This window comes from Denitratimonas organivorans (assembly GCF_037478135.1).
Taxonomy (GTDB): domain Bacteria; phylum Pseudomonadota; class Gammaproteobacteria; order Xanthomonadales; family Xanthomonadaceae; genus Denitratimonas.
Genome location: NZ_JBBHDV010000002.1, coordinates 229,602 through 341,505, shown reverse-complemented (window position 1 = coordinate 341,505; position 111,904 = coordinate 229,602). Strand labels below are relative to the sequence as shown.

Below are 111,904 nucleotides of genomic sequence, written 5' to 3'. Positions count from 1 at the left end.
TGACCTGATCCATGACCTGATCCATGACCTGATCCATGACCTGATCCATGACCTGATCCATGACCTGATCCATGACCTGATCCATGACCAGATCGATACCCGCAAGCACCGCAAGCAGCCCAGCAACCTCTATCCTATGCGTCGGCCCTCCGCCCGGATGGCGAAACTGGTATACGCAAGGGACTTAAAATCCCTCGGCCGCAAGGCCATGCGGGTTCGATTCCCGCTCCGGGCACCACGGGCCACCACCTTTCCGTCACGCTCCGGAATTCCATGCCCGCCTTCCTCCGCATCGCCTTCGCCACTACCCTGATCGGGCTCAACACCCTGCTCCACACTACGCCGCTGCTGCTGCTTTCGCTGGTGAAACTGGCGTTGCCGTTTGCCGGAGCGCGCATGCGGATCTCGCAGTGGTTGACGCGTCTGGCCGAATCCTGGATCGGGCTGAACTCGGCGATGATCCGCGCCTTCACCCCGACCAAAATCACCCTGCACGGCGAAGCCGAACTGGATCCGGAAGGCTGCTATCTGGTGCTGTGCAACCACCGCAGCTGGTGCGATATCCCGGTGCTGCAGGCGGTGTTCAACCGGCGCATTCCGCTGCTGCGCTTCTTCCTCAAGCAGCAGCTGATCTGGGTACCGGTGCTGGGGCTGGCCTGGTGGGCGCTGGATTTCCCGTTCATGCGTCGCCATTCGCAGGCCGAGCTGGCGCGCCGTCCGGAACTGCGCGGGCGCGATCTGGACGCCACGCGCGCCGCCTGCGCCAAGTTCGCAACAGTGCCTGTTTCAATCATGAATTTCGTCGAAGGCACTCGCTTCACGGCGGAAAAGCACGCGCGCCAGAAACCGCCCTACCAGCACCTGCTGCGACCGCGCGCCGGCGGTGCGGCGGCGGTGCTGGACGCGATGGCCGGCAAGCTCAGGGTGGTGCTGGATCTGACCCTGGTCTATCTGGATCCGCAACCGTCACTGGCCGACCTGATGGCCGGACGCCTGCGCCATATCGAGATCCACATGACCGCGCGCGAAGTGCCGGAAGATCTGGCCGACGGCGGCAATTACGAAGTCGACAGCCACTATCGCGCGCGCTGCCAGCGCTGGCTCAACAGCCTGTGGTCGGAAAAGGACGCGCTGATCGCCGCACGCCTGCAACAGCATGGCAGCAGCCCTTCCGTAGACTGAAACCCCACCTGTGTCGGCCTCTGACCCGGAACCTGGCGCTGCCGTGACACCCCGTCACACTGGCTCAACGGCGGCAATCACCAGCCGAAATACGGCCACGCCATCAGCACCACAATGCCGATGATCACCACCAGCGCCAGCCCGAAACCCAGCGGGTTGGCGCGCAAACTGTCGATCACGCCCGGCGCTTCACCGCTTTCCCGTTGCCGGGCAAGTTCGGCGCGCACCCGCACCTGACGCTCACGCTGGTAGGCGTCGAATTGGCGTCGCGCGGCCTCGTAGTCCTGTTCTTCCACCCAGATCCCGGCCAGTGAAATACGCCAGCGCCCGGCTTGTGTCTCGTAGAAATCGATGCCGTGTTCGCGCAACAGCGCACGCACCTCCTCGACCTCATCCTCGGGCGCATGCCGCAGGTTCATCAGCAGACGGCTCATCTCAAGAAGTCCTGATCAGAGCGCTGCAGTGATGATGATTTCCACCTTCCAGTCAGGATCGGCCAAGGCCGCCTGGAAGGTCGCTCGCGCCGGTGTCTGGCCGGCCAAGACCCACGCGTCCCAAACCGCATTCATTTCGGAGAAGTCGTTGATATCCGACAGCAGGATTTCGGCCCGCAGTACGCGCTCGCGGCTGCTTCCGACAGCGTGCAGCAATGCGTCCACCTGCTCCAACGCCTGCCGGGTCTGGCCGGCGACATCCAGGCCCGGACTCTCGGCCACCTGACCGGAGAGATACACCACACCGTTGTGCACCACCGCTTCGGACATGCGCGGGCCGATGTCATGGCGATGAATGGGCGATGGACTCATCAGGGTGATCTCGTGACGTGGGGCCGCCGATCATAGGGCATCGCTCGCAACACGGATAATGCACAGCTGCGGCTCGGCGGCCCACCACACCACGTACGGCTGCTTCATCGTTTCAACACCGGTGAATGCCGAAGCATTTTTGCCCCCAACCAGAAGATTTCGCAGACCAGCTGGCCTGCCTCCCACTACAGCGCAGACAACAAAAAACCCCGCCAGTAGCGGGGTTTGATGATGTTCCGGGATGTCCCGGTATCTCGATTTGGAGGCCTGAGTCGGAATCGAACCGGCGTACACGGCTTTGCAGGCCGCTGCATAACCACTCTGCCATCAGGCCCCTGAGGCGTTGCGAAGCGTGGTGGCTTCGTCGGATGCCTGCCCGCCATGGGCGTAACCGGTATCCGGAAATGCGAAACCCCGGCGGAACCGGGGTTTCGACTTGTCTGGAGCGGGAAACGAGACTCGAACTCGCGACCCCGACCTTGGCAAGGTCGTGCTCTACCAACTGAGCTATTCCCGCGTGGTCGAAGCATTCTAGCGAACTTCGGCGCGAAGTCAATACTTGAAGTGGTCACATTGTTGAAATTCTTCCGTCGCCTCAGCGCACGTCGTCGCGCATCGCCGGCCACGCCGCGCGCAGGTACTGGAAGCCGGACCACAGCGTCAGCAACGCGGCGGCCGCGAGCAGCCAGTCGCCGATGTGGAAGATCACATCCCCCATCCACGGCGTGCTGCGCTGCGGCTTTTCCGGTGTCACGGAATACAGCAGGCACAACAGCGCGATCATCTGCACCATGGTCTTGACCTTGCCGATCCAGGCGACCTTGACCCGCGCGCGCTGGCCGATCTCGGCCATCCATTCGCGCAATGCCGAAACCGCGATCTCGCGCCCGACGATCACCGCCGCCCAGAACGCCATCCACGGCGTCGGGTGGCCCTGCACGATCAGGAACAGCGCCACCGCCACCATCAGCTTGTCCGCGACCGGATCAAGGAAGGCGCCGAACGCCGAGTACTGGTGGAAGCGGCGCGCAACCCAGCCATCGAGCCAGTCGGTGAACGCACCCAGCGCGAAGATGAACGCGGCAGCGAAGTTGGTCCAGCCGTAGGGCAGATAGAACACCACCACCAGCACCGGAATCAGCGCGATGCGGAACAGCGTCAGCAGCGTGGGAACCGTGAGCTTCACGCCGGATCCTGCTTGCCGCTGCCGGCGTCTTCTTCAGCCACGCCGTGCAGCGCGCTCCAGATTCGTTTGGCCAATGCCATGTTGATGCCTTCCACCCGCGCGATCTCCTCGGCGCCAGCACGCCGCAGTTCGGCCAAGCCGCCGAAATGACGCAGAAGCATAGCGCGCCTGCGTGGTCCGATGCCCGGGATGTCTTCCAGCCGGCTGTGCTCGCGCGTCTTGGCGCGGCGCCCGCGATGCCCGGTGATGGCGAAGCGGTGCGCTTCATCACGCACCTGCGCGATCAGGTGCAGCGCCGGCGAATCGGCGCCCGGATGCAGCTGGCTGCCATCGGGCAGCACCAGGGTCTCGTCACCGGCGCGGCGCTCGGCGCCCTTGGCCACACCCAGCAGGCTGACCCCGGTGATCTCCAGTTCCTCCAGCACCTGGATCGCACGCGTCAGTTGGCCCTTGCCACCGTCGATCAGCAACAGGTCCGGCAGCACGCCATCCTCGCGCGCACGCTTGAAGCGGCGTGTCAGCGCCTGCTGCATTGCGGCGAAATCATCGCCCGGTGTGATGCCGTTGATGTTGAAGCGGCGGTACTGGCCACGCACCGGCCCTTCGGCATCGAACACCACGCACGAGGCCACCGTGGCCTCGCCCATGGTGTGGCTGATGTCGAAGCATTCGATCCGCTGCGGCGGCTGTTCCAGTCCGAGCAGTTCCTGCAGCGACGCCATCCGCGCACGCTGGGTGGCGCTGCTGCCGATCTGCGCGGCCAGCGCGATGCGCGCATTCTGCTGCGCCAGTTCCAGATAGCGGGCGCGCTCGCTGCGCACCGATGTCTTCAGCTGCACCTGGATACCGGCCTGTTCGGACAGCAGACGCGCGAGCAGAGGCGCATCAGCGATGGCGTGGCTGAGCACGATTTCGCGCGGCGGGCGCTTGTCGACGTAGTACTGCGAGACGAACGCCTCCAGCACTTCGCCCGCATCCTCAGCGCCGTTGGTGCGCGGGAAGAAGCTGCGCGTGCCCAGGTTCATGCCGTTGCGGAAACACAGCAGCACCACGCAGGCCATGCCCTGCTCCATCGCGCAGGCCAGCACGTCCAGTTCGGCGCGGTCGCCATCCACGTACTGGCGCGCCTGCATCTTGCGCAGATTGGCGATCTGGTCGCGCAACTGCGCCGCCTTTTCGAATTCCAGCGCAGCGCTGGCCGCTTCCATCGCGTCGCCCAGCTCCTGCACCAGCACATCGTTGCGTCCGTCCAGGAACAGTTCGGTGCGATGCACGCTGGCGCGGTATTCGGCCGGTTCGACATAACCCACGCACGGCGCGCTGCAACGCTGGATCTGGTATTGCAGGCAGGGCCGGCTGCGGTTGCGGAACACGCTGTCCTCGCAGGAACGCAGCTTGAACAGCTTGTGGATGGTGTTGAGCGTCTCGCGCACCGACAGCGCGCTCGGATACGGCCCGAAAAACCGCCCCGGCAACGCGCGCGTACCGCGATAGAAGGTGATGCGCGGGGTCGCATCTTCGCTGGACAGATAGATGTAGGGATAGCTCTTGTCGTCACGCAGCAGCACGTTGTAGCGTGGCTTCAGCGATTTGATCAGCTGGTTTTCCAGCAGCAGCGCCTCGCCTTCGGTGCGGGTAACGGTGACTTCCATGCGCGCCACCTGCGACAGCATCGCGCGGGTGCGCGGGCTGCGCGGTGCATTGGTGAAATAACTGGCGACGCGCTTTTTCAGCGACGCCGCCTTGCCTACATACAGCACCGCATCGTCGGTGCCGTACATCCGGTAGACGCCCGGCGCGGTGGTCAGTTCGCGCGCGAACTGGCGGCCATCAAAGCCCGGCACTTCTGGATCATCGCGCTGCATCACACCGCCCCGTCACCGCGCGCGGCAGCGTTCGGCCGCGCCTGGCATCACGGTGCCATCGGAAGGCATTGCACCTGTCCGCTGGAAAGATCCACCCGCAGCACTTCGTGCGCATCGGTATTGGAGATCCACAGGTGCTCGCCGTTGCTGGCCAGCGCGGTCGGGCGCCGCAGGCCGTGCTCCAGCGGGAACTGCACCAGCTCGCCCTGTTCAAGGCGCAGCATCCGGATCGCGTTGTTGTAGCAATCGGCCACCCACAGCAGCGGCGCCGATGGGTCCAGCGCGATGCCCTGCGGATACTGCAAGCGCGCATCCTCGCGTCCACCATCGGCCAGGCCGTATTCGAACAGGCCCTTGCCCGCCAGCGTCTGCACCTCGCCGGTGCCCAGATGCAGGCTGCGCAAGGCCGAAGCCTGACCATCGCTGACATAGAGCGTGTGCTGCTGCAAGGCCAGCCCGCCCGGCTGCGCGAATCCAGCCAGCGCGCCGGTTCCATCGGCCAACGCGAGCCGGCCCGAGCCTGCCAGCGGCCGAAAGGAATGACGCCCCAGGTCCAGCTCCCAGATCTGGTTGCTGGCCGACATTGCGATATAGAGCCGGTCCAGCCCGGCCACCACGCCGTGGGGATGATCCAGCAGGATCTCAGCCTCACGGAAATCGGTGGCCGCACGCGGTGGGCCGGCACGACCAGCACCGATCAGCGTATCGACCTCGCCGGTAGCCAGCCGGATGCGGCGGATCGCATGGTTACCGGTGTCGGCGACGTAGAGATTGTCCTTGAGCAGGGCCAGACCAACCGGCGCCAGAAAGCGGGCCTGGATACCCAACCCATCGACGAAACCGGCGGTGCCAGAACCGAATGTGCGCAATACCTGGCCATCGTGGGTGCATTCCAGAATGCGGTGATGGCCGCTGTCGGCCAGGTACAGGCGGTCCGCCGTCAACGCCAGACCACGCGGAAACGCCACTTCGGTCAACGGCTCCGGGCGCGAGACCGACTGCGCGTTTTCGTAGACGCGCCAACCGGCTTCACCGGCCTGATCCAGCAACTGCACGATGATCCGCTCCAGCGCATCGCGCTGCTGATCGCCGGACACGATTTCCACCAACCGGCCCTGCGCATCGATCACCGCCACCGAAGGCCAGCCCCGGATGCCGTAATGCTGCCAGGCCACCACATCGGCATCGCTGGCGACCGGAAAGCGCACGCCCAGCCGGTTGACCGCGCGCCCGACCAGATCGGCATCGCGCTGCGCATCGAACTTCGGAGTGTGGATGCCGATCACGCTCAGGCCATCGGCATAGCGCAGTTGCAGATACGCAAGATCCGCCAGCAGATTGGCCGAAGGCGCCGACGCCGCATGCCAGAACGCCAGCATCACGACCCGGCCACGCAGCGCGGCGATGCGCTGTTCCGGGCAGTTGACCCAGCTCAACGAGGGCGAAAGGTCTGGCGCCAGCGGGAAATTGGTCATCGGCAGGTCCGGCAGGAAATTCCCGTACGAAGCGCCATTATGCCCGCCCCTGCACGCGCTGCACCAAGCGCGGCATCGCATCGCGCAGCAAGCCGGTCACGTGGCGGAAATCATCAATTTCACCGTAGTACGGATCCGGCAGTTCGGTGCCCGGCGCAGCGCCGCACCAGGGCAGCAGCAGCGCCAGCTCGGCGCAGGCATCACGCGGACGCCGCTGTTGCAGCAAGGCCAGATTGGCGGCATCGGCCGCAAGGATCAGATCGAAGCGGTGGAAGTCCTCGTCATCCACCTGGCGTGCACGCAGACCATCGATGTCACAGCCGGCTTCGCGTGCGATCGCACGGGCGCGCGGGTCCGGCGCACGGCCGATGTGGTAATCGTGGGTGCCGGCCGAATCCAGCCGCAGATCAAGCCCGGCAGCCTCCAGCGCCGCCCGCGCCATGCCCTCGGCCAAGGGCGAGCGGCAGATATTGCCCATGCACACGAACAAGATGGATGAGTAGGCCACGTTTGAAGGCTCCTGTTGCACATGACCGGCCAGCTTAGCCGCAGCGTGCGCAGGCATCCATCAACCGGTCAGCAGCACCAGCACCGCGCCGCTGCCGCCATCGCGCGCGGGCGCCGAAGCGAAGGCCAGAACGTCGGCACGCAGCCGCAGCACGCGGTCCACCAGTGACTTGAGCACCGGACCCGGATCGCCCGAGCGCAGGCCCTTGCCGTGGATGATGCGCACGCAGCGCTTCTGTTCGTAGCGGGCTTCGGCCAGGAACTCGCGCAGCACTGCTTCAGCCTGGGTCTGGGTCAGGCGATGCAGGTCGATTTCATCCTGCACCGCGTACTGGCCGCGCTTGAGCTGGCGCAGCAGGCGCGGCGAGTGGCCGTCGCGCAGGTATTCGAGCACATCGCCCGGACCCAGCGGCGAAGCGCTGAAGGGCTCGAAACGTGATTCATGCAGGGCCCGGGCTTCGTCCTGCTCACGCGAGCGGGGACGCGGCGCGGGCGGCGCTGGCCGTGGTGCGGGTGCCTGTTCTTCCAGACGCCGCACCGGGCCGATCGCCTCATGGAACAGCGCCACCTCGTCGGGCGCCGGCGGGGGCGCGGGTTTGGGTCGCTTGGCCACGGGGTTCTCGTACAGGCGGCATCGGGCGAATCACTATAGCGCCGCCGTGCCCGATGACACGGTCCACGCAAGCTTGCAGCCAGCTCGGCTGCACGCCGGAAGGTGTTGCTTCAGGCCTCGACGTAATGCACCCGGGGCGTCAGCCGGCAGGTCAGCTCGTAGCTGATGGTACCGGCGCAGGCCGCGACCTCTTCCACCGACAGCCCATCACCCCACAGCACCACCTCGTCACCGACCTGCGCCTGCGCTGCGGCGGACAGATCAAGGGTGATCAGGTCCATCGACACCCGGCCGATCAGTTCACAGCGCTGGCCGTGAACCAGTACCGGCGTGCCGGGCGCGGCATGACGCGGATAGCCATCGCCATAACCGACCGCCGCGACACCCACGCGCATGGGCGTCGGGCAGGTGAAGCTGCCGCCGTAACCGATGCAGGCGCCGGCGGGTTTTTCCCGGATCGCGATCAGGCGCGTAGACAGGCGCATGGCCGGTTGCAAACCCTCGTGCACGCCCCAGCGTCCCGGCTTGGTGGTCAGACCATAGAGTGCGCCACCCGGACGCACCCAGTCGCCATGCGTGTCCGGGTGGTCGAGCACGGCGGCCGAGTTGGCCAGCGACAGCGGCAATCCGCTGCCGGCGGTGGCTTCGCGGAACACCGCAAGCTGTGCCGCGACCGTGGCCGGATCCGGCTCGTCGGAGGCGGCGAAATGCGTCATCAGCACGATGTCCGGCGCCACATTCGGCATCGCCCGCAGCCGCGTCAGCGCGTCGCCGAATTCTTCCGGCGGAAAACCGAGCCGGTTCATGCCGCTGTCCAGTTTCAGCCAGACATGCAGCGGCCCGGCATCGGGCTGGGCTTCGAGCATCGCAAGCTGGGCCGGATGGTGGATCGACGGGCGGATGTCCTGCTGCCCCAGCCGGGCGATGTCCTGCGGCGCATCGAACCCGCCGAACAGCACGATCGGCTGGGTGAATCCGGCTGCGCGCAGGGTCTCCGCCTCGGCCTGCGTGGCCACACCGAACGCCTCGGCATGGCGCAGCGCCCGCGCGGCAGTTTCGATGCCATGACCGTAGGCATCGGATTTGAGCACGGCCAGCACGCGGCTGGCGCTGGCACGGCGCTGCAACAGCGCGTAGTTGGCGGCGATGGCGGCGCCATCGATCCGGGCCACAACCTGCCGGCTCACTCCATCGCCCCCGAGTACGGCTGCGCGGTGTAGTTGTCAAAGCGCGTGAAGCGGCCGTTGAACACCAGCTTCACCGTGTCGGTGGGGCCGTTTCTGTGTTTGCCGATGATCACTTCGGCCAGACCCTTGTCCGGCGATTCCTTGTTGTAATACTCGTCGCGGTAGATGAACACGATCATGTCCGCGTCCTGCTCGATGGCGCCGGATTCGCGCAGGTCGGCCATCACCGGGCGCTTGTCGGTACGGCTTTCCAGCGAGCGGTTGAGCTGGGAAAGCGCGATCACCGGCACATTCAGTTCCTTCGCCAAGGCCTTGAGCGAACGCGAGATTTCCGAGATTTCGGTGGCCCGGTTTTCCTTGTTGCCGGGCACCTGCATCAGCTGCAGATAGTCGATGACGATCAGCCCCAGATCATGCTCGCGCGCCATGCGGCGGGCACGCGAGCGCAGTTCCACCGGTGACAGCGCCGGGGTGTCGTCAATGTAGATCTTGGATTCGGTCAGCATGGTGATCGCGCTGGTGACCCGGCTCCAGTCCTGGTCTTCGAGCTTGCCGGTCTTCAGGTTCTGCTGATCGACCCGGCCCAGCGAGGAAATCAGGCGGAACGCAAGCTGGCTGGCCGACATTTCCATCGAAAACACCGCCACCGCCTTGCCGGTCTTGAGCGACGAGTATTCGGCGATATTCAGTGCCAGCGAGGTCTTTCCCATCGCCGGGCGCGCCGCCAGGATGATCAGGTCCGAGGGTTGCAATCCGGCAGTCAGCGCATCGAAGTCGATGAAACCGGTTGGCAGACCAGTCAGCGCGCCCTGGTTGGCATAGCGCTGCTGCAACAGATGGAAGGCATCCTTGACCGCGCCTTTCATCGGTTGCAGGCCAGTGCGCCCACGCGCGCCGGCCTCGGCGATCTTGAACACCGCCTGTTCGGCGCCTTCCAGAACCTCGCGGCTGCTGCGTCCGGCCGGCTGGAAAGCATCGTTGACGATGTCCGTGCCGACATCGATCAGCCGCCGCAGGATCGCCTTTTCCCGCACGATGTCGGCATAGGCCATGATGTTGGCCGCGCTCGGCGTGGTGCTGGCCAGCTCGATGATGTAGGCGCTGCCGCCCACCTGTTCGTCCAGGTTCTGGGCTTCAAACCACTCGCCCAGAGTGATCGCATCACAGGGCTTGCCGTCATTGGCCAGCTGCCCGATCGCGCGGAAGATCAGCTGGTGGTCGCGGCGGTAGAAATCCTCTTCGACCAGTCGATCGGCGACCTTGTCCCAGGCCTCGCTGGACAGCATCAGGCCGCCGAGCACGGCCTGCTCGGCCTCGATCGAACTGGGCGGAACACGCAACGCATCCACGCGCGGATCAGGCCGCTCGGAACGCTCGGGACGGGGAAAGACGGCAGCCATGCAACGCGCACCTTCGGAACCAGCAGGACACCCCATGATACGGCCAGCGCCGCCGCAGCGCAGGTGACAAGCCTGTGGAAAAGTGGAGGAGAACCGGGAAAACTTTGCGCCCCGCACAGGTATCGGGCCTCTTCACCCACCCCGCATGAATCCGTGCATCAAGTGCAAACCCGCAAAACGACAACGGGCGCCGAAGCGCCCGTTGTCTGTCACACGAAGAACCGATACCTGATCAGGCTTCAGGTTCAACCACGACCTTGACCGTGGTTTCGATATCGGCATGCAGTTGCAGCAGCACCTCGAACTCGCCGGTGCGGCGCAGCGGACCTTCGCCCAGGATGACTTCCGACTTTTCCAGCGGCAAGCCGGCGGCGGTGAAGGCTTCGGCGATGTCGCGCGGGCCGACCGAGCCGTACAGCTTGCCTTCGGTGGAGGCATTGGCGCCGATCTTGACGCTGGCGTCGGCAAAGCGCGCGAGGCGAGCTTCGGCGTCGCCCAGCAACGCGGTGGCCTTGGCTTCGAATTCGGCGCGGCGCGTCTCGAACATGGCGATGTTGTCGGGCGTGGCTGGCACGGCCTTGCCCTGCGGCACCAGATAGTTGCGGCCGTAGCCGCGCTTCACCGTGACGGTGTCGCCCAGGCTGCCCAGGTTGATGACTTTCTGAAGAAGAATGAGTTGCACGTTGATGACTCCAGGTTCGTTAGCAGCCGTGCCGGGGCTCCGGCACGACCGCAACGTGAGGCTGTCCGAACACAAGGCCGGCACCCGCAGGTGCCGGCGGCAGGATCAGAGGTGGTTGTCGGTGTAAGGCAGCAGCGCCAGGTAACGGGCGCGCTTGACCGCGGTGGAGAGCTGCCGCTGGTACTTGGCCTTGGTGCCGGTGATGCGGCTGGGCACGATCTTGCCGGTCTCGGTGATGTACTGGCGCAGGGTGTTGAGATCCTTGTAATCGATCTCGGTCACGCCCTCGGCGGTGAACTTGCAGAACTTGCGGCGACGGAAGAACTTGGACATGGTGATCTATTCCTTGTGGGCGGGCAGTCAGGCAGCGCTTTCTTCGCTGCTTTCCTCATCACTATCACTGGCTTCGGACTCGGTCGAACCCGACCGGCCGCCCTCGGAATCGTCATCGCGACGGCGACGCTCGGGCTTCTCGTCCTTGGTCTTCATGATGAAGGACTGCTCGGTATCGGCCGCATCGCGGCGGATCACCAGGTGGCGCAGCACTGCATCGTTGAAGCGGAACACCGAGACCAGTTCTTCCAGCACCGCGTCGGTGCACTCGATGTTGAGCAGCACGTAGTGGGCCTTGACCAGATTCTGGATCGGATAGGCCAGCTGGCGACGGCCCCAGTCTTCCAGACGGTGGATCTTGCCGTTGTCGCCTTCGATCAGCGCCTTGTAGCGCTCGATCATGGCAGGCACCTGCTCGCTCTGGTCCGGATGGACCAGGAACACGACTTCATAATGACGCATGGGTTGTTTCCTTGTGGATGACGCCGGCATCGTTGCCGGCGAACAGCCTCCCGCCGGGGCGCAGAGCCGCGCGGCAGTGAGGCAAGGGCCTTGTCCGGTGTGGACAAGGGGCGCGAATTTTAGTGCAATCCGGGGCTTGGCGCAAGGATTGGGCGCTGTTGGCATCGGCCAAGGGGCGTGGTGTTCACCGCCCATTGCCGGGCTGGATATGCCAGCCTTCACGGCCCGGTGACGGCATGTCGCCGGTCTTCCAGGAGGACGACCTCCCCCGCGCCGCGGGCATCCAGACGGGACGGCCCGGTTTTCCGCCGGAGATGTCTGATGGCCTGGATTCTGTTGTTTTTCGCGGGTTTGCTGGAAATCGTGTGGGCGTATTCGATGAAGCTATCGCACGGCTTCAGTCGCCTGACCCCGTCGATTGTCACCGTGATCGCCATGCTGGCCAGCTTCACGCTGCTGGCGCGCGCGATGCGCGATCTGCCCCTGGGCACGGCCTATACCGTGTGGACCGGCATCGGCGCCGCCGGGGCCTTCATGGTCGGGGTGCTGGTGCTGGGCGAACAAGCCTCGCCGCTGCGCCTGCTGGCGGCCGGCCTGATCATCGCCGGCCTGGTGTTGATGAAGGTGGCCGAGGGCTGAGCCTTTCGGTGCTGCGACATGTCATGCCGCAGCGCTCAGGAATCCTGCGTGGTGAAGCTTTCGCCGCAGCCGCAGGCGGCGGTGGCGTTCGGGTTCTGGAACACGAATTCCTGATTCAGCCCGCGCTTGACGAAATCGATCGTAGTGCCGTCCACCAGTGCCAGGCTGTCGGCATCGACCAGCACGGTGACGCCATCCTGTTCAAACACCTGATCGCGCTCGTTGCGCTGGTGCGCCACGTCGACCAGATAGCCCCAGCCCGAGCAGCCGGTGCGCTTGACGCCGAAACGCAGGCCGACACTGGCCGGATCGCCCTGGAGGAAACGGCGCGCGCGTTCCAGCGCGGCCGGGGTAAGTTGGATGCTCATCGCGAAAGTCCTGCAAACTGTGGGATGCCTGGCGCGACGGTAGCGCCGTGGCGTGCTTGCGTCCATGCCATGCGGCACGCCGCTTGCCTTATCATTGCCGACCCATACAGATGCGCCCGATGGCGTGGAGATTCAAGGCGATGTCAGTGGTCAGCGTGAAACAGGCTCTGTCGGGCGCGATTGCCGCCGGCAGCCAGGTTACCGTGCGCGGCTGGGTCCGCACCCGGCGCGATTCCAAGGCCGGGTTGAGTTTCGTCAACCTCAGCGACGGCTCGTGCTTTGCGCCGATCCAGATCGTGGCGCCGGCGACGCTGGCCAATTACGAATCAGAAGTGAAGCATCTGAGCGCCGGTTGCGCAGTGATCGCGAGCGGCACGCTGACGCCTTCTCAGGGCGCCGGCCAGGCCTTCGAGATCCAGGCTGAAACGATCGAGGTGACCGGGTTTGTCGAAGACCCGGAAACCTACCCGATCCAGCCCAAGGCGCACTCGCTGGAGTTCCTGCGCGAAGTCGCACACCTGCGCCCGCGCACCAACCTGTTCGGCGCGGTGACCCGTATCCGCCACTGTCTGGCGCAGGCGGTGCACCGCTTCTTCCACGAGCAGGGCTTCTACTGGGTCAACACGCCGATCATCACCACCTCCGATGCCGAAGGCGCAGGTCAGATGTTCCGCGTGTCCACGCTGGATCTGGCCAACCTGCCGCGCAGCGACAAGGGCGAAGTCGATTTTTCCCGCGATTTCTTCGGCAAGGAAACCTTCTTGACCGTGTCCGGCCAGCTCAACGTCGAGGCCTTCGCACTGGCGTTGAGCAAGGTCTACACCTTCGGTCCGACCTTCCGCGCCGAGCACAGCCACACCACGCGCCATCTGGCCGAGTTCTGGATGATCGAGCCGGAAATCGCCTTCGCCGATCTCAACGACAACGCCAACTTGGCCGAAGCCTTCCTCAAATACCTGTTCCGCGCAGTGCTGGACGAGCGCGCCGACGACATGGCCTTCATCGCCGAGCGCGTGCAGAAGGATGCGGTGACGCGGCTGGAAACCTTCATCAACGCACCGTTCGAGCGCATCGAATACACCGATGCGGTGGCGCTGCTGCAAAAGTCCGGGCAGAAGTTCGAATTCCCGGCCGAGTGGGGCCTGGACCTGCAAACCGAACACGAGCGCTGGCTGACCGAACAGCACGTCGGCCGGCCGGTGGTGGTGGTCAACTACCCCGAGCACTTCAAGGCCTTCTACATGCGCCTGAATGATGACGGCAAGACCGTCGCAGCGATGGACGTACTGGCGCCGGGCATCGGCGAAATCATCGGCGGCAGTCAGCGCGAAGAGCGCCTGGACGTGCTCGACCAGCGCATGGACCAGTTCGGCCTGGACCGCGAACACTACGGCTGGTACCGCGATTTCCGTCGCTACGGCACGGTGCCGCATGCCGGCTTCGGCCTGGGCTTCGAGCGCCTGGTGGTCTATGTCTGCGGCCTGTCCAACATCCGCGATGCGATCCCCTACCCGCGCGTGCCTGGCAGCGCCGAGTACTGAGCGGTGGGCATCTTTCTTGCGCTGACCACGCTGGCGGTCGCCATTTCCGGTGCGATGGCCTTCGTGCTGTTCTGGCCGATGTCGCTGGTGCATCTGCGCGACCGTCACCCCGAACTGCTGCGCAGCTTCGGGGCGTTTCCCTTCGCCTCGCCGAAGGGCCTGAAATGGCTGCTGCTTCACCGCCACAAGACACTGGGCGATACCTCGCTCAACGGCCTGGCCACGCCGGCCAGTCTGGCATTGTGGTGCATGCTGATCGCGCTGCTGGTCAGTGGCGCGCTGTGGCTGTTCTACCGTTGAGGAAACCAACCATGGACGAGGCTTCCAACCCGAATGGACAATGGTGGCTGGTGGTGCTGGGCAACACCCTGATCTGGAGCCGGCTGCGGATCCGGGAGTCGGGCACCGCCGAAGTGCTCGACAGCGACGGCAACACGCTGAACTACGACAGCCCCGACAGCGCCCGCGCGGCGCTGATGGATGCCGACTTCCGGGCCTTGGACGGCATGGACGAAAGCGACGCACTCGAACTGGGCGTATCGCTGCACGCCTTGGTGCCACCGCAAGGCGAGGACCCGGCGCAGCTGCGCGGGCGCATGGTGCAAACCTTACCCACCCGGCACTGAATCTGCCGGCCCGGCCTCACCCCTCGAAACCGTCGCGGAATATCCCTTGCCCCGGCACGATCGGCGTGCGCACGCAATCGTAGGTTTCGGCGATGCGCGGCCCGGTATCGATCACGGAAAAATCCGTCACCTTGACCGGACTGTGGTTGCCGTCACTGTCGCTCCAGAAAACATGCGACGTGATGCCCAGTGCCGCCCATGTGGTGCCGGTGTGGCGGTCCGATTCAAAGGTCAACGCGATATTGCCGCCATCGGCCAGCACGATGCCGTAGCGCTGCATCGTGCGCAGGATCACGCGCGCCGCATCGTTGTAGCCGCTCATGTCGAAGTCGGCGCGCAAACGCAACCGCGCACCATACGGCACCGAGCCGACCGGCCCTGAAGGGCTGCCGGCATGGCTGGCCGGGCGCACGTACAAGCGACCACCAACACCTCCCAATGGAGCATCCGAGGCCATGCGGTTGTTGGGCAGGATGAAGCGGATCGCATGGCCCAGATCGCCATCGGGTTGCGCCACCGCGGCCGCCACGCCATCGGCATTGGGCAGCAACGGCGCGATCGGGAACCCGGCCGCATCGGCGCTGGTGCAGTGTTCGCCGCGTCCCTGCGGCGGGTAGACCGTGGCCAGATCCCAGACCGCCAGACACATCGCATCCAGCACGCCGTCTTGCAGGTTGCCGGCATACAGTTCATACAAGGTCTGGCCCTCGACCACGATCAGATGGCAATCGGCAGCGGTGTTGTCACAGGCAAGGCCAGCGTTGCCCTCGAACGCGGCGTCAGCCGGCACCGGCATGGTGCTGCCCAGCGGCTCGCAATCGGGCAAGTAGTAATCGCCGTATATGCGATGCGCAATGACCGGATGACGCGGCGCGCTTTCGCCCGGCGCGAGCTGCCGCACATGCAGCGAAAAATCTATTTGCATCCGATTGCTGTTGCCCCAGCCACCGACCTTGGCGAGCGTGGCGATCATGTCGGTCGAATCAGGATGCGTGGCGGCTGTGGAAATGTCCTGGTGCCAGACCGCAGCGGACGGGAAGCGCGGTGCCGGCGCGGCGCCGGACGTCAACGCCACCAGCAACAGGACCGGCAAGGCATACGACGCGTGGCGCATGGCGGGTCCTGCCTAGGCGGGTGTTTCAGACTACCAGACCAGATCGTCGGGCACCTGATATTTCGGATCGGCGTATTCGTCGTTTTCCGGCGGCGCGTTCGGGTCCACGCGCAGCGCCAGCGAACCCGGCATGATCGCCTCGGCGGCCTGCGCATCGGCCAGGCTGACCAGATGGTAGCGCCCGCCCAGTTGCACCACGGCCAGTTCACCGGCATTGAGCGCCTTGAGCTGGGCGTCATCCACGTGCACGCGACGGATCTTGCCGCCATATTCGAAATGGCGCGCAATCTCGGCATTGTCCAGATTCAGCCGCACGCGGTTCAGCAGTTCGGTCAATTTCGCGCGCGCTTCGCGGCGCTGGCGGGCTTCTTCCTGGCGCTGCTTTTCGGCGGCGATGCGCTCGTCCTTTTCCTTCTGCGCGCGGATCGCATAGGCCTTGGCCAGATCGATGTCCTCACGCTTACTGCCGGCATTGCGCTGCGGCTTGCGATGGTTGTCGCCAGCACCCGGTTTTGCCGCAGGCCGGCCCGGCCGCCTGCCTTGGCTCCGTTTTTCCCCACCACGGCGTGGTTCGTCCGCTGGGCGGCGCTCCTCGCGCGGCGGCGCCTTGAAGCCCAGCTTCATCAACTGGTCCTTGAGGGAATCGCTCATCGCAATATTGCTCAGTAATGTGGGGGTGGTTCGTTCGCCGCTGGCGGGCTCAGTCCGTCACGCAGCGCGCCCAGTTCCGCGCTGGCCTGCGCAAAGGCATGCCGCAGCGCCTCCAGTTCCAGACGCTGGCGGTTGACCAGATCGCTGAGCTCGCCCAGGGCAAGCTCCTGGAAGGCCAGGCGGGTTTCGATTTCAACAAGGCGGGCATCGTGGTCCATCAGCAGATTCTATCGTGGATGGCGGGTGCGGCGATGACTTTGAGCCACTCCCGGGCCTCGCCACGGCCTGCGCCATCTGCGGTACAGCCGCGATCGGCGATGATTCGACCACTTTCCCGCTGGATTTCGAATGGATATTTCGCTGGCGTTCTACATCCTCGGCGGCCTGCTGTTGCTGGTGGGCATCGTCGGGATCGTGCTGCCGGCGCTGCCGGGCGTGCCGTTGATGTTCGCCGGCATGCTGATGGTGGCCTGGGCCGGAAATTTCAGCCTGCTCGGGCCCGGCATGCTGGTGGTGCTGGGCGTGCTGACGCTGTTGTCGGTGTTCCTGGACCTGCTGGCCGGATTGATCGGTGCGCAGCGCGTGGGTGCGAGCCGGCTGGCATTGATCGGTGCCGCGATCGGTACCGTGGTCGGGCTGTTTTTCGGGTTGATCGGCGTGGTGCTGGGGCCGTTCATCGGAGCGTTTCTGGGCGAGCTTGCCTACAGCCGCAAAAGCACGCTGGCCACGCGCGTGGGCATCGGCACCTGGATCGGGTTGCTGCTGGGCACGATCGCGAAGATCGGCATCGCGTTCCTGATGCTGGGCGTGTTCGTGCTGGCCTTGCTGCTGTAAGCACGCGCACCGCTGGCGGATACGGAAACGCCGATGCGTGGGCATCGGCGTTTCGTGATCAGGCCTTGGCGATGAGCGGCATCAGCCGGCTGCGTTCTTCGCCTTTGCCAGCTTCAACCAGGTGTCGACCACGGTGTCAGGATTGAGCGACACCGATTCGATGCCCTCTTCCATCAGCCACTGCGCCAGATCCGGATGGTCGCTCGGGCCCTGACCGCAGATGCCGACGTACTTGCCGCGCGCACGGGCGGTCTTGATCGCCATCGACAGCAGCTTCTTGACCGCCGGATCGCGCTCGTCGAACAGGTGCGCGACGATGGACGAATCGCGGTCCAGCCCAAGCGTGAGTTGGGTCAGATCGTTGGAGCCGATCGAGAAACCATCGAAGATGTCGAGGAACTCGTCGGCCAAAAGCGCGTTCGAGGGCACCTCGCACATCATGATGATCTTCAGGCCGTTCTCGCCCTGGCGAAGGCCATTCTTCGCCAGCACCTCGATGACCTTGCGGCCCTCGTCCAGCGTGCGCACGAACGGGATCATCACCCACAGATTGTCCAGCCCCATGTCCTCGCGAACACGCAACACCGCGCGGCACTCCAGCTCGAAGGCCTGCGCGAACGAGGGATCGACATAGCGGCTGGCGCCACGGAAGCCGATCATCGGGTTCTCCTCGTCCGGCTCGTAGCGCTGGCCGCCGATGAGGTTGGCGTATTCGTTCGACTTGAAATCGCTCAGCCGCACGATCACCGGGTTGGGCGCGACCGAGGCGGTCAGCGTGGCGATGCCTTCGGCCAGGCGGTCGACATAGAAACCGACCGGATCGGAATAACCGGCGATGCGCTCGTCGATGCGCTGGCGGGTGTCGGCATCCTGGCGGTCGTATTCGAGCAGCGCCTTGGGATGCACGCCGATATGCGCGGCGATGATCATTTCCAGCCGCGCCAGACCGATGCCGGCGTTGGGCAACTGGCCGAAGTCGAACGCGCGCTCGGGGTTGGCGACGTTCATCATGATCTTCAGCGGCGCCGGCGGCATATTGTCCAGATCGGTGGTGGTGCGCTCGAACGGCAGCGCGCCTTCGTAGATGAAGCCGGTATCGCCCTCGGCGCAGCTCACCGTGACGTGCTCGCCATCGGTGATCCGGCTCAACGCATCGCCGGTGCCGACCACGGCCGGCACGCCCAGTTCGCGCGCGATGATCGCAGCATGGCAGGTGCGGCCACCGCGATTGGTGACGATGGCGGCCGAGCGCTTCATCACCGGCTCCCAGTCCGGATCAGTCATGTCGGCCACCAGCACGTCACCGGGCTGCACCCGCGCCATGTCCTCAAGCGAGCGCACCACGCGCGCCACGCCGCTGCCGATCTTCTGCCCGATGGCGCGGCCTTCGGCCAGCACCGGGCCGCGCTGTTGCAGCGTGAAACGCTCGATCTGGGTGGCGCGTGCGCGCGATTTCACCGTTTCCGGACGCGCCTGCAGAATGTAGAGCTTGCCGGTTGCGCCGTCCTTGCCCCATTCGATGTCCATCGGGCGGCCGTAGTGCTGCTCGATGATCAGGGCCTGCTTCGACAGTTCCTGCACGTCCTCGTCGGACAGCGAAAAGCGGCTGCGCAGTTCGACCGGCGTGTCCTCGGTGCGCACGCGCTCGCCGGGCACATCCGAATACACCATGCGCAGCTGCTTGGCGCCGAGCGAGCGGCGCAGGATCGCGTGCTTGCCAGCCTTGAGCGTGGGCTTGTAGACGTAGAACTCGTCCGGGTTGACCGCGCCCTGCACCACCATTTCACCCAGACCGTAGCTGGCGGTGACGAAGACCACGTCGCGGAAGCCGGATTCGGTGTCGAGCGTGAACAGCACGCCGGACGCGCCGATATCCGAGCGCACCATCAGCTGCACGCCGGCCGACAGGAACACATCCTCGTGCTTGAAGCCGTGGTGCACGCGATAGGCGATGGCGCGGTCGTTGTAGAGACTGGCGAAGACTTCCTTGACCTTCACCACCACATCGTCGGCGCCGGTGACGTTCAGATAGGTTTCCTGCTGCCCGGCGAAGCTGGCATCGGGCAGGTCTTCGGCGGTGGCTGAAGAACGCACCGCGACGGCTACCTCACCGCCACCGTTGTCGGCGCAGAGTCTGGCGTAGGCCTCGCGGATCGCGGTATCCAGCGCCGGCTGCAGCGGGGCTTCGATCACCCAGTTGCGGATGTCGCGGCCGGCCTTGACCAGCGCGTCGACATCTTCCACATCCAACCCGGCCAAGCGATCGAAAATGCGCTGTTCCAGATTGTTGTGGGCGATGAATTCGCGGAAGGCGTCGGCCGTGGTGGCATAGCCGCCGGGCACCGATACACCCAGCTTGGCGAGGTTGCCGATCATCTCGCCGAGCGAGGAGTTCTTGCCGCCAACCTGGGCAAGGTCGGTCAGACGCAGCTCATGCAGCCACAAAACGTGCGGGATCACTCGGCGGCTCCGATTGGGAAAGGACGTTTGATGCGGTGCGGTATTCTGGCCGCGCCGCGCCCTCCTTACAAGCGCGTGACAGCCCGGCTGTGAGCCGCAGCACCGATCTGATCGCATTGCCACAGGGCGCTGGCTACACTGCGGCAAACCTCAGAAGGAGCCGCAATGGCCGCGCTACGCCCCGTCTTCTACATCTCCGATGGCACCGGCATCACCGCGGAAACCATCGGCAGCAGCCTGCTCACGCAGTTCCCGGATGTGGAATTCGCGACCCAGCGGATTCCGTTCGTGGACAGCGAATCCAAGGCCCGCAGCGCATCCCAGCGCATCCGCGAAGCCGGTGAGCGCAGCGGCGTTCGCCCGATCGTCGTCAACACCGTGGTCGATGGCACGCTGACCGCGGTGCTGGCGGAAAGCGGCGCGCTGATGATGGATGTGTTCGCCCCGTTCATCGTGCCGCTGGAAGCCGAACTGGGCACCACCCGCCAGGCCAAGGTCGGCCACGCCCATGGCATCGTCAATTTCGCCAAGTACGAAACCCGGATCAACGCCACCAACTATGCGCTGACCCACGATGACGGCATCGATGTGCACTACGACGACGCCGACGTGATCCTGGTGGGCGTATCGCGCTCGGGCAAAACCCCGACCTGCCTGTATCTGGCCTTGCATTTCGGCGTCAGCGCCGCCAATTACCCGCTCACCGAAGAAGATCTGGAAGGCGGCGGCATGCCGCCACGCCTGCGCGCGCACCGCAAGAAGCTGTTCGGCCTGACCATCGATCCAATGCGGCTGCAACAGATCCGCCAGCAGCGCCGTCCCGACAGCCACTACGCGAAGCTGGAAACCTGCAAGCGCGAAGTGCAAGCCGCCGAAGCGCTGTTCCGCCAAGAGGGCCTGCCCTCGCTGAGCACCACCAATACCTCGATCGAGGAGATCGCCAGCAAGGTGATGTCCCAGCTCAATATCGACAAGCACCTGTACTGAACCCGGAACCGGAGCCGAAACCACGCCCATGCACCTCGCCGAAGCCACCACCCCGACCCTGCCGCGCGCCTCGCGCTTCGGCTACCTGATGGCGTTGTATGGCGAAAATTTCGACCGCTTCGAACGCATGTTCATGCCGCACCGCTGTGGCTTGGGACACTGGCGCTCCAGCCTTGGCGATGGCCTGGATCTGCACCTGCACGTGATGCAGCAGCACCGCTACACCACCGAATACCGTCTGACCTACGACATCAGGGATCCGATGACCGGCGAGCCGGATCCATCCGCCTTCCTGCGGCGCTACCACGACGCGCGCGTGCTTGAAGCCACGCACTGCTATGTCGGACGCCGCTGGCAGGACGTGCTGGGCCTGCACCCCTCGCCCCAGACCCTGCTCGGGCACCGCCTGCAGATGAATGTGTTCCTCGGCAAATGGCTGGAATTCCTCGCCGAACAGGGTCACTCGCCGCACAGTCTGCAACGCGATCCCCGGCCCGCTCAGCGATGCCACGAAACGCCACCGGAATCGCGCTCGATCATCGACGCATGAGTCTGCAACAAACAGCCCGCAAACAACGCTTGACGAATCGCAAAATGCAGCCTAACATGGTCGTCTTTCCAGCACGTGGGGCTATAGCTCAGCTGGGAGAGCGCTACAATGGCATTGTAGAGGTCATCGGTTCGATCCCGATTAGCTCCACCAACAACTTAGGTCCCCATCGTCTAGAGGCCTAGGACACAACCCTTTCACGGTTGCGACCGGGGTTCGAATCCCCGTGGGGACGCCATCTCAACCAACTTGGTTGGATCAAAAAAGACCCGCTTCGGCGGGTCTTTTTTGTTGGTCCTTTTCATACCGTTGGTAGCGGGCGCTGCTGAAGACATCTGCCTGATACCGGAAAGCGGACTTCAGCCCTCAAGTTGCGCTCACCGACACAGGAACATGCAAAGCCACAGCATCTGCAGCGCAACACGCGACGTGCTCCGCCTCTTGCCTATTCCTCACCGTGCCGCAGCCAGATCGTGGCGGCTGATTCCTCGCTGAAGACGGCGGCGAGGATGCCATGCTCGCGCGCCAGGATCGCGATGTGCTCGTGTAGCGAGAGCTGCTCATTGCCGTTGTCGACAAAGGCGACCTTGCAGCCGTCAAAGCCCATCGTGGTCAGCCTTTCGAACAGCGCCAGCAGCTGATCGGGGCGGCCGTCCTCAATGAGGTTCTCGATCACCAGCACCCGCCGTACGTCGCAGCGGCGGCGTTCCTCTGCGATCTTTGCCCAGTACGCGACCGATATTTCGAACGAATCGTGCAGGCCCTCCACCTGTGCCCGCAACACCCCTCCGGTCAGACTGAAGTGGACTTCGAACCCTTCCCCGTGCTCGACCCGCCTCAACATGGATATGGCATCTCCCCTGGAAAGCGGCCGCCCCGATCGGCCGTACTCGTCAAACACGCGATTGCCACACCAGCATGCCGCAACCGGCCCCGCCTGTGAATCCGATCACACCACAACGACAGGAATCCTGCCGATCCGAGCCTGCCACTGGCGCGGGCCGGTTTCGTGCACCGACACGCCCTGCGAGTCCACCGCGACGGTCACCGGCATGTCCTTGACCTCGAACTCGTAGATCGCTTCCATGCCCAGATCCTCGAAACCAACCACCTTCGCGGCGCGGATCGCCTTGGACACCAGATAGGCCGAGCCACCGACCGCCATCAGATACACCGACTGGTGCTTGCGGATCGCCTCCAGCGCCGCCGGGCCGCGTTCGGCCTTGCCGATCATGCCGAGCAGGCCGGTCTGTTCCAGCACCTGATCGGTGAACTTGTCCATGCGCGTGGCCGTGGTCGGGCCGGCCGGGCCGACAACCTCATCGCGCACCGGATCGACCGGGCCGACGTAGTAAATGAAGCGTCCGCGCAGATCGACCGGCAACGGCTCGCCCTTATTGAGCATGTCGACGATGCGCTTGTGCGCGGCGTCGCGACCGGTGAGCATCTTGCCGTTGAGCAGCAGCACTTCGCCGGGCTTGAAGCTGGCGACGTCCTCGCGGGTGATCGTATCCAGATCGACGCGGCGCGCGTTCTGCGGGTTGTAGGTCAGCTTCGGCCAATCCTCCAGCGAGGGCGGATCCAGCGCGACCGGCCCGCTGCCATCCAGCGTGAAGTGCGCATGACGGGTGGCGGCACAGTTGGGAATCATCGCCACCGGCAGGTTGGCGGCGTGGGTCGGGTAGTCCTTGATCTTGACGTCGAGCACCGTGGTCAGGCCGCCCAGACCCTGAGCACCGATGCCCAGCGCGTTGACCTTTTCGTACAGCTCCAGGCGCATCTCCTCGATCCGGTTGGACGGGCCGCGTGCGATCAGCTCCTGGATGTCGATGGCCTCCATCAGGGATTCCTTGGCCAGCAGCATCGCCTTCTCGGCGGTGCCGCCAATGCCGATGCCGAGCATGCCCGGCGGGCACCAGCCGGCACCCATCGTCGGCACCGTTTTCATCACCCAATCGATCACCGAATCGGACGGGTTGAGCATGGCGAACTTGGATTTGGCCTCCGAGCCGCCGCCCTTGGCTGCGACGATCACATCGACCTTGTCGCCGGCGACGATCTTCATATTGACCACGGCCGGGGTGTTGTCGCGGGTGTTGCGCCGCGTGCCGGCGGGATCGGCCAGCACCGAGGCGCGCAGCTTGTTGTCCGGATGCGCATAGGCACGGCGCACGCCTTCGTTGACGGCGTCTTCCAGCGAGCCGGTGAAGCCCTCCCAGCGCACGTCCATGCCCACTTCCAGAAATACCGTGACGATGCCGGTGTCCTGGCAGATCGGGCGGTGGCCCTCGGCGCACATGCGCGAGTTGATCAGGATCTGCGCCATCGCGTCCTTGGCTGCCGGCGATTCCTCGCGCTCATAGGCGACGGCGAGGCTGCGGATGTAGTCGACCGGGTGGTAGTAGCTGATGTATTGGAGGGCGTCGGCAATGGACTGGATCAGGTCGTTCTGGGAAATGGTGCGCACGGCTGCCTTTGAAGGGGTGGCTTTCGGGAAACGACAGTTTACGATGGGGGCGCCGGCCGGGGCAGTGCGCCCCGTCGAGCCTTTTGTGGCCGGGCGCCTGCGCCCTTCCCCATCCTTTGCGGAGAACACGAGATGGCATCGGAAAACCCCAGCGCCGGCCTGTCCGGCATCCTGCGCGACCTGCGCAGCGCAGTTGGCGACCTGTTCACCGGCGGCAAGCTTGCCGAGGACCGCAAGGTGCCGGTGGAAGTGCTGTTCGGGCTGATCGGTTATGTCGCCAAGGCCGACGGCATCGTCACCAGCCACGAGGCCGAGGTGGTGAATGCCTTGATGCAACAGATGAACCTGCCCAGCGGCGGCCTGGCGCTGGCCAGCGATGCGTTCGAGCGCGGCAAGATGCGCCAGATCGAAGTAGCCGGCGAAGTGGCGCGCATCCGTGCACTGCACCCGGTCGGCTCACCGGAGCTGGCGCAATTGTTCGACACCCTGGTGCGCGTGGCGCATGCCGATGGTCGCCTGTTCGCGCGTGAGCGGGCCGCGCTTGAGGAAATCGGCCTGGCGTTGGGCCTTGACCAGGCCGACATCGCGCGGCGCATCGAGGCCGGCGCTCCTTGAAGCGCGGGCCATTGCCGGCGCAGTCGCAATCACTGCGCCAGCGCGTCACCGCATTGCGCAACCTGGCGCCGTTCCTGGCCCAGGTCTGGCAGACCAGCCGGCTGCTGACCACGGCCACCGTCTGTCTGCGCCTGATCCGCGCACTGCTGCCGGTCACCACGCTGTACATCGCCAAGCTGATCATCGATGAGGTGATCGCGCTGACCGGCGGGCCGGCACTGGATACGGGTCTGGCCGAGGCCTGGCGCAGTGGCGTGCTGGACCACCTCGCGCTGCTGCTGGCCGCCGAATTCGGCCTGGCGCTGTTGTCCGACGTGCTCGGGCGCGCGGTCGGATTCGTCGATACCGCGCTGTCCGAGCTGTACGTCAATGCCGCCAGCGTGCGGCTGATGGAACACGCGGCGACGCTGGATCTTGAGGATTTCGAAGACAGCGAGCTGCAGGACCAGCTGGAACGCGCGCGCCGCCAGACCATGGGCCGCAGCCCGCTGATGGGCCAGCTGTTCGGCCAGGCCCAGGACATCCTCACCGTGATCGCCTTCGCCGCCGGGCTGGTGGCCTACGCGCCGTGGCTGATCGGGCTGATGCTGATCGCGCTGCTGCCGGCGTTCCTGGGTGAAATGCACTTCAACGCGCAGGGGTATGCGCTGAACTACAACTGGACCCCGGAGCGGCGCGAGCTGGACTACATGCGCCAGACCGGCGCCAGCGTGGAAACGGCCAAGGAAGTGAAGATCTTCGGCCTGCAGAACTTCCTCGTGGCGCGCTACCGCGTGCTGGCCGAGAAGTTCTATCGTGCCAACCGCGCGCTGGCGCTGCGCCGCGCGGCCTGGGGCAGCCTGCTGTCGCTGCTCGGCACGGCCGGCTATTACGGCGCCTATGCGTATCTGGCCTGGCGCACCGTGCATGGCGATTTCACCGTCGGCGATCTGACCTTCCTGGCCGGCTCCTTCCTGCGCCTGCGCGGATTGCTGGAAGGGTTGCTGAGCGGCTTCTCGCAGGTCGCCAGCCAGGCCTTGTATCTGGACGACCTGTATTCGTTCTTCAGCATCACGCCGGAAATCCTCTCGCGCCCGGACGCGCGACCGGTTCCAAAACCGATCCGCGAAGGCTTCGTGTTCGAGAACGTCGGTTTCCGCTACCCGGGCGTGGAACGTTGGGCGGTGCGCGGGCTTTCCTTCGAACTGCGTGCCGGCGAATCGGTGGCGCTGGTGGGCGAAAACGGCGCCGGCAAGACCACGCTGGTGAAGCTGCTGGCGCGGCTCTACGACCCGGACGAAGGCCGCATCCTGCTCGACGGCGTGGACCTGCGCGATTACGACCTGGACGATCTGCGCGCCAATGTCGGGGTGATCTTCCAGGATTTCGTGCGCTACCACTTCAACGCCGCCGACAACATCGCGGTGGGCCGGATCGATCAGCGCGAAGACCAGCTGCGCATCGAACAGGCGGCACAGCGCAGCCTCGCCGATGCGGTGATCGCCAAGCTGCCGCGCGGCTACGACCAGATGCTCGGCAAGCGCTTCGGCAGCGGTGTGGACCTGTCCGGCGGCGAGTGGCAGAAGCTGGCGATCGCACGCGCCTATATGCGCAATGCGCAGGTGATGATCCTGGACGAACCGACCGCCGCGCTGGATGCACGCTCGGAATTCGAGGTGTTCCAGCGTTTCAAGGAACTGTCGGCCGGCAAGACCACGGTGCTGATTTCACACCGCTTCTCGACCGTGCGCATGGCCGACCGGATTCTCGTCTTGCGCGATGGCGGCATCGTCGAATCCGGCAACCACGAGCAACTGCTGGCCGCCGACGGCCTCTACGCCGAACTGTTCAACCTGCAGGCCGAGGGTTATCGCTGAGGCAACACACGAAACGCCGTCACGCCGCCTCCCTGCCGTGTCGCCCGGATAAGGCACAGCCGCATCCGGGGATGGCTTTCCCATGATTTCAACCCCGGCTGCGTTCCGGATCTGATCCGAGGCGCAACCGAACTGGCCATTGTTCAACCCGCAAGGCCGGGGACTGCCGCCAAGACGCAACACGCCGCACCATCCCGCGAACACGGCGACCCTCACCCAAGCAGCGCAACGATGTCCTTTTCCAGCTTGGCCGGCGCATCGTTCGGGGCGAAGCGTCGTACCACATTGCCATCACGGTCGATCAGGAACTTGGTGAAGTTCCACTTGATCGCCTCGGTGCCGAGGAAGCCGGCCTTCTCGCTCTTGAGCCAGCGGTACAGCGGTTCGGCCTCCGGCCCGTTGACCCGGATCTTGGCGAACAGCGGGAAGCTGACGTCATAGGTGAGCGAGCAGAAATTCCTGATTTCCTGCGCATCGCCCGGCTCCTGCTGGCCAAACTGATCGCAGGGAAACGCCAGCACCGCAAACCCGGCCGGGCCGTGCTTGCGGTACAGCGCCTCCAGGCCTTCGTACTGCGGCGTGAAACCGCATTTGGACGCGACATTGACGATCAGCAGCACCTTGCCGCGCCATTCCTCCAGCGCTCGCGGCTGATCGTCGATGTCCTGCACGGTGAAATCGTAAAGCGAAGCCATGGTCGGTTCCTGGCGGCGGTCGGGATGCGCAGATTACCCGAGCCGTCCGCCCTCCGGGCGTGCATCGCTTATCAGCTGATGCCCTGGCGCTTGATCAGAAAACCCGGGCCTTAGTCGTCGGACGCATCGTCTTCAACTTCCGGCTTCGCGGTGAAATCAGGCACCGGCAGCCAGTTGCGTGCCAGCACGAATACCGCCCAGCAAGCAAAGCTGAAGATCGCGGCGTTGACCAGCCCGGCACGCGCGATCAGCGGCCACGGCCAGATCATCGCGATGATCATGTTCTTCAGCGATTCAACGCTGAATCCGATCAGCAGCTGCACCACCTGGCCTTCGACGAAGGACCAGCCCGACAGCAGGCCCTCACGCGGATCGAGCAACGCCTCAAGTTCCATGCCGACAAAGATCGACAGCGCGACCATGCCGTAGAAGCCGCCACCACTGTGATCGCGCACCCAGCGGTCCAGCACGTCATCCAGACGGCGGGAAATCCATTCGTCCGGCAGGCTGCCGGCCGCGACCACTGCGGCATAAGTGAGCAGGAACAGGCCGAAGGCACCGGGCAGCCAGTTGCGTTCGAGAACGATGTAACCGGTCAGCCACAGCAGTAATCCGGCTGTGGCCACCAGCGCCAGCAGCCACCAGTGGTGTGGTTGCAAGGTGCTGCCCGAGGGTGCAACTCGGTGGAAGGTTTCGGTACCCAGACGACGCAGATCCATGGGCGATTTCCAGCAGGAGTGCAGGCAAAGTGTGCGCCGATCAGGACGCCATCGCCATGCCGGTGTGACGCCGGGCCAGGCGCGATCAGCCGGCCAGGCGCTGGCGCACCGCCTCGAACAGTGCGACACCGGCCGCGACCGAGACATTCAGGCTTTCGATATCACCCGGCATCGGGATGCGCGCCAGAAAATCGCAATGCTCGCGTGTCAGCCGCCGCATGCCCTCAGCTTCGCCGCCCATCACGATGCCAACCGTGCCCTTTAAATCGATTGCGTACAGGTCCTGCGTCGCTTCGCCGGCCAGGCCGACCAGCCAGACGCCAGCCTGTTTCAGGCTTTCCAGCGTGCGCGCCAGATTGGTGACGCGCACCACCGGAATGCGATCAGCCGCGCCGGCCGAGGTCTTGCGCACCGTGGCATTGACCTGCGCGGATTTGTCGCGCGGGATCACCACCGCCGTGGCCCCGGCGGCGGCGGCGCTGCGCAGGCAGGCGCCGAGATTGTGCGGGTCCTGCACGCCATCCAGGATCAGCAGCAGCGGCGCCGGAGCCGATTCCAGCAGCACGGCAAGATCGTTTTCATCCAGGCTGCGCGCCGCGCTGTACTGCGCGACAACACCCTGATGCCGGACACCGGCGGCGAGCCTGTCCAGCACCTCGCTGGCGACGGTGCGCGTGGCGATGCCGTGGGTGCGCGCCAGTTCCGTCAGCTCGGTCAGGCGCGGGTTGCGGGCACGCGCTTCAAGCATGATCTCGCGCACATTGTCCGGATCATTTTCCAGCGCTGCCGCCACCGCATTGATGCCGGCGATCCAGTGGGCATTGTCCTTTCCGGCCATCGTGCCGCGCTCCCTGCCGCGCTCAGTCCTTGCCACGGGTTTTCTTCTTCGGTTTGGTCGCACTGCCCTTGTCCGCCTTGGCGGCGGTGCGCTCCGGCACCAGACGCAGATCGATGCGGCGGTCTTCGACACTGGCGCGCAGCACCAGCACCCGCACCGGATCGCCCGGACGCCACGCCGCGCCGGTGCGTTCGCCGCTGAGCATCTTGCGCACCGGGTCGAAGTGGTACCAGTCGTTCGGCAGTTGGGTGACGTGCACCAGTCCGCTGACCTTGGAGTCGGTCATTTCCACGAACAGGCCGAACGAGGTCACGCCCGAGACGATGCCATCGAACTCGCTGCCGACATGCTGTTCCATCCAGGCCGCGCGATAGCGCTCGTCGACCTCGCGCTCGGCCTCCTCGGCCCGACGTCCGCGCTCGGAGCATTGCAGGCACAGCTGTGCCATATCGTGCGGCGCATAACGGAAATCGTCGGCGCGCCCGTCATCGAGCACGTGCTTGATCGCACGGTGGGTCAGCAGATCCGGATAACGCCGGATCGGCGAGGTGAAGTGGGCGTAGGCCTCCAGCGCCAGCCCGAAATGGCCGATGTTCTGCGGCGAATACACCGCCAGGCTTTGCGAACGCAGCAGCACCGATTCGATCAGCGCGCTGTCGGCACGCTCGCGCACCTTCTTCAACAGCGTGGTGAAATCACCGGGCTGGACCTTGTTCCACGGCGGCATCGAAAGCCGGAATTCGGCGAGGAATTCCAGCAGATCGGCGTATTTCTGTTCCGGCGGACGGTCGTGCACGCGATGCGGGGCCGGGATGTCGTGCGCCAGCAGGAAACGCGAGGCCTCCACGTTGGCCGCGATCATGCACTCCTCGATCAGCTTGTGCGCATCGTTGCGTTCGGTCATGCCGCCCTGCACCACTTCGCCGGCCGGGCCGAGCACGAAGCGCACTTCGCCGGTTTCGAACTCGATCGCGCCACGCGCGCTGCGTGCCTTGGCCAGGATGCGGTAAAGCTGGTGCAGATGCTGGATCTGCGGCAGACGCTCACCGAGCTGTGCGATGGCATCCGGATCCTCGTGCCCGATCGCGTTCCAGACCTGAGTATAGGACAGCCGTGCATGCGAACGCATCACCGCTTCGTAGAATTCCGAGCTGCGCACCTTGCCGTCGCGGTCGACCTGCATATCGCAGACGAAACACAGTCGATCCTCGTCCGGACGCAGCGAGCAGATGCCGTTGGACAGGGTCTCGGGCAGCATCGGAATCACGAAGCCGGGGAAATACACCGAGGTGGCGCGCAGCTGGGCTTCCTCGTCCAGCGCAGAACCGGGCTGCACGTAATGCGAAACATCCGCGATCGCGACCACGAGGCGGAAACCGTTGCGGTTCGGCTCGCAGTACACCGCGTCGTCGAAATCCTTGGCGTCTTCTCCGTCGATCGTCACCAGCGGCAGCTCGCGCAGATCCACGCGCTGGGACGCAACCGTAGCCGGCACTTCCAGCGGCACCGCGCTGGCCTGTTCCAGCACCTGCGGCGGGAACACATGCGGCAGGCCGTGGCCGTGGATCGCGACCTCCACCACCAGCGAAGGCGTCAGCGCCTCGCCCAGCACGGTCAGGATGCGGCCGATCGGCGGACGCCCGCGTTGCGGTGCCTCGACAATCTCGCAGACCACCAGCTGGCCGGGGCGCGCATCGTGGCGCGCATCCGGCGGGATCATCACGTCCTGCAGCACGCGCTTGTCATCAGGCGTGACGTGGCCGATGCCGGCGCGCTCGTCATAACGCCCGACCAGCCGCATCAGGCGCCGCTCCAGCACTTCGACGATGACGCCTTCGCGCCGGCCGCGACGGTCGACATTGACCACGCTGGCCAGCACGCGGTCACCGTGCAGCACCTTGCGCATTTCGCGCGGCGGCAGGAACAGGTCCTCGCCGCCGGCATCCAGATGCACGAAACCGAAGCCTTCCGGATTGGCGATCACCTGCCCGGCCAACAGATCGGTCTTCTGCGCCGGCACGTATTGGCCGCGCCGGTTGGCCAGCAGCTGGCCATCGCGCAGCATCGCGGCCAGGCGCCGGCTCAGCGCTTCGAAACGATCAGGTGCGGTCAGTTGCAGCTTGACTGCCAGTTCTTCGGCCGACTGCGGGCCGTCCGACTGCGCGACCAGCGCCAGGATCGCCTCGCGGCTGGCGATGGGGTTGTCGTATCGACGTGCCTCGCGCTCGGCGAACTGGTCCTGGAAACGTGCCGCGCCGGACGCTGGAGTCGCAGCAACGGCGTCCCTGCCACGCGCGGCTTTCGCGCTGCGGCCTGGAACGGGCGCCGGTGCAGGTACCGGCGAGGTAGCCCGGGCGCCACGTTTGGTGGCGGCGCCGGATTTTTTGGCCGCCAGCTTTCCAGTCGCGCGGGCGGTTCCGGCCGATCTGGCCGCCTTGGTTGCGCCGGCGGTCTTTCTGGCGGCGGTCTTCGTTGCGGCTGCCGTGGCCTTGCGCGCGGTGGTCTTGCCTGCGGCGGACTTCTTCGCGGCCTTGCCCGTCGCCTTTCCGCTGCCGGCACCGGCGCCGGTTCGCTGGCGTTCCTCGGCCTCGGCCTGGATCAAGGTGTCCGGCATCCAACCCGGACGCGCCGGGGCCTTCTTGCCGGCGGTCTTGCGCCGGTCGCTCGTGGTTTTTTTCATCGCCGCATCGTACTACGCGCTTCCGGTACGGCGATGACCGGCAGCAAACGGCACACGTTGAAATGACAACGGCCACGCAAACCTGCGTGGCCGTCGAGCGACAACAGATGATGCGGGCCGATCAGTCCGAAACCACGGCGCCTGCCGCTGCGGAGGTTTCCGTCGCTGCCGGGGCTGCGGCTTCGCCGGTCGGGCGGGCCTGCACGACGCGCACGCCACGACTCTTCATCCAGGCATCGAATTCGGCGGCGGTGAACTTCTTGCCCTTGTCCATATTGAAACGGTAGGGCGTGTTGTCGTGCTCGGTCTTGGGCACGTAGTTGGCGAATTCGTCCTGCGCCGCAGCGGCGGCACATGATTCCAGCCGCAGGCGCATCAGCACCACGTCCAGCGCCAGGGATTCGTCGCGGCTTTCGGCCAGCAGCGTGCGCGGCGCGGCCAGTGCGGCCGGGTGACCGGTCATGCCGGAGAACAGCGGCGGCACCGGCGTAGTGCGCACCGGCAGCGGCTGCGGCGCATCACCGGAACAACTGATCGCGGCGGCCGGAGCGCTGAGCCCCATCATCGCCAGCGTACCCGCCACAAGCATCGTCATCCTCAACATCGCATGGTTCCTGCAAGACCGGATCGAACGCGGCAAGTCTAGGCCCGACAAGCGCTTGCGACAAGTTCCTCAGGCCGCTTCCGTGGCCTGACACACGCTTTGCCGAAGGCGCACTCAGCCCTGTCGTGGCCGGCGCCGGAACGGCCAGCGCCCGCGCCAGTACTGGATCATCAGGAAACCGAAAGCCATGCCGCCCAGATGCGCGAAATGCGCCACGCCCGATTGCGTGCGGGTGACGCCCATGACCAGTTCCAGCACGCCGTAGACGATGACGAAAGTACGCGCGCGCATCGGAATCGGCGGAAAGATCAGCATCAGGCGGTGGTTCGGAAACAGCATGCCGAACGCCAGCAGCACACCGAAAATCCCGCCGGAGGCACCCACCGTCGGATACGGATCGCTGCCGCTGTTGACCGCCATCGTGGCCACGACCAGCTGCACCAGCCCGGCCCCGATCACGCAGACCAGGTAGTACTGCATGAACCGCTTCGAGCCCCAGGTGCCTTCCAGCGCCGGCCCGAACATCCACAGCGCGAACATGTTGAAGAACAGATGCGTCAGCCCACCGTGCAGGAAGCCATAGGTCAGCACCTGCCACGGCAGGAAGCCGACCTGCACCACGCTCACCGCCGACACCCGTGCGCTGTATTCGCCCAGCGGCCACAGCATCATGTCGAGAAAGCGGATGTCACCCAGCAACAACTGCAGCACGAAGATCACGCCGTTGCCCAGCAACAGCGCGCGTGTGATCGGGGGAATCTGGCCCAGCATCGGCACGTCCGGAAATGGCGAAAGCACCATTCTACGCTGCCGGCATCACCCTGCCCCGTCGTCGCCCCTATCGGCATCGCCCAACGGCGAACTGCCCCACAGCGCCTGGTCGAGCAGCGACTGGGCCGGATCCAGCCGCACCCTTCCGGCCACCACGTCCACGCCTTCGGCCCGCAGGCGTTGGCATTGCTCGTGGAATTCGGGCGAACCCGGTGGAAATGCGATGCGCCCGTCGGAGCGCACGATGCGGTGCCAGGGCAAGGGCGGGCCTTCGTGCGTAGCCAGGATGCGCGCCACCAGACGGGCGGCACGCGGCCAGCCGGCACGGCGCGCGATCGCACCATAGCTGGCGACGCTGCCGATCGGCACCGCGCGGATCTGCGCGATGATCTGGCTGCGCCGCCGCTGGCCGCGTTCTTCCCGGCCTTCCCCATTCATATGCATTCCGTGACAGTGCCCGTGTGCAGGCGGGCTAGAATACCCGCCGTTTCCCAATGCCCTGTCCCGACCATGCAGAATTTCGAGCAGATCCGCGCACACGCGGCCGCCAGCTACACGATCAAGACCAACGACCCCTATCTGATCGGGGTCGAACTCACGCTGGATCAGGGCGCACGCCGGCAGAACATCTACCTGGCCGAAATGCAGGGCGAAGACGAACGTCCTTACCTGCGCGTCAGCACCTCGGTGGCGCCGATCACCGGCCTGGATGCGCGCCGCGCGCTGTATTTCAACTGGGAACAGCGCGTGGGTTATCTCGCCGTCTCCGAGCTGGACGGCGTGCCCTATCTGCAATTGTGCGAGAACCGCCCCTACACCTCGCTGACGGCGGCCGAGATCGACCGCATCGTGCTGGAAATCGGTGGTTTGGGCGACCGCATGGAACGCACCTTCTCGGCTGGTGGCGACCTGTTCTGATTCGCCGGGCAGCAGCGTTGCCAAGGTATCGCCAGCAAGGTATCGCCAGAAGCTCAGCCGCCCGCCGCGTCCTGTTCCAGGAATTGCCGCAGGAACGGCACCGTGACGCGTCGCTGTTCGGCCAGGCTGGCACGGTCCAGCCGGTCCAGCAGCGCGGTCAATGAGGCCATGTCGCGCCCGACCCGGCGCAGCAGGAACCCCAGCGCGGCCTCATCCAGCTCCCAGCCACGCGCCTGCGCCTTGCGCTGCAGGATGGCCTGGCGTAGATCGTCATCGATGCGCGGCAATATCAGCTGGGTGCATTGACCGAAACGCGAACGCAGGTCCGGCAGGCCCGGCGGCAGCGCGGCCGGGGTTTCCTGTGCGATGTACAGCACCGCCGCCCCGCTGGCACGGGCGCGGTTGTGGAAATGGAACAGCGCGATCTCGTCCTCGCGTTCGCCCAGCAGCGCATCCAGATCATCCAGCACCACCAGACCGAGCCGTTCCAGCCCGGCCAGCGCGCTCGCGGCGCGGCCACGGGCATGGCGCAACGGCACATATTGCACCGCCAATCCCTGCGCCGCCGCCTCCTGCACCGTGGCCAGCGCCAGATGCGTCTTGCCGCTGCCGGCCGGCCCGGACAGGAATACCGCCGGCACGCCGCCTGCCGCCATCTGGCGCAGCAAGGCCAACGCGTCCGGGCTGCCCACGAAGGTATCGAATCGCTGTTCGGGGCCGCCGCGCAACAGCAGCGGCAATTGCGGTGTCACGCTCACGCCGGACGCTCTTCCGGGTTCGCGCCATCCGTCACCGGAACCGTGGCGGCAGGTTCGTCCCCGGCGGCGTCCTGGCCGGCCAGCGAGCTGGCCAGTTCAGCGGTATCCGCCGGCGGCACCGGCGTCTTCAATCCCGGTTCGCCACCATACAACCGGCTGGCGGTATAGCGCTGGTACAGATAGCGCAGCAGCACCATCGCCACCGCCGCCACTGGCAGCGCCACCAGCACGCCGATGAAACCGAACAGCTGGCCGCCGGCCATCACCGCGAAGATCACCGCCACCGGATGCATGCCGATGCGGTCCCCGACCAGCAACGGCGTCAAGGCCACGCTTTCCAGCACCTGGCCCACACCGAACACCACGCCCACCAGAATCACGTGGGTCCAGTCGCCGTACTGCACCAGCGCCGCGATCAGACCGATGCCGACACCGACGATGGCACCCAGATACGGGATGAAACTGACCAGCCCGGCGATCATGCCGATCAACAGCGCCAGATCGATGCCGACCATCCACAGCCCGACCGCATAGATCGTGCCCAGCGCCAGCATCACGCTGAGCTGGCCGCGCAGGAAGCCGCCCAGCACGCTGTCCGATTCGGCCGCCAGGCGCGATACCGTCGGCTCGATCGGGCGTGGCAGCAGATCGCGCACCTTGCCCACCATCACGTCCCAGTCGCGCAGCAGGTAGAACGTCACCACCGGGATCAGCGCCAGATTCACCACCCAGGTGATGATCAGCATGCCGGATTTGGACAACCCGCCCAGCACCGTGGCCGCTACCCCGCCGGCCTGCTGCCAGTGCTGGCGCAGCATCTCGAACAGGCTGCCCACGTCCAGCCCTTCCAGATCGAATCCGGTGCGCTCGCTGACCCACGGCAACGCGATCTCGGTGAACCACTCGCGGTAGCGCGGGAACTGTTCGACCAGGGTGCTGATCTGGCGTTCCAGCATCGGGATCAGCAGCAACACCACGCCGACCAGCGCCAGCGTCATCAGGGTGAACACGATCACCACCGAAGCGGTACGCGACAGCCGCAGGCGTTCGAGCCGGTCCACCATCGGATCGCCCAGGTAGGCCAGCAGCCCGGCGACTACGAACGGTGTCAACACCGGTCCCAGCAGCCAGAGCACGGCGCCCAGAAGCACCGTCAATGCCAGCAGTTGCCATTTGTGGGTATCGGTCATGTCTGATTCCAGTGCGTTTTCCTGAAGCCCGGCGGCAATGACGCCGCCGTGCGCTCCGGGTGACCTCAGGGCCGGCGCGTGAACACGCTGGGCGTCTGTGCATCACCCAGGGTTTCGGTCCGTAGGCCGCTGCTGTCCAGCAGCCGTGCCAGACTTTCCACCCCGGCCGAAAGCTCCAGCTCCAACTGCAAACGGTCATCGACCAGCGCCAGCGGCACGATCCCGCGCACGATCGGCTGGCGCCCGAGCATCTGCATCAGGCCAGCATAGTCACGCGCGGATGACAGCCCTTCGATCACCACCGGATAGCGCCCGGCCGGGCCAGACAGCACCATCTGCGAATAGCGCTGCGCCCAGGCATCGGCGGCACCGTCGGCACCTGTGGCCAGCACCGTGGCGGCCTGCGGATCCCGGGTTTGCCAGCGGCCGATATCACTCTCGCCCTCGCGCAGGCGCCAGTCCGCGATCCAGCCGCCTTCGCCACGCCGCAACCAGCCGATCAGCACCGGCCCGCCGTAACGGCGCGAAGCATTGTCCACGGCGTAGGTTTCACCACCGGGAATATCGTGCGGCTGCACGATGCTGCGGTCCAGCTCGTCATAGCTGGGCAAACGTACGCGCAGGCCGCGCTGATTGGCGCGTGACGTCAGCGGCGCCACCGCAGCGGCCGCGTCCTGCGACACGATGCGGGCGCCGCTGCCATCATCGATCGCCAACCACAGGATCGGCTGCGGACGTTGCGCCGGCAGCGCGCTGCGCCCACCGGAGGCCAGCAAGGCCTGCACCCCGGCCTGGTTGAAACGCGCGATCAGGTAATGGCGCAACTGCGGCACGCCATCGACCCGCACCATGTCCTGGCGGTAGCGGTACTGCTGCAACAACGACGCAGCATCGGCATCAGCGGCCGCAGCCGCCGACGCGGCGTCGCCACCGACCTTGACCAGCACCTGCGCCAGCGCTTGCGGCAGCGCCGCGTTGCGGTCGGATTCGGACTGGCTGGGCACCGCCACTTCGCCTTCGTACAGGGCAAGTTCCTGCGCCAGCAGCGGAAAACCGGCCAGCAGCAGCCACACACCGGCCAGCCATCGTGGAAAAACTCGCATCGCCGCATCCTTGAAAAGCACCGGCGCATGTTGCCGTATCGGTGCCCGCAGCGTCCATGCGGGCACGCAGGCATGCGCCCGGGGGGCGGTCCGCAGCCGCCCGAACGGCTACAATTTGCGCCTCTTTCCCCGCAGGATGCCCTTCGTGACCGCCGCCAAGCCGCCGCTCACCTATCGCGACGCCGGAGTCGACATCGACGCCGGCAACGCCCTTGTCGATCGCATCAAGCCGCTGGTCAAGCGCAGCTTCCGGCCCGAGGTCATGGGCGGGCTGGGCGGATTCGGCGCGCTGTTCGATCTGTCCGGCAAATACCGCGAACCGGTGCTGGTATCCGGCACCGATGGCGTCGGCACCAAGCTCAAGCTCGCGCAGCAGTGGCAGCGCCACGACAGCATCGGCATCGATCTGGTCGGCATGTGCGTCAACGATGTGCTGGTGCAGGGCGCCGAACCGTTGTTCTTCCTCGACTATTTCGCCACCGGCAAGCTCGATGTCGACACCACCGCGCAGGTCGTCGGCGGCATTGCCGAAGGCTGTGTGCGCGCCGGCTGTGCGCTGATTGGTGGTGAAACCGCCGAGATGCCGGATATGTACGGCGTTGGCGAATACGATCTGGCCGGTTTCTGCGTCGCAGCGGTGGAAAAGTCGAAGCTGCTGGACGGCAGCGCGGTGCGCGCCGGCGACGTGTTGCTGGGCATCGATTCCAGCGGCCCGCATTCCAACGGCTACTCGCTGGTCCGACGCGTGCTGGAACGCAGCGGCGCGGCGCCGGACCTGATGCTGGACAGCACCCGCCTGGACGATGCGCTGATGGCGCCGACCACGATCTACGTCAAACCGGTCCTGGCACTGCTCGCCGCACACGCGCCGCATGCGATGGCGCACATCACCGGCGGCGGGCTGGAGGAAAACATCATCCGCGTGGTGCCCGAGGGGCTTGGCATCGAAGTCGATGCCGGCAGTTGGACGCTGCCGCCGGTGTTCGACTGGCTGCAACGCGAAGGCGGCATCAGCGATCGTGAAATGTGGCGCACCTTCAACTGCGGCATCGGTTTCGTGGTCATCACCACGGCCGAAGACAGCAGCGCGATCCAGCAGACGCTGGCAGCGCAGGGCCTGCGCAGCCGCCCGATCGGCCAGGTGGTCACGGCCAGCGCCGACAACCGCGTGCGCATTGGCTGATGCTGCGCGTCGCGGTGCTGGCATCCGGGCGCGGCAGCAATCTGGCCGCGCTGCAAGCATGTGATGATGACGCCGGTTTCGGCATTGTCGGCGTGTTCTCCGACAAGCCCGATTCCGGCGCGCTGCAACACGCGCGCGACGCCGGCATCCATGCGCAGGCACTGGTGCCGGGTGGCTATCCGAACCGCGAGAGCTTCGATCTGGCCTTCTTTGCCGACGTGATGCAGATCCAGCCAGACCTGATCGTCTGTGCCGGCTATATGCGCATCATTTCCGCCGTCGCGCTGGCGCGGCTGCCGGTGCCGATGATCAACATCCACCCTTCCCTGCTGCCGCTCTATCCCGGCCTGCACACCCACGCCCGCGCGCTGGAAGCCGGCGATGCCGAGCACGGTGCCAGCGTGCATCTGGTCACTGCCGAACTCGATGGCGGGCCGGTGATCGCACAGGCCCGTGTGCCAGTGCATGCGGACGACGACCCAACCACACTGGCCGCACGCGTGCTCGAACGCGAACACCATCTGCTGCCGGCCAGCGTCGCGCTGTTCGCCAGAGGCCGGCTGAAGCTGCACCAGGGCCAGCCATGGCTGGACGGTGAACCGCTTGCCGCGCCGCTGCAACTGCGCGGCAAGGTTCTGGTCCAAGATGGTCCGGACAAATAAGGAACCTGCCCGATGAAGCATCCGCTCCGCCATCTGATTCCCGCACTGGCACTGGCCACCCTGCTGGCATTGCCTGCCAGCGGCGTGGCCGCAGCACCGCCGCTGCAACCGTATGTGGCGCACTACGAAGTGCTGCGCGATGGCGCCCCGGCCGGGCGCGCCACCGTGTCGCTCAACGCCGAGGGCGAAGGCCAATGGCGTCTGCACAGCCGCACCGAAGGCACCCAGGGCCTGGCCGCGCTGGCCGGCCTGCTGGTCGAGGAAACTTCGGTGTTTTCCGAAACCGCCAAAGGCTTGCAGTGCATCAGCTACCGCTATCGCCAGAGCGGCCTGCGGGTGCGCGAACGCAGCGTGGACTGCGGCAGCGGCGAAACCGACATCGTCAGCCGCGACCATCGCGGTGAATACCGTTTTCCGGCGCAGCCCGGTGTGTTGGACCGGCAGACGGTGAGCCTGGCACTGGCGCACGCGCTGGCACCGGGGAAGCAGACGCGATTCGAATTTCCGGTCGTGGACCGCGAACGCCTCGAAGAGCAGGTGTTCCGCATGGGCGGTGAGGAAACCATCAGCCTGCCCGGCGGTGAACTGCGTGCCTGGCGGGTGGAACGCATCCGCGACGACGACCAGCGCCACACCACCACCTGGTTCGACCCGGAGCAACGCGTGCCACTACGCGTATTGCAGCGCGAAGGTGGCCGGGTCAGCTTTGAGATGCGCCTGCTGGACCTGGAGCGCGGCAGGCGCTGAAGCGCTTCCGCCCTTGCACCTGCCGCACCACCACCGTTCCGCTTCGCCTGAACGCCGCACCGCACCCCACGCAGCGCAGCCATTCCAGCCGCAGTATGCTCATCCGGCCGGCATGGGCCGCTGATCCGTCTGCCGCCCGCGCCCGGCATCCTGTGTATGGCCAACCAACCACACCGCGAGGTATTCCCATGTCCATTGCGAAAGTCATCGAAATCACCGCCTCCTCCCCGAACAGCATCGAGGATGCAGTCAAGTCGGGCCTGAAGAAAGCCGCCGAAACGGTCAAGAACATCAAGGGTGCCTGGATCAACGAAACCAAGGCCGTGACTTCTGCCGACGGCACCGTCACCGAGTGGCGCGTCAACATGCGGGTCAGCTTCGTCGTGGAGTGATGCCTGCGGCCCCGTGCCGATACGCCACATGAAAAAGCCCGGCGATGCCGGGCTTTTTCGTTGGATCAGCGGCCGCTTCAGCCCGGAAGCCGGCGGATGCGCGCACCCAGGCCGCCGAGCTTTTCCTCGATGTTCTCGTAGCCGCGATCGATGTGGTAGATGCGGTCGACCGTGGTATCGCCCTGTGCCACCAGCCCGGCCAGCACCAGCGAGGCCGAAGCGCGCAGGTCGGTCGCCATGATCGGCGCGCCGGTCAGGCGCGGCACGCCACGGATCACCGCGGTATGCCCATCCACACGGATGTCCGCACCCAGCCGTTGCAGTTCCTGCACATGCATGAACCGGTTCTCGAACACCGTTTCGTTGATCGTGCCGACGCCTTCAGCCACCGCGTTGAGCGCGGTGAACTGGGCCTGCATATCGGTCGGGAAGGCCGGATACGGCGCGGTGGAAATATCGACGGCGCGCGGGCGGTTGCCACGCATGTCCAGCTCGATCGTGTCCGGGCCGGTGGAAATATGGGCTCCGGCCTCTTCCAGCTTCACCAGCACCGCATCCAGGGTGTCGGCGCGGGTGCGACGGGTCAGTACCCGGCCACCGGTCATCGCACCGGCCACCAGGAAGGTGCCGGTTTCGATCCGGTCCGGCAGCACGTCGTAGCGGCAGCCTTCCAGCCGCTCGACGCCTTCGACCACCAGACGCGAGGTGCCAGCGCCTTCGATGTGCGCACCCATCGCGATCAGGCAGTTGGCCAGATCCACGATTTCAGGTTCCTGCGCGGCGTTGTCGATGATCGTGGTGCCGCGCGCCAGCGTGGCGGCCATCAGGATGTTCTCGGTACCGGTGACGGTGACCAGGTCCATCATGATGTGGGCACCTTTCAGCCGGTCGGCGCGGGCACGGATGTAGCCGTTTTCGACCGTCACCTGCGCACCGAGTGCCTGCAGGCCCTTGATATGCAGATCGACCGGGCGCGAGCCAATCGCGCAGCCACCCGGCAACGAGACTTCGGCCTGCCCGAAACGCGCCACCATCGGCCCCAGCACGAGGATCGAGGCACGCATCGTCTTGACCAGTTCGTAAGGCGCCACGAAGCGGTCGGCCTTGCGCGGATCCAGATGGATGCGCATGCGGTCGTCGATCGCCAGATCCACGCCCATGCGGCCGAGCAGTTCCATCGTGGTGGTGACATCGTGCAGATGCGGGACGTTGCCGATGTCCATCGCGCCGTCGGCCAGCAGGCCGGCGGTCAGGATCGGGAGCACTGCGTTCTTGGCGCCGGAAATCTGCACCTCGCCGTGGAGCGGAACGCCCCCGGAAATCAGGATTTTTGCCATGGGGTGTGTACGGTCCTGCTCAGCCGGCTTCGTCCGGCGTAAGGGTCTTCAGTGCCAGCGCGTGGATTTCGCCACCCATGCGGTCGCCCAGCGTGTCATAGACCATGCGGTGACGCGCCAGCGGCAGCTTGCCGGCAAACCCCGGATAGACCACGGTGGCCTCGAAATGCACGCCATCGTCACCTTCGACATCGGCCTGGGCGCCGGGCAGGCCGGCTTCGATCAATTGGCGGATCAGCTGTGCATTCATCTGGGAGCTAGGACACGGAAAACATGATTGGGAGTGCCCGCTGCCTGCGGCGGCCTCGGCAAGCGCCGGAACCGGGGCACGGGTAGAATGACCCGGCATGATAAATCAAAACGACCGTGAGCCCGAACCCTGCGGCTGCGGCATATCGAGTGACCCATCACAATGAACGCCAATATCCATCCGCTGCCGCAGGCCACCGGGCGTATCGACCCGAACCCGGGCCTGATCGTCGCCAGCGCCCGCGCCGTGATCGACAACGAAGCCAAGGCGCTGCTGGCACTGCATCCGCGGATCGATGCCACCTTCGTTGCCGCCTGCCGCACGATGCTGGCCTGCCCGGGGCGCGTGGTCACCACCGGCATGGGCAAATCCGGCCATATCGCGCGCAAGATCGCGGCCACGCTGGCCTCCACCGGCACCCCGTCGTTCTATGTGCATTCGGGCGAAGCCAGCCACGGCGATCTGGGCATGATCACCGAGCACGACGTGGTACTGGCGCTGTCCAATTCCGGCGAAACCGATGAAGTACTGACCATCGTCCCGGTCATCAAGCGCCAGGGCAATGCCTTGATTGCAATGACCGGCCGCCCCGAATCCACCCTCGCCCGCCTCGCGGATATCCACCTGGATGTCGCGGTGGAGGAAGAAGCCTGCCCGCTCGGACTGGCCCCGACCACCAGCACCACCGCCGCGCTGGTCATGGGCGATGCGCTGGCGGTGGCGATGCTGGAAGCACGCGGCTTCACCAGCCAGGATTTCGCGCGCTCGCATCCGGCCGGCAGCCTCGGCCGCCGCCTGCTGCTGCACATTTCCGACATCATGCATGCCGGCGAGGAAATCCCACGCGTCGGCCAGCACGCCACGCTGAGCCAGGCAGTGATGGAAATGAGCCACAAGCGCCTGGGCATGACCGCCGTGGTCGACGACGACAACCGCCTGCTCGGCGTGTTCACCGATGGCGACCTGCGCCGCACGATGGACGATCCCAGCGCCGACCTGCGCTCCACCCCGGTCATGGACGTGATGAACCGGCAGCCCAAATCGATCGGCCCCGAGCGCCTCGCGGTCGAAGCGGCGCGGATGATGGAGGAACACAAGATCTCCGCGGTGATCGTGGTCGATGACGAACAACACGTGGTCGGCGCCCTGAACATCCACGACCTGCTGCGCGCCCGAGTGGTCTGACGATGCCTGCGACCTATCTTTCCACCGTCCCGGCCGCCGTGCGCGAACGCGCCACTCGCATCCGCCTGCTGGCACTGGACGTCGATGGCACCCTGACCGACGGCCGCCTGCGGCTGGCCTCCGACGGCACCGAGATCAAAGCCTTCAACGCACTCGATGGCCAGGGCTTGAAGCTGCTGCATGAATCCGGCATCGAAGTGGCGCTGATCACCGCGCGCAACAGCGCAATCGTGGCCCAGCGCGCCGCCGAACTGGGCATCAAACACGTTTACCAGGGCTGCCACGAAAAGCTCGCCAGCCTGCGCGCGCTGTGCCAGATCCTGTCACTGGAGGCCGAACAGGTCGCCTATATGGGCGACGACCTGCCCGATCTTTCAGCATTGGGCTGGGTCGGGCTGGCGGTGGCACCATCCAACGCGCACCCATGGATCGCGCAACGCGTGCACTGGATCACCAGCAAGGCCGGCGGCGCCGGTGCCGCGCGCGAACTGTGCGATCTGATCGTGGATGCCCAGGGCAAGAGCGCCCAGCTGCTGCGCAAATACGCCGACGCATGAGGAGGCTGCCGGACTGGATTCCCGGCGCCGTGCTGTTGCTGGCCGCGGTCGGCAGCGGGCTGGCGCTGTGGCAGATCTACCGCCCCGAATCCAGCGAGCCGCTGGTCGGGCCACCACGCTCGGATTATTTCCTCGTGGATTTCGAACTGGTCGCGCTGGATGAGGCCGGCCAGGAATCCTTCCGCGTCACCGGCCCGCTGCTGAGCCGGCATCCGCATCTGGGCACGATCTCGATCGACCAGCCGCGCTTCCGCTTTCCCGATCACGAGGAACAGGCCTGGCTGGCACGCGCTGACCGCGCCTGGGCCGCCGCCGATGGCGAGGAGCTGCGTCTGGATGGCGATGTCGCACTCGACGGCCCGGCCAGCGCCGAGGACGGCCCACTGGCCTTCCGCACCACGCAATTGACGATCTTCCCCAAGGCCCGCCGCGCCAGCAGCGAACAGCTGGTCACGTTCTCCTCACCCCACTCTATACTTGCAGGCCGTGGTTTCCGTGCCGATATGGAAACCCGCCGCTTCCAGCTTCTGAACGAGGTCACCGGCCACTATGACACCCCCGTTTCCGCCTCGCGTCGTTGAGCCTGCGCTGCGGGCGATCCTGCTGGGTTGCATCGTATTGCTGGCCAGCGGAGCCGTACTGGCACGTTCCAGTGACCGCGACCAGCCACTGGACGTGCACGCCGGCGGCCTGGATGGCCTGATTTCCCAACACGGCGACACCCTGCTGACCGATGTCATCATCACCCAGGGCACGCTGCGGATCGAAGCAGCGCACGCCACCGTCAGCCGCGAGAACGGCAATGTCACGCGCGTGGTGCTGCTGGGCGAACCTGCCCTGCTGCAGCAGGAAAACGACGACGGCGTGTTGATGAAGGCGCAGGCCAACCGCATCCAGTACGACACCTCCAGCGAAACCGTGCTGCTGACCGGCGCGGTGCGGATCGATCAGGGCCGCGACGTCTTCCGTGGTGCGCGCGTCACCTACGACACCCGCAACGGCCACATTTCCGGCGATGGCGGCAGCGGTGGGCGCATCCACCTGACGATCCAGCCTTCGAACAAGCCGCCGGCGGACTGATGCTGGTCGCCCGCCACCTGCGCAAGCGCTACCGCACGCGCGATGTCGTCAAGGATTTCGGCCTGCACCTGGCGGCCGGCGAAGTGGTCGGCCTGCTTGGCCCGAACGGCGCCGGCAAGACCACCTGCTTCTACATGATCGTGGGCCTGGTCGCGGCCGATGGCGGTGAAATCGTGCTCGATGGCGACGACATCACCGCCCTGCCGATGCACAAGCGCGCCCGTCGCGGCGTCGGCTACCTGCCGCAGGAGCCTTCGATCTTCCGCCGCCTGAGCGTCAGCCAGAACGTCATGGCCGCACTGGAACTGCGCGACGATCTCGACGCCCAGGGGCGCGAAAACGAACTGCTCGCGCTGCTGGAAGAACTCCAGGTCGCCCACGTCGCCAACCAACGCGGCGCCAGTCTGTCCGGTGGCGAACGCCGGCGCGTGGAAATCGCCCGCGCACTGGCGGCCAAGCCGCGCTTCATGCTGCTGGACGAACCCTTCGCCGGGGTCGATCCGATCTCGGTCGGCGACATCCAGAAGATCATCCGCCACCTCAAGACCCGCGGCATCGGCGTGCTGATCACCGACCACAACGTGCGCGAGACCCTGGGCATCTGTGACCGGGCCTACATCCTGAGCGACGGCGGCGTGCTGGCGCAGGGCAAACCGGATGAACTGCTCGACAACCCGGACGTGCGCCGCGTATACCTTGGTGACAGCTTCCGCATGTGATCTGGCACGGATATACGGTGAAACCCGCCCTGCAACTCAAACTCGGACAGAGCCTGACCCTGACGCCGCAACTGCGTCAGGCGATCCGGCTGTTGCAGCTGTCCAGCATGGAACTGGAAGCCGAGATCACCGAGGCGATCGAATCCAACCCGCTGCTGGAGCGCCCGGAAGAAGCCGAACCCGATGCCGCCGCCAACCACGACAGCCACGACAGCCCGGCTGAAGAGCGCAGCGACGCCGCCACCGGGGACGAGGCCGAAGACTACCCGCTGGATACCCCGGACTGGGATCTGGAAGACTACGGCAGCCGCGCCAACGCGCCCGGCAGCGAAGGCGACGAAGAGCGCGAAAACACCCTGGCCGACACCGGACAGGACCTGCACGACCACCTGCTGTGGCAATTGAACCTGACCCCGATGTCGCCACGCGACCACGCCATCGCGGCGGCGCTGATCGATGCCATCGGCGAAGACGGCTATCTGGGTGAAACCCTGGACGCCCTGCGCGACGGCCTGCATCCCGACCTCATCGTGGAGCTGGACGAAATCGAAGCCGTACTGCACCGCATCCAGCGCTTCGACCCGCTCGGCGTGGGCGCGCGCTCGCTGTCCGAATGCCTGCTCGTGCAACTCTCACCCAGCGACACCACCGATGTCGTCGTGCTCGCACGTCGCCTGGCGCAGGAGCACCTGGAACCCCTCGCCAAGCTCGGCCCGGAACGGCTCGCCGCACAGCTGGGCGTGGATACGGACACCATGAACGAAGCGGTGCAACTGCTGCGCTCGCTCGATCCGCGCCCGGGTTCCGCCTATGGCTCGGCGCCACCGGACTACATCACACCCGATGCCTATGTCACCCGCCACCAGGACACCTGGCAGGTCCGACTCGGGCCCGGCTGCCGCCCGCGCCTTGGTATCAATCGACATTACGAATCCCTCATCGGCGTGGCCGGAAAGAGCGATACCGCCTATCTGCGCGGCCAGCTGCAGGAAGCGCGCTGGCTGATCAAGAGCCTGGAAACCCGCGCCGACACCGTGCTGCGCGTGGCGCAATGCATCGTCCGCCACCAGTCCGGATTCCTCGACTACGGCCCGGAAGCGATGCGCCCGCTGGTGCTGCGCGAGGTCGCCGAGGAACTGGAACTGCACGAATCCACGATTTCCCGCGTCACCACGCGCAAGTACCTGCACACCCCGCGCGGCACCTTCGAGTTCAAGCACTTCTTCTCATCCAGCCTGGCCACGGCCGATGGTGGCAGCGCCTCCAGCACCGCGATCCAGGCCATGATCCGCCGTCTGATCGAACAGGAGAACCCGCGCAAACCGCTGTCCGACGCCAGTCTGGTCAAGGAACTGGAGCGCGAGGGCGTCACGGTGGCGCGTCGCACCGTGGCAAAATACCGTGAAGCAATGGGCCTTGCGTCAAGCAACGAAAGGCAGCGGCTTGAATGAGCGAACGCGCGCCCACATGCAGAGAAAAGAGACAGGTTTTACGTTGAGTTAACGCCCTCTGGGTTAAGAGACCCGGGACACGCAACAAGATCGACGTGATGGCTGTACCGCATCACGTTTCCCGCCCGGCAGCACTGCCGGAGCATCAGCCGCAAGGCAGCAACAGGAGGTTTGTCATGCGTATCGAGATTGTCGGACACCAGATCGAAGTCACTGCCGCGTTGCGCGACACGATCGAGTCCAAACTGGAAAAGCTGCGCCGCCACTCCGATGACCTGATGGATGGCCGCATCACCCTGTCGGTGGAGCGTCTGCAGCAGAAAGTCGACGCCACCCTCAATCTCGCCGGCCACACCATCCATGCCGAAGCCTCGGCCGAGGACATGTATACCGCCATCGACCAGTTGCTCGACAAGCTCGACCGCCAGGTGATCAAACACAAGGAAAAGCTCACCAAGCATCGCTCAGACCAGAGCATCCGCACCGCTGAAGTGGGCTGAGTGGGAAAGCAGGCCGTAGGCCTGGCAGGGGCAACACAACATGCATCTGATCGACCTGCTGGTACCCGCGCGCGTGCGTGCGGGTACCAGTGCCACCAGCAAGAAACGCCTGCTCGAACTGGCTGCCGCCACCCTGGCGCTGCCCGAAGCCGACCCCGAACTGGAACGCCAGATTTTCGACAGTCTCTGTGCCCGCGAACGGCTCGGCTCCACCGGCCTGGGCCACGGTGTGGCGATTCCGCATGGTCGTTTGGCCGGGATCAGTACACCGGTCGGCGCGTTCCTGCAGCTGGCTGCGCCATTGCCGTTCGATGCCAGCGACGGTGTCCCGGTGGACCTGCTGTTCGCGCTGGTGGTACCCGAGCACTTCAACCAGCAGCACCTGCTGCTGCTGTCGCAACTGGCAGAGATGTTCAGCGACAGCGCGTTCTGCACCCGCCTGCGCAATACCCCCGGCGACTGCGAACTGCACACCGTGCTGTCGGACTGGCAACTCGCCCACCTGGCCGCCTGAGGCCATTGCGCAAGGCGGACAGCAACCGCGCTGCAACCCGGCAACTGCGATACTGATCCTTGCCCGATGCCCGGCCCGAACGCCGGGCCGTCAGGACTTTGCCGCGCCCCGGCGCCATACTTGGATCCGTCATCCTGCCCTCCGCACCCGCATGTCGATCCCGACCCATATCACCGCCCGCGAACTCTTCGACCAACTGGAGCATCGCCTCGCGCTGCGCTGGGTCGCTGGCCAGCATGGAGAACAGCGGGTGCTGGAATCCGGCGAGCACCTCGCACGTCGCCCCGCGCTGGCCGGTTATCTGAACACGATCCACGCCAACAAGGTGCAGATCGTCGGCAGCGAGGAACTGAATTATCTGGATGACCTGGATCCACGCCAGCGCTGGGAGACCCTGGCACGCATCGTCAATGACACGCCGCTGGCACTGGTGGTGGCGCGCAACCGCGACATCCCCGACGATCTGCGCGACGCCGCCAATGAGTCCGGCACGCCCTTGTGGATTTCAGATCGGCGCGGGCACGAACTGCTGACCTACTTCCAGTACCACATGGCACGCGCGCTGGCGCGACGCATCACGCTGCACGGGGTATTCATGGAAGTGCATTCGATCGGCGTGCTGCTGACCGGCGAATCCGGTCTGGGCAAGAGCGAACTGGCACTGGAGCTGATCTCGCGCGGTCATCGCCTGGTCGCCGACGACGCTCCCGAGTTCACCCAGATCGCGCCGGACATGCTCGACGGTACCTGCCCAGAGATGCTTCAGGATCTGCTCGAAGTGCGCGGTATCGGCATCCTCAACATCCGCGAGATGTATGGCGATACCGCGGTCAAACGCAACAAGTACCTGCGCCTGATCGTGCACCTGCAACGCCAGGAGACACTGAGTGTCGAAGGACGTGAAATGGAACGCCTCTACGGCGATGTCGGCACCCGGCGGGTGCTGGATCTGGACATCCCGCAGATCACCCTGCCGGTGGCCGCAGGCCGCAACCTGGCAGTACTGGCCGAAGCCGCGGTGCGCGCCCATGTGCTCAAGAGCCGCGGCTTCGACGCCGCCCAGACTTTCATCGACCGCCAAGCCCACCAGATGCGACGCGAGCCCAGGACATGAATACGCCACCCGATTCCGCCCAGCCCCTGCTGATCGTCAGCGGACTTTCCGGCTCCGGCAAGAGCGTGGTGCTGCGCACGCTGGAAGACCTGGACTACTACTGCGTCGACAACCTGCCGGCCGAACTGCTGCCGGCGTTCGTCGCCAACATCACCGCCAGCGCCGAAACCCCGCCCCGCCTGGCGGTCGGCATCGACGTGCGCAACCGGCCCGAAGGCCTGATCCAGCTGCCGCATTCGCTGGCCCAGGTGGGCGGCATGGGCTGGCAGCACCGGCTGATCTTTCTGGATACCGAAGACGAGGTGCTGATCCGGCGCTACAGCGAAACCCGCCGACGCCATCCACTGAGCCTGGACGGGCTACCGCTGGCCGATGCCATCGCGCAGGAACGCCAGCGCCTGAAACCGCTGATCGCCATCGCCGACCGGGTGCTGGACAGCAGCCAGATGAACGTGCACCAGCTGCGCCGCTGGGTCGTGACCGAACTGGCCAGCAACACCCGCCCTGGCCTGTCGCTGCTGGTGCAGTCCTTCGCCTACCGCCACGGCGTGCCGGGCGATGCCGACTTCGTGTTCGACGTGCGCTGCCTGCCGAACCCGCACTGGGATCCACGCCTGCGCCCGCTTTCCGGACGCGACGCGCCGGTGCGCGAGTTCTTCGAGCAGCAGGAGCCGGTCAACGACTACCTCGGCCACGTTGCCGCGTTCCTCGACCACTGGCTGCCGCGTTTTGAAAGCGACACCCGCAGCTACGTGACCCTGGCATTCGGCTGCACCGGCGGCCGCCACCGCTCGGTCTACTGCGCCGAATGGCTGGCCGCACACTGGCGCGACCAGGGCCGCACCCGTGCCGTGACCTTCCATCGCGAACTGGAATAGCGTCGACCCGCGGACGAACCGGGTATGGCCACTCCGCCGTTCGTAACCACTCCACTTCCGCACCGCTACGGCGCTCAGCCTTGCTGACATCAGTGATGCAGGTCCAAGGCCGCGCTCACGACCTGTATCAGTCAAGCATGCAGGATGGCGCCCGACAAAAGACGAGGCCCGGCTTTCGCCGGGCCTCGCCAAGTTGCAACTGACTCAAGCAGTCAGATCAGAACTTCTGGTTGTAGCGCACGAAAAGCGAACGTCCCAGATAGTCGTACTGCGTGGCCTGAACCGGCACGTTGCCATAGCGACCCTCGCCCAGACCATTGGAAATCGAGTCCGGTTTGGCGTTGAACAGGTTGTGCACGCCCAGCAGCAGCGACCAGGTCGGCTGCTCGTAACGCACCGAAGCGCTGTGGTACAGGCGCGAATCGGCCTTGTAATCGTAGACCGCACCGCCCCGACCCAGATAGGTGTTGGGAATATCGCCGATCACCTTCGTGGGATGGACGTAGTCCATGCCCCAGTGATAGGTGAAATCGCCGCGTTTGATCGAGGCATTGAGATTACCCACCAGCTTCGGACGACCGATATCACCCACCCAGTCCGTGAACCGCGTACCACCGGCCAGCGGGCTTTCAAAGGTCTGCGAGATATCCTGGGTGATGTAGGTAACCTGCGAATCAATGGTCAACGTGCCATAGGCATAGTCGTTCTGGAAGCGGGTCAGCAGGTCGAAACCCTTCACCTTCTGCTTGTGCAGGTTGATGTAGGTCGCGTAGATATTGTCGATCTTGAACGGCTCGGTTCCATCCGGCCCAGCACGGGTGAACAGGTCACAGAAGTTGTTCGGGTAGATGTCCGCACCGTAGCAGCTCGCCACAATGGTACCCGCACCCAGGCTGGCGATCTGGTCCCTGACTTCGATTTCGAAATAATCAACCGCAATACTGATCGGCGAGAACTCCGGTGTCCAGACAATGCCGTAGGTCAGCGCATTGGAATGCTCCGGATTCAGGAAGCCGGCACCACCGCCGGTGAAGACCTGGGCCGAGGAGGGTGCACCGTTGTAGTCCTCAGGAATACCGGCGGCCGCACAGTTCGCGCGGATGTTGATGTTGTTGCTGGCGCCCCAGTCGATGCAGGGGTCGATCGCCAACTGGCCCTGGAAGCCGGACTGGTTGCCCAAGTACAGCTCATACAGGCCCGGGGCACGGAACGAGGTGCCCTTGGTGGCGCGGGCACGCAGCGAAGGCACGATCTGCCAGCTCAGACCCAGCTTCCAGACCGAATCACTGCCATCCACCGAATCGTAATCAAACCAGCGCCCGGAAGCGTTGAGTGTCAGATTCTCGATGCCCGGCAGGTTGCCCAGCAGCGGAATCTCGATTTCGGCAAAGGCTTCCTTCACCGCATCGTCACCCTTGGTCACCTGGGCCGAGCTTTGCCCCCAAAGCATTCCACCACGTGAGAGCTCACCCGGCTGGTCATCGATGCTGAATTCACGATATTCAACGCCGATCGCGCCACCGGCGACACCGGCAGGCAGTTCAAACAGCTCGCCGGTCATGAGACCCGTGAACACCTTCTGGTCATAAATCGTCTTGCCCTTGTCCCAGGCACCGATCAGACCCACCAGCTCATCCATTCGTTCACCGCTGAGGAAGCCGGGATCAAAGTAGTTGATCGTCGGTGCGTCTTCTCCGTACTGCCAGTCGCCTGTTCTGCTGGCGTCGATCGACAGGTTGTTGTAACGACCATCCGAGCGGGTGTAGTTGGCGTTGACGTCCCAGATCCACGAACCGGCCAGCCCGCCGGAAAGGTTGGTGTTAAGGTAGATGTAGTCCACCCGCTGATTGCTTTCCGAGCGGAACGGCATCACCGGCTGCGCGACACCCGATTCAACCCAGGTATTCACGAAATCCGGATCGTTGCCGTACATGTAGACCGACCCCGGACGACCTGCAATTACCGGGAAGAATTGGCGGAAGCCCTTGTATTCGCTCTCGCGACGGTTGACCAGCAGCTGCGTATTCCAGCTCACATTGCTGAAGTCGAAGTCTGCGGCGATGTAGCCGCTGAGGCGCTCCAGATCCTGGATGATGTAGGTATCGCCGTAATGTTCGAAGTTGAGCCAGTCGTTGTAGAAAGCCGGATTCTCACCGACCCAGTTGGTGTTCGTACGCGGGCGGTAACCGGGGATTGCGCCGATGGTGGTGCCATCCCAGCTCGGCACATAGCGCGTGCCAAGAAATGCGTCCATCACGGTATTGATGTAGAGGTTGGTGGCCGAGCAACCGGCCAGCGGCGTGCCTGCCAGGCTCGAACGGTCGATACGATCCAGGCTGTTGCCGTTCTGGTCGGTCACAAGATCCTGGGCGCAGCGGAAGAAGTCGCGGTCACCGACCTGCAGCGGCTCCTGCTTGTAGTACTCACCGGCCACCACGATGTTGCCGTTGCTGAAGCCCCAACCGTTGGCTGCCGAGAAGGTGAACACCTCACCGCCGCGATTGAACGGAGCGCGGAACGCTGCGGTGATCTCGGGCGCGTCGAACGACTTGCGGGTGATGACGTTGGCCACACCGGCCACGGCGTCGGAGCCGTAGATCGACGAGGAACCGTCCTTCAGCAGTTCCACACGCTGGATGATCGAAGACGGCAGTACGTTCAGATCGAACGCCGCCACCTGGCCACGGGTACCCGCCGGACCGGGGCGATGCCCATCAAGCAGAACCAGGGTGCGGTTGGCACCCAGACCGCGTAGCGACAAGGTCTGCGCACCTACACCGCCGGCAGTCACATAGGCACCGAACTGATGGCTGATCTGGGTGGAACCGGCAGCGATGCTGGACTTCTGCAGGAACTCGGAAACCTCCATCTGGCCGAGTGCGACGTTGGTATCGGCCGAAATGATCTGGATCGGCGACACCGCGTCGTACTCGGCGCGGCGCAGCAGCGAACCGGTAACCGTCACCCGTTCAAGCTGGGAAGCTTCCTCACGAGGCGCCTCAGTCGTCTCCTCTTCACTCTCTTGGGCGAAGGCGGCGGCGCCGTAAAGGCACCCGAATACCGCCAAGGCAAGTGGCAGACGTTTGATATCGAAAGATTTTTTCCGGTTTCGCATCATCAAGCTCCCCAATGGTGAAGTTGGTCGTTATGACATCGTTAAGCAATACTACCGTTGGCTTAACGTTATCGCAACAATGATCTGTCAAGGCCCGCTGAATACTCCAGCATCAGATCGGAAACACCCTGATGCGGCTTACAGCCCTCGGGGACCGCAGTCCTTCGCCAGGTAGTTCTCGATCAGCTCCAGCGTGGTCTTCTGATGCCGGTAGTACCACGGCATGCTGTGCGGCATGTCCGGGATCAGCTCGAACCTGGCCGGCACCTTGTCACGCACCTTGCGATAGAAGTCACGCGCATGGAACGACGGCGTGCGCACATCACGGTCACCGACGAACAACAGCACCGGGATATTGGCCGTCTCGGCATTGCGCATCGGGTCCATGCCCTTGAGGGTGCGTCCCTGCAGGATGCGCTGCAGCCGGTTCTCGCTCCAACTGCGGCCCAGCTTGGTCAAATCGGTGACCGGCGCACCGGAGATCGCACACTGGTACGGACTGTCTGGGCGCACCACCGCCGCAGCCGCAGCGAAGCCCCCATAGGAATAACCGAAGATAGCGATCCGATCCTTGTCGGCGATCCCCTGCTGCACCAGCCATGCCGCGCCATCGTCCTTGTCGTCCTGCATCTTCTGCCCCCACTCGGCATCACCGGCCAGCCACAGCTCGCGCCCCAGACCGGCCGATCCGCGGTATTGGGGACGCAGCACGGCGTAGCCGCGCGACGTCAGCATCGGTACCCATCCGCTGCCATCCCAACCGCCCATGTCGCGCGCCCAGGGGCCACCATGCGGGTGGATGATGGTGGGCAGGGGGCCGTCTTCCTTTTTCCAGCCGGCCGGCAGATCCAGCAGCGCCGGAATCTTCATGCCGTCACGCGCGCTGTAGGTGACCCAGCGCTGTTCACCAATGCTTTCCGGCTTGATCTCCGGACGCTGACTGCCGAGGCTGACAACACGACTGCGGTCCAGCAGCAGGTGATAAGCCGGCGGATGGCGCGGGCTGGTAGTGGTGAACAGCACGCGCGAATGGTCATTGTTGTAATTGTTGAGATAGACGCTCTGGCCCGGATAGGCCTTCTGCAGCAGGTCGTGGACCGCCTTCAGCGCCGGATCGACATAGGTGAACTCACGCTGCGCGGCATCCACATGGAAGCCGACCACCTGGTTGAAGTTGCTCGGCTGGCTGCCCAGGATCAGGCCGCCGATGTCGAAATGCGGATGCGCCAGCAGCGCTTCGGCCTCGAACTTGCGCGTGGCCGGGTCGTAGAACCGGGCCTGCACATGGTCGGAAAACATGTCGGTCAGCACGTAGTACTTGCCGCTGGCTTCATCAATGCCGGCGATGTTCACGGTGTAGCGCTCGCTGATCTTCCGAGTCAGCTCTGGATGCTCCTCGAACTCGCCGCTTTCCGGGTTGCGGATCAGCACGCGCTGCTCGTATTCCCCCGGGCCGGCCGGCTCCAGCTCGTAGCGGGTCAACACCCTGCCGTCACGCGGATTGAACAGGCCCGGCGTGGTGCGGCCACCGGATTTGAACAGCAACTCGGTTTCACCATTGCGCAGGTTGTAAAGGTAGTAGTTGCCAGACAGCGTCATGCTGTTCATCTGCTGGATGATGACCCGGTCCGGATCCAGTGGCAGGGTACTGACCAGCGAAGCGGTTCCAGCGATTTCCAGGCAGCGCTGGATATCTTCACCGACCCCGATCCGACGCGTGTTGTCGGCGAAGGCCTCACCGAACTTCTTGTGTCCGGTATCGGTGAGGTAGGCCTTGGTCACGAAGGTGCGGGTGGAACCGGTGGTGCGACCTTCACCGCAACCACCCAGCTGCCCGCTCCACTCCTGGCGCGCGATGACCAGGATGCGATCAGCCTTCATTGCATTGGCGGCGATGAACTTCATCCTGTCGCCGGATGGCGTGACTACCGGACCTGCATCCAGATTGTCCATGTCCCAGGTGGCCAGAGCGGTTTCCTGATGCTTGGAGCCGGGCGCGACTACCAAAGCCACCAGATTCTTGCCATCGGTGCTCATCGATACCGACTGGATCTCCGGCACACGGGCCAACAGCTCGATAGGTACCGGTTCACGAGCCAACACAGGGCCGGCAAGCATGGCTGCGGCACAGATCAGCAACGGGAGAATCTGTGCGAGGCGAAAGAAAACGGTGCGTGACATGGGCAGGTCCGGCAGCGACAGATTGTCAGGGACAATCAGTATATCGGCACGGCAAACGTGCGCCGCCGACACCCCCCGCAACCCTGCCCGCATCACGTCTACACAGCACGGCATCCGGGCGCATGCCGCTTGTGAAGTATCCCGCCCCGCACACACTCAGGTGTTCTGCACCACGATGTTGGGAAAGGCGATGGCCTTGTTGCGGGCGCGCAGCGAGAGTCGGCCGCTGGCCTTGCGCGCGATGTCGCGGTAAGCGGCGGCCAGAGCCGAATCCGGCTGCGCCGCGACGGTGGGCATGCCGCCATCGGCCTGTTCGCGGATGCGGATGTCCAGCGGCAGCGAACCCAGCAGCGGCACGTCGTACTGCTCGGACATGCGCGCCCCGCCACCACTGCCGAAGATGTGCTCGGCATGGCCGCAGTTGGAACACACATGGACCGCCATGTTCTCCACGATGCCCAGCACCGGCACTTCGACCTTTTCGAACATTTTCAGCCCCTTGCGCGCATCCAGCAGGGCGATGTCCTGGGGTGTGGTGACGATCAACGCGGCCGACAGAGGCACCCGCTGGCACAGCGTGAGCTGGATGTCGCCGGTGCCCGGCGGCAGGTCGATGATCAGATAGTCCAGATCGTCCCACATGGTGTCGGACAGCATCTGCTGCAGCGCCTGCGTGGTCATCGGTCCGCGCCAGATCATCGGCGTATCTTCCTCGATCAGGAAACCGATCGACATCGTCTGAACGCCATGCGCCCGCATCGGGATGATGCGCTTGCCGTCCGGGCTTTCCGGGCGACCGGACAGGCCCAGCATGCGCGGAATGCTGGGACCGTAGATGTCGGCATCCAGGATGCCCACGCGGGCGCCTTCAGCCACCAGCGCCAGCGCCAGATTGGTCGAAGTGGTGGATTTGCCGACGCCGCCCTTGCCCGAGGCCACGGCGATGATGTTCTTCACGCCCGGCAGCGGGCTCAGCTGCTGTTGCACCCGATGCGCCTGCACCCGCGAGGTCACCGAAACGCTTGCGCCCAGGATCGCCGGATCGATGCGTAGCGCGGCTTCGGCCATTTCCGCCAGCGCCGCATGCCAACTTTTCGCCGGGTAGCCCAGCACCAGCTCCACCGCCACCTTGCCGCCATCGATGCCGATGCCGCGCACCTGGCCGCTGGCGACCAGATCCTGGCCGGTGTTGGGATCATTGACCCGAGCAAGCAACTGGCGGACGTGTTCTTCGCTGATGGACATGGCACTGCAACCGGTGAAGGCGCGAAGTGCGCCCGAGGCCAGCAATTGTAGCGGCTGGGCCCTGCCCCTCACCCGGCTGCCTGATCGTGGCACGATTCTGGGATAATCACCGGCTGCCCGAAAAAATCGCTGCCGCCATGACCACCCACACCCCACTCCTCGTCACCTGCGCCCTGCCCTATGCCAACGGCCCGCTGCACCTCGGCCATCTGGTGGGCTACATCCAGGGCGACATCTGGGTGCGGGCGCAGCGCATGATGGGGCGCGAGGCGTTTTTCGTCTGTGCCGACGATGCGCATGGCACGCCGATCATGCTCGCAGCCGAAAAGGCCGGGGTTGCGCCGGAGGATTTCATCCGCGACATCCAGGCCGGGCACGAACGCGACTTTGCGCAGTTCCTGGTGGATTTCGACCACTACCACTCCACCCATTCGGACGAGAACCGCGAGCTGGCGGCGATGATCTACACCCGCCTGCGCGATGCCACGCACTGGCCGGAATCGGTCATCGCACGGCGCTCGATTGAGCAACTCTACGATCCGGTCAAGGGCATGTTCCTGCCGGACCGCTACGTCAAGGGCGAGTGCCCGAACTGCAACGCGGCCGATCAATACGGCGACAACTGCGAGGTCTGCGGCAAGGCCTACGCCGCAACCGATCTGAAGAACCCGGTGTCGGCGATGTCCGGCACCACCCCGGAGCTGCGCGAATCGGAGCATTACTTCTTCGAGCTGGGCAAGTTCGAAGCCTTCCTGCGCGACTGGCTGGCCGGCGATGTGGCCCATCCGGCGGTCAAGGCCAAGCTGGCCGAATGGGTCGATGGCGGCCTGCGCGACTGGGACATCTCACGCGATGCGCCCTACTTCGGTTTCCCGATCCCCGATGCGCCGGGCAAGTTCTTCTATGTCTGGCTGGATGCGCCGATCGGCTATTTCGCCAGCTTCAAGGCGCTGTGCGGCAGCGACAAGGGCCGCGCGCTCGGGCTGGATGTGCCACGTTTCGATGCGCTGCTCACACCGCAAGGCGGTGCCACGATGCACCACTTCATCGGCAAGGACATCATCAATTTCCATGGCCTGTTCTGGCCGGCGATGCTGAAGGGTTCGGGCTTTGTCGTGCCTTCACGGCTGCACGTGAACGGCTATCTGACGGTGAACGGCGCCAAGATGAGCAAGTCGCGCGGCACCTTCATCATGGCGCGCACCTATCTGGATGCCGGCCTGAATCCCGAATACCTGCGCTACTACTTCGCCGCCAAGACCGCCGGCAGCGTCGACGATCTGGATCTGAACCTGGCCGATTTCGTGCAGCGGGTGAATTCGGATCTGGTCGGCAAGTTCGTCAATATCGCCAGCCGTTGCGCCGGCTTCATCGCCAAACGCTTCGACGGAAAGCTCGCCGCCACGCTCGCGCCGGAGCTGCGCGAACGCTATGACGCGGCCTGGCAGCGCCTGGCCACCGCCTGCCTCGGCGACAACGGCGGCTATGCGCGCGACAACCTGATCCAGGTACTGACCCGCACCATGGCCGAGGCCGATGCGGCCAACGAATGGATCGCGGAAATGGCGCCATGGAACATCGCCAAGGACCCGGCACGCGATGCCGAACTGCACGCGGTGGCGACGCTGGCGATCAACCTGTTCCGCCTGATTGCCGGCATTCTGGCGCCGGTGCTACCGGACACCGCGCGCCGCGCCGAGGCCTTCCTGAATTCGCCTCTGCGCGGTTTCGACGACCTGGCCCAGCCGCTGCTCGGCCATGCCATCGAGCCTTATCAGGCGCTGCTGACGCGAGTGGATCCGAAACAGGTTGAGGCCATGGTCGAAGCGAGCAAGGAATCCTTGCAGCCCACTGCGGCTGCAACGAAAAGCGCAGCGCCCACCTCTCCTATTCCCGATTCCCCACTCCCCAGTCCCGTCATCGGCATCGATGATTTCGCCAAACTCGACCTGCGCATCGGCAAGGTGATCGCCTGCGAGTTCGTGGAAGGCTCCGACAAGCTGCTGCGCTTCGAACTGGATGCCGGCGAACTGGGCACGCGCCAGATCTTCTCCGGCATCCGCGCCGCCTATGGCGAACCGGAAAAGCTCGTCGGCCGGCATGTGGTGTTCGTCGCCAATCTGGCACCGCGCAAGATGCGCTTCGGCATCAGTGAAGGGATGATCCTGTCGGCCGGCAGCGGTGGCGCCGAGCTGTTCCTGCTGGACGTGGATGCCGGCGTACAGGCCGGCATGCCGGTGAAATGATCCGATGACACCGCTGCCCGGCATCGCGGCGATCATGATCGTGCTGGCGCTGCTGGCGGCTGCGGGCGGCCGGAAAAAAGACGGCGCGGCACAGAACAACACACCCGATACGGCCGCCATTGCACGGTTCGGCATCGCCTTGCTGCTGGTGCAGGCGGTGCTGGCAGCTGGCGTGTCGTGGCTGTTTCCTGACTGGCATCCGCTGCCCACCGCACTTGCCGCGATCCTGTCCACGGCGCTGGTGCCGGCCATGCTCCAGATGCGGCATGGCGGTCACTCGCACAGTCTTCGCGCATTGCTGCAGCCGCTGGTCGGCGCCAGCCTGATGACGCTGGCGGCAGCCCTGCTTTACGGCCTGTTGCCGGTTTCCGCTCCACTGCATTGGCTGCTGTCCGGCTGCGTGCTGGCATGGGTGTTTTCAATCGGGCTGCCGGCGCAGGCCGCGCTTTCCAGACAACTGGAAAGCGGCCACGTGCCGGCGAACATGCGCGGCTTTCCGCTGCGCCTGCTGGGCGGCGCCGTGCTGGCGCTGACCTTGGCCGGAATGCTGCCGCCATGGTGAGCATCGTGCTGGCCTGCGCCATGCTGGCCGCTGCGGCCTGGCTGCTACGCGCCGGATTTCCGGCGCCGGCATCATCGGCTCCGCAAGCACCGCTGGTGGAGCGCATCGATGAGCTGCTGCCACAGACCCAGTGCGGGCAATGCGGCTTCGGCGGTTGCCGCCCCTATGCGCAGGCGCTGGCTGAAGGGCAGGCACGGATCAACCGCTGCCCGCCTGGCGGCACACGCGGCATTGAGCGTCTGGCAACGTTGCTGGAGCAACCGGTGATCGCTCTGGATCCGGAGTGTGGTGTGGAAAAACCGCTGCATCTGGCCTTCATCCGCGAAGACGAATGCATCGGCTGTACCAAGTGCATCCAGGCCTGCCCGGTGGATGCCATCGTCGGCGCCGCCAAGCTGATGCATACCGTGGTCGAGGATCTGTGCACCGGCTGCGAACTATGCATCCCGCCCTGCCCGGTGGACTGCATCGAACTGCATCCGGCGCCGGCGCTTCCATCACGCCATCTGCTGGCGCCGCCCGTCGTGGCGAATGCAGGCGGTGTGAACGGCGCGGCTAGCGCCCGCCCAGCACACCCATGAAATCGCGGTAGTAGCGCAGTTCGGCCACCGATTCGCGTGCGTCGGCCAGCGCGGTATGCGCGCCGTTCTTGCTCACCCCGGCATGCACCTGCGGCGCCCAGCGCCGGGCCAGTTCCTTGAGCGTGGAAACATCCAGGTTGCGGTAGTGGAAATAGCGTTCCAGTTCCGGCATCAGCCGGTACAGGAAGCGCCTGTCCTGGCAGATCGAGTTGCCGCACATCGGTGATTTTCCCGCCGGCACCCAGGCTGCGAGGAAGTCCAGCGTGCGGCGTTGTGCTTCGCGCATGTCCACATCCGAAGCCAGCACCCGATCCCACAGGCCGCTGCCGCGATGGGTGCGGCGATTCCAGTCATCCATCGCTTCCAGGCGTTGCAGCGGATGGTGGATCGCAAGTTCCGGGCCTTCGGCCAGCACATTGAGTTGTGCGTCGGTGACCAGCGTGGCGATCTCGATGATGCTGTCGTTGTCCGGGTCCAGCCCGGTCATTTCCAGGTCGATCCAGATCAGATGGTCGTCGCGAACAAGACTCATGGCGGTACCGCGTGGGAAAACCGGAAATGATACCGGAGCGCTGCCCGCACATGTCCGGGCAGCATTGCACCGCTTCCAGAACCGGCCTTTTCCTTACCGCGCGCGCTGGCGCTTCTCTCGGAAATACGCCGACAGCCTCGCGCCGGCCTCTTCGGCCAGCACGCCGCCATCGACGATGACACGGTGGTTGTGGCGTGGATCGCGCAGCAGATCGAACACGCTGCCACAGGCCCCGGCCTTGGGGTTGGCTGCGCCATAGACCAGCCGCGAGATGCGTGCGTGCACCAGCGCCATCGCACACATCGCGCACGGTTCCAGCGTCACGTAAAGGGTGCAGCCTTCCAGCCGGTAATTGCCCAATACCCTGCCAGCCGCACGCAGCGCGACGATCTCGGCATGCGCACTGGGATCATGCTCAGCGATGGTGCGATTGCTGCCGGTAGCCAGCAGATTTCCCTGCGCATCGACCAGCACCGCACCGACCGGAATCTCGTCGTCCTCGCGCCGCGCACGCTCGGCCACCGCCAGCGCCTCGCGCATCCAGGCGCTGTCGCCTTTGGCTGCCATCATTCGCTCTTCCGCACCACTCATTGCATACCTTGAGCCTGTTCCATGCGCTCGCGGGACAGGTCCATCAGCAACGGAGACATGTCCTGCGGAAGTTCACCGCGTTCGATGCGGTCACGGTGCACCGCCTCGGCGATCACTGCGGTACGTTGCGGCAGGATCCCGCCGATGCGGCTGGCATCACCAGCCAGATCGATCCAGCCTGTGCCCTCCTGGTAATAGACGTCAATCCGCCCGCGCCGGTCGCCACGCGCGTGGATCACATGGCCGGCAGGCTGCGGATCAGACCGCAAGAAGGTGCCCTGCGCCGTGGTACGGCAGACTTCTCCTTCGGCCACGAGTTGCGCCAGCGACGGTCGCAGATCGGTCTGCTGGAACGCTCCTGCCACCGGACCGTCTGGCAGGCCGCTGGCACCGGCAACAACCATCGGCACCCGGGCCAATGCGCTGTCGCCATGACGCAGCCATTCGTCCGGTTGCACCGCTGTCATGCTGCGATGATCGCCAGTGACCAGCAGGATGCCGTGGTCGAAGAAGTTGCGTTCGGCAAGTTGTCGATGCAAATCACCAAGCGCGGCATCGGCACGTCGAAAAACGGTCTCCTCGTCGAGCTTCCCGGTTTCACGATCCAGGAAGGGTGGATGGGTATCGACCGTCAGCAGCGCCGCAAAAAAGGGTCTGGCCGGATCACGCTCCTGATCCAGCCACAGCAGGAATCTTCCGAAAAGTGCCTCATCGGCGGCAGCATCGAAGCCACCACGCGGCATGCCGTTGTAGTAAGGGCTCTCCGAGCCTTCGAAATGGTCCAGCTGCATGCGACGCAACCAGCTGGTCTTGTCGAGGAAACTGAGATTGCCGGTGGTAAAAAAACCGGTCCAGTATCCTGCTGGACGCAATACTCCGGCCACGGAGCGCTCCGGATCCCCGAAACCGGCAAACGCGTGCAGGCTCAAGTAGCGCCCGACCGCTGGTATCGGTGCCCGCCCGTCCAGCAGTGCGATCAGACCGTGATCGGTGGTGAAACCATTGGCATGGAAGGCTGTAAACCAGGTGTTGTCGCGCGCGATGGCATCCAGCTCGGGAAGGAAATCATGTCCACCCAGCAATGCGCTGTGATGGGCCGAGAGTGATTCGGCAATTACCAGCAACACATCCGGATGCCGCCTCTGCCCGGCTTCGCAAAGTCCGGCGGCCGGCATTGGCTTGGCCAGCAACCGACGGGCAAACTCCGCCGAATAAGGTGTGTTGGCACCACGCATACGCTGCAACTGGAACAGGTTCACCACACCTTCGCTGTGAATATAGCCTTCGGCCAGATGCCCCAATTTCGGCCCAACGGCCAACATGCAGGCGGCCAGTAGTGCCAAGGTCATTGCCACGCGAGGTTTCCTGTCTGCGCCAAACCCCAGCAGCAGAACAACCACCAGCACAATCAGCAGTGCCAGCCACAGCGGCCAATACCCGCCCCGCAACGCGGCCATGAGGAAGCCCGCTGTCGCCTCCCCCTCTCCACCGAACTTCAGCACGTCGGCCATGTGCAGGCGCAGGCTGAGCAGATCCAGCAGCAGGGTATCGACCAGCATCGCCAGCGCCAGCGCGAATGCCAACGCCGCCAGCAGCGTGCGCAATCCTCGCGACTGCGGCACGAGGCCCAGCGCCAGAACGATCAGACCGATGCCGGCCAGCCAGGCATCGTTGCCGAGACTGACCCAATACAGGCAACCATCGCAGTTGGCTGCGGCGCCATAGGTCCTCTCCGTCAGCCCCGCGCGCAACCATGGCAAGGCCAACAGCAAACCTGCGATCAGTACGATGGCCGCGGCGCCGAGCCTGCACGAGTGGATCACACTGTCTGCTCTGGTTGCACCTGCGCCAGCGCCGCCCGCATATAGGCACGGGCTGCGTCGGCCAAGTCGTCGTGTTCCAGTGCGAACTGGATCGTGGCCTGGATCAGGCCGATGCGGCTGCCGCAGTCGAAGCGGCGGCCCTGGAAGCGGTGCGCCATCATCGGGATCTCGTCCAGCAGCGCGGCGATGCCGTCGGTCAGCTGGATCTCGCCGCCGCTGCCCGGCTCGGTGTTTTCCAGCAGTTCGAAAATACGGGCCGGCAGTACATAACGGCCAACCACGGCCAAGGTGCTCGGGGCCACCTCGGGCTTGGGTTTTTCGACCATCGCTTCGATCCGGCCGGAGCTGCCGGAAAAGCTCGGCACATCGACGATGCCGTAGCTGCCGGTCTGTGCCCGCGGCACATCCTGCACCGCGACCACGCCGGCCGAGCGGGCGCGTGCCAGTTCCAGCATCTGCGCCAGCGCGCCTGGGCCATCGGACCAGATCAGGTCATCGGGCAGCAGCACCGCGAAGGGTTCATCGCCGATCACCGGTTTGGCGCACAGCACCGCATGGCCGAGGCCGCGCGCTTCGGCCTGGGTCACGAATACCGCGCGCACATGCGCCGGCAGCACGTCGCGCACCAGTTGCAGCAATTCGTCCTTGCCGCTGCGCTCCAGCCGCTGCTCGAGTTCGTAGGCGGTATCGAAATAGTCCGCCACCGCATGCTTGTAGCGGTTAGTGACGAACACCAGGGTGTCGCAGCCGGCGGCGATCGCTTCGTCGACGGCGTACTGGATCAGGGGCCGGTCCACCACCGGCAGCATTTCCTTGGGCACCGTCTTGGTGGCCGGCAGAAAACGCGTGCCGAGGCCGGCAACGGGGAAAACGGCTTTGCGTACATGTTTGAAATCGTTGGAGGTCACACCGTTCCTTTTCTGTTGCGATGAAGGGAAACCACCTGCGGGGGCAATGCCTCGCGGGTGTATTCGGGCACCAGTTGCCGCAGCATCACTTCCAGTGCGGCCTGGTCGTAACGCTGCACCGCCTGGCGCGCCTGGTGCAGCACCTGTTCCAGACTCGCCCCGGACAGCTCGCGCGGCTGCGCCAGCATGATCTTGGCGTGCGCTGTGGGCTGGTAGTTTTCCAGCGGGTGGAACAGCTCCTCAAACAGCTTCTCACCCGGACGCAGGCCAGTGAAGACAATCGCGATATCACGCTCGGGCTGTTTTCCGGCCAGCCGGATCATCTGTTCGGCCAGATAGGCGATGCGTACCGGCTCGCCCATGTCCAGCGCGAAGATCTCACCGCCATCGCCCAGCACCGCGGCCTGCAGGATCAGCTGGCAGGCTTCGGGAATCGTCATGAAGTAGCGCGTGACTTCCGGATGAGTCACCGTCACCGGGCCACCACGCTGGATCTGCTCGCGGAACAGCGGCACCACGCTGCCGGCCGAATCCAGCACATTGCCGAAGCGCACCGTGATGAAGCGCGTCGTGCTCTCACGCGCCAGCGATTGACAGACCATCTCGGCGATACGCTTGCTGGCACCCATGACATTGGTCGGATTGACCGCCTTGTCGCTGGAGATCAGCACGAAGGTTTCGACCTGGTGGCGAATCGCGGCCAGTGCCAGGGTCTGCGTGGCCAGCACGTTGTTACGCACCGCTTCGCGCGATTGTTCCTGCAGCATCGGCACGTGCTTGTAGGCGGCCGCGTGGAACACCACCTGCGGGCGCACCAGCGACAGCGCGTGCTCGACCACGGCCGGGTCGCCGCAATCGCCCAGCACCGCATTGAGGATCAGTTCGGGAAACTCGGCGCGCAATTCCTGTTCGATGCGGTACAGGTTGTACTCGGACAGTTCCACCACGCACAGCGATTCCACTCCCAGGCGCGCGACCTGGCGGCACAGTTCCGAACCGATCGAACCGCCACCGCCGGACACCAGCACCCGACGCCCGGTCAGGCCGGTGCGGATCGCGGTCCAGTCCAGCGAAACCGGATCGCGCCCGAGCAGGTCATCGATTGCCACCTCCTTGAGCTGGTTGAAGGCCGAACGGCCCTCGATCACGTCTTTCAGGCGCGGCACGGTGCGGAACGGCAGGTGCGTGGTTTCGCACAATTCAACCACGCGCTGCATCTGCTGATTGTTGATGCTGGGCATCGCGATCAGCAGCATTTCGGCAGCCACTTCGTGTGCGATTTCCGGCAGCCGGTCGAGCGAACCCAGCACCGGTACGCCCTGGATCCGGGAGCCGCGCAGGGCGCGGTTGTCGTCCAGGATGCCGACCGGGCGCAGCAGGTTCTCGCGCCGCAGTTCGCGGATCAACGATTCACCGGCACTGCCGGCGCCCAGCACCAGTACGCGCCGCACCGGCAGGCGCGACGCGGTGCCACCGTAGCGACTGTCCTTCCAGCGCCGATAAGCCAATCGGGGCGTGGACAGGAACAGCATCAGAAAAGCCGGATACAGCAACAACACGCCACGCGGCACGCCATCCAGTCGATTGGCCAGAAATACCGTCAGTGCGACGGTCAGCGCGCCGATGGCGGCCGCACGGGCGATGTTCCAGATGTCCGGCAGGCTGGCGAAGCGCCACAGGCCGCGATACAGCCCGGTCCACCAGAACACCAGCGCCTGGGCGCCGATCACCACCGGCAGTTCCGCAGCGAACAGTGGCACCGGCGCGGCATCGGGCGCGATCGCAAAGCGCAGCACATTGGCCACGTACCAGGCCAGCCAGACCATCAACAGGTCGTGCATGACCACGGCCAGGCGCGGGTGGATTCCTCCGATCAGCGATTTGACGGTCATCCGGTCGATCCTCGATTGCGTACCCGGCGCCGGGCGCCACGCTTGCCGTACCACCACAGTGCGGCGGCCAGTGCCAATACCAGCACCGTGATCAGCGGTGCCAACGCCGGCCAGCGGCGGATCGTGATGCAGGCCGGCAGTACAACGGCCAGGTTCCAGCCCAGGTACATCAGCGCCACCTGCGCGTGGCTTGCGCCGGCGCGGATCAGCCACTGGTAAAGGTGTTCACGGTGCGCAGTGTACCAACGCCGCCCACACAGGATGCGCCAGGCCAGCGTCAGGCCGGCATCCACCAGCAGTGCCGAAGGCAGCAGCAGCAGGCACCAGAACCAGCTCGGAGACAGCCCCCATGCGGCCCACAGCAACACGCCGCAGACCAGCCCCAGCGCGCCACTGCCGACGTCGCCGAGAAAGATCGTCGCACGTGGAAAATTGAAAGGCAGGAACCCGCTACAGGCACTGGCCAGCAGCAGCGACAGCAGCGCCCACGGCCATGCCATCAACTGGCCGTCACCCGCGATCTGCACGAATACCCCGGCCAACGCCAGACCCAGCCAGCCACACTGGATCGTGACCATGCCGTTGCTGCCGTCCATGAAGTTCCAGGCATTGATGCAGCCGCTCAGCCAGAACACACCGATCAGCAGCAGCACGGCCTGCAACCAGAGCGCACCTTCGGCAACCGCCAGCGGCAAGGCCAAAGTACACAACACCGCAGCCGCCATATGCACCGCCAAGCGCATCCGGGCCGACAACGGCCGGTGGTCATCCATCCAGCCGATGCCGGCCACCGCCAGCAAGGCCACGGCAAATGCAGCCGCCAGCACGCCCTGCCCGCCCCAGCCCAGCCACGGCAAGCCCAGCAACAGCGTCAGAACGATCGCGGCACCGCCGCCGCGCGGAATGACACCGGCATGGCTGCGACGCCTGCCGGGCAGATCCAGCATCCGGCGCCAGCGCGCGTAGCGCAGCGCGGCCCAGCTTGCCAGCACACTGAGCACGAGCGCGGCCGGCACCAGCCACGCGGCTTGAGCGGGAAACAGTATCATCCGGAAGTATGGGCCGATTCGAAATGCAGCCGGATGGCGAACGATGCAAATCCGCCACCCATGCCCGACGCGCCCCCTCCAGGTCGGTGGAAATCAAGCACCCGCAACCTCGCGAATCCATGACCCATCCGGCCTGCGCTGACAGCCCGCCCCATGCTCATTCCCCGAACGCGCCGTGCACCGGCTTGATCGTGTCCCAGCGCTTGCAACTCGGGCACTGCCAGTGATGCGCGCGGGCGCCGAAACCGCAGTGTCCGCAGCGGTAGGCGGCCTCGCCGGCGACCAGCTGTTCACTCAGCTCGCCCAGCAGGCGCAAGGTGTCGCGCGAAGTTTCCGCCGATTCGTCCAATCCCAGATCGATCAGCGCCTTCTGCCCGCGCACCGACGGACGCCGGCGCAGCTGACGGGTCAGGAACTGGCGTGCGGCGTCGACGCCATCGTCGTGTTCGATCAGCCGCGCCAGTGCAAGCATCGGTGTCACGCCCGGGAAGCGCTCGATCATTTCCGCCAGAAAAGCCCGCAGCCGTCCACGCTCACCAGTACGCGCACAAGCCTGCAGCAACGATTGCAACACTTCGGGCAGATAGTCCACATCGTGCCGGGCAACGCGTTCGAAGGCGCGGATCGCGGCCGCGTCATCGCCTTCGGCCAAGGCCATGCGTCCGCTGATGATGCCGGCACGGGCGCTGTGGGAGTCGGCATCGTAGGCTGCGCGCAGATGCGTGCGCGCCTGTTCGACATCGCCGCTGGTGCGGGCGATCTCGACCAGTTCGCAATGGAACTGGGCCAGCAATTTGCCCATTGGCTCGCCGGTCGCGGCCTCGTACTGGCGAGCATGTTCGATCGCCTTGGGCCAGTCGCGTTCCAGCTGATAGATCGAAATCAGGTGGCGCAAGGCCTTCGGTGCAACGCCGCCATGCACTTTTACCAGGTCGGCGAACAGCCCTTCGGCGCGATCCAGCAGGCCGGCGCGCATGAAATCCTCACCCAGTTCCAGCACCGCCTGGATGCGCTGGTCTTCGCTCAGATGCGGGCGTTCGATCAGGTTCTGGTGGATGCGGATGGCGCGATCAACCTCGCCGCGACGCCGGAACAGGTTGCCCAGCGCGAAATGGGTCTCGACCGTGTCCTTGTCCACCTCGGCGATCTGCAGGAACACCTCGATCGCCTTGTCCGGCTGCTCGTTGAGAAGAAAGTTCAGACCACGGAAATAGCTGGACGACAGCCGGCTGACACGCTGCCCGCCGCTGCGCTCGGCTCCGCGCCGACCGATCAGCCAGCCGGAAAACGCAGCCACCGGCAACAGTGCCAGCACCCACCAGACGGCTTGCAGCGCTTCACTCATGGGCGTCCGGCGTGTTCGTCATGGCGACAGGAGCATGCGTCATGGTGGCAGCCTGGCCATCACCGGCGCTGCGCAACAGCGCCCGCAGGCGGCGACGCTGCGGCCAGATCACCGTGAGCCAGAGCAGCAGGCCGGCCGCCAGCGCACCGATCAGGCAGGCGCCCAGCAGCGCCACGCCCAGCGGCAAGGTCAGCTGGCACCAGTAGAAATTCAGCGCCACATCGGCGGAGTTGAAAGCACCGAAAGCGATGCCGGCCAGAAGAAACAACAGCGCAAGAATCAGCGATACCGGACGCATGGGCCTGCCTGCCAGAAATACTCCGACAAGCTTAGCCGATCAGCGCTGCACATGAGCGCACTGCGGAGCTGTCACGCATGGCGCGGGTCTGACACGGACAAGCGGCCAGTGTCTTCACGGCAACGGCCTGAATCAACGTATGGAAATGCGCAGCGGCAGATGGAGAAAAGGGGTTGCCCCGCATCCGGCCGTCATGCACACAGGCCGGACGTGCAGCAGTACGTGACTGCGGCACGGACTTGAACAGCAGATTTGTGCGAAGCCGGAACGGCCCGCAGGCAGCGTGGCGGAGCTTCAGTCGGCGCTGCGCGAATCCGGCAGCGGCACCACGTTGCTGACGCGTTCGCGCAGCTCCTTGCCGGGCTTGAAATGCGGCACATGCTTGCCGGGCAGCGCGACCGATTCACCGGTCTTCGGATTGCGCCCGATGCGCGGCGGACGGAAATGCAGCGAGAAGCTGCCGAAACCACGCACCTCGATGCGCTCGCCCATCGCCAGGGAACCGCTCATCTGTTCCAGCAGGGTCTTCACCGCCATGTCCACGTCATCGTATTTCAGATGCACCTGCCGGGCGGCAAGAGCTTCGATGAGTTCGGACTTGGTCATGGTGTGCCTCCAACCGCGGGTAACAGATCACAGACGTGGCCCGGCACGTGCCGGGCCACGCTGTGTGCAACATGTAACGCTGTATTACTCGGACTTGCCGCTGCCCAGCTGCTCGCGCAGCAGCGCGCCCAGCTTGGTGGTGCCGCCCGAAGCGCTCTGGTACTCGGCCAGGGTTTCGGCCAGCTCGGCGTCGTCCTTGGCGCGGATCGACAGCTGCAGGGTACGGCCCTTGCGATCCAGACCGATGTACTTGGCCTCGATGCTGTCGCCGACCTTCAGGTGCAAGGTCGCGTCTTCGACACGTTCCTTGGCGATGTCGTTGGCGCGGATGTAGCCCTCGATGCCTTCGGCCAGTTCAACCGTGGCGCCCTTGGCGTCCACTTCCTTGACGGTACCGGTGACGATGGTGCCCTTCGGATTGGCGGCCATGTACTGGCCGAACGGATCCTGCTCAAGCTGCTTGACGCCCAGGCTGATGCGCTCGCGCTCCGGGTCCACCGCCAGCACCACGGCCTCGACTTCATCGCCCTTCTTGAACTGGCGGACGATTTCCTCGCCGGTGGCGTTCCAGGAGATGTCGGACAGGTGCACCAGACCATCGATGCCGCCTTCCAGACCGACGAAGATACCGAAGTCGGTGATCGACTTGATCTGGCCGGAGACCTTGTCGCCCTTCTTGTAGATCGCGGCGAAGGCTTCCCACGGGTTGGCGCGGGTCTGCTTGATGCCCAGCGAGATGCGGCGACGCTCCTCGTCCACATCCAGCACCATGACCTCGACCTCGTCGCTGACCTGCACGACCTTGGACGGATTGACGTTCTTGTTGGTCCAGTCCATTTCCGAGACGTGCACCAGGCCTTCCACGCCCGGCTCGATCTCGACGAAGCAGCCGTAATCGGTGACGTTGGAAACCTTGCCGAACAGGCGCGCACCGCTCGGATAGCGACGTGCGATGTTGTCCCACGGATCCTCGCCCAGCTGCTTGAGGCCGAGCGACACGCGGTTGCGCTCGCGGTCGAACTTCAGCACGCGGACCTTCATTTCCTGGCCCACTTCCACCACTTCGGACGGATGGCGCACGCGCTTCCACGCCATGTCGGTGATGTGCAGCAGGCCGTCGATGCCGCCCAGGTCCACGAACGCACCGTAATCGGTGAGGTTCTTGACCACGCCATCCACGATCGCGCCTTCCTGCAGGCGCTCAAGCAGCTGCTCGCGCTCTTCCGAATGCTCGCTCTCGACCACCGCACGGCGGGAGACGACGACATTGTTGCGCTTGCGGTCCAGCTTGATGATCTTGAACTCGAGTTCCTTGCCTTCGAGGTAGACCGGATCGCGCACCGGGCGAACGTCGACCAGCGAACCGGGCAGGAATGCACGGACGTCCTTGATGTCGACGGTGAAGCCGCCCTTGACCTTGCCGCTGATGCGACCGGTGATGGTTTCGCCGGCTTCCATGACCTCTTCCAGCTCGTCCCACACCATGGCGCGCTTGGCTTTCTCGCGCGAAAGCACGGTTTCGCCGAAGCCGTTTTCCAGCGAGTCGAGTGCGACCTTGATTTCGTCGCCCACGCCCACGTCGATTTCGCCGGCTTCGTTACGGAACTGCTCGATCGGAACGATGCCCTCGGACTTGAGTCCGGCATTGATCACGACCACGTCGTTGCGCACATCGACCACGGTGCCGATCACGATGGCGCCGGGCTTCAGCTTGGAAAGCTTTTCGCTCTGCTCGAACAGTTCTGCGAATGATTCTGTCATTGGATGTTTACTCGGTTGGACACACGGACCGCATCGACGCGATCCACCTTTGTGCGACGCCGGAGCGTCTGGTTGGATGGAATGAACCGGGAACAGCTCCCGGACCGGTCTTGCAACGCGAACGATCCCGACAACGGGCACGCCCTGCGGCTTGCAGCCGCTCAGGTACGCTCGGATATCGGGATCAGCTCCAGCACGCGGTCTACGACGGCATCGACGGGAACCCCGGTGGTATCCACCAGTAGCGCATCGGGGGCCGGCTTCAGCGGGGCCACCGTGCGTTGGGCGTCGCGGGCGTCACGTGCCTGGATTTCGTGCAGCAAGGTGGCGATTGTAACGTCAAGGCCTTTATCCTTCAACTGCTTATGGCGCCTGACGGCACGCTCCTCGGCACTGGCAGTCAGGAATACCTTGTACGCCGCCTCGGGGAAGATCACCGTGCCCATGTCGCGCCCGTCGGCGACCAGCCCGGGCGGACGCAGGAAGGAACGCTGCTTTTCGAACAGTGCGGCACGTACCGGCGGCAGCGCGGCAATCGCCGAAGCGGCGGCGCCGGCGGTTTCGGTACGCAGTTCATCGGTCGCATCCACACCATTGACGAGCACCCGCGGCTCGCTGCTGCCTTCGCCACGGAACTGGATCACGGTGTCCGTCGCCAGTCGTACCAGTGCGTCCTGATCGGAGAAATCGGCATCATCCCAGCCGGCGGCCACGCCGATCGCGCGGTACAGCGCACCCGAATCCAGGTAATGCCAGCCCAGCTTTTGCGCCACGGCGCGGCTGATCGTGCCCTTGCCGGAGCCGGACGGCCCGTCGATGGTCAGGATCGGAATCGCAGCAGACGTGTCCGACGCGCTCATGCAACAACCCGCGCAATCGCGCTGGCCACGTATTCCAGATTCGACGTATTCAGCGCACTGACGCAGATGCGGCCCGAATCCACCGCATAGATCGCGAATTCCTCGCGCAGGCGCGCAACCTGGGCCTTGCTCAGGCCGGAATACGAGAACATCCCGGCCTGGCGGTCGATGAAGCCGAAATCCGGCTGGCCCTGCGCCGCCAGTTGCGTCACCAGACCCTTGCGCATCGCCTTGATGCGTTCGCGCATCGAGGTCAGCTCGCTTTCCCACAGATTGCGCAACGCCGCATCACCGAGCACCGCCGCCACCAGCGCCGCACCATGGGTGGGCGGGTTGGAATAGTTGGCGCGGATTGTCTGCTTGACCTGCGAGCGCACCCGCACCGCCTCGTCGGCATCGGCGCACACCACCGACAGCGCACCCACACGCTCGCCATACAGCGAGAACGACTTGGAATAGGAGTTGGCGATGAACACCGTTTCCAGGCCCGCCGCCAGCAGCACCGCGATGCCTTCGGCGTCTTCGGCGATGCCCCGGTCAAAGCCCTGGTAGGCCATGTCCACGAACGGCAACAGGCGTCCTTCGCGCAGCACATCGGCGACCTGCTGCCATTGGGACAGTTCCAGATCCACCCCGGTCGGGTTGTGACAGCAAGCGTGCAGCAACACCACCGTGCCCGGCTGCAACGCACGCAAACCTTCCAGCATGCCGTCGAAATCCAGCCCGTTGCTGGCCGCGTGGTAGTACGGATAGTCCACGACCTTGAAGCCAGCCGCGTTGAAGATCACCTGATGATTCGGCCAGCTTGGGCGGCTGATCGCCACCGTCGCGTGCTCCAGCGTGGCTTTCAGGAATTCCGCGCCCACGCGCAACGCGCCGGTCCCGCCCAGGGTCTGCGCCGTGACCACACGGCCGGCCGCCAGCAAGGCCGAATCGGCCCCGAACAGCAGTTCCTGCGTGGCACGCGTGTAGGAAGGCAGACCATCAATCGGAATGTAGCCACGCGCCCTGCCCTGTTCCACCAATGCCTGCTCGGCGCGCAGTACCGCCGCCGGCAATGTCTGCCGCCCCTGCTCGTCGTAGTAGACCCCGACCCCCAGATTGACCTTGGGCTCGCGCTTGTCGGCCAGGTAGGTATCGGTCAGACCCAGGATCGGATCGTTGGGAGCAAGTGCAACAGCGGAAAGAAAGGACACGGCGGAATCCAGATGAAAAGTTGGGAAAGGAAGGCCCGCAGGCGCGCACACGGACGCGGACAGGTCCACGACCTCCACACCCATGCAAAAACCACTCGCGGGCCCGCTATTGGACCACCTGCCCGGGCGGGACGCAAAGAGCAACGGGCCCGTTCACACCCGCGACCCGGACCGATCCGGGGCCGGATCATGGCCCCACACTCGGCGCCGGCATGTCTCCGCGCGCGCACCACGCTCGGCACATCCACGCTTGCCGCTCCCGAGCACCAGCCGTAGAATCAAGCTCCTGCATGGGGCGGTAGCTCAGCTGGGAGAGCGTCGCGTTCGCAATGCGAAGGTCGGGAGTTCGATCCTCCTCCGCTCCACCAATACTCCAATAAAATCAATCATATAGAATTGTTTTCGGGCAAACCCAACAACCAGCCTAACGATTGAAGAAGTATCGGATGAGGCCGCCATGTGCGGCCTATTTCTTGCGCACTGCCGTACAGGTCGCCGCTGCTACGGCACTGCCAGGGAACCCCTGAACAAGTCGGCAAGTGCATTTTTCGCCTCTTCTGGATCAATCACTTACGGTTGCTTGATTGGCAGGCTCGGGACTTGTTCAGACCTTCCTTGGCCCCACCACTCAGCTCGCCTTTTCCTTCTCCCGCGGGAGAAGATGGCCCGCAGGGGCGGATGAGGGTTTGGCCGTCATGACGTTTTGCAGGTCTGCCATAACGCTCCCCAACCCTCTCCCCCGCCATCGGGTGAGAGGGTGCGGTCTTGCTGAAACCCCTGCAGCCTGAATCCCTACGGGCTGATTCGGCGCGCGGGACTCATTTCTGTTTCCACGCCCCAGCCGCATCCTGGTACCACCAGCCGCCACGGGCGCTGTTGACCCACTGGCGGGCGAAGGTTTCGCGGATCTGCTGCTCCCATTCCGGGTGGCCGTTGGCGACGGCGATTTCACGGTAGACGGCGGCGCGGTCGCGGTTGTCGTCGGCCACGGCCTGATTGACGGTGGCGCGGTCCTTGAGGCCGAGCTTGCCGGCATCGCGCACCACGATCAGGCCGTCACGGCCAAAACCCAGTGCACCGCTATCGAAATGCGCAGCCAGCTGGCCCTGGAAGCGCTGTGCCATGCGCGCCTGGATGGCCTGGATCGCAGGGGTGCGGATCGTGATGTCCGGGGTCTGCGCCTGTGCGCTGCCGATGAAGAACGACAGCAGCGCCATGCCGCCACCATTGCTGGTGGCCGGGGGCACGTCGTCAACAGGAGTGGAAGGCGCGGGTGCATCATCGCCGATGACCTTTTCGACGAATTCGCGCGCCGCTTCCTGCACCTCGGCGGCAGGAAAATAGACGTTGATCGTGACGCAGGCCGACAGGACCAGCAGGCCGACGGCGGCAAGAAACCATCCAAACTTCTGCATGACACACTCCAAATGCGGGGGAACGAGGGTATTGGAACGGAAAGCGGTGACCCATGGGAACCGCTGCGACATGAACCGCGACCACGCGCTGGCCGGATACCGCACCGCCGGCGCGTCGTCATGTCAATCGAACACCGGCACCTGGCCCTGCGAGGCCGCCTTCAGGCGTGCCACCAGCACCGGCCAATCGACCCGGCCCTGATGGCCGATGACATGCACGCGCGGCAGGCCGGAACCTTCGACGATGTAGTAGCCGCCATTCTCGGCCGGGCCCACGCCGCCCATGGCGCAGACGTTGTTGGCCAGCACACAGCTCAGCCCGATGTGTTCGTAACCGAAGCTGGAAAACGCCTTCAGCACCTGCGCCTGCAGGCCCGCCGCCAGACCGCCGCCGCCGACTTCGGTCAGTTCGCGCACCGCACGCTGGCTGATGCGCTGACGCACGCCGCGCCGTTCCACGGTATGGAACGCGGCATCGAAGGCCACCGGCTCCCAGTCCACCAGCCGCAGGTCGTGGATGTGACCATCCAGCCGTCCGCTGATTTCGCCGATGCCGAAAGCGCCGGTCAGAGGTTCCAGATCCAGGCCACGCACATCGACGCTGGCGGCCAGCGTCGGCGCCACGCCGAAGGGCCGCTCCATCGCCAACTGCGTGACATGCACATCGCCACCGAACACTTCCACATGCAGTCCGCCGGCAAACTCCAGTCGGTCGTTGGCGTAGCGCACGCCGGGCAGTTCGCCGGAAATCCTGCCGCTGAAGGCGGGCCAGTCCAGTACCTGGCTCAGCTGCGCCAGATCCGCGTTTTCCAGCTCCAGCGCGAGCGCCAATTGCGCCTCGCCCTGCACCGGTGCATAACGCATCTGTTGCAGCAGAAGCTGTCCGCCCAGCAGCGGGATCGATACCGGCGAACGCAGTGCCAGGCCGCCGCCGCTGCTGTCCAGCGGCAGCCGTGCGGCACCCAGTTCGATGCGATGAAGATGCGCGCGCCGCCAGGCCAATTCGCCGCTGCCACTATCCGTATCGTTGCGCAATCGCAACGTGCCACCGATGCCATCGGCGCCGAAGCGTGCGTTGCCGTCTTCTATATCGACCGCCTCCAATGCCAGATCCAGCGCCTGCCAATCACCGCCGCTCCACTGCAGCTCACCGCTGGCGTTGCCGCCCAGTTGCAGTCCGGAAAAACCGAAACTGGCGGACAGTGAATCGAAATAGCGCGCGTGCGCGGCCCCCAGATCGGGCAGCGAAAACTCCAGTGCCGCCTCGCGCAAAGGCATGTCCTGTGCGGTATCCAGCTGCAGCCGGCCATCGAATTGCAGCACGCCCGGATCGCGCCAGCGCAGGCCTTCGACCTGCCAGCGTCCGGCAACGGAACTGGACAGGCGTGTCGCCAGTTCCACCGGCGTGGCCGGCAGTTGCGCGTACATCGGACCGAACAGGAATTCGCCACCGCGCAACTCCAGCGCCAGATCCAGCGTGGTGGCATCGGTTGCCAGACGCGCCTGTGCGCGGCCGGAAATGCCCGCACCTTCCGCCGCGATGCGGCCATCGGCACTGTCCAGGCCAAGCCCGTCCACGCGCAGCGGGCCACCGATGTCGATGCCCTCCGGATGCTGGCGCAGCGTCCATTGCGCATCGATCCGGCCAGCGGTGATGTGGCCATCCGACCAGGCCCGGGCCAGCAGTGGTGCGAGCCATGCGGCCGGCAGCGCGAGCACCTCGATGCCGGTTTCGGCATCGGATTGCAACGGCTGATGTGCCGTCAGCCGGGTACGGGCATGGGTCAGTTCAAGCGTCAGCGCACCCTGTTCCAGCCGTGCCGTCAGGCGCGCACCGGAAGCACTGCGCGCACTGACCGGGCCGGCGCATTGCAGCTCCTCGACAGCGGCACCTGAAAGTTCGCAGCGCCAGGCAAGATCGCGCCAGCGATACCCCAGTTCGCCGGCATCCAGTACCGCCGCGGTCAGTGAAAGTTCGCCGCTCTGCTGCCCGGGCGGCCAGCGCAGCGACAGCTCCAGTGCATCCAGCCGTGCGACCGGTGTGGCGACGCGTTCGGCCTGAGCCGTCAGCACCCTGGCCGAGGCTGGAAGCGTCCAGCACAGCACCAGCATCCACGCCATCAGCCACGTCAGGCGAAGGCCGGTGAGCTTGCATGCGGGCGGCGGGCTGTCCATGCTGCCGAGCATACCTGTACGCCCTGCCGCCACGATGAAGCCCGCCCTGCTCGCCGAGGACGATCCTGCCAGCCGCGCTTTCCTGAGCGAAGCGCTGCAGCTTCTGGGCTGGCAATGCGAGGCGTTTGAAACCGGTACGGCCGCCGCGCAGGCCGCCATCGCGCGCCGCTTCGAGGTACTGCTGCTGGACTTCAACCTGCCCGATGGCGATGGCATCCAGTACCTGCGCATGATCCGCAACCTGGATAGCCATGCCAGCTCGGATTCGCCGGCGCTGGCGCTGACCGCCGATGACGATGCACTCCTGCATGCCCGCCTGCGCAACAACGGATTCGATGCGGTGGCAACCAAGCCGCTGTCGATCGAACAACTCGGCCAGGTTCTCACCGGGCTCGGCCTGAATCCGGCCAGCGCAGACCGCCAGGACGACAGCCGCATCTCGGAAGCTGGCCACGGCGATTCCGGCTATCGCGCCGGCGAAGTGGCAGCTGCGTGGGAAGACCTGCCGCTCTGGGACGATGCCGCCGGCCTGGCCACGGTCGGCAACAACCCCGCGATTCTTTCCAGCCTGCGTGAACTGATGCTGCGTGATCTGCCCGGACAGCGTGATCAGATTCTCGCCGACCCGCATTCGCACGAAGCCCGCCAGCACCTGCACCGGCTGCGCGCGGCCTGCGGATTTTGCGGTGCCGCACGGCTGGCTGCGGCGGTCAACGCGCTCGAATCCGCGCTCGCACAGCTATCCGGCAGTGACGGGCCGGAAATCCGTGCCGCGATCGCGGCGCTGGAGCTTTGCATCCGCCAGACGCAGGCCCAGGCGCCAGACTGAAACACTTCCGCATACCGCACATGACTGCGCCGCACCCACGCCTGCCGGCACGGCTTGACAAGACAGGCGGCGGCGGGTTTAGCTTGGCCTCATGTTGCCCCGCACCATGACCATGGCCACGACGATTACCACCCCCACCGGGGTGCGTCCGGTCGTGCGCTGATTCCACGAACCCGGCTCCGCACCTCGACGAGGATGCGGGGCGCATGGCGAACCCATCCAACGCGAAGGCGGGCCACCACCACTCAAGGCCCCCAGATGAACGCGCTCCCTTCCGCTCCCGCCGCACCCTTCGCCGCCCCGGCTTCCGAACCCGTGTTCGCGCACAAGTTCGGCGGTTCCAGCCTGGCCGATGCCGAGCGCTACCGCCACGTCGCAAACCTGCTGGCCGAACGCGATGATCCGATCCAGACCGCCACGGTCTCGGCGATGCGCGGCGTCACCGATGCGCTGATCGCGCTGGCCGACAGTGCCAGCGGCAATGGCGACTGGCCCGCACAACTGGCCACCCTGCGGGAACAGCACCAGCGCACCGCGCAACAGCTGCTGGGCGATGGCGCCGATGCCACGCTGGCCTGGCTGGACGCACAGTTCCAGGATCTGTCCGCGCTGCTGGCCGCGATTGCGCTGCTGGGCCCTTCCGGCGCTGCGGCCAAGGAACGCGTGCACGGCCTGGGCGAAGTCTGGTCCGCGCAGCTGCTGGCTGCGGCATTGTCGGCGCTGGGTCAGGACGCGGTGGCGCTGGATGCGCGCGAGGTGCTGGTCATCGGCCGCAACGATCTCGGCATCGCGGTCGACTGGGACACCAGCGCGGCACGCCTGACGCAATGGCGTGCCACGCATCCGCAGCGGCGCATCGTCATCACCGGTTTCATCGCGCGTGATGCGCACGGTGTGGCGACCACGCTGGGCCGCAACGGCAGCGACTTCACCGGCGCAATCTTCGCCGCGCTGTTCGGCGCCAGCGAGCTGAACATCTGGACCGATGTCGATGGCGTGCTGTCAGCCGATCCGCGAGTGGTGCCCGACGCCGTGTTCCTGCCGCGCCTGTCCTACAACGAAGCCTGCGAACTGGCCTATTTCGGCGCCAGGGTGATCCACCCGCAGACCATGGCGCCGGCGATCGCGCGCAACCTGCCGATCCTGATCCGCAACACCTTCAACCCTTCCCACCCGGGCACGCGCATCGATGCCGGCGGCGACGAAAACGGCAATTTCCCGGCCAAGGGACTTTCACTGTCGTCCGATCTGGCACTGCTGAACGTGGAAGGCAGCGGCATGATCGGCGTGCCGGGCACCGCCGAACGCGTATTCGCGACGCTGCGTGATGCCAATGTCTCGGTGGTGATGATTTCGCAGGGCTCGTCCGAACATTCGATCTGCTGCGTGGTGCGCGCGGCGCAGGCGCAGGCCGGCAAGGCCTCGCTGCAACGCGCCTTCGCGCAGGAACTTTCGCAGGGCCAGATCCAGAGTGTGCAGGTGGAGGACGGCATCAGCGTGCTGGCCGCCGTGGGCGACGGCATGGCGGGCCGGCCCGGCGTGGCGGCGCGCTTCCTCGGCACACTGGCACGCGCCCACGTCAACCTGCGCGCGATCGCGCAGGGGGCGTCCGAACGCAATATCTCGGTGGCGATCGCCAGCAGTGACGAGAGCAAGGCGCTGCGTGCCGCCCATGCCGGCTTCTGGCTCTCGCCGCAGACGATTTCGGTTGGCGTGATCGGCCCGGGCAAGGTCGGCGCAGCGCTGCTGGACCAGCTCGCGCAGACCGCGCCGCAACTGCTGCGCGATTCCAATCTCGACCTGCGCCTGCGCGCGATCGCATCCAGCCGCCGGATGTGGCTGGGCGAACACGATCCGGACTGGCGCCAGCACTGGGAGCAGGCCGGCGCCGCCGATCTGGACGCCTTCACCGCGCACGTCTCGGCCGCGCACCTGCCGCACGCGGTCATCATCGATTGCAGCGCCAACCCGGACGTGGCCGAGCGCTATCCGGACTGGCTGGCGGCCGGCATCCACGTGATCACGCCGAACAAACATGCCGGTTCCGGCCCGATCGAGCGCTATCGCCGCATCCGCACCGCCGCGCGTGCCGGCGACGCCCGCTTCCGCTACGAGGCCACGGTCGGCGCCGGACTGCCGGTGATCCAGACCCTGCGCGACCTGATCGCCACCGGCGACGAGTTGCATTCGATCGAAGGCATCTTCTCCGGCACGCTGGCCTGGTTGTTCAACAAATACGACAGCAGCCAGCCGTTCTCGGCGCTGGTGCGGCAGGCGCATCAGCTGGGCTATACCGAACCGGATGCGCGCGACGATCTGTCCGGCACCGATGTGGCACGCAAGCTGGTGATCCTGGCGCGCGAGGCCGGGCGCGAGCTGAGCCTGGCCGATGTCGAAGTCGAATCACTGATCCCGCCGGGGCTGGAATCGGTCTCGCCGCAGGAGTTCCTCGAGCGCCTCGATATGCACGATGAGGCCATGCAGCAGCGCTTTGAATCGGCGCGCGCCAACGGCCAGGTGCTGCGCTACGTCGCCAGCCTGGACCGCAACGGCGGCGCCCGCGTCGCATTGCAGGCCCTGCCGCAAAGCCACGCCTTCGCCCACCTGAAGCTCACTGACAACGTGGTGCAGTTCACCACCCAGCGCTATTTCGACAATGCGATGGTGGTGCAAGGCCCCGGCGCCGGACCGGAAGTGACCGCGGCCGGCGTGTTTTCGGACCTGCTGCGCGTGGCGGCGGCATTGGGGGCGCGGGTCTAACCGATCTCCGATATTGTTCCCTCTCCCCTGCGTGCGGGGCGAGACGATCAGGGTGAAGGGGTGAGCGATGCAGGCGCGAGTGCTTTTGCACTGTCGCGGCGAAAGCCCCCTCGCCCCAGCCCCCTCCCCCGCACGCAGGGGAGAGGGAGCCAATCTTTCCCCATTCCCCATTCCCCATTCCCCTTTCCCCAGCCAGCCCAATGCCCACAGCCTTCTCCCCCGCCAGCATCGGCAACGCCTGCGTCGGCTTCGACCTCCTCGGCCACAGTTTTGCCGGGGCCGGCGATCATGTGACGGTGCAGCGCATCGACGAACCCACGGTGCGCATCCGTGCCATCCACGGCCTGGATCTGGCCTTGCCGCTGGAAGCGGCAGACAACACCGCCGGGCGCGCATTGATCGCATTGCGTGAAGCGCTGGCGCTGCCGTTCGGGTTCGAAATCGAAATCGAGAAAGGCATTCCGCTGGGCTCGGGGATGGGCGGTTCGGCGGCCTCGTGCGTGGCGGCGCTGGTGGCGGCCAATGCACTGCTGGAGGAGCCACTTTCGCGCGAGGCGCTGTACCGCTTCGCGCTGGATGGCGAATCGGTCGCCAGCGGTTCGCGCCATGGTGACAACGTCGGCCCGATGCTGCTCGGCGGGCTGGTGCTGACCACCGCCGAACGCATGGTCAGAATCGACGTGCCGGAAGCCTGGCATTGCGTGCTGGTGCATCCGGACCAGGTGCTGGAAACCCGCCGCGCGCGCGAAGCGCTGGCCGGCAGCTATGCACTGAACGAGTTCGTTGTGCAGTCGGCCAATCTGGCGCAGGTGCTGGTCGGCTGCATGCGCGGCGACGAGGCGCTGGTGCGGTCCGGCTTTGCCGATGTGCTGGTCGAACCACGCCGCGCTCCGCTGATTCCCGGCTTCGCGCAGGTCAAGCAGGCCGCTCTGGATGCCGATGCCTTCGGTGCGAGCATTTCCGGCGCCGGGCCGAGCGTGTTCGCCTGGTTCGCCAGCCGGGCTGCGGCCGAAGCCGCCACCGCACCGATGCAGGCCGCGTTCGCGCAGGCCGGTTTTCCCAGTCAATCTTATGTATCGCCGGTCGCCGGACCGCGTGCGGAGGTGCTGTGATGCGTTTTGTTTCCACCCGCGGTGACGCCGCGCCGGCCACGCTGTCCGAGGCCATCGCCGCCGGTCTTGCGCCCGATGGCGGGCTCTATGTTCCCGAACAGCTTCCCGTGCTGGCGCTGGCCGATTTCGAGGGCCGGCAATCCCTGCCGCAGATCGCCGCCAGGCTGCTGCGCCCGTTCTTCGAAGGCGATGCGCTGGCTGCCGAACTGGATGCGATCTGCGAGGAAGCCTTCGATTTCCCGGCGCCGCTGCGCGATCTGGGCGACGGCACCTTCCTGCTGGAGCTGTTCCATGGCCCGACCGCCGCGTTCAAGGATTTCGGTGCGCGCTTTCTTGCCGCCTGCCTTGCGCGCCTGCGTAGCGGTTCGGAAAAACCATTGACGATTCTGGTGGCCACCTCGGGCGATACCGGCGCTGCGGTCGGCGGTGCGTTCCACGGCATGCCGAACCTGCGCGTGCTGATCCTGTACCCGGATGGCCGGGTCTCACCGCGCCAGGCGCATCAGCTCGGAGCCTTCGGCGACAACGTTCGCGCGCTGCGTGTGGCCGGCAGTTTCGACGACTGCCAGGCGCTGGTGAAACGTGCGCTCAACGATGCCGAGCTGCAATCCCGGGTGCCGCTGAGTTCGGCCAACAGCATCAGCCTCGGGCGCCTGCTGCCGCAGATGAGCTATTACGCCAAGGCCGCGCTCGACCACTTCCGCGCACATGGCGAAAAACTCAATTTCGCGATCCCCACCGGCAACCTCGGCAATGCGCTGGCCTGCATCCTGGCGCGAAAGATCGGCCTGCCGATCGGTGAAGTGCTGCTGGCCACCAATGCCAACGATGTGCTGCCGCGCTTCTTCGATGGCGGCGACTACGTGCCGCAGGCCAGCACCGCGACCCTGGCCAACGCGATGGACGTGGGCGCGCCAAGCAACTTCGAACGCCTGCGCTGGCTGTATCCGGACGAGGACGCGCTGCGCACCTCGTTCCGCGCCATCAGTGTCGACGATGCCACCATCCAGGATACGATCCAGGAAGTCTGGGACCGGCACCTGTTCGCGATCTGCCCGCACACCGCCACCGCGATCTTCGCACTCGACAGCCTCGCACTGGACGGCAGCTGGGCGGTGGCCGCCACCGCCCATCCGGCCAAGTTCGAAAGCATCGTCGAACCGCTGGTCGGCGCCAAGGTCGCCCCGCCACCGGCGCTGGCTGAACTGCTGGCGAGGCCTTCGCATACCGATCCGGTTCCGGCTGATTACGCAGTGCTGGTGGAAGTTCTGGAAGGCGATTGACCGGCTATCCGTCAACCAGCCAGTTCGAGCGCGTCGGCAGTACCCTCTCGATCAGGATATCGGGCCCATCACGCCGGTAAAGGATCACGAATCGGCCATCGGCTGCCGGATAAACACGCGAATCGGGCAACGGCCCTGCACGCCAGGTCGCAATGCCCTCAAGCCGGTTGACGTCTGATTCGATACGGGCATCGCATTCGAGTGCAGCCGCGTGAATCTGTGGATCGGGCGCCTGCAATGCACGCACCAATGCTGATGTCAGAAAGCTGGCGCGGTCATCCAGCGCCATCGCGCTCCAGCGTACCGTCATGCGGCCCGGATGATGGCGGCCAATTGTTCCAGATGCCGCGCCTTGAGCGCATCCATCTGCGCCTTGGCATCTTCGGCAGAGATCGCAGGGCGCTGGTCGTCACGCGCCTGCATCAACGCATCACGCAACATCGACTCGGAGAGCTGCTCGGTGGCATCAACATGAACGGGCATGGCGGGAAGCTCCAGATTTCCACTGCCGCCCACTTTAGCGCGTTGGCATCCGGCACGCATCCGCAGAACTCCCTGCCGAAATGGCTACTTGACCAACTCCAGCATCCGGCGGAATTCCGGGTGCCGGGCCGAGCGGCACCATTCGAACGCCACCATTTCGGTGCTGACCAGATGTGCGCCGGCGGTCTGCAGACGCGCGAAGGCCAGATCGCGGTTGCGCGCGGTGCGTGAAGCGCAGGCATCGGCCACGACGAACACCTCGAAACCCGCCTTCAGCATTTCCAGCGCTGTCTGCAGAAGGCAGACATGCGCTTCGCAGCCGGCCACGACGATCTGTTCGCGCGGCGCGGCATCGTCTTGCGCCGGACGCAGCCAGGCCAGCAGGCCATCGTGCAATGCGCCGAAGCGGTGCTTGGCCAGCGTCTGGTCGCACAATTCGCGCACGCGTGGATCATTGCCGCCAAGCTTTTCCGGCACCTGCTCGGTGCCCCAGGCCGGCACCTGGAACAACTGCGCCAGACGCCCCAGCACGATGGCGTTTTCCAGCGCCTGCGCGCTTTCGTGGATCGCCGGCATCAGGCGATGCTGGTAGTCCACCAGCACCAGTTGCGAACGGGTGGCATCCAGCAGCATCGGGGCGTTCCTGTCGTGTGTCGGGACCGGCCACATTGCGTGGCCGATGCGGATGCGGTCAAGCCGTTGCGACGCTGCCGGATGTCATCGGCATTGGTTAGACTGCCGTGATGAACGTTGGTCTGCTACTTGTCACCCATCGCGGTGCGGCCTCGCACTACCCGCCCCTGCTGGAACGCCTGCTCGGCCGGGTGCCGTTGCCGCTGGAGCTGTTCGAACTGGATTTCGATATCGATCTGGACGCGGTTTTGCCGGACGCCAGCGGTGCCTTGCGGCGTGCCGATCAGGGCCAGGGCGTGTTGATCCTGACCGATCTCTACGGCGCCTCGCCGAGCAATCTGGCCGCGCGCCTGACCCAGCTCGGGACCCCGGCGCGGCGCGTCTCCGGGCTCAATCTGCCGATGCTGCTGCGGCTGTGCAATTACCCGGAACTGCCATTGGAAGAACTGGCCCTGACCGCCGTGGCCGGTGGCAAGACCGGCGTGGTGCTGGACCATGCTTGAACGCGAACTCACCGTCTCCAACCGGCTCGGGCTGCATGCCCGCGCCGCCGCGCGCGTGGTCAACCTGCTGTCCGGCTTCCAGAGCCATGCCACGCTGGAATGCCGTGGCCGCAGCGTCAACGCCAAGAGCATCATGGGCGTGATGCTGCTGGCCGCCGCACAGGGCACGCGCGTGACATTGAAACTGGAAGGCCCGGACGAAGCCCAGGCCATGGCGGCGGCCGAAGCCTTGTTCGCCAACGGTTTCGACGAACAGCCATGAAGCGTCCCGCCATGCCCGCCCTTCTTCCACCACACGGCCCGCGCGCCGTGATGCCTGCTTCCGGCCACTGACATGCGCCAGGCGCTTTCCGGTATCACCGTCGCCAAGGGCTTGGCGCTGGGGCGTGCGCGGATCCGCGAACCGCAGCGGCTGGATATCGAAGAGCGCCACCTTGCGCCAGACGAAGTCGATGCGGAAATCGAACGTCTGCATCAGGCCATCGCCAGCACCCGCCAGTCCCTGCAGCAACTGCGCGATCAGTTGCACGGCGCGCTGACCCCGGAACTGGGCGAATTCCTCGATATCCACGCGCTGCTGCTGGACGATCCGGAACTGCTCGCCAGCGTCACCGGCATGATCCGCGACGAACACTACAGCGCCGCGTACGCGCTGAAGCTGCAACGCGACCGGCTGGCGGCGATCTTCCAGGCGATGGACGATCCCTACCTGCGCGCGCGGCGCGAGGACATCGAACACCTGATCGGCCGGGTGCAGGCCGCACTGCAACCCGGGCCACACGACAGCGCGGTGATCGGCCTGGCCGGCGATGTGCTGATCAGCGACACCGTGGCACCGGCGGAACTGGCGCAACTGGCCGAACGCGGTGTGGTCGCGGTACTGGTATCGCAGGGCAGCCCGCTGTCGCACAGCGCGATCCTGGCACGCAGCCTCGGCCTGCCGATGCTGATCGTGGCGCCCGAGGCGCTGGCCGGCATCCACGAGGGCGCCGCGGTGATGGTCGATGCGCAGCACGGCCAGATCATCGTCGAACCCGGCCCCGACGACCTGCTGGAACTGCGCGAACGCGAGTTCTCGCTGGCACGCGAACAGCGCGCCCACGCCCGCCGCCGCAACATCCCGGCGCGCACCCGCGATGGCGTCGAAATCCTGCTGCGCGCCAATGCCGAATCGCGCGAAGACGTCGCCCGCGCGCACGAGCTGGGCGCGTCCGGCATCGGTCTTTACCGCACCGAATTCCTGTTCCTGCAGCGCCACGACGCCCCGGATGAAGAAGAACAGCTGATCGCCTACCGCGACGCGGTGCTGGGCATGAACGGCCGCCCGGTGACACTGCGCGTCCTCGATCTGGGCGCCGACAAGGCCGACAGCGCCGGCATCACCCTGGCACGCGAACCCAATCCCGCGCTCGGCCTTCGCGGTGTGCGCCTGGCGCTGGCCCGCCCCGAACTGTTCCGCACCCAGCTGCGCGCAATGCTGCGCGCCTCCGGCTACGGTCCGGTGCGCATCCTGGTGCCGATGGTCACGCGCCGGCGTGAAATGCTCGCGGTACGCGAACTGCTGGCCGAATGCCGCCGGGAATTGCTGGACGAAGGCCATCATCTGGCGCAGGACGTGCCGCTGGGCGCGATGATCGAAGTGCCGGCCGCCGCGCTCGGGCTGTCCGCGATGATCGACGCGATGGATTTCATTTCGATCGGCACCAACGATCTGGTGCAGTACCTGCTCGCCGCCGACCGCGACAACGACAGCCTCGGCGACCTGTTCTCACCGCTGTATCCGGCCGTGATCCAGGTGCTGGACCGGATCATTTCCAGCGCGCGCCGCACCGCCGTGCCAGCCTCCATCTGTGGCGAGATCGCCAGCGATCCGCACCACATCCGGATGCTGCTGGCGCTGGGCCTGACCGATTTTTCGATGCACCCGACCAGCCTGGCCGAGATCCACGCCGATATCGGCCGCTGCGACCTGGCAAGCCTGCGCCGGCGCCGCAATGCCCTGCTGCGCGCACCGGATCGCGCCCATCTCGAAGCCCTGGTGCGCAAGCTGTGACGGCGTCCACCCGCCTTGCATCATGGCCGCACGCCCCCATTCTTGTCGGTCCGGGCCGCATTCACGCCCTTCCTTTCCGCTTCCTGTTCCAGACACCGAGGTCCGCACCATGAGCCAACCCCGTCACGCCCGCGTCCTGATCCTGGGCTCCGGCCCGGCCGGCTACACCGCCGCCGTGTATGCCGCGCGCGCCAACCTGAAGCCGCTGATGATTTCCGGCCTGCAGCAGGGCGGCCAATTGACCACCACCACCGACGTGGACAACTGGCCCGGCGATGCGCAGGGCGTGCAGGGCCCGGAACTGATGATGCGGATGCAGGCGCATGCCGAGCGTTTCGACACCGAGATCGTGTTCGACCAGATCCACACCGCCGACCTGTCGCAGCGCCCGTTCCGGCTGACCGGCGACAGCGGCGAATACACATGCGACGCGCTGATCATCGCCACCGGCGCCACCGCCAAATACCTTGGCCTGCCGTCGGAAGAGGCCTTCAAGGGCCGCGGCGTCTCGGCCTGCGCCACCTGCGACGGCTTCTTCTTCCGTGAGCAGGATGTCGCGGTGATCGGTGGCGGCAACACCGCGGTGGAAGAGGCACTGTACCTGTCGAATCTGGCGCGCAAGGTGTATCTGGTGCACCGCCGCGACAGCCTGCGGGCCGAGAAGATCATGCAGGACAAGCTGTTCGAGAAGGCCGCCGCCGGCAAGATCGAACTGGTGTGGAACCACACCGTCGAGGAAGTGCTGGGCGATGACAATGGTGTCACCGGCATGCGCCTGCGTTCGACCACGGACGAAAGCACGCGTGAGATCGAGATACAGGGTTTCTTCGTCGCCATCGGCCACCACCCGAACACCGCGATCTTCGATGGCCAGCTCGATATGCGCGATGGCTATCTGATCACCCATTCCGGCCAGAACGGCAATGCCACCGCCACCAGCGTGCCCGGCGTGTTCGCGGCCGGCGACGTGGCCGACCACATCTACCGCCAGGCCATCACCTCGGCCGGCTTCGGTTGCATGGCGGCGCTGGATGCGGAGCGTTTCCTCGAACAGGCGGATTGATGTTGGGTTTCAAGACACGCTTGAGGTTGCGGGGAGTTTTTCTGCCTTTCCCACTTGCGGGGGCCAAACACAGGGGTTTCGAGCAGCGAGACTGCGAGCCTGTGAGCAACTGCTGACATGAAAGTCGGCAGGCTGGGTGCGAAGCGGGGCTGGGATGAGAGGGTTTTCGTGATAGCTACAAGAAAAAAGCACTCGCGCCTGCGCCGCTCGCCCCTTCACCCTGACCCTCTCCTCGCTCGCGGGGGAGAGGGAACGCGCCTGTCCAAACCGGCATGACACTCAAGGTTCACCGCCTGCGCGAATCTTTGCCGTGGCCGCATCACTCATCCTGACCGACACGCTGGCCAGCGTGCCCGCCGCGCAATGGGATGCGCTGCACGGAAGTGACAATCCCTTCGTGCAGCACGCCTTCCTGTCCGGGCTGGAGCAAAGCGGCTGCCTGCGTCCTGCCTGGGGCTGGACACCGTGCCACGCGCTGCTGCAGCGCGACGGCGAGCTGATCGCGGCGGCACCGGCCTACCGCAAGGACAACTCGCACGGCGAATTCGTGTTCGATCACGCCTGGGCGGCGGCCTTCGTCCAGACCGGACGCGACTATTTCCCCAAGTGGCTGGTCGCCGTGCCCTATTCGCCAGTCACCGGTCCGCGCCTGCTGGCCGCATCCGATGAGGCCCGCCAGCAGCTCGTCGTCGCGATGCAGCGGCAGTGCCAGGCGTGGGGCTGGTCCTCGCTGCATGTGAACTTCCTGCCAGAAGAGGAAACAGGCGCGCTGGATGACAGCTGGCTGGCGCGTCTGGACGTACAGTTCCACTGGCACCATCAGGGCTGGCGGGATTTCCCCGATTTCCTCAACGCGATGACGCACAAGCGCCGCAAGGCGATCCGTCAGGAACGCGAAAGGGTCCACCGTGACGGTTATTCGTTCCGCATCGTTCATGGCGACGAGGCCAGTGCCGAAGACCTGGCCGCGATGCACGATTTCTATTGCCTGACCTTTGCCGACAAGGGCAATTCACCGGCGCTGACGCTGGCCTTCTTCCAGCATCTGGCGCGCACGATGCCGCGCGCGCTGGTGCTGATCCTGGCCGAACACGAAGGCCGCAGCGTGGCCGGCGCACTGTGCTTGCGCAGCGCCGACACGCTGTACGGACGCTACTGGGGCAGCGAGCATCAGAGCCCCGGCCTGCACTTTGAAACCTGCTACTACCAGGGCATCGACTACTGCCTGCGCGAAGGGCTGCAACGCTTCGAACCCGGCGCACAGGGCGAACACAAACTGGCGCGCGGCTTCCTGCCGGAACTGACCTACAGCCGGCATTTCGTCGCCCATTCCACCTTCTCGCAGGCGCTGGCGCCATGGTGCGCGAGCGAGCGCGAGCAGGTGCTGCGCTATCGTGACCTGCTGCAACAACACTCTCCCTTCCGCGATGCATCTGCCACGCCTTGATCCCGACCCGGCCGCGCCATTCCCGCCGGCCGAACGCGCCCGCACCGAACCCGACGGCCTGCTCGCCTGGGGCGGTGATCTGTCGCCGCAGCGGCTGATGAACGCCTATCGCCATGGCATCTTCCCGTGGTTTTCCGAAGGCGATCCGATCCTGTGGTGGTCACCGGATCCGCGTACCGTGTTCGACACCGGCGCCCTGCACCTGTCGCGCCGCTTCCGCCGCGAGCTGCGCCGGCTGGACTGGGAACTGCGGCTGGATACCGTGTTTTCCCACGTGGTCGCGGCCTGCGCCGACACCCCGCGCCCCGGCCAGAACGGTACCTGGATCACGGCCCCGATGCGTCAGGCCTATCAGCAACTGCACCAGCTCGGCCATGCACATTCGCTGGAAGTGTTCGAAAACGGCACGCTGGTGGGCGGCATCTACGGTGTCATGGCTGGCAACGTTTTCTGCGGCGAATCCATGTTCAGCCATCGTAGCGGCGCCTCGAAGGTCGCACTGGCTGCACTGTGCCACCTTCTTCACAAGCACGGCACCGGCTGGCTCGATGCGCAGATGCATACCCCGCATCTGGCCACGCTCGGCGCCAGACAGCTTGCGCGACGCGACTATCTGGCGATCCTGCGTCAACCGGACCCGTCCGGTGCATTGCCGCCGGATAACTGGCAAGGCCTCTTGCGAGGCCTTCGTCCGGCGGATCTGGCATGAAAGCCACAACCATGCGATACTGGGGAGCGGATTTTCCGCCGCATTGCCCCAAACCAAAGAACGAATGTCAAAAGACGATTCCATCGAAATGGAAGGCTCGGTCCTCGAAACCCTGCCCAACACCATGTTCCGCGTGCAGCTGGAGAACGGTCACGTCGTGACCGCACACATCTCCGGGCGCATGCGCAAGAACTACATCCGCATCCTGACCGGCGACAAGGTCAAGGTCGAAATGACGCCCTACGATCTGACCAAGGGCCGCATCACCTACCGGATGAAGTGACCCGCACGGCGCCAGGCGCGCCAGCGGACATCAGACAATGAGAAGGCGGGAGCCCAGAGCCCCCGCCTTCTTTTGCGTGTCCGAAATTCACCGCCAGCATCATTCCGGCAGCGGCAGCTGCTCAAAACCATCGGCAAACATCGGTGGCTCGCCGGGCTCATTCGTAGCGGGAACCAGGGTCGCCACCTCGATCACCTCACCCTTGGGCGCATGCAGCCGTGCCACACCGGGTACAGGTGCCGCATCGCTTTCCACGCTGAAGCGGAACATCGTGCCCCAGTCCAGCGAGTTGGCGACGGCACCGACAGGCTGCCGACCGGAAGGCGCCCAGGCCAGACGCCCGGCGGTTTGACTGAAGCTCCAGTCGTTCGCCGGAATCCGGTCACCATCGGAGAAGCCGTTCGCACTGACCGGCACCGGCCCTTCAGTTTCAACTTCGAAACGGGTGAAACCGGCGTTGGACAGCACTTCCAGCTTGTTCGGGTCGCCGCTCTGCCCATCCCTGTACTGGATCTCGGCCACGGCGAAATCGAAGTTCGCCAGCACGTAGTCATAGCGCCAACCACCACCGTCCAGCGGCACCACCTTGACCGCCAGCCGGGCCTGGCCGTGTTCGCTTTCGATATCTGCACTGTGCTCGGTCGCGGTAGCGGTGCCGCGCGGCAACCAGCGGTCGATGGCCGGGCCAAGTTGCAGCTCCGAGCCTGGCCCGTTGCCAACATTCCACACGCTGCCGCTCCAGGTGAACGTGGCCGGACGCGTCTGCATCGTGTTGTAGATATTGATGTCGTCACGAACGACGTACCAGGACTCGAACCAGTAGCTGGCACCGGGGTTCTGCACGGGGCTGATATCGCGCTCATCAACCTGGAGGCGATAGGCCCAGAACGTGCAATCCGTCATTCCCGGAAGATTCGAGCAGGGTGAGCCGCTATCCCTGATGCCGTTGCAATCACGATCGAACACCGAGCCGCACCGCCCCCACTCCCCGGTGGCCGGAATGATCTCGCTGCGCGGGCCGAGATCTCCGACCGAATCGTTGTTTCCCACGCCGTAGGTATCGGCACAGCCGCGCCCGAGGATGTGCCCGGAACCGGGATGGGCGTCGCAGGCGGTGTTGACCGTCAGGAAGGCATGCTTGACGCCGGAACGGCCGACCTGATCGATCCGGCCCTGGGCATCGATGCGATACAGGTTCCAGATCAGGTACGGATGCTGATCGTTGTCGTAGGGCGCGAAATTGCCGGTGAACTTCTGGTGCCAAGCGACATCGGCCGCATACAACGCCTCGCTGCTGCCCAGTGGATCAGCCAGCATGCCGCCGGGCTCTCCTGCGGGACAGGGTGCAGCAGCACACGGCGTCGTCACACGGATGGTGCCGTCGTTGCGGTTGTTGCGCAGCGTCGAGGACGGGGTGAATACCACCTTGCCACTGCCCGACGGCCCGCTCGCATCGGGACTTTTACGGCTGTACTGCGCAGAAAAATAGTGCATCAGCACATCCGCCTCGTAGTATTGCTGCGGCATGGTGCCGGGCACCGGCTTGCCGGGCCAGCGCGACACCGTACCCTTGGCACTGGCAAGCGGCGCGGCCTCGCCATCGACATGCAGTCTGGCGTGCAATGTGAGATCGGCCACCGCCAGACCTTCCGCCTCCGACATGCCCAGACGCCGCGCCAGCGCCGGCGCCACCCGCAGATCCATGGTCTGGATCGATAGCTGCGGCGCGGCCTCGCCTTCGATTTCGTACATCATCCGGTCGATGTAGAACCACGCGTTGCCGTCGGCCGTCAGCACATCGAGCACGAAGCCGTTGTCCGCGCGCGGCACCAGGCGCACATCCCGCAGGAGGATGCGTTCATCGCCCAGTTGCAGATCGAAGCCGCCACGGAGGGTCAGCGAACCACCGGTAAATCCGGCAAAAGCGCCATCGCGGATCGCAAGGTCCAGCGCCGATGCCTCGGCAACCGCAAACTGCTCACGCCCGTAGACATCGGCTTTGCCGCCCCCGATCGCGGGCGATACGTCGATACCCAGGTCCGACATCAGATCGCGGTTCCAGCGGAAACGGGCCTGGCCGCCCCAGATTTTCCAGCGGGCCTGGTCGACAGCTGCAACCGCCGCAGCGCCGGTCCCCGGCTGTTCCACGGTTTCAGCATGGGTGAGCGGCACCACCACCGCCAGCGCAGCAGCCAGCAGGGTGGGACAAAGGAACTCGGGATATCGCTTCACTTCAGCACTCCAGATCGTCCGCCCGTTGGGCGTGCATTCGCGCCAGGGCATGGCTCCTTCCCCTGAGTTTTCATGGCCCGGCCACCGTCACCGCGTGCTGGCCGGCATCCAGTGGTGGCGAGCGACCATAGGTCGGGTTTTCCCAAAGGTCGTACATGTACTGGCCCCGCGTGCGATCCTGCGGACCAACGCTGAAGGGTCGGCCCGGACCATCGGCGCACAGATCATTTTCCGGCTGGAAACCGCGTTCCACCGCCTGATCGCGAAGGAATTCGATGTACTCCCTGCTCGCGATCTGGAATCTGAGCTTCGCCTCCACCGTCACCGGCCAGGCGACGCCTTCCGGCAACGGCACGGTGTAGCTGGCGATGTCGAAATTGATGCTGACACCAGAGCCGGGCGCGGTTTCCGGATAGCTGTAGGCATAGCTGGCTGTTTCCGGATCGTTGCCGCCAGTGAAGCCCAGCGGCGGGATGCGGTTGTCCTTGGCCACGCAGTTGTTGAGCGCGAAATGGAAGATGCTGCGGCCCTGCCCATCCGTGGTGCGGCAAGCTCCAATACTTTCATCCCACAGGCCCTGCTTGATCTCGTAGACCCTGGTCTGCGCATCAATGGCGAGATCGCCACTGTCCGGATCGAATGCGCCGTTGCGCCACAGCGATACGCCATCGGCATCGCGCACATCGACATCCAGCCACATGCGGCGGCCTTCGCCATAACCGGTCGGCAGCTTGTGCCCGGCCAGATTGGTCACCTTGACCTGCACCGCGAGCCCCGAGCCACTGCGAGTGGCCCGCGTTTCCAGCTGCGCGGTGCGCTCGGCCAACATTTGCGTGGCCCAGGCCGAAGTGCGGTCAAAAGCCTCGTCGCGGTACAGAAACGGGTATTCGCCCTTGAGCACCTGCGGAATCCAGGCGTTGCCACCGACAAACTCGTGCGTGGGCAGATTTCCAGTGCGATCCGGGCCACTGGTACAGGCCATCAATGGCGCCTTCGGATCCCAGGTCGGCGCTTCAGCCTGACGCATATGGCAGTGCTGGCAATGTTCCGTGCGTGCGATGACCTTGCCGGGTACGGCATCGCCACCAGGCTCCATGCCGTCGCGGAACAGGGTCGAGGCATAGCCGCTGTGCCGCCATTCGCTGTAGGTGCGTTCGACCGGGAAGGCCAGGCCGGTGTCCTGCCCCTGCGGCGTGCCGTTGGCCAGGATCAGGGTGCGGAACGGGCCGGATTCCAGCGTCGGCGAGGTCACGTCATGACAGCTTCCGCACATCGCGCTGTCGCTGTGCAGCGCGGAATGCTTCCAGGCATGGGGCGCGGTGTACGTGCCACCAGGGGCGGGCAACACATGCGGATAGGAATAAGGCCCGCGACGGCAGGGTTCGCCCCAGCCGTCGCAATCTCCGTCATCGAGCCAGATGTCGGCATTGCCGCTCATCAAGGGCTGCCCGAGCGGACCCTGCTCCATCAGCCGATGGCAGGCATGGCAGCCAACGCCGCCATAATCGCTTTCGGACGTGTCGAAACTGTCCGGCCCACCTTCCAGCAGGCAGCCCTGGAAGCCCTCCACCGTTTCGCCGGGCAATGGTTCCTGCCCGGGTGGTATCGCAACGGTCTTGCGCACCCGGCCTTCGTACCAGCCTTTTGGCGTATGACAGCGCAGGCACCACTCACCGATGCCTTCGGCGCCGTTCGCCGCACCATCGGCGTTGGCCACGTCCAGTGCCGCCCAGAACAGCGGATCGCGCGTGGCATTGGCCATCATCGAGCCGGACCAGCCATTGGCCGGATAGTGGTTTTCCTGCGGTCCACCGCCGTGGCAACCAGTGCAGGCCTGCGAACCTTGCAGCGCATGCGCCAGCCCGGGCTGGGTGCCCTTCGGGGTGAAATCGACGAATCCCGCCACGCCACGGGGAAGGTCCAAGGCAAAGGCCGCCACGGAAAACAGCAACAGCAACGCCGTCCATCCAGGCCACGATCCACGCATCCGAGCTACCCCGCAGGTTTTCCAGAACGGCTACCGGCCTTTCGCAGTTCGGGTCCCCCGACCCCTCGTGCCCACCTCCTAGGAAGTTGCCGGACAAGTTTTGCAGCGCGATCATGGCAGCGGCACGCGCCTGGCAACACGCTGCATCGCACAAAAAAATCGCCCGGCGAATGCCGGGCGATCCATCACGCGGGAAAATCCCAGAACCGTGTCAGAGTGGTTCGACCTGGTCGGCCTGATAGCCCTTCGGGCCCTGGGTCACAACGAAGGAAACCTGCTGGCCTTCCTTCAGCGACTTGAAGCCGGTGCCCTGGATGGCACGGAAATGCACGAACAGATCCTCGCCACCTTCGCGGCTGATGAAGCCGAAACCCTTGGCGTCGTTGAACCATTTGACTGTGCCGGTCTGACGATCGGACATGACAACACTCCTAGAAACCGATGACTGAACATTTTCAACCCGGAAACCGGGACTGGGATTGCAAGGAGTACGCGACGCGAAGCGATGGACAGATCAATCCGGATCCTGCCGCACCGGGCCACGATGCATTGTGACCCATGCAAACACAGCGGGCCTCTTATACACGTTTTCGTTTTGCGCTGCCAAGCACCCGCCTGCCGCCAATCGGCCGGTGTGCGCAAACAACAGCGCCGACGGTCCGGAAACCGTCGGCGCCTGATCCCGGCCGGGGCCGGAATGGCAACGGGATGCCCCGGAAGCCTTACTGCGCAGCCAGGCGGCGCTTGCGCGCACGCAAGCCTTCGTGCACAACGCGCGCCTTGGCTTCGTACTGCATCGCCAGTACCCGCACCACATAGCTGTGGTCGCGGTCATGGCGGATGCGCTGGATGCGGCCGAGCAGATCGGCCTCGGCCTGTTCGATCTTGGTGACCTGGTCCTGGCAGATGGCCTTCAAGCCGGTGCGCAATGTGCTGTAGGTGGCATTGATGTCGGACACCCATTCGGCCGGCTTGGCGGCGCGCTTGCTGGCACGCACCCGGGCGGTGCCGCCGGGCTTCACTTCCTGGCTGAGTTCCTCGACCAGGGTCGACTTGGCCCGGGCCATGCTGCGGAACAGTTTCCGCAGTTCGGTATCACCCACCTCCTCGGCCGCTTCTGCATAGAAATCGACGCCGTCACGGCTGGCTTCGATCAATTCGGGGAGAATGTTCAGCGATTCGCTCATGGAAAGCTCCTGCATGGCTGAGGGTGGGAGTGCCGCTGGCGCCTCAGGCCCCATCAGACGATGGAGAGGTGACTCGCGGCACGGCAATTGCGTTGACGGGCAACGCCGGTCAGGGTAGCGCGCGCGGCATAAAAACTTCGTTATTTACGCATGGCGACGACTGCACTGGAAGCGACAATTATATCACAATCAATAACTTAAGTAAAATATTTGACAATCAAGTATAAAATGACACCTGAACAGCACCCACTCCCGCCAGGCCAAATCCCGTTGCCCCCGCCCACCGTGATCGTGGTCGGCGGCGGCCCGGCAGGGCTGATGGCGGCCGGGATTCTCGCTGCGGCCGGGGCCCGCACCACGCTGCTGGATGCGATGCCTTCGGTCGGACGCAAATTCCTGCTGGCCGGCAAGGGCGGGCTGAACCTGACCCATTCCGAATCTCTGCCGGGATTTGTGTCGCGCTACGGCGCGGCCAGCGAAAAGGTCGGCGCCTGGTTGCAGCGTTTCGGCCCGCAACAGCTGCGCGACTTCGCGGCCACGCTGGGCATCGACACCTTCGTCGGCAGCTCTGGCCGGGTGTTCCCTTCAGACATGAAGGCCGGGCCGATGATGCGCCGCTGGGTCAGCCGCCTGCGCGAAGCCGGCGTGGTGTTCCAGATGCGGCACAGGTTTCTGGGCTGGAACGCGGATGGATCGCTGCGCGTGGCCACGCCGGACGGCGAAATCCGCATGAGCGCCGATCTGCTGATCCTGGCGCTGGGCGGCGGCAGCTGGGCGAAACTGGGTTCGGATGGGGCCTGGATCGATGCGCTGGTGGCCCGTGGCGTGGCGGTTGCGCCGTTGCACCCGGCCAATTGCGGGTTCGAGTGTGAATGGAGCGCGGCCTTCCGCGAACGCTTCGAAGGCGCACCGCTGAAAGCCATCGCCGCACGTGTGTCCGATGCCCGGCCGTGGCAGCGCGGTGAATGCGTGATCACCCGCGACGGTATCGAGGGCAGCCTGGTCTACGGGCTATCCGCACCGTTGCGCGATGCCATCCAGCAACACGGCCACGCGCGGCTGGAACTGGACCTGCTGCCGGACCGCAGCCCTGACGCCATCACCGAGGCCTTGTCCCAACCGCGCGGCAGCCGCTCGCGCAGCGAACACTGGCGCCGCCGCCTTGGCCTCAGCGGCGTCAAGGCCGGCCTGCTGCATGAAATCCTTCCACGCGAATCCTGGGACGACAGCGCCACGCTGGCCCGTACCCTCAAGGCACTGCCGCTGCGTTTGACCGCCACCCGGCCGATCGACGAAGCCATCAGCACCGCCGGCGGCGTCAGTTTCGAGGCAGTGGACGAACGCCTGATGCTGCGCGCCGCGCCAGGCAGCTTCGTGGCCGGAGAAATGCTCGACTGGGAAGCACCAACCGGCGGCTACCTGCTGACCGCCAGTATTGCCAGCGGCGTGATTGCCGCCGAAGGGGCGCTGGCCTGGTGGAAGGAGCGGCGCGATGCACTGTGACGCCTGGAGCGATGGCCGCTGTCGTTCCTGCGGCCGCATCGAACACGCCTACCCGCAGCAGCTGATCGACAAGGACGCGCACGCCCGGCAGATGCTGTCCGGTCTGGGCGAACCACTGTGGCTGCCGCCAGTCGCCAGCCGCGAATCCGGATTCCGCAACAAGGCCAAACTGGTCGTGGCCGGCAGCGTGCAGGCACCGACACTGGGCATCCTGGACCAGAGAGGGCACGGCGTGGATCTGGACGATTGCCGCCTGTATCCACCCGCACTGGCCGCCACGTTTCCGCTGCTGCGCCGCTTCATCCGCGATGCCGCAATCACGCCCTACGACGTGCCCGCGCGGCACGGTGAACTCAAATACCTGCTGCTGACCCTGGCCGAACATTCCTGCGAACTGATGCTGCGTTTCGTGCTTCGCTCGCAGGAACCGCTGGCGCGCATCCGCAAGCACCTGCCCGCATTGCAGGCCGCCCTGCCCGGCCTGCGCGTGGTGTCGGTCAATCTGCAACCCGAACACAAGGCGGTACTGGAAGGCGAGCAGGAAATCCTGCTGGGCCCGGATGAATCGCTGACGATGCAACTCAACGCGATGCCGATCCACCTGCGCCCGCGCAGCTTCTTCCAGACCAATACCGATGTGGCCGCCGCGCTGTACCGGCAGATCCACGATTGGGTGCAGGAGGTGGATCCACCGGCGCTGTGGGACCTGTTCTGCGGCGTCGGTGGATTTGCGCTGCATTGCGCCAACGGCGAGCGCGAGGTCACCGGCATCGAACTGTCCGAAGACGCCATCGCCAGCGCCTGCCGCAGTCGCGACGAACTCGGATTGCGCCGCCTCCACTTCCAGGCAATGGACGCCACCACATTCGCCCGGTCCGGCACGCCATGGCCACCACTGGTGATCGTCAACCCGCCACGGCGCGGGCTCGGCAAGGCGCTGTGCGAAGCCTTGCGCGACAGCCCGGTGCAGTGGATCGCCTACTCCAGCTGCAACGCCGCATCGCTGGCGCGCGACATCGCGGATCTGGCGCAGTTCGAGCCACGCCAAGTGCGACTGTTCGACATGTTCCCCCACACCGACCACTACGAACTGGCCTGCCTGCTGCAGCGGCGTGAATGACAGCGGACCGGAGCACTTTCGACGGCACATCCCGCACTCGCCCGCTGCTTGTCGGCATCCCGGCATCTGGTTATCATGGCCGGCCTCGTTTCCGGCTGCGGCCGGCGACGCGGGTTCCAGCGGAGAGGTGTCCGAGTGGTTGAAGGAGCACGCCTGGAAAGTGTGTAAGCGTCTAAACCGCGCTTCGGGGGTTCGAATCCCCCTCTCTCCGCCAAGTTTGAAAGTGCTGGATAGACCTTGAGCCGCGTGAACTTCGCCGGCCCCAACCAGCACAATGCAGATGCCCGCAACGGGCAGCAGTCCATGGCGGCCCCGCCGGCCCCTCGCGACGATAGACCGAAAACCCCGCCAGGGCCGGAAGGCAGCAACGGTATTGGTCGACTCGGGTGCCGAGGCAAGCTGGCGGGGCTGCCACCCTTCTCCCCCATGGATTCCTGACGTGATCGTCGGCACCTGCCTGGCGCGGTCTGCTCTTTGCTGTCTGCATCGCTGAAATGATGCCGCGCTGGGCAAGGCCGACGTTTGCCGCATTGCGCCATGCATCCGGCCATGCAACCCGCGTATCCTCGACCATACGCCGGCGAAGGGAGACAGGGGTCGCCGGATAGCCAAGGTCCCGTGTCATGCCGGAGGCATGCGCGCCGGGCCGTTCCAACGGGGAGATACGACGATGTTGAAATACCTTGCCGGCTGTGTGCTGGCATTTGCGCCCATGCTTGCGCTCGCCAATACCGGCGTGGCCTTCGTGCATGGCACCAGCAAGCACACCAACGCGACGGCCGACTATTGGGGAGCCGATTTCATCAACTCGGTGCGGCAGGGCCTGCCCAACCAGGCCAACTACACCGTCATCAATTGCGATTTCGAGCAGTACATGTGGGATTCGCGCGCCGCCGGTTGCGCAGCGGGGCAGCTCACCAGCTTCATCAATTCACGCGGCATCACCGACCTGGTGGTCATCACCCACTCCAACGGTGGCAACGTGATGCGCTGGATCATGAGCAATCCGACCTACGACAGCCGCTATCCGAACATCATCAACAAGATCCGCTGGGTCAACGCGCTGGCACCGTCCTCGCGCGGCACGCCGCTGGCGGATGCGGTGATGGCCGGCACCGTGTTCGAATCGGCGCTGGGCTGGCTGCTGGGCTACAAGAACGATGCGGTGCGCATGCAACAGCAGAGCTGGATGGCGCACTACAACGCCAACAACCTGTACGGCACCGCCGGGCGTCCTTCGCTGCCGCGCGGCTTCTGGGCCGTGGTCGGGCAGGACGTTGAAACCGCGATCTGGGATTCGGACAGCTACTGCGGCGGCTACCACCTCAACCTCGGGCTGGAAATCACCCAGGCCTGGCTCAACAGCTGTTCCGACGGTTTCCTCAATTGCAGCAGCCAGGCCGGCGCCGGTTACGTGTGGTTCTACGACACCCAGCGCACCGCCGGGAAGGAACCGCTCAGCCACAACCAGAGCCGGAAGAAATGCTTCAACCTCGACGTGATCCTTCGCAACGACCTGTGAGCCCGGAGCCGACCATGAAAAACCTCATTTTCGTCGCGCTCAGCGGCATTCTTTTCAGCCCCGCCCTGCTCGCGGCGGAACCCCACATACAGCTGCTGCCCGCCAGCGAAGGCGATCTGGTCGCCAGCCGCGTGACGATGGAAAAGTCCGCGCTGGCCGCCGATATCGAACGTGCCCCGGTGGATTTCGCCTGGGCGCTGGATCCCTCCCAGCCGCTCTCGCGCGAAACGCCCTACGTCGCCGACAGCCGCGAGTTCTGGACCACGCTGGATGCCAAGCAATTGCAGAAGGGCTACCGCTTCCAGACCACCGCACCCGGCGCGCTGCTGCGCCTGAGCCCGGCCGACAACGCCAAGCGTACCGCCTTGCAATTGTCCGATCTGGACCTGCGCATCGACGGCAGGAAGCTCGATGCCATGCGCGACATCAGCATCGCGGTGGATGCGGCTCAGATGAAGGCCGCCGGAGTGGATTTCGGTGAGGGCTCGCTGGTGTTCCGTCTTGCAGCCGACGCCGGTGAAGGCCAGCTGCAGCTGATGGCCAAGAACGCCGCCGGCGACTACCTGCTGCATGTCTACGAACCGGACAGTCCGGTGTCGCTGACGCTCGCAGCCGACCGCGACCGTGCCCTGGCCGGTGACACCATCACGCTGAAAACCCAATGGAACGACGGCAGCCGGGCCTCGCGCCCAAGCAGCATCGGCGGCGTACTGACCTCGCCGCAGGGCCACAGCATCCCGATCGACTTCACCCCGGCCAAGGGCGGCGAGTATCAGGCCACGGTGCAGTTGCCGGCCGATGCGGGCAGCGGCATGGCGCTGTGGGAAGTGCATACCTTTGCCGTTTCCAACAGCAAGAACGGTGCGATTCCGCGCGATGCCAAGACCAGTTTCTCGGTCTCGCGCCCGACCGCGCGCCTGAGCGGCGAAGCCGTTTCGGTGCAGGCCAAATCCGGGCGTGTCGCGTTGACGCTGCCGCTGGAAGTGGGCGCAGCCGGCCGCTACGAGTTGCGTGGCGTGCTGTACGGCACGGCGAAGGGCGGCAGCATGCAGCCGTTCGCGATCGCGCATTCGGCACGCTGGCTGGAGCCGGGCAAAGGCGAAGGCATCACGCTGGATTTCGGCGATCTGGCGGCCAAATCCGGCCTGGCGGCACCGTATGAACTGCGCGATCTGAGCCTCAACGATCAGGCCCGTCTCGGCCTGCTGGAAACCCGCGCCCGCGCGCTGCGATTCGGAGCTGACGACGCACTGCGCTGATCGACCTGCTGCACCACCTGCCCCGCATCCGGCCTGTCCGGGTGCGGGGTTTTCTTTTCCGCAACGAACCTTGGCGCCGCCCGGCGCGACGTCACCTGGCCATCAGCCGCCAGCCACATCCTCCGCCACACGCGGCGGCGCCAGCGGCAGATTGCTGCCCGGCAACAGCACGCGATAGCCGCGCGCCTGCAAGGCCTGGCCATCGGCAGCCGAGCCGTAATGGTAAAGATGCAGGCGGCCCAGCAGTTCCGGCGGGTATTCGCGTTCCAGATCATCAATGCCGCTGTGCGAAGGATTGCCGACCAGCCCGCAGTCGTGCGCGATCGGCACATCGGCGTCCAAAGCCAGCAGGCGCTCGGGAATCGGCCTGGTATCGCCGGTGTAGACAAAGCTGCCCGGCAGCGCGAGGCCGAACGCGGTATCGGGCGCGTGATGCCGCACCGGGAACACCTGAAACCAGCAGCCCTCGTGCCAAAAGCCGCGTGAATGCGGAATCAGCCGAAACGCATCCCAGTAATTGACCCCGCCTTCGGCCAGCACGCCAGGGTAATCGGCCACACGCCGCTGCACCCATGGCACCAGCGGCGCCGGCACATACATCCGGCAATCGCCACGCCGTGCCGGATCGAAATACAGCTGCACGAACAGCCGCTCCATGCCGGCCACATGGTCCAGATGCGTATGCGTCAGGAACAGCGCACGCGGCGCCTGCCCGTAGCGTTCAAGGTAAGCGGTCAACGCCTCCTGCCCGCAATCGATCAGCAGCAACGGCTCCCCGTCACGCTCCAGCACCGCACTGGCCGAACCCAGTTCCACCGCACTGGCATTGCCCACGCCGAGGAAGTGCAGATTCCAGGCACTCACGCCGACTGCTCCCGCACATGCCCGGCGATGCTTTCCAGATAGGCCGCTTCCAGCGCCTGCCAGTCGCCCGCCGCGACGCCTCCAAGCTTGTCCAGCGAACGCCGCAGCCGGCGCAGATTGGCGCGCTGCCAGTCCTGCGACGGCACCCGCAGCCGACCGCGATCAAAATCAATCAGCCAGACCTTGTCATCGGCATCGATCATGACATTGTGCGCATTCAGATCGGCATGAAAGACACCGGCCTGATGGAAACGCGCAATCGTCCGCCCGATGTCCGTCCAAGGTGTCGACGCATCCGCCGCCAGAAGCTCGGCCAAGGTGCGCGCGCACGGTACGCGCAGTGTCATCAGGTCGGCGCGATAGTGCAGCCCGTCGCGCTGCCAACCGGCCAGCAGCGGACGCGGCACCGGCAGACCCTTGCGCCACAACTGCGCCAACAGTTCGAACTCGCGCAGGCTGCGTACCCGCGCCTGCCCGCTGTAGAGGTAATGATCGGAAATCACCCGCCCGACCAAGCCGCCACGGCGGTAATGGCGCAGCACCGCCTCACCGAAATCGCCGCGCACCAGCCACGGCACGCCACGACCGCCACGCCCATCCAGCGGCACCGCACCGGGCCAGTGATCCGGTTCGAGCATCGCCGGCACGGCTTGTGGCAGGCTGTTGGCGTCAAACAGAATCCCGCCCTGCGCGAATGCAGAACGCCGGATATCCAGTTCCTTCGGCCCGATGCCGGACATCACCCACTCCATGCCACCCCGCCAAAGAGTGTAACAACTTGAGCCTGATCGACCCGCCCGAACACATCGCCCTGCTGCGCCTTTCCGCCCTGGGCGATGCCACGCACGTGGTGCCGCTGGTGCGCACCGTGCAGCGCCACTGGCCGCAAACCCGCATCAGCTGGATCATCGGCAGGGGCGAGCGCATGCTGCTGGACGGACTTGAGGGCGTCGAATTCATCGTCTACGACAAGAAATCCGGCTGGCGCGGCATGCGCGAACTCTGGCAGCGCATGGCTGGCCGCCCGTTCGATGCCCTGTTGCAGATGCAACTGGCGGCACGCGCCAACCTGCTGGCCTTCGGCATCGACGCCCCGCTGAAAATCGGCTACGACCGCGCACGCAGCAAGGAAGGCCACAGCCTCGTCATCAACCGCCGCATTCCCGCCGGCGGCAGCCATGTGCTGGATGTGCTCGGGCGCTTCGCCCTACCGCTGGGGCTGGAACAGACCCGGGTCGAATGGCGCCTGCCGATTCCCGAAGCCGCGCGCGAATGGGCCGCCGGGCAACTACCCGGCGACACGCCCACCCTGATTCTCTCACCCTGCTCCAGCCATCCGCTGCGAAACTGGTCGGCGCAGCGCTATGCCGCTGCCGCCGACCATGCCGCACGCCAGCATGGCTACCGCATCGTGATCTGCGGCGGGCGCAGCGAACTGGAACGCCAGACCGCCGACGCGATTCTTGCCGCAATGAAGGAACCGGCGCTGGATCTGGTCGGGCGCGACACCTTGAAGCAGCTGATGGCCCTGCTGGAACGCGCCGACATCCTGCTCGGCCCGGATTCGGGCCCGGTGCACATCGCCAACGCGCTGGGCACCAAGGTCGTCGGGCTGTACGCCTGCACCGACGCACAGCGCAGCGGCCCGCACTCGGACCTGCGCTTCACCGTCAACCATTACGACGCGGCCGCACGCCAGTTCCTGAAGAAGCCGGCGAGCGCGCTGCGCTGGGGCAAGCGGGTCGAGTTTCCCGGCGTCATGGACCTGATCGGCGTGGACGAAGTCACCGACTGCATCGACCGCTGCACCGCCGAACTGCGCCGCCCGGGCTGAGCAGCACCAGAACTTGACACGGCCCAGCACGACCCGGAACCCGGCATCGGCACAAGCGCCGCGCACACCGCGATCAGTACGACTTTTCCTCGACGAAAGCCGAACCCAGCGCCAGATTCAGCTCGCGCTTGATCCGCGCGCGCTCGTCGTTGTTCAGATAGACCGAGCGCGCCAGCTCGATGAAGCCCTGATCGAACACGCCGCCGGCATCGGCATCACGGATATCGTCCTCGATCTCCCACAGGCGCTCGTTGACCGCCTTCAACCGCGCCCGCAACTGCGCCACCTCGCGCCCGGAAGCCGGATGCGCCATCCAGGTGCGCTCCAGCGCCGCCAACTCATGCCGCACATTGGCCAGCTTGGTGGCATCGGTCATGCGCTCGGACTTGATCTGCAGGATTGCGATCTTGTCCAGCAACTCGCCGAACGAGACAGGAACGAGAATTTCGGACATGCCGGCCAACCACACTCAAAAGGGCCCGCCAGCCTGCCAGAACTTCCCACTCCACGCACGCGTGTTGTGGGATGGATTGATGGCTGACCGAATGGATCGCAAACAGCGTGGCGGGTACAACGGCGGGCAGGAATCAGCCGGGCAACAAAAAAGCCGCTGGGATCAGCGGCTTTTTGATGTATCTGGCGGAGAGGGAGGGATTCGAACCCTCGGTACGCTTGCACGTACGCCTGATTTCGAGTCAGGTACATTCGACCACTCTGCCACCTCTCCGATTTCCCACCCGGCAGCAGCAGGAAGGGCCGCGAATGATACGGCTACTGACACGCCCGTACAAGTGGGCTTCATTGCAAGCACGGCACAATACACCGTTCCCGCGCGTACGTTCTTCCACTTGCGCCGCTTTCCGGCCCCACGGCATGATGCCCGAAGGTTCCGCCAGGGGCCGTCCGGCGCTGGTCGGGCGGGTGCCGACCACAACCAGCGTCCTGCGTTGAAATCGCAGGTCCGGAAACACAGCAACCGATGATCGAATTCGGCCACCTCACTCACGTCGGTCTGCGGCGCGAACACAACGAAGACACCTACTACGGCGACTCGCAACTGGGCCTGTGGCTGGTCGCCGACGGCATGGGCGGGCACGAGTTCGGCGAAGTGGCCAGCGCGCTGGCGCGCGACACCATCGTCAACCATGTACGCGAAGGCCACGGACTGCCCGAAGCCATCCGCGCCGCCGATCAGGAAATCATCCGCCAGTCGCGCCGTCGCGCCGAAGCCCTGCCGATGGGCACCACCGTGGTTGCCGCGCGTTTCAACGGCATGCAGTTCGAAATCGCGTGGGTCGGCGACAGCCGCATCTACCTGTGGGACGGCCACCTGCGCCAGCTTTCGCAGGACCACTCCTATGTGCAGGAACTGATCGACCAGGGCGCGATCACGCCGGAACAGGCGCGCAGCCATCCGCACCGCAACGTCATCACCCAGGCGCTGGGCGTCACCGACCCGCAATCGCTGAACGTGGAAGTGATCCGTGGCGAGCTCAAACCCGGCATGCAGCTGTTACTGTGCAGCGATGGCCTGACCGAAGAAGTGGACGACGCCACCATCGCGGGCGTCCTGGCCAAGACCGGCCTTTCCGCACAGGAGTGCGTGGACCAACTGGTGCTGGCGGCACTGGATGGCGGCGGCTCGGACAACATCACCGTGGTGCTGCTGCGCAACGAAGCCGGCGGCTGAGGCATCCCGCACGGCGCTGAGCCATCCGCGCGGCACAACCGTGACCTGACGCACGACACGGCAAAACCCCGGCAGCTATTGTCACACTGTGTAACAATTTGTTGCGCAGTGTGACAACTTCCAGCCACCCGGATCGGATACCGCCGATGGACGCGATCACGCCCTCCCCCAAGACCGGCAGCGAGGCCCTGTTCAGCGACAGCTTCGAGTCGCCCACCCCACCCGAACCTCCCGTGCAACTGCCACCGTTCGCGGTGCGCGTGCTGACCAAATGCGGCTACGGCCCGCGCCCCGACGAGGTGGCCGCTTTCAACGCGCTGGGCAGCAATGACGATACGCGGCTGAACGCATGGCTGACCGCACAGCTCAATCCCGACTCGATCAGCGACACCGACTGCAACAACCGCATTTCGGCCGGCAACTACGCCACCTACACGATGTCGCTGTCGCAGATGTGGGCCAAGTACGTGCGTGGCGATTCCCAGGGCTGGCCGCAGCGCTACTACCCCTGCGACGAAGCCGCCTGCATCAAGCTGATCCGGGCGGTCTACAGCAAACGCCAGTTGTACGAAGTGATGGTGGATTTCTGGCACAACCACTTCAATGTGCAGGGCTGGGAATTCAGCATCGCACCGGTGTTCATGCACTACGACCGCGACGTGATGCGCGGCAAGAACAGCAGCAACCGCTTCCATGCGCTCGGCAACTTCCGTGCCCTGCTGGAAGAAGTCGCCAAGGCCCCGGCGATGCTGGTGTATCTGGACAACAAGTCCAGCCGTGGGGCCGGTTTCAACGAGAACTTCGCGCGCGAACTGTGCGAACTGCACACTCTGGGCGCTGCGCACTACTACCCCACGAACGATCCGGAAGAAGTGCCGCTGGACGGGAACAATATCCCGCTCGGCTACTGCGACAACGATGTCTACGAGGCCGCCCGCGCGCTGACCGGCTGGACGATGCGCGACGATCACTGGGAATTCCCGAACTCGCCCGAATACGACACCGGCGAGTTCCTCTACCACGCGCCATGGCACGACCGTGCCGGCAAGTATTTCCTCGGCCGCTACATGGTCGCCAACCGTCCGGCACTGGCCGATGGCCACCGCGTGTTCGACCAGCTTTCCCAGCACCTGGGCACCGCCCGCAACATCTGCCGCAAGCTGTGCGTGCGTTTCATCGGGGACGAACCACCGCAAAGCCTGATCGATTCGGCAGCGGCGTTGTGGCAGTCGCGCTGGGACGCGCCAGACCAGATCGCCCAGGTGCTGCGCCACATCCTGACCTCGGCCGCCTTCAAGGAAAGCTGGGGCGACAAGGTCAAGCGCCCGTGGGAGGCGCTGATGCAATCGTTGCGCGCCACCTCGGCGGAACTGACGCCACGGGTGCGGCAACCAGCGGGAGTCGCGTGGAACGATTACGCCGATCTCACCACGCGCCTGCACCAGAGCGGCCATGGCCCGTTCCTCTGGCCCACGCCCGACGGCTATCCCGACCGCGCAAGCAAATGGCAGGCAGTCAGCCCGCTCGCGCAGACCTGGCGGACACTTGCGCGCCTGACCGAGATGCGCACGCCAGGCAGCGATGCGAACTCACCCACCGCCTATTTCCAACGCATCGAACAGGTCACCCGCGCCGCATTCCCCGGCCCACCGCAGTCCACCGCCGGGGCGGTCGTGGATTTCTGGATCGGCCGGATCTACGGCTACGCCCTCGTGCAGGAACGGCGTGATCAACTGGTGCGCTTCCTCGGCCAGAAGGCCAATACGGCAGCCGCCGCAACCACGCAACTGACCTGGAACAACGAGTGGGCCAATGAGCAGAACCCGGACAAGTACTACACCCTGGGACGACTGCGCACCACGGTGTCGCTGCTGATGATGTGCCCCGAGTTCTACCACCGCTGAACCTGCCGGAGTCCCACCCATGCAAGGCAACCGCCGCGATTTCCTGAAAGGCTGCTGCGCCGCCGCCATGGCCGCCGGCAGCGGCAGCACGATGGTCTTCTTCGATCCGCTCGCGCTTGCCGGCGGCAAGAGCGCCGCCAGCGGCGATGTGCTGGTCTACGTGTTTCTGCGCGGTGCCATCGACGGCCTGCATCTGCTGACGCCCTATGCCGGGCCGGATCGCATTCCTTACGTCAACACCCGTGGCAGTCTGGCCATTCCAGTGGAGCGGCTGCGGCGCGTCTCTGCCAGCGGTACCGGCAGCAACTGGGGCTGGCACCCACGTGCTGGCGGCGGCACCGGCGACGGCATCGGCACCACGCCCAAGTGGCTGCAAAAGCTCTACAACGCCAACCGGCTGGCGGTCGTGCATGCCACCGGCATGCCCACGCCCAACCGCAGCCATTTCGAGGCCCAGGCGATGATGGAACTGGGCACGCCCGGCATCACCGGCGGTGGCAGCGGCTGGCTGGCGCGCTATCTTTCCGCCATCAGCGGCACTCCCGGCCTGCCTGCTCCGCTGATCGCGCCGGCCTTCGGTTTCGGCAGCAATATGCAGACCAGTCTGATCGGGCTGGATCAGGCAGTGGGTTTCAACAGCGCTGAACAGTTCCGTGTCGATGGCTTCCAGTGGAACTGGAACCAGCGCGGTGCGGATACCCAGATCTACCCGCTGTGGAGTGGCAACTCGTCGCTGGAACGTGCCGGGCGCGATGCCGCTGACGCACTGGAAGTGATGCGCGAACACGATTTCAGCGCCAATGGCTACACCCCGGGTGGCGGCGCCGTCTACCCGAGCGGCAGCTTCGGCACGCAACTGCGAAATCTGGCGCAGATGCTCAAATCCCCGATCAAGACCGGCCTGATCGCCGCCGCCATCGATCACGGCTTCTGGGACACGCACGAAGGCCAGGGCATGCCCAATCCCGGCGTCGCCGGCCACTACGACTGGTTCGGCAACCTCGTGGAAGAACTCGGGCACGGGCTGGATGCGTTCTATACCGATCTCAACGCCCACTCCATCGGTGGCGGCCTGAACCTGATGCACAAGGTCACGGTGATCGTGCAGAGCGAATTCGGGCGGCGTTTCCTGCCCAACGCCTCGGCCGGCACCGACCACGGCTACGGCAACATCATGATGGCGCTGGGCAATCGCGTAAGCGGTGGCCAGCTGCACGGCACGTTCCCCGGACTTGACGACAACAGCCTGTACGAAAGCCAGGACGTGGCCGTCACCACCGATTTCCGCCAGATCATTTCCGAAGCACTGGTCGACCGCATGGGCCTGCCACCAGCGCAAATCCCGCAGGTGTTCCCGGGCTTCAGCTACAACACCAGCGGCACGCCGGATGTATTCCAAACCGGCTGATCACATGCGTGCAACGCGCTGCACCCTCACCGCTGCCTTCGACTGAGCCCAGGCAACGGTTTGCGCGTGTATTCGGGCAAGGAAGCGGGCTGGTCAGAACCCGCGCGGAATCGCCGCCAGCAAGGTGCGGGTGTAGTCCTGCTGAGGATCGCTGAACACGGCTTCGGACGGGCCGGTTTCAACCAATTTTCCGCGATTCATCACGCCCAGCTCATCGGCCATGAAGCGCACCACGCCCAGGTCGTGCGAGATGAACAGGTAGGTCAGGCCGAACTCGTCTTGCAGATCCAGCAGCAGGTTCAGGATCTGCGCCTGCACCGACACGTCCAGCGCTGAAACCGATTCATCGCAGACGATGAATTCCGGCTGCACCGCCAACGCGCGTGCGATGCCGATGCGCTGGCGCTGGCCGCCGGAAAACTCGTGCGGATAGCGACTCAGATGAGCGGCTTCCAGCCCGACTTTTCGCAGCAGATCACGCGCCCGATCCATCCATTCGCTGCGCCCGGCACCGATATCGTGCTCGCGCAGCGGCTCGATCAGGATATCGGCCACGGTCATGCGCGGATCAAGCGAGGCATACGGATCCTGGAACACGATCTGCATCCGCCGCCGCAACGCACGCAGGGTCTGCGACGTGGCCGTGGCGACATCCTGCCCGTCGAACACGACGCGCCCGGCCGCCGGCTCCACCAGCCGCAGCAGCGCGCGCCCGAGCGTGGTCTTGCCGCAACCTGATTCACCGACCAGGCCGTAGGTCTGGCCACGACGGATATCGAAGCTGACGCCATCCACCGCCGACAGCCATTGTTTGACACCGCCGAACAGGCCGCTGCGCAGCGGATAGCGCACCACCAGATCCTGCACTGAAAGCTGCACCCGCGCCTGCGCCAGTTCCGCCGTGCTGCGCTTGACCTGCGGTTGCAGGCGGGCAGCATCGGGTTCGACCTGGCAGCCATCGGCATCGACGAAATCGGCCACCGTCAGCAGCCGGCGCGGATTGGTGGTCAGCGAAGGCCGGCACGCGACCAGGCCACGGGTATACGGATGCTGGCCATGATGGAACAGCTCGCGGGTCGCGCCCTCCTCCACCTTGCGGCTGCGATACATCACCACCACCTGATCGGCCACTTCGGCCATCACGCCAAGATCGTGGGTGATGAACAGCAGGCTCATGCCGTGGCGCTGCTGCAGATCACGCATCAGCTCCAGCACCTGGCGCTGTACGGTGACATCCAGCGCGGTGGTGGGCTCGTCGGCGATCAGCAACTGCGGTTCGCAGGCCATCGCCTGGGCGATCATCACGCGCTGTTTCTGCCCGCCGGACAGTTCATGCGGATAGGCATCCACGCGCCGCTTCGGATCGGGAATGCCGACCTGATCGAGCAGTTCGATCGCACGCTCGCGTGCAGCAGGCCGATTCAGACCCTCGTGCCGGCGCAGCACCTCGGCGATCTGTTCACCGACGCGGTAGACCGGGTTCAGACTGGTCATCGGCTCCTGGAAGATCATGCCGATGCGCTTGCCACGGATCGCCTGCATCGCAGCCGGCGACAGCCCGAGCAGATCCTGCCCATCAAACAGGATGCGGCCACCCCGGATATGCGCCGGCGGCTCCGGCAGCAGGCGCATCAGCGACAGCGCGGTGACGCTCTTGCCGGAACCGGATTCACCCACCAGCCCGAGCGTGCCGCCACGCGGAATCTCGAAGCTCAGATCATCGACGGCGCGCACGGTGCCGTCTTCGGTACGGAAATCGATGCAGAGGTTTTCCACCCGCAGCAGCGGGCTGTCGGCGGCGCTCATCGGCGGTCCTTCGGATCAAGCGCGTCGCGCAGGCCATCGCCGAGGAAGTTCAGGCAGAACAGCGTCGCAGCCAGGAACACCGCCGGGAACACCAACGTCCACGGTGCATATTCCATATCCTGCGCGCCCTCGTTCACCAGCGCGCCCCACGAGGTATACGGCTCCTGCACACCGAGGCCGAGGAAGCTCAGGAAGCTTTCCACCAGGATCACCTTGGGCACCGTCAGCGTCACGTACACCACCACGATGCCGAGCAGGTTCGGCACGATGTGGCGCAGCAGGATGCGCGGCGTGGACACGCCCAGCGCCTGCGCCGCCTCGATGAATTCCTTGCGCTTCAGGCTCAGCGTCTGGCCGCGCACGATGCGCGCCATATCGAGCCAGATATAGCTGCCAATCGCCACGAAGATCAGCAGGATGTTGCGCCCGAACACCACCATCAGCAGGATCACCAGGAACATGAAAGGCAGCGCGTAGAGGATGTCGACGATGCGCATCATCACGCTGTCCACGCGCCCGCCCATGTAGCCGGCCACCGCGCCCCAGGCGATGCCGATCAGCAGCGCCACGGCGGTCGCCACCAGGCCCACCATCAGGCTCATGCGCCCGCCATACAGGGTGCGCACGAAAAGATCCCGACCGATCGCATCGGTGCCGAACCAGTGCCCGCTGCGCCAGTCCGGCGGCACCGAGATCAGATCCCAGTGCGGGGTATCGAAATCGTAGGCCGACAGCAGCGGCCCGAAACACACCAGCAGCACGATCACACCCAGCACGATCGCCGCAGCCACCGCCGCACGGTTGCGCCGCAGCCGGCGCCAGGCCAGTTGCCACAGGCTGCGGCCACTGGCCGCGCCGGCACTGTCGAAGGCCGGGCTCTCGGGCACGGCAGGAGTTGAAGCGGCCATCAGTAACGGATCCTCGGATCGATCAGCGCATACAGCAGATCGACGATCAGGTTGAACACCACGATCAGCACGCCGATGAACACCACCACGCCCATCACCAGCGTGTAATCACGGTTCAACGCGCCCTGCACGAAATAGCGGCCCATGCCCGGCAGGCCGAAGATCTGTTCGATCACGACCGAGCCGGTGATGATCGCGGCCGCGGCCGGTCCCAGATACGACACCACCGGCAGGATCGCCGGCTTCAGCGCGTGCTTGATCAGCACCTGCCACTCCGGCAGGCCCTTGGCGCGCGCGGTGCGGATGTAGTCCGAGCCCAGGGTTTCGACCATCGAGCCGCGCGTCAGGCGCGCCACATAGGCCATGTACGGCAGCGCCAACGCGGTCACCGGCAGAATCATGTTGCGCCAGGCACCGTCGTTCCAGCCGCCGGCCGGCAGCCAGCCCAGCGTGATCGCCACGCCCAGCACCAGCAGCGGCGCCAGCACGAAATTGGGGATCGCGATGCCGGTCATGGCCGCGCCCATCAGCAGGTAATCGGTGCGCGTGTTCTGTCGCCAGGCCGCGATCGAGCCGATCGCCACACCGAACAGCAGCGCCACCGCCAGCGCGCTGAAACCCAGCTTCAGCGATACCGGAAAGCCCTGCGCGATCAGCTCGGTGACGCTGTACTCGCGGTACTGGAAACTCGGCCCCAGATCGCCGCGCACGATCATCCCCAGATAGCGCAGGTACTGTTTGCCGAGCGGTTCGTCGAGATGGTACTTGGCGTCCAGATTGGCCTGGATCTCCGGCGGCAAGGCCTTGTCGCCATCGAACGGCCCACCTGGCGCGAGCCGGATCATGAAGAAGGCCAGGGTCAGCAGGATGAACAGCGTCGGGATCGCGGCGAGCAGCCGTTGCAGCAGATAACGGGCGAGCATGGCGGCGTTCCTCAGTGTTTCAGGATGTACATATGGCGACTGCGATGGTGGTCGCTGGCGTTGGGTTGCCAGCCACGCACATAGGGCTTGACCACGCGCTTGCTGACGTAGGTGTAGATCGGCGCGATCGGGTAATCGCCCAGCAGGGTGCGTTCGGCTTCTTCCAATACACGCATGCGCTGCGCCGGATCGGCGGTGACCGCGGCCTGTGCCAGCAGCGCGTCGTAGCGCGGCTCCTCGTAGGCCACGTCGTTCTGCGCGTTCTGCGAGTGGTACAGATCAAGGAAATTGGTCGGGTCCAGGTAGTCGCCGATCCAGCCGATACGCACCACCTGTGTCAGCGAACGCTGGCGGCGGTTGGCCAGGAACACGCGAAATTCCTCGTTGATCAGCGTGGCGCGCACGCCCAATGCCTGTTTCCACATCGCGGCGATGCCCAGCGCGATCTTCTTGTGGTTCTGGTGCGTGTTGTAGCGGATCTCCAGCGCCAGCGGGTTGGCCTCATCGAAGCCGGCCTGCGCCAGCAGTTCGCGTGCGCGCTCGTTGCGCTGCTGCTGGCTCCAATCGGCCCACTCCGGCTGCACCGACGCGTAATCGAAACCGGGCACGCCGGGCGGGGTGAAGCTGTAGGCCGGCACCTCGCCGAAGCGGGTCAGCTTGTCGGTGATGATGTCCCGGTCAATCGTCAGCGCCAACGCCTGGCGCACGCGGATGTCATCGAACGGCGCGCGCGAGGTGTTGAAGCCGAAGTAGTAGGTGCCGAAATAGGTCGACACCGTCAGTTCGTCGCCGAGGTTGGCCGAGATCCAGTCGAACTGCGCGTTCGGCACCTCGTAGGTCATGTCCAGCTCGTTGGCGCGGTAACGCTTGAGCTCGGCGGCCTGATCCTCGATCGGGTAGAAATACACCTCGTCGATGATGGTTCGGTGGTTGTCGTAGTAGTGCGGATTCCGCACCAGCCTGATGT

At 65.3% G+C, this 111,904-nt stretch carries 109 protein-coding genes, 8 tRNA genes and 1 other RNA gene (1 of these 118 running past the window's edge); 53 read left to right on the top strand and 65 right to left on the bottom strand.

The genetic code is table 11. The annotated features are described in order from the left end of the window. Window positions 1-151 precede the first annotated feature (151 nt). Window positions 152-238: transfer RNA gene (locus WDB66_RS03915), tRNA-Leu, on the top strand. 35 nt (window positions 239-273) lie between these two features. Next, the gene (yihG, locus tag WDB66_RS03910; protein WP_339397228.1) at window positions 274-1,182 is read left to right on the top strand and encodes a 1-acylglycerol-3-phosphate O-acyltransferase, YihG family; all 909 of its coding nucleotides are present in this window, start codon (window positions 274-276) and stop codon (window positions 1,180-1,182) included. Between the two features lie 77 nt (window positions 1,183-1,259). Here the strand turns inward: yihG and WDB66_RS03905 are convergent, their stop codons facing one another. The 14 genes from WDB66_RS03905 to rpsF form a co-directional block, all read right to left on the bottom strand. Next, entirely contained in the window at window positions 1,260-1,616 is a 357-nt protein-coding gene (locus tag WDB66_RS03905) for a DUF6164 family protein (protein ID WP_339397227.1), read from the bottom strand. 15 nt (window positions 1,617-1,631) lie between these two features. After that, entirely contained in the window at window positions 1,632-1,988 is a 357-nt protein-coding gene (locus WDB66_RS03900) for a RidA family protein (RefSeq protein WP_339397226.1), read from the bottom strand. Window positions 1,989-2,248: 260 nt separating this feature from the next. After that, window positions 2,249-2,322 (bottom strand) — tRNA-Cys (locus tag WDB66_RS03895). Window positions 2,323-2,429: 107 nt separating this feature from the next. Continuing rightward, window positions 2,430-2,505: transfer RNA gene (locus WDB66_RS03890), tRNA-Gly, on the bottom strand. A 78-nt stretch (window positions 2,506-2,583) separates the two neighbouring features. Further along, window positions 2,584-3,174 carry a CDP-diacylglycerol--glycerol-3-phosphate 3-phosphatidyltransferase gene (gene pgsA, locus WDB66_RS03885; RefSeq protein WP_339397225.1) on the bottom strand — a complete coding sequence of 197 codons (591 nt, stop codon included), beginning with the start codon at window positions 3,172-3,174 and terminating at the stop codon, window positions 2,584-2,586. Then, window positions 3,171-5,039, bottom strand: a complete 1,869-nt coding sequence (gene uvrC, locus WDB66_RS03880) for an excinuclease ABC subunit UvrC (RefSeq protein WP_339397224.1) — start codon at window positions 5,037-5,039, stop codon at window positions 3,171-3,173. The genes pgsA and uvrC overlap by 4 nt, the downstream gene beginning before the upstream one ends. A 47-nt stretch (window positions 5,040-5,086) precedes the next feature. Further along, window positions 5,087-6,514, bottom strand: a complete 1,428-nt coding sequence (locus WDB66_RS03875) for a hypothetical protein (protein ID WP_339397223.1) — start codon at window positions 6,512-6,514, stop codon at window positions 5,087-5,089. Window positions 6,515-6,551: 37 nt separating this feature from the next. Then, window positions 6,552-7,022 (bottom strand): low molecular weight protein-tyrosine-phosphatase, encoded by a 471-nt coding sequence (locus WDB66_RS03870; protein ID WP_339397222.1) that lies wholly within the window; start codon window positions 7,020-7,022, stop codon window positions 6,552-6,554. Between the two features lie 60 nt (window positions 7,023-7,082). Next, window positions 7,083-7,634 (bottom strand): Smr/MutS family protein, encoded by a 552-nt coding sequence (locus WDB66_RS03865; RefSeq protein ID WP_339397221.1) that lies wholly within the window; start codon window positions 7,632-7,634, stop codon window positions 7,083-7,085. A gap of 110 nt (window positions 7,635-7,744) precedes the next feature. Further along, window positions 7,745-8,821, bottom strand: coding sequence for an alanine racemase (alr, locus tag WDB66_RS03860; protein ID WP_339397220.1), 1,077 nt, complete (start codon window positions 8,819-8,821; stop codon window positions 7,745-7,747). Continuing rightward, window positions 8,818-10,221, bottom strand: coding sequence for a replicative DNA helicase (locus WDB66_RS03855; protein WP_339397219.1), 1,404 nt, complete (start codon window positions 10,219-10,221; stop codon window positions 8,818-8,820). The genes alr and WDB66_RS03855 overlap by 4 nt, the downstream gene beginning before the upstream one ends. Before the next feature lie 232 nt (window positions 10,222-10,453). Then, complete coding sequence (rplI, locus tag WDB66_RS03850) at window positions 10,454-10,903, bottom strand: 50S ribosomal protein L9 (RefSeq protein WP_339397218.1); 450 nt, start codon at window positions 10,901-10,903, stop codon at window positions 10,454-10,456. 105 nt (window positions 10,904-11,008) lie between these two features. After that, window positions 11,009-11,236, bottom strand: a complete 228-nt coding sequence (gene rpsR / locus WDB66_RS03845) for a 30S ribosomal protein S18 (RefSeq protein ID WP_339397217.1) — start codon at window positions 11,234-11,236, stop codon at window positions 11,009-11,011. Window positions 11,237-11,263: 27 nt separating this feature from the next. Further along, on the bottom strand, window positions 11,264-11,698 hold the full coding sequence (rpsF, locus tag WDB66_RS03840) for a 30S ribosomal protein S6 (RefSeq protein ID WP_339397216.1): 435 nt from the start codon (window positions 11,696-11,698) through the stop codon (window positions 11,264-11,266). Window positions 11,699-12,019: 321 nt separating this feature from the next. Here rpsF and sugE point away from each other — a divergent pair, with 321 nt between their 5' ends. Beyond that, window positions 12,020-12,337 carry a quaternary ammonium compound efflux SMR transporter SugE gene (sugE, locus tag WDB66_RS03835; RefSeq protein WP_339397215.1) on the top strand — a complete coding sequence of 106 codons (318 nt, stop codon included), beginning with the start codon at window positions 12,020-12,022 and terminating at the stop codon, window positions 12,335-12,337. Window positions 12,338-12,372: 35 nt separating this feature from the next. Here sugE and WDB66_RS03830 read toward each other — a convergent pair whose 3' ends face one another. After that, entirely contained in the window at window positions 12,373-12,705 is a 333-nt protein-coding gene (locus tag WDB66_RS03830; RefSeq protein WP_339397214.1) for a HesB/IscA family protein, read from the bottom strand. Window positions 12,706-12,845: 140 nt separating this feature from the next. Here WDB66_RS03830 and asnS point away from each other — a divergent pair, with 140 nt between their 5' ends. From asnS to WDB66_RS03815, 3 genes are read left to right on the top strand one after another with little or no spacing between them, the layout of a single operon-like run. Then, window positions 12,846-14,246, top strand: a complete 1,401-nt coding sequence (asnS, locus tag WDB66_RS03825) for an asparagine--tRNA ligase (protein ID WP_339397213.1) — start codon at window positions 12,846-12,848, stop codon at window positions 14,244-14,246. Window positions 14,247-14,249: 3 nt separating this feature from the next. Then, the gene (locus tag WDB66_RS03820; RefSeq protein ID WP_339397212.1) at window positions 14,250-14,546 is read left to right on the top strand and encodes a hypothetical protein; all 297 of its coding nucleotides are present in this window, start codon (window positions 14,250-14,252) and stop codon (window positions 14,544-14,546) included. Between the two features lie 11 nt (window positions 14,547-14,557). Then, on the top strand, window positions 14,558-14,872 hold the full coding sequence (locus tag WDB66_RS03815; protein WP_339397211.1) for a hypothetical protein: 315 nt from the start codon (window positions 14,558-14,560) through the stop codon (window positions 14,870-14,872). Window positions 14,873-14,888: 16 nt separating this feature from the next. Here WDB66_RS03815 and WDB66_RS03810 read toward each other — a convergent pair whose 3' ends face one another. Genes WDB66_RS03810 through WDB66_RS03800 form a run of 3 tightly spaced genes read right to left on the bottom strand, consistent with a single transcriptional unit; the run spans window position 14,889 to window position 16,855 of the window. After that, entirely contained in the window at window positions 14,889-15,986 is a 1,098-nt protein-coding gene (locus tag WDB66_RS03810) for a hypothetical protein (protein ID WP_339397210.1), read from the bottom strand. Window positions 15,987-16,016: 30 nt separating this feature from the next. Continuing rightward, a complete protein-coding gene (locus WDB66_RS03805) occupies window positions 16,017-16,637 on the bottom strand; it encodes a DUF2058 domain-containing protein (protein ID WP_339397209.1) in 621 nt (206 codons plus the stop codon). Window positions 16,638-16,648: 11 nt separating this feature from the next. Beyond that, window positions 16,649-16,855 carry a SlyX family protein gene (locus tag WDB66_RS03800; protein ID WP_339397208.1) on the bottom strand — a complete coding sequence of 69 codons (207 nt, stop codon included), beginning with the start codon at window positions 16,853-16,855 and terminating at the stop codon, window positions 16,649-16,651. A 130-nt stretch (window positions 16,856-16,985) separates the two neighbouring features. On the opposite strand from WDB66_RS03800, the gene WDB66_RS03795 reads away from it, so the two are divergent. Beyond that, a complete protein-coding gene (locus WDB66_RS03795) occupies window positions 16,986-17,471 on the top strand; it encodes a DUF456 domain-containing protein (protein ID WP_339397207.1) in 486 nt (161 codons plus the stop codon). Between the two features lie 81 nt (window positions 17,472-17,552). Here WDB66_RS03795 and ppsA read toward each other — a convergent pair whose 3' ends face one another. Continuing rightward, window positions 17,553-19,931, bottom strand: a complete 2,379-nt coding sequence (gene ppsA, locus WDB66_RS03790) for a phosphoenolpyruvate synthase (protein WP_339397206.1) — start codon at window positions 19,929-19,931, stop codon at window positions 17,553-17,555. 165 nt (window positions 19,932-20,096) lie between these two features. Here ppsA and ppsR point away from each other — a divergent pair, with 165 nt between their 5' ends. From ppsR to WDB66_RS03770, 4 genes are all read left to right on the top strand, one after another. Then, window positions 20,097-20,918 carry a posphoenolpyruvate synthetase regulatory kinase/phosphorylase PpsR gene (ppsR, locus tag WDB66_RS03785; protein ID WP_339397205.1) on the top strand — a complete coding sequence of 274 codons (822 nt, stop codon included), beginning with the start codon at window positions 20,097-20,099 and terminating at the stop codon, window positions 20,916-20,918. A 28-nt stretch (window positions 20,919-20,946) separates the two neighbouring features. Next, window positions 20,947-21,468 carry a DUF1249 domain-containing protein gene (locus tag WDB66_RS03780; RefSeq protein WP_339397204.1) on the top strand — a complete coding sequence of 174 codons (522 nt, stop codon included), beginning with the start codon at window positions 20,947-20,949 and terminating at the stop codon, window positions 21,466-21,468. A 77-nt stretch (window positions 21,469-21,545) separates the two neighbouring features. Next, window positions 21,546-21,621, top strand: a tRNA-Ala gene (locus tag WDB66_RS03775). A 9-nt stretch (window positions 21,622-21,630) separates the two neighbouring features. Then, window positions 21,631-21,706: transfer RNA gene (locus WDB66_RS03770), tRNA-Glu, on the top strand. Window positions 21,707-21,913: 207 nt separating this feature from the next. Here the strand turns inward: WDB66_RS03770 and WDB66_RS03765 are convergent. Together WDB66_RS03765 and WDB66_RS03760 are read right to left on the bottom strand one after the other, a co-directional pair. After that, window positions 21,914-22,312, bottom strand: a complete 399-nt coding sequence (locus WDB66_RS03765; protein ID WP_339397203.1) for a hypothetical protein — start codon at window positions 22,310-22,312, stop codon at window positions 21,914-21,916. Window positions 22,313-22,417: 105 nt separating this feature from the next. After that, complete coding sequence (locus WDB66_RS03760) at window positions 22,418-23,935, bottom strand: fumarate hydratase (RefSeq protein WP_339397202.1); 1,518 nt, start codon at window positions 23,933-23,935, stop codon at window positions 22,418-22,420. A 132-nt stretch (window positions 23,936-24,067) separates the two neighbouring features. On the opposite strand from WDB66_RS03760, the gene WDB66_RS03755 reads away from it, so the two are divergent. Then, complete coding sequence (locus tag WDB66_RS03755; protein WP_339397201.1) at window positions 24,068-24,550, top strand: TerB family tellurite resistance protein; 483 nt, start codon at window positions 24,068-24,070, stop codon at window positions 24,548-24,550. Then, window positions 24,547-26,406, top strand: a complete 1,860-nt coding sequence (locus WDB66_RS03750; protein WP_339397200.1) for an ABC transporter ATP-binding protein — start codon at window positions 24,547-24,549, stop codon at window positions 26,404-26,406. Before WDB66_RS03755 ends, WDB66_RS03750 begins: the two co-directional genes overlap by 4 nt. Window positions 26,407-26,618: 212 nt before the next feature. Here WDB66_RS03750 and WDB66_RS03745 read toward each other — a convergent pair whose 3' ends face one another. From WDB66_RS03745 to WDB66_RS03715, 7 genes are all read right to left on the bottom strand, one after another. After that, entirely contained in the window at window positions 26,619-27,101 is a 483-nt protein-coding gene (locus tag WDB66_RS03745) for a glutathione peroxidase (RefSeq protein ID WP_339397199.1), read from the bottom strand. 110 nt (window positions 27,102-27,211) lie between these two features. Next, entirely contained in the window at window positions 27,212-27,820 is a 609-nt protein-coding gene (locus tag WDB66_RS03740) for a hypothetical protein (RefSeq protein WP_339397198.1), read from the bottom strand. Between the two features lie 85 nt (window positions 27,821-27,905). Then, a complete protein-coding gene (gene rlmB, locus WDB66_RS03735) occupies window positions 27,906-28,658 on the bottom strand; it encodes a 23S rRNA (guanosine(2251)-2'-O)-methyltransferase RlmB (RefSeq protein WP_339397197.1) in 753 nt (250 codons plus the stop codon). A gap of 22 nt (window positions 28,659-28,680) precedes the next feature. After that, on the bottom strand, window positions 28,681-31,338 hold the full coding sequence (gene rnr, locus WDB66_RS03730) for a ribonuclease R (RefSeq protein WP_489670811.1): 2,658 nt from the start codon (window positions 31,336-31,338) through the stop codon (window positions 28,681-28,683). A 121-nt stretch (window positions 31,339-31,459) separates the two neighbouring features. Continuing rightward, window positions 31,460-31,942: a hypothetical protein gene (locus tag WDB66_RS03725; RefSeq protein ID WP_339397196.1), complete on the bottom strand. Its 483-nt coding sequence runs from the start codon at window positions 31,940-31,942 to the stop codon at window positions 31,460-31,462. A gap of 114 nt (window positions 31,943-32,056) precedes the next feature. Beyond that, window positions 32,057-32,713, bottom strand: a complete 657-nt coding sequence (locus WDB66_RS03720; protein WP_339397235.1) for a rhomboid family intramembrane serine protease — start codon at window positions 32,711-32,713, stop codon at window positions 32,057-32,059. A gap of 45 nt (window positions 32,714-32,758) precedes the next feature. Continuing rightward, window positions 32,759-33,151, bottom strand: a complete 393-nt coding sequence (locus tag WDB66_RS03715; protein WP_339397195.1) for an MGMT family protein — start codon at window positions 33,149-33,151, stop codon at window positions 32,759-32,761. A gap of 72 nt (window positions 33,152-33,223) precedes the next feature. On the opposite strand from WDB66_RS03715, the gene WDB66_RS03710 reads away from it, so the two are divergent. Beyond that, on the top strand, window positions 33,224-33,631 hold the full coding sequence (locus WDB66_RS03710; protein WP_339397194.1) for a hypothetical protein: 408 nt from the start codon (window positions 33,224-33,226) through the stop codon (window positions 33,629-33,631). A gap of 53 nt (window positions 33,632-33,684) precedes the next feature. Here the strand turns inward: WDB66_RS03710 and hda are convergent, their stop codons facing one another. The 3 genes from hda to WDB66_RS03695 form a co-directional block, all read right to left on the bottom strand. Continuing rightward, a complete protein-coding gene (gene hda / locus WDB66_RS03705) occupies window positions 33,685-34,389 on the bottom strand; it encodes a DnaA regulatory inactivator Hda (RefSeq protein ID WP_339397193.1) in 705 nt (234 codons plus the stop codon). Beyond that, window positions 34,386-35,579 (bottom strand): AI-2E family transporter, encoded by a 1,194-nt coding sequence (locus WDB66_RS03700; protein WP_339397192.1) that lies wholly within the window; start codon window positions 35,577-35,579, stop codon window positions 34,386-34,388. The genes hda and WDB66_RS03700 overlap by 4 nt, the downstream gene beginning before the upstream one ends. A 65-nt stretch (window positions 35,580-35,644) precedes the next feature. Next, window positions 35,645-36,682, bottom strand: a complete 1,038-nt coding sequence (locus tag WDB66_RS03695) for a DUF8605 domain-containing protein (protein ID WP_339397191.1) — start codon at window positions 36,680-36,682, stop codon at window positions 35,645-35,647. Between the two features lie 145 nt (window positions 36,683-36,827). On the opposite strand from WDB66_RS03695, the gene purM reads away from it, so the two are divergent. The 4 genes from purM (at window position 36,828) to WDB66_RS03675 (ending at window position 39,666) form a co-directional block, all read left to right on the top strand. Further along, a complete protein-coding gene (purM, locus tag WDB66_RS03690) occupies window positions 36,828-37,865 on the top strand; it encodes a phosphoribosylformylglycinamidine cyclo-ligase (protein ID WP_339397190.1) in 1,038 nt (345 codons plus the stop codon). After that, window positions 37,865-38,527, top strand: coding sequence for a phosphoribosylglycinamide formyltransferase (gene purN / locus WDB66_RS03685; protein ID WP_339397189.1), 663 nt, complete (start codon window positions 37,865-37,867; stop codon window positions 38,525-38,527). The genes purM and purN overlap by 1 nt, the downstream gene beginning before the upstream one ends. Before the next feature lie 12 nt (window positions 38,528-38,539). Further along, window positions 38,540-39,274 carry a DUF3108 domain-containing protein gene (locus tag WDB66_RS03680; RefSeq protein WP_339397188.1) on the top strand — a complete coding sequence of 245 codons (735 nt, stop codon included), beginning with the start codon at window positions 38,540-38,542 and terminating at the stop codon, window positions 39,272-39,274. Window positions 39,275-39,462: 188 nt separating this feature from the next. Further along, window positions 39,463-39,666: a dodecin family protein gene (locus WDB66_RS03675; RefSeq protein WP_339397187.1), complete on the top strand. Its 204-nt coding sequence runs from the start codon at window positions 39,463-39,465 to the stop codon at window positions 39,664-39,666. 77 nt (window positions 39,667-39,743) lie between these two features. Here the strand turns inward: WDB66_RS03675 and murA are convergent, their stop codons facing one another. Further along, window positions 39,744-41,003: a UDP-N-acetylglucosamine 1-carboxyvinyltransferase gene (murA, locus tag WDB66_RS03670; RefSeq protein WP_339397186.1), complete on the bottom strand. Its 1,260-nt coding sequence runs from the start codon at window positions 41,001-41,003 to the stop codon at window positions 39,744-39,746. 19 nt (window positions 41,004-41,022) lie between these two features. After that, window positions 41,023-41,253, bottom strand: a complete 231-nt coding sequence (locus WDB66_RS03665; protein WP_339397185.1) for a BolA family protein — start codon at window positions 41,251-41,253, stop codon at window positions 41,023-41,025. Between the two features lie 162 nt (window positions 41,254-41,415). Here WDB66_RS03665 and WDB66_RS03660 point away from each other — a divergent pair, with 162 nt between their 5' ends. The 10 genes from WDB66_RS03660 (at window position 41,416) to rapZ (ending at window position 49,251) form a co-directional block, all read left to right on the top strand. Further along, window positions 41,416-42,438 (top strand): KpsF/GutQ family sugar-phosphate isomerase, encoded by a 1,023-nt coding sequence (locus WDB66_RS03660; RefSeq protein ID WP_339397184.1) that lies wholly within the window; start codon window positions 41,416-41,418, stop codon window positions 42,436-42,438. Window positions 42,439-42,440: 2 nt separating this feature from the next. Continuing rightward, window positions 42,441-42,995 carry a KdsC family phosphatase gene (locus WDB66_RS03655; protein ID WP_339397183.1) on the top strand — a complete coding sequence of 185 codons (555 nt, stop codon included), beginning with the start codon at window positions 42,441-42,443 and terminating at the stop codon, window positions 42,993-42,995. Next, window positions 42,992-43,576 (top strand): LPS export ABC transporter periplasmic protein LptC, encoded by a 585-nt coding sequence (lptC, locus tag WDB66_RS03650; protein ID WP_339397182.1) that lies wholly within the window; start codon window positions 42,992-42,994, stop codon window positions 43,574-43,576. Before WDB66_RS03655 ends, lptC begins: the two co-directional genes overlap by 4 nt. Beyond that, complete coding sequence (lptA, locus tag WDB66_RS03645) at window positions 43,545-44,075, top strand: lipopolysaccharide transport periplasmic protein LptA (RefSeq protein ID WP_339397181.1); 531 nt, start codon at window positions 43,545-43,547, stop codon at window positions 44,073-44,075. The genes lptC and lptA overlap by 32 nt, the downstream gene beginning before the upstream one ends. Further along, entirely contained in the window at window positions 44,075-44,794 is a 720-nt protein-coding gene (gene lptB, locus WDB66_RS03640) for an LPS export ABC transporter ATP-binding protein (RefSeq protein WP_339397180.1), read from the top strand. The genes lptA and lptB overlap by 1 nt, the downstream gene beginning before the upstream one ends. Window positions 44,795-44,811: 17 nt before the next feature. Continuing rightward, the gene (locus WDB66_RS03635; RefSeq protein ID WP_339397179.1) at window positions 44,812-46,245 is read left to right on the top strand and encodes an RNA polymerase factor sigma-54; all 1,434 of its coding nucleotides are present in this window, start codon (window positions 44,812-44,814) and stop codon (window positions 46,243-46,245) included. A 176-nt stretch (window positions 46,246-46,421) separates the two neighbouring features. Continuing rightward, a complete protein-coding gene (hpf, locus tag WDB66_RS03630) occupies window positions 46,422-46,745 on the top strand; it encodes a ribosome hibernation-promoting factor, HPF/YfiA family (RefSeq protein WP_339397178.1) in 324 nt (107 codons plus the stop codon). Between the two features lie 40 nt (window positions 46,746-46,785). Then, the gene (locus WDB66_RS03625) at window positions 46,786-47,259 is read left to right on the top strand and encodes a PTS sugar transporter subunit IIA (protein ID WP_339397177.1); all 474 of its coding nucleotides are present in this window, start codon (window positions 46,786-46,788) and stop codon (window positions 47,257-47,259) included. A gap of 157 nt (window positions 47,260-47,416) precedes the next feature. Beyond that, window positions 47,417-48,373, top strand: a complete 957-nt coding sequence (gene hprK / locus WDB66_RS03620) for an HPr(Ser) kinase/phosphatase (RefSeq protein WP_339397234.1) — start codon at window positions 47,417-47,419, stop codon at window positions 48,371-48,373. Then, window positions 48,370-49,251, top strand: coding sequence for an RNase adapter RapZ (gene rapZ, locus WDB66_RS03615; protein ID WP_339397176.1), 882 nt, complete (start codon window positions 48,370-48,372; stop codon window positions 49,249-49,251). The genes hprK and rapZ overlap by 4 nt, the downstream gene beginning before the upstream one ends. A gap of 217 nt (window positions 49,252-49,468) precedes the next feature. On the opposite strand, the gene WDB66_RS03610 is transcribed toward rapZ, so the two are convergent. The 3 genes from WDB66_RS03610 to apbC form a co-directional block, all read right to left on the bottom strand. Next, window positions 49,469-52,216 carry a TonB-dependent receptor domain-containing protein gene (locus WDB66_RS03610; RefSeq protein WP_339397175.1) on the bottom strand — a complete coding sequence of 916 codons (2,748 nt, stop codon included), beginning with the start codon at window positions 52,214-52,216 and terminating at the stop codon, window positions 49,469-49,471. Window positions 52,217-52,504: 288 nt separating this feature from the next. Continuing rightward, the gene (locus tag WDB66_RS03605) at window positions 52,505-54,547 is read right to left on the bottom strand and encodes an alpha/beta hydrolase family protein (protein WP_339397174.1); all 2,043 of its coding nucleotides are present in this window, start codon (window positions 54,545-54,547) and stop codon (window positions 52,505-52,507) included. Window positions 54,548-54,703: 156 nt separating this feature from the next. Next, window positions 54,704-55,792, bottom strand: coding sequence for an iron-sulfur cluster carrier protein ApbC (apbC, locus tag WDB66_RS03600; protein ID WP_339397173.1), 1,089 nt, complete (start codon window positions 55,790-55,792; stop codon window positions 54,704-54,706). 26 nt (window positions 55,793-55,818) lie between these two features. Here apbC and metG point away from each other — a divergent pair, with 26 nt between their 5' ends. Genes metG through rsxB form a run of 3 tightly spaced genes read left to right on the top strand, consistent with a single transcriptional unit; the run spans window position 55,819 to window position 59,181 of the window. Then, window positions 55,819-58,038: a methionine--tRNA ligase gene (metG, locus tag WDB66_RS03595; RefSeq protein ID WP_339397172.1), complete on the top strand. Its 2,220-nt coding sequence runs from the start codon at window positions 55,819-55,821 to the stop codon at window positions 58,036-58,038. A gap of 4 nt (window positions 58,039-58,042) precedes the next feature. Continuing rightward, the gene (locus WDB66_RS03590; protein WP_339397171.1) at window positions 58,043-58,600 is read left to right on the top strand and encodes a hypothetical protein; all 558 of its coding nucleotides are present in this window, start codon (window positions 58,043-58,045) and stop codon (window positions 58,598-58,600) included. Then, a complete protein-coding gene (gene rsxB / locus WDB66_RS03585; RefSeq protein ID WP_339397170.1) occupies window positions 58,594-59,181 on the top strand; it encodes an electron transport complex subunit RsxB in 588 nt (195 codons plus the stop codon). The genes WDB66_RS03590 and rsxB overlap by 7 nt, the downstream gene beginning before the upstream one ends. On the opposite strand, the gene orn is transcribed toward rsxB, so the two are convergent. From orn to WDB66_RS03525, 12 genes are all read right to left on the bottom strand, one after another. Continuing rightward, a complete protein-coding gene (gene orn, locus WDB66_RS03580) occupies window positions 59,156-59,713 on the bottom strand; it encodes an oligoribonuclease (RefSeq protein WP_339397169.1) in 558 nt (185 codons plus the stop codon). The two genes, rsxB and orn, sit on opposite strands and share 26 nt — an antisense overlap. 93 nt (window positions 59,714-59,806) lie before the next feature. Beyond that, a complete protein-coding gene (gene tadA / locus WDB66_RS03575; RefSeq protein ID WP_339397168.1) occupies window positions 59,807-60,283 on the bottom strand; it encodes a tRNA adenosine(34) deaminase TadA in 477 nt (158 codons plus the stop codon). 17 nt (window positions 60,284-60,300) lie between these two features. Beyond that, window positions 60,301-62,127 (bottom strand): LTA synthase family protein, encoded by a 1,827-nt coding sequence (locus WDB66_RS03570; RefSeq protein ID WP_339397167.1) that lies wholly within the window; start codon window positions 62,125-62,127, stop codon window positions 60,301-60,303. Then, complete coding sequence (gene galU, locus WDB66_RS03565) at window positions 62,124-63,035, bottom strand: UTP--glucose-1-phosphate uridylyltransferase GalU (RefSeq protein WP_339397166.1); 912 nt, start codon at window positions 63,033-63,035, stop codon at window positions 62,124-62,126. Before galU ends, WDB66_RS03570 begins: the two co-directional genes overlap by 4 nt. Then, window positions 63,032-64,927 carry a polysaccharide biosynthesis protein gene (locus WDB66_RS03560; RefSeq protein WP_339397165.1) on the bottom strand — a complete coding sequence of 632 codons (1,896 nt, stop codon included), beginning with the start codon at window positions 64,925-64,927 and terminating at the stop codon, window positions 63,032-63,034. Before WDB66_RS03560 ends, galU begins: the two co-directional genes overlap by 4 nt. Next, window positions 64,924-65,976 (bottom strand): MraY family glycosyltransferase, encoded by a 1,053-nt coding sequence (locus tag WDB66_RS03555; protein WP_339397164.1) that lies wholly within the window; start codon window positions 65,974-65,976, stop codon window positions 64,924-64,926. The genes WDB66_RS03560 and WDB66_RS03555 overlap by 4 nt, the downstream gene beginning before the upstream one ends. Window positions 65,977-66,133: 157 nt before the next feature. Further along, window positions 66,134-67,321, bottom strand: coding sequence for a lipopolysaccharide assembly protein LapB (gene lapB / locus WDB66_RS03550; protein ID WP_339397163.1), 1,188 nt, complete (start codon window positions 67,319-67,321; stop codon window positions 66,134-66,136). Next, a complete protein-coding gene (locus WDB66_RS03545) occupies window positions 67,314-67,619 on the bottom strand; it encodes a lipopolysaccharide assembly protein LapA domain-containing protein (RefSeq protein WP_339397162.1) in 306 nt (101 codons plus the stop codon). Before WDB66_RS03545 ends, lapB begins: the two co-directional genes overlap by 8 nt. A 294-nt stretch (window positions 67,620-67,913) precedes the next feature. Then, window positions 67,914-68,225, bottom strand: a complete 312-nt coding sequence (locus tag WDB66_RS03540) for an integration host factor subunit beta (RefSeq protein ID WP_339397161.1) — start codon at window positions 68,223-68,225, stop codon at window positions 67,914-67,916. 84 nt (window positions 68,226-68,309) lie between these two features. Continuing rightward, window positions 68,310-69,986, bottom strand: coding sequence for a 30S ribosomal protein S1 (rpsA, locus tag WDB66_RS03535; protein WP_339397160.1), 1,677 nt, complete (start codon window positions 69,984-69,986; stop codon window positions 68,310-68,312). A 161-nt stretch (window positions 69,987-70,147) separates the two neighbouring features. Beyond that, on the bottom strand, window positions 70,148-70,846 hold the full coding sequence (gene cmk / locus WDB66_RS03530) for a (d)CMP kinase (protein ID WP_339397159.1): 699 nt from the start codon (window positions 70,844-70,846) through the stop codon (window positions 70,148-70,150). Next, complete coding sequence (locus tag WDB66_RS03525; RefSeq protein WP_339397158.1) at window positions 70,843-72,042, bottom strand: amino acid aminotransferase; 1,200 nt, start codon at window positions 72,040-72,042, stop codon at window positions 70,843-70,845. Before WDB66_RS03525 ends, cmk begins: the two co-directional genes overlap by 4 nt. Before the next feature lie 292 nt (window positions 72,043-72,334). Here WDB66_RS03525 and WDB66_RS03520 point away from each other — a divergent pair. Next, a tRNA-Ala gene (locus WDB66_RS03520) sits at window positions 72,335-72,410 on the top strand. A 450-nt stretch (window positions 72,411-72,860) separates the two neighbouring features. On the opposite strand, the gene WDB66_RS03515 is transcribed toward WDB66_RS03520, so the two are convergent. Next, on the bottom strand, window positions 72,861-73,457 hold the full coding sequence (locus WDB66_RS03515) for a YdbL family probable chaperone protein (RefSeq protein ID WP_339397157.1): 597 nt from the start codon (window positions 73,455-73,457) through the stop codon (window positions 72,861-72,863). 123 nt (window positions 73,458-73,580) lie between these two features. Continuing rightward, on the bottom strand, window positions 73,581-75,632 hold the full coding sequence (locus WDB66_RS03510; RefSeq protein ID WP_339397156.1) for a translocation/assembly module TamB domain-containing protein: 2,052 nt from the start codon (window positions 75,630-75,632) through the stop codon (window positions 73,581-73,583). A gap of 34 nt (window positions 75,633-75,666) precedes the next feature. Between WDB66_RS03510 and WDB66_RS03505 the strand changes: the two genes are divergently transcribed. The 4 genes from WDB66_RS03505 (at window position 75,667) to thrC (ending at window position 81,616) form a co-directional block, all read left to right on the top strand. Continuing rightward, window positions 75,667-76,461 carry a response regulator gene (locus tag WDB66_RS03505; protein ID WP_339397155.1) on the top strand — a complete coding sequence of 265 codons (795 nt, stop codon included), beginning with the start codon at window positions 75,667-75,669 and terminating at the stop codon, window positions 76,459-76,461. Between the two features lie 258 nt (window positions 76,462-76,719). Next, window positions 76,720-79,221, top strand: a complete 2,502-nt coding sequence (thrA, locus tag WDB66_RS03500; protein WP_339397154.1) for a bifunctional aspartate kinase/homoserine dehydrogenase I — start codon at window positions 76,720-76,722, stop codon at window positions 79,219-79,221. Between the two features lie 200 nt (window positions 79,222-79,421). Then, a complete protein-coding gene (locus tag WDB66_RS03495; RefSeq protein ID WP_339397153.1) occupies window positions 79,422-80,333 on the top strand; it encodes a homoserine kinase in 912 nt (303 codons plus the stop codon). Further along, entirely contained in the window at window positions 80,333-81,616 is a 1,284-nt protein-coding gene (gene thrC / locus WDB66_RS03490) for a threonine synthase (protein ID WP_339397152.1), read from the top strand. The genes WDB66_RS03495 and thrC overlap by 1 nt, the downstream gene beginning before the upstream one ends. A gap of 4 nt (window positions 81,617-81,620) precedes the next feature. On the opposite strand, the gene WDB66_RS03485 is transcribed toward thrC, so the two are convergent. The 3 genes from WDB66_RS03485 to WDB66_RS03475 form a co-directional block, all read right to left on the bottom strand. Then, window positions 81,621-81,905 (bottom strand): plasmid stabilization protein, encoded by a 285-nt coding sequence (locus tag WDB66_RS03485; RefSeq protein ID WP_339397151.1) that lies wholly within the window; start codon window positions 81,903-81,905, stop codon window positions 81,621-81,623. A gap of 17 nt (window positions 81,906-81,922) precedes the next feature. Further along, window positions 81,923-82,099 carry a hypothetical protein gene (locus tag WDB66_RS03480; RefSeq protein WP_339397150.1) on the bottom strand — a complete coding sequence of 59 codons (177 nt, stop codon included), beginning with the start codon at window positions 82,097-82,099 and terminating at the stop codon, window positions 81,923-81,925. 84 nt (window positions 82,100-82,183) lie between these two features. Continuing rightward, complete coding sequence (locus tag WDB66_RS03475; protein WP_339397149.1) at window positions 82,184-82,732, bottom strand: isochorismatase family protein; 549 nt, start codon at window positions 82,730-82,732, stop codon at window positions 82,184-82,186. Between the two features lie 110 nt (window positions 82,733-82,842). Here WDB66_RS03475 and WDB66_RS03470 point away from each other — a divergent pair, with 110 nt between their 5' ends. From WDB66_RS03470 to infA, 7 genes are all read left to right on the top strand, one after another. After that, window positions 82,843-83,235 (top strand): PTS sugar transporter subunit IIA, encoded by a 393-nt coding sequence (locus WDB66_RS03470; protein WP_339397148.1) that lies wholly within the window; start codon window positions 82,843-82,845, stop codon window positions 83,233-83,235. Beyond that, a complete protein-coding gene (locus tag WDB66_RS03465) occupies window positions 83,228-83,497 on the top strand; it encodes an HPr family phosphocarrier protein (RefSeq protein ID WP_339397147.1) in 270 nt (89 codons plus the stop codon). Before WDB66_RS03470 ends, WDB66_RS03465 begins: the two co-directional genes overlap by 8 nt. A 72-nt stretch (window positions 83,498-83,569) precedes the next feature. Beyond that, entirely contained in the window at window positions 83,570-85,288 is a 1,719-nt protein-coding gene (gene ptsP / locus WDB66_RS03460; protein WP_339397146.1) for a phosphoenolpyruvate--protein phosphotransferase, read from the top strand. Window positions 85,289-85,397: 109 nt separating this feature from the next. Continuing rightward, on the top strand, window positions 85,398-86,351 hold the full coding sequence (gene trxB, locus WDB66_RS03455; protein ID WP_339397145.1) for a thioredoxin-disulfide reductase: 954 nt from the start codon (window positions 85,398-85,400) through the stop codon (window positions 86,349-86,351). A 310-nt stretch (window positions 86,352-86,661) separates the two neighbouring features. Then, on the top strand, window positions 86,662-87,798 hold the full coding sequence (locus tag WDB66_RS03450; protein ID WP_339397144.1) for a GNAT family N-acetyltransferase: 1,137 nt from the start codon (window positions 86,662-86,664) through the stop codon (window positions 87,796-87,798). Beyond that, entirely contained in the window at window positions 87,779-88,507 is a 729-nt protein-coding gene (gene aat, locus WDB66_RS03445) for a leucyl/phenylalanyl-tRNA--protein transferase (RefSeq protein ID WP_339397143.1), read from the top strand. Before WDB66_RS03450 ends, aat begins: the two co-directional genes overlap by 20 nt. Before the next feature lie 64 nt (window positions 88,508-88,571). Next, window positions 88,572-88,790: a translation initiation factor IF-1 gene (infA, locus tag WDB66_RS03440; protein WP_339397142.1), complete on the top strand. Its 219-nt coding sequence runs from the start codon at window positions 88,572-88,574 to the stop codon at window positions 88,788-88,790. A gap of 99 nt (window positions 88,791-88,889) precedes the next feature. On the opposite strand, the gene WDB66_RS03435 is transcribed toward infA, so the two are convergent. The 4 genes from WDB66_RS03435 to WDB66_RS03420 all read right to left on the bottom strand — a co-directional run bounded on the left by WDB66_RS03435 (window position 88,890) and on the right by WDB66_RS03420 (window position 94,196). Beyond that, a complete protein-coding gene (locus tag WDB66_RS03435) occupies window positions 88,890-91,022 on the bottom strand; it encodes a hypothetical protein (protein WP_339397141.1) in 2,133 nt (710 codons plus the stop codon). 70 nt (window positions 91,023-91,092) lie between these two features. After that, the gene (locus WDB66_RS03430; RefSeq protein WP_339397140.1) at window positions 91,093-92,946 is read right to left on the bottom strand and encodes a hypothetical protein; all 1,854 of its coding nucleotides are present in this window, start codon (window positions 92,944-92,946) and stop codon (window positions 91,093-91,095) included. A gap of 274 nt (window positions 92,947-93,220) precedes the next feature. Continuing rightward, entirely contained in the window at window positions 93,221-93,430 is a 210-nt protein-coding gene (locus WDB66_RS03425; RefSeq protein WP_339397139.1) for a cold-shock protein, read from the bottom strand. Window positions 93,431-93,731: 301 nt separating this feature from the next. Continuing rightward, the gene (locus WDB66_RS03420) at window positions 93,732-94,196 is read right to left on the bottom strand and encodes a PA2169 family four-helix-bundle protein (RefSeq protein ID WP_339397138.1); all 465 of its coding nucleotides are present in this window, start codon (window positions 94,194-94,196) and stop codon (window positions 93,732-93,734) included. A 270-nt stretch (window positions 94,197-94,466) separates the two neighbouring features. Between WDB66_RS03420 and WDB66_RS03415 the strand changes: the two genes are divergently transcribed. From WDB66_RS03415 to WDB66_RS03390, 6 genes are all read left to right on the top strand, one after another. Beyond that, window positions 94,467-95,699: a TIGR03862 family flavoprotein gene (locus WDB66_RS03415; RefSeq protein ID WP_339397137.1), complete on the top strand. Its 1,233-nt coding sequence runs from the start codon at window positions 94,467-94,469 to the stop codon at window positions 95,697-95,699. Further along, window positions 95,689-96,819, top strand: coding sequence for a 23S rRNA (uracil(747)-C(5))-methyltransferase RlmC (rlmC, locus tag WDB66_RS03410; protein ID WP_339397136.1), 1,131 nt, complete (start codon window positions 95,689-95,691; stop codon window positions 96,817-96,819). The genes WDB66_RS03415 and rlmC overlap by 11 nt, the downstream gene beginning before the upstream one ends. A gap of 121 nt (window positions 96,820-96,940) precedes the next feature. Continuing rightward, window positions 96,941-97,033 (top strand) — tRNA-Ser (locus WDB66_RS03405). A gap of 98 nt (window positions 97,034-97,131) precedes the next feature. Next, window positions 97,132-97,228, top strand: an RNA gene (ffs, locus tag WDB66_RS03400) — signal recognition particle sRNA small type. A gap of 303 nt (window positions 97,229-97,531) precedes the next feature. After that, complete coding sequence (locus tag WDB66_RS03395) at window positions 97,532-98,341, top strand: hypothetical protein (protein ID WP_339397135.1); 810 nt, start codon at window positions 97,532-97,534, stop codon at window positions 98,339-98,341. Between the two features lie 14 nt (window positions 98,342-98,355). Then, window positions 98,356-99,600, top strand: a complete 1,245-nt coding sequence (locus tag WDB66_RS03390) for a DUF4785 domain-containing protein (protein WP_339397134.1) — start codon at window positions 98,356-98,358, stop codon at window positions 99,598-99,600. Window positions 99,601-99,702: 102 nt separating this feature from the next. Here WDB66_RS03390 and WDB66_RS03385 read toward each other — a convergent pair whose 3' ends face one another. Further along, window positions 99,703-100,464 carry an MBL fold metallo-hydrolase gene (locus tag WDB66_RS03385; RefSeq protein ID WP_339397133.1) on the bottom strand — a complete coding sequence of 254 codons (762 nt, stop codon included), beginning with the start codon at window positions 100,462-100,464 and terminating at the stop codon, window positions 99,703-99,705. Next, complete coding sequence (locus WDB66_RS03380) at window positions 100,461-101,204, bottom strand: 3-deoxy-D-manno-octulosonic acid kinase (protein ID WP_339397132.1); 744 nt, start codon at window positions 101,202-101,204, stop codon at window positions 100,461-100,463. The genes WDB66_RS03385 and WDB66_RS03380 overlap by 4 nt, the downstream gene beginning before the upstream one ends. A gap of 47 nt (window positions 101,205-101,251) precedes the next feature. On the opposite strand from WDB66_RS03380, the gene WDB66_RS03375 reads away from it, so the two are divergent. Beyond that, complete coding sequence (locus WDB66_RS03375; RefSeq protein ID WP_489670812.1) at window positions 101,252-102,298, top strand: glycosyltransferase family 9 protein; 1,047 nt, start codon at window positions 101,252-101,254, stop codon at window positions 102,296-102,298. Window positions 102,299-102,371: 73 nt separating this feature from the next. Here the strand turns inward: WDB66_RS03375 and WDB66_RS03370 are convergent, their stop codons facing one another. After that, entirely contained in the window at window positions 102,372-102,752 is a 381-nt protein-coding gene (locus WDB66_RS03370; protein WP_339397130.1) for a DUF6165 family protein, read from the bottom strand. 183 nt (window positions 102,753-102,935) lie between these two features. Next, window positions 102,936-103,025 (bottom strand) — tRNA-Ser (locus WDB66_RS03365). Between the two features lie 252 nt (window positions 103,026-103,277). Between WDB66_RS03365 and WDB66_RS03360 the strand changes: the two genes are divergently transcribed. The 3 genes from WDB66_RS03360 to WDB66_RS03350 all read left to right on the top strand — a co-directional run bounded on the left by WDB66_RS03360 (window position 103,278) and on the right by WDB66_RS03350 (window position 107,300). Beyond that, entirely contained in the window at window positions 103,278-103,988 is a 711-nt protein-coding gene (locus WDB66_RS03360) for a PP2C family protein-serine/threonine phosphatase (RefSeq protein WP_339397129.1), read from the top strand. Between the two features lie 146 nt (window positions 103,989-104,134). Beyond that, the gene (locus tag WDB66_RS03355) at window positions 104,135-105,892 is read left to right on the top strand and encodes a DUF1800 domain-containing protein (RefSeq protein WP_339397128.1); all 1,758 of its coding nucleotides are present in this window, start codon (window positions 104,135-104,137) and stop codon (window positions 105,890-105,892) included. Window positions 105,893-105,911: 19 nt separating this feature from the next. Further along, the gene (locus tag WDB66_RS03350; RefSeq protein ID WP_339397127.1) at window positions 105,912-107,300 is read left to right on the top strand and encodes a DUF1501 domain-containing protein; all 1,389 of its coding nucleotides are present in this window, start codon (window positions 105,912-105,914) and stop codon (window positions 107,298-107,300) included. A gap of 93 nt (window positions 107,301-107,393) precedes the next feature. On the opposite strand, the gene WDB66_RS03345 is transcribed toward WDB66_RS03350, so the two are convergent. The 4 genes in view from WDB66_RS03345 to WDB66_RS03330 are tightly spaced (at most 11 nt apart) and all read right to left on the bottom strand, a layout consistent with a single transcriptional unit that may run on beyond the window. Then, the gene (locus WDB66_RS03345; protein WP_339397126.1) at window positions 107,394-109,106 is read right to left on the bottom strand and encodes an ABC transporter ATP-binding protein; all 1,713 of its coding nucleotides are present in this window, start codon (window positions 109,104-109,106) and stop codon (window positions 107,394-107,396) included. Continuing rightward, a complete protein-coding gene (locus WDB66_RS03340; RefSeq protein WP_339397125.1) occupies window positions 109,103-110,014 on the bottom strand; it encodes an ABC transporter permease subunit in 912 nt (303 codons plus the stop codon). Before WDB66_RS03340 ends, WDB66_RS03345 begins: the two co-directional genes overlap by 4 nt. Next, window positions 110,014-110,937, bottom strand: coding sequence for an oligopeptide ABC transporter permease OppB (gene oppB / locus WDB66_RS03335; RefSeq protein WP_339397124.1), 924 nt, complete (start codon window positions 110,935-110,937; stop codon window positions 110,014-110,016). Before oppB ends, WDB66_RS03340 begins: the two co-directional genes overlap by 1 nt. A gap of 11 nt (window positions 110,938-110,948) precedes the next feature. After that, on the bottom strand, window positions 110,949-111,904 hold the 3' portion of the coding sequence (locus tag WDB66_RS03330) for a peptide ABC transporter substrate-binding protein (protein WP_339397123.1). The gene runs 772 nt beyond the window's last position; 956 of the gene's 1,728 nt are visible here — the last part of the coding sequence; its start codon lies beyond the right edge, outside the window; the stop codon is at window positions 110,949-110,951.

What these genes read in the sequence shown, in the direction of transcription:
- yihG (WP_339397228.1), top strand. Translation starts at nt 274, where the DNA reads ATGCCCGCCTTCCTCCGCATCGCCTTCGCCACTACCCTGATCGGGCTC.
- WDB66_RS03905 (WP_339397227.1), bottom strand. Translation starts at nt 1,616, where the DNA reads ATGAGCCGTCTGCTGATGAACCTGCGGCATGCGCCCGAGGATGAGGTC.
- WDB66_RS03900 (WP_339397226.1), bottom strand. Translation starts at nt 1,988, where the DNA reads ATGAGTCCATCGCCCATTCATCGCCATGACATCGGCCCGCGCATGTCC.
- uvrC (WP_339397224.1), bottom strand. Translation starts at nt 5,039, where the DNA reads ATGCAGCGCGATGATCCAGAAGTGCCGGGCTTTGATGGCCGCCAGTTC.
- WDB66_RS03875 (WP_339397223.1), bottom strand. Translation starts at nt 6,514, where the DNA reads ATGACCAATTTCCCGCTGGCGCCAGACCTTTCGCCCTCGTTGAGCTGG.
- WDB66_RS03855 (WP_339397219.1), bottom strand. Translation starts at nt 10,221, where the DNA reads ATGGCTGCCGTCTTTCCCCGTCCCGAGCGTTCCGAGCGGCCTGATCCG.
- rpsR (WP_339397217.1), bottom strand. Translation starts at nt 11,236, where the DNA reads ATGTCCAAGTTCTTCCGTCGCCGCAAGTTCTGCAAGTTCACCGCCGAG.
- rpsF (WP_339397216.1), bottom strand. Translation starts at nt 11,698, where the DNA reads ATGCGTCATTATGAAGTCGTGTTCCTGGTCCATCCGGACCAGAGCGAG.
- sugE (WP_339397215.1), top strand. Translation starts at nt 12,020, where the DNA reads ATGGCCTGGATTCTGTTGTTTTTCGCGGGTTTGCTGGAAATCGTGTGG.
- WDB66_RS03830 (WP_339397214.1), bottom strand. Translation starts at nt 12,705, where the DNA reads ATGAGCATCCAACTTACCCCGGCCGCGCTGGAACGCGCGCGCCGTTTC.
- asnS (WP_339397213.1), top strand. Translation starts at nt 12,846, where the DNA reads ATGTCAGTGGTCAGCGTGAAACAGGCTCTGTCGGGCGCGATTGCCGCC.
- WDB66_RS03815 (WP_339397211.1), top strand. Translation starts at nt 14,558, where the DNA reads ATGGACGAGGCTTCCAACCCGAATGGACAATGGTGGCTGGTGGTGCTG.
- WDB66_RS03810 (WP_339397210.1), bottom strand. Translation starts at nt 15,986, where the DNA reads ATGCGCCACGCGTCGTATGCCTTGCCGGTCCTGTTGCTGGTGGCGTTG.
- WDB66_RS03805 (WP_339397209.1), bottom strand. Translation starts at nt 16,637, where the DNA reads ATGAGCGATTCCCTCAAGGACCAGTTGATGAAGCTGGGCTTCAAGGCG.
- WDB66_RS03800 (WP_339397208.1), bottom strand. Translation starts at nt 16,855, where the DNA reads ATGGACCACGATGCCCGCCTTGTTGAAATCGAAACCCGCCTGGCCTTC.
- WDB66_RS03795 (WP_339397207.1), top strand. Translation starts at nt 16,986, where the DNA reads ATGGATATTTCGCTGGCGTTCTACATCCTCGGCGGCCTGCTGTTGCTG.
- ppsR (WP_339397205.1), top strand. Translation starts at nt 20,097, where the DNA reads ATGGCCGCGCTACGCCCCGTCTTCTACATCTCCGATGGCACCGGCATC.
- WDB66_RS03780 (WP_339397204.1), top strand. Translation starts at nt 20,947, where the DNA reads ATGCACCTCGCCGAAGCCACCACCCCGACCCTGCCGCGCGCCTCGCGC.
- WDB66_RS03765 (WP_339397203.1), bottom strand. Translation starts at nt 22,312, where the DNA reads ATGTTGAGGCGGGTCGAGCACGGGGAAGGGTTCGAAGTCCACTTCAGT.
- WDB66_RS03755 (WP_339397201.1), top strand. Translation starts at nt 24,068, where the DNA reads ATGGCATCGGAAAACCCCAGCGCCGGCCTGTCCGGCATCCTGCGCGAC.
- WDB66_RS03745 (WP_339397199.1), bottom strand. Translation starts at nt 27,101, where the DNA reads ATGGCTTCGCTTTACGATTTCACCGTGCAGGACATCGACGATCAGCCG.
- WDB66_RS03740 (WP_339397198.1), bottom strand. Translation starts at nt 27,820, where the DNA reads ATGGATCTGCGTCGTCTGGGTACCGAAACCTTCCACCGAGTTGCACCC.
- rlmB (WP_339397197.1), bottom strand. Translation starts at nt 28,658, where the DNA reads ATGGCCGGAAAGGACAATGCCCACTGGATCGCCGGCATCAATGCGGTG.
- rnr (WP_489670811.1), bottom strand. Translation starts at nt 31,338, where the DNA reads ATGAAAAAAACCACGAGCGACCGGCGCAAGACCGCCGGCAAGAAGGCC.
- WDB66_RS03725 (WP_339397196.1), bottom strand. Translation starts at nt 31,942, where the DNA reads ATGTTGAGGATGACGATGCTTGTGGCGGGTACGCTGGCGATGATGGGG.
- WDB66_RS03720 (WP_339397235.1), bottom strand. Translation starts at nt 32,713, where the DNA reads ATGCTGGGCCAGATTCCCCCGATCACACGCGCGCTGTTGCTGGGCAAC.
- WDB66_RS03715 (WP_339397195.1), bottom strand. Translation starts at nt 33,151, where the DNA reads ATGAATGGGGAAGGCCGGGAAGAACGCGGCCAGCGGCGGCGCAGCCAG.
- WDB66_RS03710 (WP_339397194.1), top strand. Translation starts at nt 33,224, where the DNA reads ATGCAGAATTTCGAGCAGATCCGCGCACACGCGGCCGCCAGCTACACG.
- WDB66_RS03700 (WP_339397192.1), bottom strand. Translation starts at nt 35,579, where the DNA reads ATGACCGATACCCACAAATGGCAACTGCTGGCATTGACGGTGCTTCTG.
- WDB66_RS03695 (WP_339397191.1), bottom strand. Translation starts at nt 36,682, where the DNA reads ATGCGAGTTTTTCCACGATGGCTGGCCGGTGTGTGGCTGCTGCTGGCC.
- purN (WP_339397189.1), top strand. Translation starts at nt 37,865, where the DNA reads ATGCTGCGCGTCGCGGTGCTGGCATCCGGGCGCGGCAGCAATCTGGCC.
- WDB66_RS03680 (WP_339397188.1), top strand. Translation starts at nt 38,540, where the DNA reads ATGAAGCATCCGCTCCGCCATCTGATTCCCGCACTGGCACTGGCCACC.
- WDB66_RS03675 (WP_339397187.1), top strand. Translation starts at nt 39,463, where the DNA reads ATGTCCATTGCGAAAGTCATCGAAATCACCGCCTCCTCCCCGAACAGC.
- murA (WP_339397186.1), bottom strand. Translation starts at nt 41,003, where the DNA reads ATGGCAAAAATCCTGATTTCCGGGGGCGTTCCGCTCCACGGCGAGGTG.
- WDB66_RS03665 (WP_339397185.1), bottom strand. Translation starts at nt 41,253, where the DNA reads ATGAATGCACAGCTGATCCGCCAATTGATCGAAGCCGGCCTGCCCGGC.
- WDB66_RS03660 (WP_339397184.1), top strand. Translation starts at nt 41,416, where the DNA reads ATGAACGCCAATATCCATCCGCTGCCGCAGGCCACCGGGCGTATCGAC.
- WDB66_RS03655 (WP_339397183.1), top strand. Translation starts at nt 42,441, where the DNA reads ATGCCTGCGACCTATCTTTCCACCGTCCCGGCCGCCGTGCGCGAACGC.
- lptC (WP_339397182.1), top strand. Translation starts at nt 42,992, where the DNA reads ATGAGGAGGCTGCCGGACTGGATTCCCGGCGCCGTGCTGTTGCTGGCC.
- lptA (WP_339397181.1), top strand. Translation starts at nt 43,545, where the DNA reads ATGACACCCCCGTTTCCGCCTCGCGTCGTTGAGCCTGCGCTGCGGGCG.
- lptB (WP_339397180.1), top strand. Translation starts at nt 44,075, where the DNA reads ATGCTGGTCGCCCGCCACCTGCGCAAGCGCTACCGCACGCGCGATGTC.
- hpf (WP_339397178.1), top strand. Translation starts at nt 46,422, where the DNA reads ATGCGTATCGAGATTGTCGGACACCAGATCGAAGTCACTGCCGCGTTG.
- WDB66_RS03625 (WP_339397177.1), top strand. Translation starts at nt 46,786, where the DNA reads ATGCATCTGATCGACCTGCTGGTACCCGCGCGCGTGCGTGCGGGTACC.
- rapZ (WP_339397176.1), top strand. Translation starts at nt 48,370, where the DNA reads ATGAATACGCCACCCGATTCCGCCCAGCCCCTGCTGATCGTCAGCGGA.
- WDB66_RS03605 (WP_339397174.1), bottom strand. Translation starts at nt 54,547, where the DNA reads ATGTCACGCACCGTTTTCTTTCGCCTCGCACAGATTCTCCCGTTGCTG.
- apbC (WP_339397173.1), bottom strand. Translation starts at nt 55,792, where the DNA reads ATGTCCATCAGCGAAGAACACGTCCGCCAGTTGCTTGCTCGGGTCAAT.
- WDB66_RS03590 (WP_339397171.1), top strand. Translation starts at nt 58,043, where the DNA reads ATGACACCGCTGCCCGGCATCGCGGCGATCATGATCGTGCTGGCGCTG.
- rsxB (WP_339397170.1), top strand. Translation starts at nt 58,594, where the DNA reads ATGGTGAGCATCGTGCTGGCCTGCGCCATGCTGGCCGCTGCGGCCTGG.
- orn (WP_339397169.1), bottom strand. Translation starts at nt 59,713, where the DNA reads ATGAGTCTTGTTCGCGACGACCATCTGATCTGGATCGACCTGGAAATG.
- tadA (WP_339397168.1), bottom strand. Translation starts at nt 60,283, where the DNA reads ATGATGGCAGCCAAAGGCGACAGCGCCTGGATGCGCGAGGCGCTGGCG.
- WDB66_RS03560 (WP_339397165.1), bottom strand. Translation starts at nt 64,927, where the DNA reads ATGACCGTCAAATCGCTGATCGGAGGAATCCACCCGCGCCTGGCCGTG.
- WDB66_RS03555 (WP_339397164.1), bottom strand. Translation starts at nt 65,976, where the DNA reads ATGATACTGTTTCCCGCTCAAGCCGCGTGGCTGGTGCCGGCCGCGCTC.
- lapB (WP_339397163.1), bottom strand. Translation starts at nt 67,321, where the DNA reads ATGAGTGAAGCGCTGCAAGCCGTCTGGTGGGTGCTGGCACTGTTGCCG.
- WDB66_RS03545 (WP_339397162.1), bottom strand. Translation starts at nt 67,619, where the DNA reads ATGCGTCCGGTATCGCTGATTCTTGCGCTGTTGTTTCTTCTGGCCGGC.
- WDB66_RS03540 (WP_339397161.1), bottom strand. Translation starts at nt 68,225, where the DNA reads ATGACCAAGTCCGAACTCATCGAAGCTCTTGCCGCCCGGCAGGTGCAT.
- rpsA (WP_339397160.1), bottom strand. Translation starts at nt 69,986, where the DNA reads ATGACAGAATCATTCGCAGAACTGTTCGAGCAGAGCGAAAAGCTTTCC.
- cmk (WP_339397159.1), bottom strand. Translation starts at nt 70,846, where the DNA reads ATGAGCGCGTCGGACACGTCTGCTGCGATTCCGATCCTGACCATCGAC.
- WDB66_RS03515 (WP_339397157.1), bottom strand. Translation starts at nt 73,457, where the DNA reads ATGCAGAAGTTTGGATGGTTTCTTGCCGCCGTCGGCCTGCTGGTCCTG.
- WDB66_RS03510 (WP_339397156.1), bottom strand. Translation starts at nt 75,632, where the DNA reads ATGGACAGCCCGCCGCCCGCATGCAAGCTCACCGGCCTTCGCCTGACG.
- WDB66_RS03505 (WP_339397155.1), top strand. Translation starts at nt 75,667, where the DNA reads ATGAAGCCCGCCCTGCTCGCCGAGGACGATCCTGCCAGCCGCGCTTTC.
- thrA (WP_339397154.1), top strand. Translation starts at nt 76,720, where the DNA reads ATGAACGCGCTCCCTTCCGCTCCCGCCGCACCCTTCGCCGCCCCGGCT.
- WDB66_RS03495 (WP_339397153.1), top strand. Translation starts at nt 79,422, where the DNA reads ATGCCCACAGCCTTCTCCCCCGCCAGCATCGGCAACGCCTGCGTCGGC.
- thrC (WP_339397152.1), top strand. Translation starts at nt 80,333, where the DNA reads ATGCGTTTTGTTTCCACCCGCGGTGACGCCGCGCCGGCCACGCTGTCC.
- WDB66_RS03485 (WP_339397151.1), bottom strand. Translation starts at nt 81,905, where the DNA reads ATGGCGCTGGATGACCGCGCCAGCTTTCTGACATCAGCATTGGTGCGT.
- WDB66_RS03480 (WP_339397150.1), bottom strand. Translation starts at nt 82,099, where the DNA reads ATGCCCGTTCATGTTGATGCCACCGAGCAGCTCTCCGAGTCGATGTTG.
- WDB66_RS03475 (WP_339397149.1), bottom strand. Translation starts at nt 82,732, where the DNA reads ATGCTGCTGGATGCCACCCGTTCGCAACTGGTGCTGGTGGACTACCAG.
- WDB66_RS03470 (WP_339397148.1), top strand. Translation starts at nt 82,843, where the DNA reads ATGAACGTTGGTCTGCTACTTGTCACCCATCGCGGTGCGGCCTCGCAC.
- WDB66_RS03465 (WP_339397147.1), top strand. Translation starts at nt 83,228, where the DNA reads ATGCTTGAACGCGAACTCACCGTCTCCAACCGGCTCGGGCTGCATGCC.
- ptsP (WP_339397146.1), top strand. Translation starts at nt 83,570, where the DNA reads ATGCGCCAGGCGCTTTCCGGTATCACCGTCGCCAAGGGCTTGGCGCTG.
- trxB (WP_339397145.1), top strand. Translation starts at nt 85,398, where the DNA reads ATGAGCCAACCCCGTCACGCCCGCGTCCTGATCCTGGGCTCCGGCCCG.
- aat (WP_339397143.1), top strand. Translation starts at nt 87,779, where the DNA reads ATGCATCTGCCACGCCTTGATCCCGACCCGGCCGCGCCATTCCCGCCG.
- infA (WP_339397142.1), top strand. Translation starts at nt 88,572, where the DNA reads ATGTCAAAAGACGATTCCATCGAAATGGAAGGCTCGGTCCTCGAAACC.
- WDB66_RS03425 (WP_339397139.1), bottom strand. Translation starts at nt 93,430, where the DNA reads ATGTCCGATCGTCAGACCGGCACAGTCAAATGGTTCAACGACGCCAAG.
- WDB66_RS03420 (WP_339397138.1), bottom strand. Translation starts at nt 94,196, where the DNA reads ATGAGCGAATCGCTGAACATTCTCCCCGAATTGATCGAAGCCAGCCGT.
- rlmC (WP_339397136.1), top strand. Translation starts at nt 95,689, where the DNA reads ATGCACTGTGACGCCTGGAGCGATGGCCGCTGTCGTTCCTGCGGCCGC.
- WDB66_RS03395 (WP_339397135.1), top strand. Translation starts at nt 97,532, where the DNA reads ATGCTTGCGCTCGCCAATACCGGCGTGGCCTTCGTGCATGGCACCAGC.
- WDB66_RS03390 (WP_339397134.1), top strand. Translation starts at nt 98,356, where the DNA reads ATGAAAAACCTCATTTTCGTCGCGCTCAGCGGCATTCTTTTCAGCCCC.
- WDB66_RS03380 (WP_339397132.1), bottom strand. Translation starts at nt 101,204, where the DNA reads ATGTCCGGCATCGGGCCGAAGGAACTGGATATCCGGCGTTCTGCATTC.
- WDB66_RS03370 (WP_339397130.1), bottom strand. Translation starts at nt 102,752, where the DNA reads ATGTCCGAAATTCTCGTTCCTGTCTCGTTCGGCGAGTTGCTGGACAAG.
- WDB66_RS03360 (WP_339397129.1), top strand. Translation starts at nt 103,278, where the DNA reads ATGATCGAATTCGGCCACCTCACTCACGTCGGTCTGCGGCGCGAACAC.
- WDB66_RS03355 (WP_339397128.1), top strand. Translation starts at nt 104,135, where the DNA reads ATGGACGCGATCACGCCCTCCCCCAAGACCGGCAGCGAGGCCCTGTTC.
- WDB66_RS03350 (WP_339397127.1), top strand. Translation starts at nt 105,912, where the DNA reads ATGCAAGGCAACCGCCGCGATTTCCTGAAAGGCTGCTGCGCCGCCGCC.
- WDB66_RS03345 (WP_339397126.1), bottom strand. Translation starts at nt 109,106, where the DNA reads ATGAGCGCCGCCGACAGCCCGCTGCTGCGGGTGGAAAACCTCTGCATC.
- WDB66_RS03340 (WP_339397125.1), bottom strand. Translation starts at nt 110,014, where the DNA reads ATGGCCGCTTCAACTCCTGCCGTGCCCGAGAGCCCGGCCTTCGACAGT.
- oppB (WP_339397124.1), bottom strand. Translation starts at nt 110,937, where the DNA reads ATGCTCGCCCGTTATCTGCTGCAACGGCTGCTCGCCGCGATCCCGACG.